Source organism: Chryseobacterium sp. NFX27 (genome assembly GCF_049887855.1).
GTDB lineage: Bacteria > Bacteroidota > Bacteroidia > Flavobacteriales > Weeksellaceae > Chryseobacterium.
In genome coordinates this window covers 1-115,343 of the sequence record NZ_JAGEKK010000001.1, presented here as the reverse complement: position 1 = coordinate 115,343, position 115,343 = coordinate 1, and the positions used below count along the sequence as shown (strand labels likewise).

Sequence of the window (115,343 nt, the reverse complement as noted above, 5' to 3'; positions counted from 1 at the left end):
TTCAGTATGCACATGAGAAAAATAATCAATTGATGATCGGTAAAAATATGGTGGGTATTCCTCTGGAAACTGCTGTTACAAAGATGGTAGGTAACTCCTCTAAGATATTGTCTAAAAAAGAAACGATTTATCCATTGTCTCTTCCAGATCCAGCTTCAGTAAATTTAGTGTTACCAGTATCGGTAAAGACTTATGATATACTCAATATTACTGCTTCAAGTACTGATATTAAGTATGATAAATATGATAATAAAGGGAACCTGCTACAGTATACTACAAAGGAAGGTGTTCCTGTAAGTATCCTGTGGGGGTATAACCAAACAAAGCCTATTGCAAAAGTAGATGGCATAGCCTATAATGAGATCGAAAATACGGTGCCGTGGATGTCAGCTTCTTCAGATGCAGATGCAGCAGATCCCTCCAAGGAAGCAGACCTTCTTGACATTTATGAAAGATTTAGAGAAATGCCTCTACTGGCTGATAAGCTCGTAACTACATACACTTACGATCCGTTAATTGGTGTCACAAGCATTACCCCTCCGTCCGGAATAAGGGAAGTTTATGTTTATGATACCGCTAATCGACTGAAAGAAGTGAAGCAGCTGGATAAAGATGCAGCTGGAAATCCAGTGTATAAAATTGTGAAAGAATACAAATACAACTACAAAAACTAACAACGATGAAAAAAATATTAATACCGATCAGTGCATTATTTATAGCGGGGTTAGTTCATGCGCAGCTTTCACCGACAGAAAATTATGTCTATTCAAAAACATACCTTTCAGACCCTGCCCTTTCAAGCCCAAAAACCTCAGAAACCGTTCAGTATTTTGACGGCTTGGGAAGACCAAAACAGGTAGTGAATATAAAAGCTTCCCCACTGGGAAAAGATGTGGTTACCCATATCGAATATGATGCTTTCGGAAGACAGGTAAAAGACTATTTACCTGTTCCGCAAGGAGGAACCCTGAATGGAGCCATTGTTCCTACTCCTCTGGCCAATGCTGCCCAGCCCGGTATTTATGGTTCAGAAAAGATCTATGCAGAAAAAATACTTGAAAACTCTCCGCTGGACAGGATCCAGCAGCAGATCCAGGTAGGCACTGCCTGGGCAAACAAACCCGTTACTTTTCAATATGGCACCAATGCTCAGAATGAAGTCTATAAATTTACCACCAATACTACCTGGGTCAATAATGCTACATCGTCAGCATTGGTTCTGGAGTATTTTCCTGCTAACCAGCTGTATAAAAATACGGTAACTGATGAAGACGGTAATGTTACCATAGAATTCAAAAACGGACAGGGGCAGGTTATGCTCGTAAGAAAGGTTAATAATGGAGGGAATATAGATACTTATTACGTGTATAATGAGTATAACCAGCTGGCCTTTGTTATTCCTCCCAAAGCATTAGCCGGGCCTGTTACAGAAACAGTGTTGAATGACTTGTGCTATCAGTACCGTTATGATGGCAGGGGCAGACTTGTAGAAAAGAAACTTCCTGGCAAAGGCTGGGAATACATGGTATACGACAAAACTGACAGACTGATTCTTTCTCAGGATGCTGTAATGGATGTACAAAATAAATGGCTCATGACCAAATATGATACATTTGGAAGAGCGATCCTTACAGGAATTATTTCAGCAGGAGAAAGAGCTGCTTTACAGGATTTAATTAAAGACTTGGTAATTACCGAATCCAGAAATGCCACAGGTTTTGCCAAAAGTGGAATGACGGTTTACTACAGTAATAATTATTTTCCTTCAGATATCCAGTCTGTTTTGAGTGTTAATTACTATGACACTTACCCCACAGGCTCCCCAACAGTCACCAATGTATTTGCACAGGATCTTTTGACCGATAACCCGGCCAATTCACGAACCACCAAAGGAATGCTTACCGCTTCCTATATCAAAAATATAGAAGATGACAAATGGACAAAGAACTTTATCTGGTATGATACCAAAGGAAGAAATATAGGCTCAAGAAGTAACAATCATTTGGGAGGATATACTGTTGTTAATCATAAGCTTGATTTTGCGGGAATGGTCCTTCAGAGCAATACCTATCACAGAAGATTGATCACGGATCCTGAAAAAGGCATCGTGGAAAAATTCACGTATGATTCCCAGAACAGGCTTCTGACGCATACCCATCAGATAGGCAGCAATCCTGTTGAATACCTGACTCAGAATAAGTATAATGAGCTCTCACAGCTTGAAAATAAAAAAGTAGGGGGAATATCCTTAGCATCTCCTTTACAGACCATCGATTATAAGTATAACATTCGTGGATGGATGACCAATATCAATGATCCAGTCAATTTGGGAAATGACCTTTTTGGATATAAAATCAAATACAATCAGGTTGAAGGATTGGAAACGCCCAATACCGATTTTCCTGACTTGAAAGTAATACCGAGGTATAATGGGAATATTGCAGAGGTAGACTGGAGAACTTCTACCGCAGCTAATGATCACCTGAGAAGATACGGCTATGTTTACGATAGCTTAAATAGGCTTTCAGCAGGCTTTTATCAGAAAGACAGCAATCCTTCTGCGAAAGAATATTTTGAGAAGCTGGAGTATGATCTGAATGGTAATATTACCAATTTAAAAAGATCTTCTGAATTGATAGTAGGAAATACAGCTGCCAATTTCATTAATAACCTTAACTATACGTATCAAGGGAATAGGCTTACCTCTGTTAAGGATTTAGTGTCATCTATTGGTGGATATAAAGGAAATACAATGCAGTACGATGCTAATGGGAATATGACCAGTAATCCCGATAAAAACAAAATGATTATTACATATAATTTCCTAAATCTACCGAGCAGCATTACAGAAACAGTATTTGTTAACTCTACCAATAACACATATTATACCTATAGAGCCGACGGAACGAAAGTGTCGAAAAGGTATATACCAATGGGTGCCGAACAGAAAACTGATTACTTAGATGGATTTCAATACAACAATCTGGAATCGTTAGGATCTACTGTTCCTACAGTTCCGACATTAAAGTTTGCACCGACATCAGAAGGTTATTTTGATTTTGAAAAAAATAAGTATATTTATAATTATCTTGATCATTTAGGAAATGTAAGATTGAGCTATTTTAATAATGGAGCCATGCTTGAAGTGGTTGAAGAGAACAATTACTACCCATTTGGATTGAAACATAAGAGCTATAACAGTTTACCTGGGAATTATAGTTATCAGTACAAGTACAACGGTAAGGAACTTCAGGAAACGGGTATGTATGACTATGGCGCAAGATTTTATATGCCGGATATTGGAAGATGGGGTGTTGTAGATCCGCTGGCGGAGAAGATGACCCGTCATAGTCCTTATAATTATGCGTTCAATAATCCGATAGGGTTTATTGATCCTGATGGACGAGAGAGCCTAGGTTGGATACATCAGATATTTGAAGATGGTAGCAACAAATTAACCTATAAAGCAAATATTAATACTACTCAAGAAGCGATGGATGCTGGATATACAAATGTTTATGGTGTTGCACAAACAGGTCAAATTGTAGATGAAACAAGTGGATCAGTATCATATTCTTTAAATGCTGATGGTACTTACAGTGATTCATCTGGAGATAACTCATCTGGAATGTTGACAACTGCGGGAGGGATCACTATAAAAGGGAAAGGAGCTTTTGATCTTACAAACTATTTATCACATTTGGGAAATGAAGGTGGAAATTTTTATACAAATTTAGGGGGTGCTGCTCCTTTAAATTATACCAACCCATTCTTTAGGGGTAATATAGATAAAATAGTAAGTTTAGATGGTTTTATGGGAGGAAGTGTGAATAGTTTAAGCAGGGGAAATGATTGGAAAGATATTATGGCTTACAGAGTTGATATAGCAGCATTAGCTGATTTAGCTCAGTCACTATTTGGTGGCAGACAAAAGACTAAGGTTAATAACGATACAATTATTGATGCGAAAGTTAGTTTTGATAACGGAAAAGATACAACAATGCAGTTTAAAGTACCAAAAGTTGGAGATATATACCAGAACTGGCATACAGGAAGTAATTATGATGAAATTTCAAATCCATATGTAAAAGCAAAGGTTGATAGTGCAGCAAAATCTCGAAAATAACATGAAATATTTAAGCTTAGCATTCTTCATTTTCTTATTGCAGTCTTGCAAAAAAGAGAATTATACAGAATTAACTAAAGAAAATGGAACTACCACAAAGACGACCTATAAAAAAGGAAGATTGGTTAGTTCAGAAGTATATAATAATTCTAAGAAATTAGATAGTAAATACTTATATAATAATGGAGTTGTAGTTAAAATATACCAATATTATCCTAATCAAAAAGTAAACTCTTATTCTTACTTACATAAAGCTCCTAATAATTATACAACGAAAGTATATTATAAAAGTGGTAAAATTTCTAATGAAGGAGAAGGTAATTTTTTTAAAAATAAAGCCTTATATCTTAGAAAAGGGCCATGGATTTTTTACAGTAAAACAGGAGAACCATATGCTGTATATACATTTACTCATGATAGTGAAAATCAATACATAAAAGGTGAAATGCTTTTTGATACGATTAAAAAGAAAATTATCCGAGATGTAATATTTGATCCCCCTATTTTGTCTGAAAAGGAGACAAAAGAAGTTGTTCATCTTTTTAACCCTAAATAATCTTATTAAAGCCGCTCAACGAGTGGCTTTAATAAGATTTATCCCCGCTCCCGCACGATTGCATCGTGTGGAGATAAAAATAAGAGGCTGTCTCAAAAAGTACCTTATTTCTTAACTCCTGATAATATACGGAAATCACACAAAGATAAATTAATACAATATCAAGCCGATTAAAACTTAATCAAAATGAAAAAGCAATCAACTGTAAACCAGGAGATTGCTTTTATGTAGACCCACAGGGATTCGAACCCCGACTGACGGTACCAAAAACCGGAGTGCTACCGTTACACTATAGGTCTGCTTATTTTGGTGGCGCGAAATTATAAAAAATTATTTAACTGAAAAAGTATTTTTTTGAGGTTGATAATAAAAAAAACAATGTTCATCTATAATTGTATGATTTTTAATTGAATAGATGAATGATGATTGGGGTATAAATTTATTTCAGAAATTGTACTTTTTCATCAGCTAAATAATAAAATCTTATCTTTGCAAAAAATTGGGCTCCAAAAGTTGGAGATACCCATTAATAATTTCATTTATTAAACATTTTTATGTCAAATATTGTCGCAATCGTTGGGCGTCCCAACGTAGGAAAATCCACACTTTTTAACCGTTTACTAGAAAGAAGGGAAGCCATCGTAGATTCTACGGCTGGTGTTACCAGAGACCGTCATTACGGGAAATCTGACTGGAACGGAGTAGATTTTACAGTTATAGATACCGGCGGATATGATGTAGGAACGGATGATATTTTTGAAGAAGAGATCCGTAAGCAGGTTCAGCTGGCAATAGACGAAGCTACATCCATTATTTTTATGATGAATGTAGAAGAAGGCCTTACTGATACCGATTACGAAATTCACGAACTTCTTAGAAGATCAAACAAACCCGTTTATATCGTTATCAATAAAGTAGATTCTGCCAAAGAGGAAATAAACGCTACTGAATTCTACCAGTTAGGAATTGAAAAATATTACACTTTATCTTCAGCTACAGGCTCCGGAACAGGAGAAGTTCTGGATGATATCGTTAAAGATTTCCCTACAACAGATTATAAAGATCCTTTCGAGGGATTGCCGAAAATTACAATCGCAGGCCGTCCCAACGTTGGTAAATCTACTTTAACAAATGCTTTACTGGATGTAGAAAGAAATATCGTAACAGATGTTGCGGGAACTACAAGAGACAGTATCCAGACCCTTTATAATAAATTCGGATACGAATTTGTTTTAGTGGATACTGCCGGAATGAGAAGGAAATCTAAAGTAAATGAGGATTTGGAATTCTATTCCGTAATGAGATCTATCCGTTCTATTGAATTTTCAGATGTTGTGATTATTATGGTGGATGCAACGCTGGGCTGGGAATCTCAGGATATGAATATTTTCGGTTTAGCACAAAAGAACAGAAAAGGAATTGTTATCGTTGTGAATAAGTGGGATCTTATTGAAGATAAGAAAACCAACACCGTTAGAGATTTTGAAAACTCAATTAAAGAGAAGATCGGTCAGTTCAGTGATATTCCAATTCTTTTTGTTTCAGCATTAACGAAGCAGAGAATCCTGAAAGCTGTGGAAATGGCAATGGTTGTGTATGAAGACCGTAAGAAAAAGATCAAAACTTCAAAGTTAAATGAAGTAATGCTTCCTATTTTTGAGCAGACTCCGCCACCGGCCAACAAAGGGAAATATATTAAAATCAAATACTGTGTACAGCTTCCGACGCCGTCACCGCAGTTTGTATTTTTCTGCAACCTTCCTCAGTATGTAAAAGAGCCTTACAAAAGATTTACTGAAAACCAATTGAGAAAACAGTTCGGATTTACCGGAGTTCCTATCGAAGTGTATTTCAGACAGAAATAAAAAATAATCCCTTTTAGATTTTTCTAAGAGGGATTTTATTCATATTAAATTTAATATTTTAATAAAAGTTTTTTCAGAATAATGAATACAATTGTATTGTCAAAACAATTTTCTTTAGTTAACTCCTGGATCAATGAGCTTAGGAATATAGACATCCAGCATGACAGAATGAGATTCCGTAGAAATATGGAACGTATCGGTGAAATTGCAGCTTTTGAGATCAGTAAACAACTGGAATATAAAGAAGTAGAGATCCAAACCCCTTTAGATAAGATTAAAGTTCAGGAAATAGTCGTTCAGCCGGTGATCACTACAATTTTGAGAGCTGGTGTTCCTTTGTTTGAAGGAATCCTGAGCTACCTGGACAGAGCAGACTGTGGTTTCGTTGCAGCTTACAGAAAGCATGATGCCAATGATTACTTCTCCATCAAGCAGGATTATCTTACCTGTCCGAATATTGAAGGAAGACCACTGATCGTAGCAGATCCAATGCTGGCAACAGGGGCATCATTAATTGAGGCGATCAAAGACCTGTTGACCAACGGAACTCCGACTCAGTTACATATTGTAGCGGCAATTGCGTCCAGACAGGGAGTGGAAACCATCGAAAAAGCTTACCCTGAAGCGAAAATTTGGGTAGGGGCCATCGATGAAGGATTGACATCAAAAGGATACATCACACCAGGACTAGGTGACGCCGGAGATTTAAGCTACGGTGAAAAACTCCAGCGATAAATACTAAGAGCCCGTTTAAATTTTCTTCAATAATTATTATGCAGAAATAATACTGAAGAAAAATATTTCTCCCGCAGATTAAGTCGTTGTAGCAGATTTATTTCAGTTATAAAAATCTGCGGAATTTGCCAAATCAGCGAGATTTTAAAAATTTAAACAGTCTCTAAGAAAGGTTCCAGAAATCTTTCATCAGATCAAATAATAAATTAGGCCGTACTTTTTCCATAGGATGTTTGGTATCCGGAAGTATGGCCAATTTTGCATTCGGAATACTGCGGAAAGCACTCAGGCTTTCCTCTATACTTACCATATTGTCCTTGTCTCCCGTCATAATCTGTACAGGAATGCTAATCGCCCAAAGGCTGCTTTCATTCAAAGGAGGATTTTTACCCAGTGCAACCATCATCTCTGCAATGGCAGGCAGAAGCTGTTTCCATTTTGCACCGTGCTGATTTTCCAGCTGCTCTGCATATTTCGGAACTTTCAGAAGAATAGCTTCCGGATCAAGCATTTTGCTTTCCTTTAAAGCCTGCTCTTCAGTCCAGTCGAATTTTGTACCCAGAGTCATAATCGAATTGATTCTTTCAGGATATCTTAGCGCACAGCAAAGGGCTGCATAGCCTCCCATACTGTGTCCAAAAATACAGACATCCTTTACATCTTCTTTTTCTAAATAATCCTTTATTTCCTCAGTGTATTTTTCAATGCTGATCGCATTTTCCGGTAGTTCTGTATTTCCGTGCCCCGAAAATAAAAGTGTATGAATATTGAAATACTTTGAAAGCTCCTTTTCATAAGGCTTAAAAATATCACTGTGTCCCAACGCACCGTGCAGCAAAAGCAGATTTTTCATAATCAATAGTTTGCCGGAAAATTAAGAAAAAGAATCGGAAGAGAAAAGGTGTTGAGTGGAGAGTTTGAGAGTTTGAGAGGTTTAGAATTTGAAGGGTAATAGTGTTGGTTTTAATAATCATGTAAATCACAGGTATCCCACTTGGAAACCTTAAACTGTATTTTCCTTCTTTTAAGACTCTCAAACTCTAAACCTCTCAAACTCTCAAACTCTCGAACCCTCATACTCCTTTACTACGCATCCACCGCCATTACCAAAACACTCACCTTGTTGTTTCCCGCATTTAAAATCTCCCAGGCAATAGATGATACAGTGTTTCCGGTAGTAAAAACGTCATCAATTAAAAGAACGTGTTTTCCGGAAATCGGTTTTGAAAGAGAAAAAGGATTCACTGTTTCCAGGCGGTGTTTCTTATCTTTTAAAGCCTGCGCTTTTGAATAATGGTTTCTTTGAATCAATTCATGGTCAAATGGAATCTGATAAAATGTAGACAATGCCTCTGTAAATAAATGCAGCTGGTTGTAGCCTCTTTCTCTTAACTTTTTGGGATGAAGCGGAACAGATACGAGAATGTCAGGTTTTTCATCCCTGAAGTCCAGACGTTCCACTGTCCATTCAGCAAGAGTCTTACCCACTTTTTCTCTGCTTTTGTATTTCAGTTCATGAATAAGTTTCCTGGTCAGGCCGCTTTCTTCAAACTTCATCAATCCATAAGTGTTTTCAACGGGAAACAGAAGTCTGCATTTTTCTTTGATGATATTTTCACTGAAATAATCAAAATGGGTAAAATGAATCTGCTCAAAACATAAGCTGCAGACTAAAAGATCTGCATCTGTGATCCGGCTGCATTCAATGCATCGGTTGGGGAAAAATAAATCTAATATCATTGGTGTTTTTTTTAAATAAGAAGTTAGAAATTAGAGGTTAGAAGCTGGATGTCGAAGTTTTAATTTTGCAACTATCAACTATCAACTATCAACTATCAACTATCAACTATCAACTATCAACTGCTTCCTGATCTTCTCAATGGCGTTCTTCATACTCAGGTTAAAGTGCTCCTTTTCCAGCCGGACCGGTGGTGCCTGCCTCACCTCACAATCCGGAATACTGCAGGATTCGCAGGTAACTCCTACATTAATTGTTTTTAAAGTCGGAGATTTTATAAAACCGATCTTTTTTATAGTTTGTGTATTTAATAAAATTCCCAGACAATAACTCCTGTTGCTTCCGTCCGAAAAAGGATTTTTCTGTGATGTTGAAATAACAAGATAGCTGACTCCCTGATCTTTATAATGCGAGATCTGGGCATCTGTAAGCGTTTCGTTTTCCTTTAAATGATGCAGGTTCTTTACGGCGATCCATCTCCGGCAGTAATGCTCGTTGGTCGCATTGGCATGCGGAGCCTGCTGATGGTTAAGGTGAAGTTCCTTTAAGATCTGGATCTTATCCGAATCCTTTTTCTTGACTAAGCACAGATAAAATAAATCTTTAATGCCCAATTCGGAAGAAAGAAGATTGGTGAGCCTGTAATAAAAAGTTTCAGGGGAATCTGTAAAGCCTGCGATCAGTTCCTCAAAGCTTTTTGGCTCCCAGGTATGCTGAAGGAGAAATTCAGTGGTTTTTTCCAGAGTCTGTTCTTTAGAGATCAGTAAAGCTCCGGCGAAATACGAAGCATAAAAATTGTTCAGAATTTTCTCAAAACTTCCGAAATCCAGCCATGAATAGGTGTTCGGACGGATCTTTAATTCCAGGACACTGAATCCTATTTCCTTGGCCAGGATAAATGTTCTCTGATCTTTTTCAAGTTTCCGGTTCAGCAGAAGGAGCTTCTGTTCGGGAATAAAAAGAGAACGCAGGTTGTCCAGAGTGCCGAACTGTTCAAAATCTTCCGACCTTATGCGGTAATTGAACTTTTCAGTAAGAATGCTTTCCAAAACAGAGGATCTCAGGTCTTTACTGGCATCCAGTCCGTTTTCCCTGATGAATTCCATCGCCTTTTCTTCAATTTCAGGGAAATAATTATCGTAAAGCTCCTGGAAAGACCTGAGCACGGCAAAATAAAAACGCTCCTTGCCCAAATTATAATTCTGGGAGATTTCAATAAGTGCATTGATAAATGCGGTTACCTTTTTCGGAGCATCGCTGATAATGCTGATGAGATTGTTTTTGCTGATGCCAAAAAGATCCAGCGGAACCTCCTTGAAAAAATCCGATTGCAGGATCTCGTTAAAAGGAGCTAAGCTCTTATCCAGCTTGGTAGAAACCAGTTCATCAAAAGTACAGCCTAATGATTCCGAAAGCTGGATGATTTTATCATGCTTGGGATATTTCTTTCCGTTTTCAATTTCATTTAAATAAGATTTCGACAGGCCCGTCTTTACAGCAAGATCCTGCAGAGACCAGTTTTTCTTTTGCCTTAGCTGTTTCAGCTTCAAACCGAACACGGTTTTGATAAAATCACTTTCTGAATTCATAATCAAATATAAAGAATGAATGCGATTATTCGCATAATAAATTTTAAAAATAATTAGCGAACGTTCGCTAATTGTGAATATTTTTATTTATGTTTGTAAGATCAAATCACAAAATCAATAGGTTATGGAAACAGAAACTCAATTACAAATAAAAGCTCAGAAGCAGTTTGGAGAAATTTTCACTCCGGAACTGACAGATTTTTTAGTGGCTCTTCATCAGAATTTCAACCCAAAAAGATTGACGCTTTTAGAAGAAAGAAAAAAAACACAGCAGTTTTTTGATTCGGGAAATCTTCCCGGCTTTTTACCTGAAACCGACGAAGTGAGAAACGGTAGCTGGAGCTGTGCGCCACTTCCCGCTGATCTGTTGGACAGAAGAGTAGAGATCACAGGGCCTGTAGACCGGAAAATGATCATCAATGCATTAAATTCCGGGGCATCAACTTTTATGGCTGACTTTGAAGACAGCAGTTCGCCAACCTGGGAAAACTGTATCCAGGGACAGATTAATCTTGCAGATGCAGTGCAGCGGAATATAGATTTCACTGCTGAAAATGGGAAATCTTACCAGCTCAACGAAAAAACAGCTGTTCTTCAGGTACGGCCAAGAGGACTGCATCTTCCGGAAAAGCATATCGAGATCAATGGGGAGGAAGCATCCGGCTCACTGACAGATTTTGGAATTTATTTTTTTTCTAACGCCGAACACCTGTTGAAAAACGGGAGCGGCCCGTATTTCTACCTCCCGAAATTAGAGCACTACCAAGAAGCCCGATGGTGGAATGACGTTTTTGTTTTTGCCCAAAATTACCTGGGGATTCCTGAAGGGACTATTAAAGCTACTGTTTTAATAGAAACGATCACAGCTTCTTTTCAGATTGATGAAATTTTATTTGAATTAAAGGAACACAGTGCAGGTCTGAACTGCGGAAGATGGGATTACATTTTTTCATTTATCAAAAAATTCAGAAACCTTCCCGAATTTACGGTTCCTGACAGAGATCAGGTAACTATGGCTTCTCCTTTTATGAGCGCTTATTCAAAAAGAGTGATCGAGATCTGCCATAAAAGAAACGTTCATGCGATTGGAGGTATGGCCGCACAAATTCCTGTAAAAGATAACTATGAAGCCAACAGTCTCGCTTTTGAAAAAGTGCGTAATGATAAAAAACGTGAGGTGAAGAACGGCCATGACGGAACCTGGGTGGCACATCCCGCTTTAGTGTCTGTTGCAAAAGATGTCTTTGATCAATATATGCCGGAAGAAAATCAGATTGATAAAAAATTTGAATACCATATCAAAGAAACCGATCTGCTGGAAGTTCCGCAAGGTCAAATTACCGAAAAGGGAGTAAGGAAGAACATTAATGTAGGTATTCTTTACCTCGAAAGCTGGCTGATGGGAACCGGTGCGGCGGCCATTTACAATCTGATGGAAGATGCTGCCACTGCTGAGATTTCAAGAACACAAATCTGGCAATGGCTGAAAAACGACGCCAAACTTGATAACGGTCTTGTTCTGACCCGTGAAATGTTCCTTCAATGGGAAGCTGAGGAAATAGAACATATAGAGAAATATGTAGGCGAACAGCGTTTTAAAAACGGAAAATTCAATTTAGCTAAAGAACTTTTCAATGAACTGATATTCTCAGAACAATTTGAGGAATTCCTGACTTTGAAAGCGTACCCGTTTATTGAGTGAGTATTTTAACGTGGGAGAGTTTTAGAGTAGGAGTGTAAGAGTGTTTTTAGTGTAAGAGAATTGACGTGTAAAAAAGCGGAAAGATTCTGTTCTAAAAAAGTCTACTCATAACTCATATCTAAACTTATCACCCAACCTACTCTAAAACTCACAGACTCTAAAACCCTCAAACGCTCTCACCCTCAAACTCAAATCTAACAAACAATAAATCCAAATATTATGAAAACAAGACAAGAACAAATCCAGGCTATAGAACAGGACTGGCTGAATAATCCCCGCTGGAACGGAGTAAAAAGAACGTATACGGCGGAAGAAGTATTGAAGCTTCGCGGTTCTTATACGATTGACTATACCATTGCGACAGAAATGGCCAAAAAATTCTGGCACAAACTGAATAACCAGGATTATGTGGCAGGGCTTGGTGCCTTAACCGGAAACCAGGCAGTTCAGGAAGTGGATGCGGGACTGGAAGCTATATATCTTTCAGGATGGCAGGTGGCTGCTGATGCGAACCTTTCCGGGGAAATGTATCCCGACCAGTCACTCTATCCGGCCAATTCAGTGCCTTCTGTAGTAAAGAAAATTAATAATGCTTTATTAAGAGCAGACCAGGTGCAGTCGGTAAGTGGAAACGGAAATAAGGAATATCTGGTTCCGATTATAGCAGATGCAGAAGCAGGATTCGGAGGGAACCTTAATGCTTTCGAACTGATGAAGCAGATGATCGAGGCCGGAGCAGCAGCAGTTCATTTTGAAGACCAGCTTTCTTCAGCAAAGAAATGCGGACACTTGGGTGGGAAAGTTTTAGTCCCTACTCAGGAAGCTATTAATAAGCTGGTTGCGGCCCGTTTAGCAGCGGATGTTTTGGGTGTGCCAAGTATTATTATTGCAAGAACAGATGCAGATGCGGCAGATCTTCTGACTTCGGATATTGATGACAGAGATAAAAAATTTGTAACCGGAGAAAGAACCTCCGAAGGCTTCTACGTGGTAAATAATGGAGTGGAGCAGGGTATTGACCGTGGTCTTTCTTATGCACCGTATGCAGACCTGATCTGGATGGAAACATCTAATCCTGATCTGGAGCAGGCAAGAAAGTTCGCAGAGGGAATTCATGCACAGTTTCCGGGAAAGATGCTGGCATATAACTGTTCACCGTCATTCAACTGGGCTGCAAGGCTTAGTGTGGAAGAAATGGCTAATTTCCGCGAAGAGCTTGCAAAAATGGGTTATAAATTCCAGTTTATCACGCTGGCAGGCTTTCATGCTTTGAATACGGCGATGTTTGAGCTTGCTTTGGCTTATAAAGAAAGAGGAATGGCAGGCTATTCCGAACTTCAGGAACGTGAGTTTGCCCTTCAGCAGAAAGGATTCAGAGCAGTAAAACACCAGTCATTCGTAGGAACCGGGTATTTTGATGAGGTTCAGAACGTAGTAACTAACGGTTCTTCGGCAACAGTAGCCATGAAAGACTCTACGGAAACGGCACAGTTTCATTGATTATTTTCCATATTAAAATAAAATTTTTCAGAGGTGAACCTTCTCAGTTTTGAGAAGGTTTTTTCGTTTGAATAAATAAAAAAGCTTAAAGTCCCTATATTTGGTGATTAATGAAGCCGAAAAAATGGACTTAATATATCAGAAACAGATTCAGGTTACGGAAGAACATATAGACCGGAATAACCATGTCAACAATGTGCAGTATGTGCATTGGGTAGAAGAAATAGCGGGTGAGCACTGGGAAAAAGTAAAGGAAAAAACAGAGTATCCGGAAGATATATGGATGCTCGTTGATCACCATATTCAATATAAAAAGCAGGTTTATCTTGGAGATGTGATCACCGTTAAAACTTATCCAAAAGCTCCCGAAGGAATCCGGCAGCCCAGAAAAGTTGAATTTTATTGTCATGATCAGCTTGTCGTGGATTCAAGTACACTTTGGGTATTGGTTGATTCGAAAACTCAGAAAATTAAAAGACTGGAAAGCGACTGGCTGGATAAGCTTCTGTAATGACGTGTGATTATATGAACTGTTATTGAATATAATGAGTCATAGGGCTTATTATAGAACACTGTTCCTCCAATTATACATAACTATCATCATATTTTGTGGTATCATATTGATAATACGACACGCTTTGTCGTTTTGCCTATAAGCACGTAATAACACTGAAAGGGATAAATTTTAGATTAAATCACATTAACATGACTTGCGCGTGTTAAAAAAATGTTAAATTTGCAAATTATACTAACTAATATACACAAATAGATGAGAAAACTCTACATGAGTGCATTTACGATGTGCACAGCCTTAGGCCTATCGGCCCAGAAAATAGTATGGCAAAAAGACATCAAATCCTCTACTCAGGATTTCTTAAGCCAGGTGACGACAACCATAGATCAGCAGTATCTGATTATAGGAAGCAGTATCCAATCCAGTACCCTTCGGAAGCCTCAGGGCACAGCTGGAAAACAAAACAATGGCTACGATTTCCATTTAGTCAAGCTTAACCAACAAGGCGAAGAGGTCTGGGAAAAATATTTCTCCGGAAATAACCACGACTATCTTTCTGCTTCCATCGCTACTCAGGAAGGAGGCTTTCTTTTGGCCGGGACTTCTTATTCAGGGAAAGGACTTGATAAAAAAGACGATTCCAAAGGCGGATCCGATATTTGGCTGATTAGGCTTAATGAATTCGGAGATGAACTCTGGCAGAAAACATTAGGATCAGCATCCGATGAAGAAGCACGATCAGTCATTCAAACAACAGACTTAGGATTCTTTGTAGCTGGAAATGTCACCCTTCAGGCTCAAGGGCCTACTAAAGGTTACGGATCCAAAGATGTTTTGGTTGTAAAACTTGATAAGAATGGAAAAGAACTGTCTCAGTTTATTTTAGGCGGGAAAGGTTTGGATGAAGTTGAAAAAATAATTCCTACCAAAGATGGAGGTGCCTTGCTAGGGATCTATTCCAGAAGCACGACAGGCGGCTCAAAGAAAACAGAAAACTTTGGAGAAGGAGATTTTTGGGTGATCAAGCTTGATCAAACCGGAAAAACAGAATGGGAAAAGAATTTTGGAGGAAAAGGAGATGATCACCTGAGAACGCTGGCTTTAACTTCAAATGGATACATCATTGGCGGAGAATCAAGATCCGAAAGATCAGGGAACAAAACCGCAGGTATAGAAGAGGGAACCGATTTATGGTTGATTTCTTTAAACGAAAGAGGTGAAGAAACATGGCAAAAGTCTTACAGTTTTGGAAATAGAGATATTCTGATGGGAACGAGTGTTCTTCATTCGGCAGATGGCAGGTCTTCAAAAGGAATTTTACTTGGTGGTTACACACAGGCAGAAGGAAAAATTGAGACTGATGATGAAACCTTCTGGATGCTTTATCTCAATGCCGATGGAAATGAGCAGTGGAGAAAGCATGTGAAAGGTGAATCCAGAAAGCGGGAAGAGAGACTTTCTGATATAAAATTAAACAGGGATGGTTCCATTATTCTGGCAGGAACCAGCGCAGAGGAACTTGGAAAAGAAAACTGGAAGATTGTAAAGCTGGGAGATAAACAGCTTGATCAGTTGATTGAAAAACAGGACATCAAGATTTATCCAAATCCTGTTTCAGATTATGCTTATGTTGAAATCGGTTTTGAATTTAAAGAAGCGGATATTTTGTTGTATGATATGGGTGGAAGACAGCTTCAGAGTTTAAAGGCAAAGAATAAAGTGACAAAGATTAACACTCAGAATTTGATTCAGGGCGCTTATCTGGTGACGATAAAAACGGATATGGGGAAAACGGCAAATGCTAAATTAATTAAAAAATAAAACATAACTATGAAAAAGTACCTATTAATGTGGGCAGTATTACTGATATCTGCCGATAATTATTATTCCCAGTTGGGAATTGGAAATGGAGGAATGGTAACATCGCCTATTGCCTCACCTTCTATGTCCTCTATGTCTACATATTCAGATATTCCAGTATCATTGGCGAGTGGTCTTCCTGAGATTAATATTCCATTACTTAATGTGCCTTTGACAGATAAGGGAATAGGGTATCCTTTTAACTTAAGCTATAATCTGAACAACCTCTTGGAATCAGAAACTGCCGGTGATGTGGGCGCAGGATGGTCATTCTTTGGTACTAGTGTTATCTATAAAAAAATTGTGGATGAAGTTGATGAATGCTATTTTAATAACTCTAGTAATGAATATAATGATATATATTATTACAATTTTCCGGGTGCCTCTGGCAAGTTCAGAATAAAAAGGGATGTTACCAATAATACATTTTCATTAATCAATCTTACTCCAGATCATTCCAAAATAGAATATATAAGAGATAATACCGACACCAATACATTCAGAGCCGAAAGTTTTTCTATTACCACAGACAATGGCTACAAGTATATTTTCAACGAGTTTGATTACAGCCGAACTACATGCGGTTATACTGATGGCGCAACCTATAGATTTAAATCTGCCTATTTTTTAACTAAGATCTTAAGCCCTTTAAATACGGAAGTGGCTTCTTTGGAATATGAAAAGAAAAATGAGGTATCGGGCGGGTATATTATGTATCAATACTGCAAGCTGAAGTCAGTAGCCACGCCCAGCGGCAAGGTAGTACTGGATTATATATACAATGATGCACTTAAGGAAACGGTAAATGATCCTTACAGCCTTGAGAAAATTACCATGAAAAACCCGGCAGGGCAAACTGTATATTCCTATGATCTCAATTACAGTATAGCAGATTTTCCGGCGAAAGCCTCTGAAAGGAAAAGACTTTTGAATTATATCCGAAAGAATGATAAAAACGGGCAAAGAGTAGAACAAACCTCATTTGTATATTCTGATTCTCAAATGCTGAAAAGAATCATCTCTCCTACAGGAGGTGTTACCGAATATAATTATGAAGCCAATGAAAAATTCTTTAATTATAATGATCCCAATTATTTACAGGGATTAGAAGAATACAGCTATAACCCAGATTTTCAAATCAGCAGTAACGTTGCTTCCCTAGCGGTAAACTCTTCTCAAAGTATGTCTTATAACTTTACAATTCCCGGTGATAGTAATAAAAAACAATATTTTAGGGGGGAACTTAAAATAACCCATCAATATCCTCCAAAAGATGACGATGATTTCCCGGATCTTCCAGGACTTCCTGATCTTAATGTTGCAAATACCACTCCACCAAAGCGCCTTAAAATGAAATTAAAAAGAGGTAGCGAGGTTATATTTGATAATATGATTGTGAATGGCAACTACTTACAGGAGTTTAGTTTTTCCAGTAAGCCAGGGGATTATACGGTAGAATTCATATCTATCGAGGGACTAAACGGTACAGGAACCATTAATATATTGGGAGCCATGCTTCGCCCCGGTCCTTTTAGAAATTCCATGCCCGCAACGGGTTACAGAATAAAAAATACCAAATTCTATAAAAATAGTTCGGACACAAATGCTGAGCGTACTATTAATTATGGATATGATTCAACTGATATGGTCAACAGCACCAGCGGATACGAATTCTATAATGAAGCAGATACTGGCCAGTACAGCAACTCTTCTTATATTATTTATAATAGCGTAAAAGTTTCGGAAACAGGCAAAGGATATATTAAGAACAGATTTAAAACAGCGAATGATTATCCTAAATATCAGACTGGAGGAACTCAGCTTGAACCTGTTTACTTCTGGCCTTACTATAGGATAACCAAGCAGGGGCTTCCTTTTAAAAGGGAAATCTATGACGAGCAGAATAATCTTTTGTCCAGTGAGGAAAGTGAGTATGAACTTGATTATTATTCAACAGACGAATATGCTGTAAATGCCCCCGGTGGAAAGTTCTCTTCTAAGCCCGCTTATGTAAAGAAGACTCTTAACAAAAGTACCGTATATTATAAAGACGGAAAGAAGCTTGAAAACTCTTCTGAAACACATATCGAAGGAAATGCTTTTAAGCCGGTTTACACAAAATCCATAGTAGATGGTGAGGTGAGTGAAAGGTTTATGACCTATCCCGTGAATCTGCCGGGGTACAGCCAGCTGGAAACAGCATATATGACGGGCAGCCCGGTAATTGTTGAAGAAAAGCAGAGTGGCAAAACACTTTCAAAGGCAACAACGAAATACAACGCTTCCTCTCTTCTCCCCTCCTCTATTATATCAACCAATATCCATGACGGAAGCGTAAAGGAGCATATGAAAATGGACCTGTATGATGATAAAGGTAATTTACTGCAGGTTACCAATGCTGTAGGTTTTCCTACGGCTTTTGTATACGGTTATCATAAAACCCAATTGATTGCCAAAGTAGAAGGGGCAACCTATGCCCAGATATCATCACTTGTCTCTGCAATTGTCACTGCTTCGGATAATGATAATCTCAATGGAAGTACTGAGCCTGCATTATTGCTGGCACTGGATAATTTTAAAAAGAATCCGGCATTAGCTGGTTATTTGGTTACCACTTACACCTATGATCCCTTAATTGGGCTTACAAGCATGACTTCACCGTCAGGCATGAGAGAAATATATGAGTATGATGATGCAGGGAGACTGAAAGTGACCAAGAGAATGGATAAAGACAACAGTGGAACTTCAGTACCGAAAAAAATAAAAGAGTATCAGTATAACTACAAACAATAATACAAAACAAATGAAAAAAATTCTAAATATATTAGGGATATTGTTTGTAATATTCTCTTCTGCACAGGCCAATCTTACCAGTACCGAAAACTATATATACAGTAAAACATGCCTGAATGACGACTGCTCCAAAAAATCTGAAAGCGTACAGTATTTCGACAGCTGGGGGAAACCCATCCAGGTCATTGACATTAAAGGATCCCCCACAGGAAAAGATGTGGTGGGGCATATAGAATATGATGCTTTCGGAAGAAGGGTGAAGAATTATCTCCCTGTTCCTCAGGCAGGAACCCAGAATGGACTTCTTTATACCTCTCCGCTTTCCAATGCTCCCGCAGTCTATGGTTCTGAAAAGATCTATTCGGAAAGCATTTTAGAAAGCTCCCCTTTAAACAAGGTATTGCAGCAGATACAGGCAGGAACAGACTGGAGCAACAAACCCGTAAATCTTGTCTATGAAGCCAATGCTGCCGGAGATGTATCTAAATTTACAACCACTACAAGCTGGGAAAACGGGGCTACGAAAAGTATTCTTTCCAATTCCGGGACCTATGCTGCCGAAAAACTGTCTAAAAATTCTGTCATCGATGAAGACGGCAATAAGACTGTAGAATTTAAAAACGCAAAAGGACAGGTTGTTCTCATCAGAAAGTTTGACGGAAGCAGCCCGGTGGATACCTACTATGTATACAACGAATACAACCAGCTTGCGTTTGTACTTCCGCCCAATGCTGTAAACAAACCCATTACAGACCAACTGCTGAATGACCTGTGCTACCAGTACCGGTATGACGGCTGGAACAGGCAGGTAGAAAAGAAAGTTCCCGGAAAAGGCTGGGAATATATGGTATATGACAAAGCTGACCGTTTGATTTTGACTCAGGATGCCAATATGAGATTGACCAACAACTGGATTTTGAATAAATATGATAAGTTTGGACGTGTAATTTGTACAGCTATGATTGCAGGATTAAGCAGAACGGCCTGGCAGGATCTTATTAAAGGTATGATAATTACCGAATACAGACATGCCACTGGTTTTACTAAAAATGGGATGACGTTTTATTATTCAAATGATTATTTTTTCGCAGATATACAATCTGTTTTAAGTATTAATTATTATGATACCTATCCTGCATACAGCTTCAATCCGCCAATGCCTGCAGCCATATTCGGAAGCCAGATCCTCACGGATAATATGACGGCAGATTTAAATACCAAAGGTTTACCTGTGATGAGCCTGGTTAAAAATATTGAAGATGATAACTGGACCAGGAGTTATATCTATTATGATACCAAAGGCCGGGCAGTAGGAACCTATTCTGTCAATCACCTGGGTGGCTACACCAAAACCGAATCCGAATTTGATTTTGCCGGTCTGGCAAAGCAAACCAAGGTATATCACAAAAGGCTGGATACTGATACGGAAAAAGTAATTACACAAACTTTTTCTTATGACAGCCAAAACAGGCTATTGGTACATAAACATAAAGTGGATAGCAATCCTGAAGAGATCCTTGCTCAGAACGAATACAACGAACTGTCTCAGCTGAAAACGAAGAAAGTAGGTGGAACAAACCCTTCCTCCCCACTTCAAACCATCGATTATTCTTATAATATCAAAGGCTGGCTTACTAAGATCAACGATCCTACAAACCTCAACGGAAAACTTTTCGGGTATGAAATAAAATACAATAATCCTGTCTATACTAATATGGCGGGAGGAAAATACAATGGTAACATTGCTGAAGTAGACTGGAAAACTTCCAATGACGGTATGCTGAGAAGATATTCGTATCAGTATGATGCGTTGAACAGACTTGCAAACGCCGCTTATTCTGAACCCAACTCATCCGTTCCGCAAAATAATTTCTTTAATGAAAGCATGAGTTATGATATGAATGGTAATATGGTATCATTGCAAAGAAATACAAAAAGCATTGCTTCTACAGCAGAGCAGATCGATAAGCTTAACTATTCCTATTCAGGAAACAGGCTGTCATCTGTTACTGATATTTCTGCCAACTACAAAGGCTATCCCGATGTTTCAGGCAATACCATTGCCTATGATGACAATGGGAACATGAAAGATCAGAAAGATAAGGGGATTTTACAGATCTATTACAATCATCTTAATCTTCCTTATTATTTAAAATTTGATCAGTTATATCTTACAAGAGGAGTTTGGCAGAATGTGAACGTTAACTATACCTACAGTGCAGATGGGACAAAGCTTAGGAAGATTTATAAATACAGTGAAAATTCTGCTTTTAAGCAAAAAACGACAGAATATCTGAATGGTTTTCAATATGACGTGATTTCCACAAATACTGATCCTTTACTTAAATTTGTTCCTACCGCTGAAGGCTATTACAATTTTGAAAATAATAAGTATATTTACAGCTATACAGACCATCTGGGAAACGTACGTGTGAACTACACGAATAACGGTTCCGGAGCTGCGATCATTGAAGAAAACAATTATTACCCGTTTGGTTTAAAGCATGAGGGATATAATACATTAACAGGAAATCCTGCTTACAATTATGGTTACAATGGCAAAGAGCTGCAGAAGGAAACCGGCTGGAGTGATTATGGAGCCAGAATGTATATGTCAGATATTGGCAGATGGGGTGTAATAGATCCATTAGCAGAGCAAATGCGAAGATATTCTCCGTATAATTATGCCTTCAATAATCCGGTTAATTTTGTTGATCCTGACGGAAGAGCACCCTATAACCCAAGAGATGTATATGGAGAGCATTCTGCTTTCAATGGAGACTATGACTCTAATGCAACCTTATCAGGATATACCGGGATGGGAGGTTCTTATGCTAATTACTTTGCTAGTGATGCAGGAGGTGGAGCAACCACTTTTGGACAGACACAGGCGTATAGAGATCTTATGGATGTCTACTATTCTCCTGGAGGAACAGGAGGTCTAACAAATATTGGAGGGGTTTTAAGATGGTGGACAGATTATACTGATCCTGACCCAAATGTTACAGGGATTGGAACACTAGGAATGCTTAAATTAAAAATATCTGGTATAGTTGATGATTGGTACAATATAGGTGGAAAAGGGAATTGGTTCTTTGGAGTTGGAGCTGCTTTAGCTGGTGCAAAAGGAGGTTTAAATTCAGAACGAATGTATGGAGAAGGTATCAGGAGAGGGTTATCTGGAAATTATCCGTTAACAGGGAGAAATCTTAGTTTGTTCGGGAAAATGCCTGCAACAAAAGCATCTATGCCTATTTCTTCTTTAGCGAAATGGGGAGGTATTGCAGGGAAAGCAAGTTTTGGAGCAGGAGTAGTTATGGATGGCATAGGAGTTTATAATTATTATAATAATCCAGATTCTAAAAATAAAGTACATCCAGCAAAAGCAGGATTAAATACAACAATAGGTGCTTATGGTTTAACTGGTGCAGGCACTATACCTGCATTATTATATTTTGGAGTTGATGCACTTTATCCTGGAGGATGGGAAGGATATGGAAATGATTATCAAAGTATACAATCCCAAAATGCAGCTATTATTCCTGGATTTATTACAGCTCCTTATGGTTCACAAAAATTTTAAATTATGTCAATTAAAAAATTATACTATTATTTATTCTATAAAATATATAAAGCTATCATTTATACTTCTACTCCTTTTGGAGATTTTTTGAGTAGTTTTAAGGCTGGTTTAGTTTTAATAGTTTTACAAATTTGGAGTTTTTTATCAATAATAAATTATTATACAGTGATAACGGGAAATACAGTAGAACTATCTATTTCTATGCCTATAATGTATATTCCTTTAATTATCATTATTGGTTTTAATTATTACACTTTAGATTATTTAGATATATGGAAAAGTTATAATCAGGAGTTTGATCAATTACCTAAGAAAAAGAATACAATTGGCAGTTGGATTGTAGTTTTAATAGTTTTAATAATAATTGTGAACTTTATTTTTTCATTTTATTGCCTAGACCGAAAAGCAAGAAAAGACCAAGTAGGGCCTTATGTACCAGAAATTGTGGCAAAAGAAAGAATGGAAGATTCTCTGCTGAAGGCGCAACAAATTAAAAAACTTAAAAAGATATATGGCGAGGATAATAAGAAATAAAATTCAAATATAGAGTTATTATCTTTAGGCTAAAAGTTTACTTCTTATATTCTTTTAACAAAAATAAATAATTAGGGTATTGAAATCAGTACCCTAATTATTTATAAAAATAAGTTTTTGCCAAAAACAGCGCAGGCGTTCTCGAAGTTACGGATACCAATAACTTTTACCTATTTGGATTAAACCATATTGGAGGCTCTTCTTCTTCTAATTTTGGAAACTATTACAGTTACAAGTACAATGGAAAGGAGATCCAAGAGACGGGGATGTACGATTATGGAGCCAGAATGTATATGTCAGATATTGGCAGATGGGGTGTAATAAATCCATTAGCGGAGCAGATGAGAAGGTTCTCGCCTTATAATTATGCTTTTAATAACCCAATCAGATTTATTGATCCTGATGGGAACAGTCCAAGAGATACATATGGAGAGCATTCTGCTTTCAATGGAGATTTTAATCCGAATTCTTCGTTATCAGGATACAATGGAATGGGTGGTTCTCATGGGAACTATTTTGCTTCGAATACCGGTGGTGGTGGAGGAAGTGCTTGGGGATATGATACGAAAACTTTTGGAGAAACCCAAGCGTATAGAGACCTTATGACATCACTTCAAAATGGAGGAGACTTTTCGCTTAAAACTCATAACGGATATATGAGCTGGTGGACAGGAGGAGCTACCGGAGATGCTACCACTTCTCAGGAAATGATAGCGCATGTGTTGAAGCTCTCCGGATCTTATATTGATAATATAGATTGGCATAAAACTTCTCAAGGGCTTAGAACTTGGTCTGGTTATGCTTTTTCTGCCAATAAATTTGTTTTTCAACCGGCGGCTGACAGAGCAGCACTGTATGGAGCCGGTAAAGCCTTTTCAACAACTAATTTAGTTTTTGAAAAAACTTTACCAAAAATATTAGGTTCTCCAAAAATATACCTGCCGATAATGGAAATAAGCGCGGTAGGTGCACAAAGATTAGCGGTAGGAACCAGAGTTGCAGGAACGGCATTAGGAATAGCGGGAATAGCTTTAGCAGGTTATGATATTAAAAATAATGGAGTAACTACATCTAATTCATTAGATCTTGTGATGTCTGTATTGGCTGTTTCACCTACAGGTTGGGGGCAAGCTATAGCAGGAACTTATTTTCTTGCCAATGGAATTACAACACTGGTAACAGGGAAGGACATAGGACAACACATTGAAGGTGCTGCTAATACCTATTATAATAATGGTGTAAGAGCAGAAGAACAAAGAAAATATAACGCAGCCATGGGCTATTAAAAAAAATATATGATACTTATCGATTACTTATACTACCAAATAGTTAATTTTTATCAACATTTTAATAAAGACGGAGCAGAAAAAGGCTACGGAGTTGTAATAGCTTGCGGGTTACCTTTCTTGAACATAATATTTATATTAATGTTTCTAGATCATTTTTATGATACAAACATTTTGCCATCAAATAAATATGTTATATTAATATATTCTTTACCCATTATTTTATTGATTGGATTAAGGTATTGGAAATTTACTTCTTATGAACAAATTAAAGAAAGAATACAAAATTTCAGAAAAACAACAAGAGTAATTGCTGATATCCTATTAGTTATTTATGTGACTATTTCACTATTAGGATTTATATTTTTTAGCCTTTATCTAGGCTCATTAAAGAATACTTTTTAACATTAGGCAATGTTTCAAAAATGTTGGTTTTCTTTACTAATCAATATTAACGAGAAATAATAAGTAATAATTTTATAGAATAGAGTGATCGTTTGGTCACTCTATTTGTTTTTTAACAGAAAATTGGAGTCCTTATGCAGGTAAAAGTGGTCATGTTTCAGACAAGTTAGTAATACAGTTAGCGATAAATAATTTTTGAAAATAATAAGTATATTTACAGCTATACAGACCATCTGGATAGACGAATAAAAGAGAATCTTTTATGAAGGCTACGAACGTAGTTCTGTACGTGTGAACTACACGAATAACGGTTCCGGAGCTGCGATCATTGAAGAAAATAATTATTACCCGTTTGGTTTAAAGCATGAGGGATATAATACATTAACAGGAAATCCCGCATACAATTACGGTTATAATGGCAAAGAACTGCAAAAAGAAACCGGATGGAGTGATTATGGAGCCAGAATGTACATGTCAGATATTGGCAGATGGGGTGTAATAGATCCATTAGCGGAGCAGATGAGAAGGTTCTCGCCTTATAATTATGCCTTTAATAATCCGGTTAATTTTGTTGATCCTGACGGAAGAGCACCGTATAATCCAAGAGATGTATATGGAGAGCATTCTGCTTTCAATGGAGATTTTGATCCCAATTCTTCACTATCTAATGGTGGGGGTAATTTTGGAGGAATCTTCCAGAATTCTTTTTATAATAGTGGTATGGGAAGTATTATGGGAGGTAATACTTTTGGAGAAACACAGGCGTATAGAGATTTAATGTCAGGACGAACTAGCAGTATAACAAACAGTAATGGTTATTTAACATATTGGACCGGAGCAATGAGCTCAAGTGGATCTCCAATAGGTGATGAGATGAATGTAGATTATGATCTAGGTGTAATTCACAAGCTACGTTTAATGGATGATAATACGGTAGATAATTTAAATTTTATCAATGACAGAATTGGAGATTTCGGTTCTTTACTTGAACTAACTAGAACCCAGGGTGGTTCAATAGCTTTTTGGACAACACCTATCAGAAGTAGGGCTTTTGATGGAATTACATATTCAAGGCTTCGATTGGAATATTATAGGAATAATTGGGGCGGTAATGGTTATACAGGTGCTACGACAAGCGTTGCTAAATATATTGGGAAAGGCGCTTTAGTTGGGCAAATAGCTTTAGGTGCGATAGAAATTGGAAATGGTGCAGGTAAGGATTATAATGATTATTATAAGCAAGGTGGAACAGGTGGAAAGAATGCAGTTATAGCTAGTGTTAAAGTTACTACAGGAGCTACAATGGGTTATCTAGCTGGAATTGGAGCTGGTATGGCATATGGAGCAGTGATGGGGTCTTCCTTTCCTATTGTAGGAACTATTATTGGTGCCATTGTTGGAGGTGTTGTTGGATATTATTCAAGTGAGTTTGTGGGAGGGTTAATGGAAAAAAATATAGAATAAATTAAAATAAGAATGATCATAATTAATAAAAACAAAAATTATTTTAAAACTATCTTAGTAATAGTTTTAATACTGTGTGCATTATATTTTTTAGGATTTAAATTTTTGCAATATCCATCTGAGCATACTTATTTTTTACTTCCCACCAAAAATTCGGTTATAATATTCTCTATATTCGGAATTCTAGGATGCCTTCTAGCTATGTATTTAATTTTGAAAACTATTTTTAGAAGAAATGCTTTATTAAAAATAGATAATAGTGGAATACTTAATGGCTTTGCTTTTTATAATAAGAAATTTATAAAGTGGGAAGAAGTAGCTAAAATAGAATCTATTACATATAACGATAATAAATATATAGGTATCTTTCTAAAAGATCCTCAAAATACTGAAAAAGGTATAAATTACTTTCTATACAAAATGAATGAAAGTTCTATGGGAACAGCTCATATAATTTCTTCAGCAGATTTAGATTGTAGTTTTGAAGATTTAAAAAAAAATATCTTTGAATACTGGGAGAAATATAAATATTAGCATATTAATAAAAGCCAATTTACATTGGCTTTTATTGTGATTGTCAAAGGACTATAATAGAATATAATAATGAAAATAGAAAAAAATGTTTTTAAAATAGTGACCATTTTAATGCTAATAGTTGCACTATTTGTGTGGTGTGTGATTACAGTTCAAAACCCTGAAAAGTATACGTTTGTATTGCTGCCTTCAAAATATTTAGTGTTGATTCTATCTAGTATAGGTATGATAGCTATGATATATTTATTTAATTTTTTTATAAGATTAATTTTTAACAAAAAAGCTTTTTTTGAAATTAATAAAAAAGGAATATATAATGGATTAGGCTTTACTAAAGAAAAAAAAATAGAATGGAATAATATTGAAAAAGTAGATGTTATAAATTATAAAGGGATACCAAGAATTAGAGTTAACTTATATAATTATCGTCCTTTTATTGAAAATACAGATTTTGTAACAAAATTTATATTGAAACAAACTGTTAAAGATTTAGGAACTCCTGTTATAATTGATAATGTTTATTTGAAATGTTCTTTTGATGAGTTAAGCAAAAGGATTCTTGACTCTTGGGAGAAATATAAACACAAATCTGCTTAATTTATGTCAGATATTATTTTAAAAAAAAATAAACCAAAATATTTATTTTTTATAGTGTTGCTTTCGGGAATATGGCAATGTTTCAAAAATGTTGGTTTTCTTTATTAATCGAACTTAACGAGAAATAATAAGTAATAATTTATAGAATAGAGTGATCGTTTGGTCACTCTATTTGTTTTTTAACAGAAAATTGGAGTCCTTATGCAGGTAAAAGTGGTCATGTTTCAGACAAGTTAGTAATACAGTTAGCGATAAATAATTTTTGAAAATAATAAGTATATTTACAGCTATACAGACCATCTGGATAGACGAATAAAAGAGAATCTTTTATGAAGGCTACGAACGTAGTTCTGTACGTGTGAACTACACGAATAACGGTTCCGGAGCTGCGATCATTGAAGAAAATAATTATTACCCGTTTGGTTTAAAGCATGAGGGATATAATACATTAACAGGAAATCCCGCTTATAATTATAGTTACAATGGCAAAGAGCTGCAGAAGGAAACAGGCTGGAGTGATTATGGAGCCAGAATGTATATGTCAGATATTGGCAGATGGGATGTAATAGATCCATTAACGGAGCAGATGAGAAGGTTCTCGCCTTATAATTATGCTTTTAATAACCCAATCAGATTTATTGATCCTGATGGGAATAGTCCAAGAGATACATACGGGGAACATTCTGCTTTCAATGGAGATTTTGATCCTAATTCTTCGTTATCAGGATACAATGGAATGGGCGGTTCTCATGGAATGTATTTTGCAAATAATGATGGTGGCGGTTTTGCTGCAGGAAGTACTTATGGACAAGGACCTGATAATAATCCTAAACCAGGTACATGGCAATCTGTTAAGAATTTCTTTAGAAGTATCTTTGGAGGAGGTAGAGGAGGTGCTGGAATTACAACTCTTGCTACTGGAGCGCAGGTGAGTAGAGTTGTTCAGATTGGAGAGATTATTGAGGTAAATGCACAGGTGTTTTATAGTGCTGCCGGTACTTTAGCAACCCGTAGTCTGTGGGGATTGCCATTAATGTTGAATGGGGATACTCAATTTGCTGCTAATTCAAAAGGAATTGATATACCAATAACAACAACGGATAATAATCCTGAAAGAACAATCACATTATTTAGAGGAGTTTCATCAAAAGCTAAAGGCTCTATGTATTTTGAAGCAATGCAAGGGATTGCAATACCTAATGGGTTTAGACAAATTGCAACAACATGGGGACCACATAGTGATATGGAAGTACATGCTGGAGGAGATAATCTCAGTATTTGGACAAGTTGGAGTACTAGTGAAGAAGTTGCTAGAAACTTTGCTACAGGTAATGCATTTTACGAAAATGGAATTCCTGGAATTATTATGTCTAAAACATTTAGAGTAGGTGAAGCGGTGCCAAATCCCTTTACACATGCAGAAGCTGAATGGCTCGTACCCGGAGTTACATATGTGGCTAAAGTTAAATATGTTTTACCTAGATCAAAATAAAAAATATTTATTATGTTGACATCAGAAGATATCTTTCAATTAATTAAGAAAAAAAGAAATTTCCTAGGAAATATTCAGGAATATAAAATTAAAATCAGTGATAGCAATAATTTTGAAAGGGAGAATTTAATAGGAGTATATAAGATTAGACAGTATACTGCTACAAGGGAGAGGAATGATAAGTTATCACAAGAAATAGGCGCTTTAATATTAAATTTGGAAAATTATTCTAAAAATAAATTGAGATTTGTAAGCTTATTAGGCGAAAAATATTATGGAATGTTTTTTTTGAATGAGAATTGGGATGAAGTTATTGGGTATTTAGAACGGGAAATTAATGATGATGAATTTGATAAATTAATTTAGCATTGGAGTCGCTATCTGGTAATGTTCCAGATGTATGGCAATGTTTCAAAAATGTTGGTTTTCTTTATTAATTGAACTTAACGAGAAATAACAAGTATTAATTTTATAGAATAGAGTGATCGTTTGGTCACTCTATTTGTTTTTTAATAGAAAATTGGAGTCCTTATGCAGGTAAAGTGGTCATGTTTCAGACAAGTTGGTAATACAGTTAGTGGAGTTGCTATCTCATTTAGGACAAAAAGTTATAATTCTTATCATTAGAAAAGATTTATATTGGAATATACCTGATGAAGATTTGTATAATATCAAAAACCAGAAGATTTTACTATTGGAAGTATAAAGAAAATTGGGAATTTTCTTCAAAAGTTTAAGAAAAGAAAGGGAAGCTATAGGATATAATTTTAATAAATATCTAATATCTTGAATTAATAGGGTGGTCACCCATTATTGAAATCAAGTAAACGTTAAATTAATCTACACTTTTCATTAAATTCTGTTTTCCCGGTACGCAACTTATCATTATGTTTTGTCATATCTTTGCATCATGATACGTATTACAAAAATTTTCACATTCGAAACAGCCCATGTGCTGTACAACTATGATGGGAAATGTAAAAATATGCACGGACATTCCTATAAACTGTTTGTAACGGTAAAAGGAAAAGTGATTAATGATTTGGAAAATCCCAAAAACGGGATGGTGGTGGATTTCGGAGATATTAAAAGTATCGTAAAATCTGAAATTGTGGACGTCTGGGACCATGCAGTGCTTGTTAATGCATTGTCTCCTCATAAAGATCTGGGCGAAGACCTTGAAAATAAAGGCCATAAAGTAATTTACTGCAGTTTCCAGCCTACCTGTGAGAATATGCTGTATGCTATTGCTGCCAAAATAAAATCCAGGCTTCCGGCTGAGGTTTCTCTGGCCTATCTTAAACTTCACGAAACAGAAAACTCCTATGGAGAATGGTTTGCAGAAGACAATAAGTAACAGTAATGACCAATAAAAATTCAGACCGGTGTTAAAAACGATTATTAATTTAGAACCTGGAAAAAAAGTGTATTTCGCTTCAGATCAGCATTTTGGTGCTCCTACACCGAAGGAAAGCAAAGTGCGCGAAGAGAAATTTATCCGATGGATGGATGAGATTAAGGAAGATGCTCAGGTTTTGTTTTTAATGGGTGATCTTTTTGATTTCTGGCACGAGTGGAAACATGTTATCCCAAAAGGATATGTGCGGGTTCTCGGAAAAATTGCCGAATTGAAAGACCGGGGAATTCATATCTATTTCTTTGTAGGAAACCACGATCTGTGGATGAAAGACTATCTTGAAGAAGAAATAGGATGTACCGTTTTTTACAAAAAGCAGTATTTTGAAATGGGAGGAAAACAGTTCCTGCTGGCTCATGGAGACGGTCTCGGTCCTGGTGATAAAGGCTACAAAAGAATGAAAAAGCTGTTCACCAATCCTGTGGCACAGTGGTTTTTCAAATGGCTTCATCCCGATATTGCCATGAAAGTGGCGCTGTATCTTTCACAGAAGAATAAAATGATCTCCGGGGAAGAGGATAAAGCATTTTTAGGAGAAGATAAAGAGTTTCTTGTCATCTATTCAAAAGAAAAACTGAAGACTGAAGAAATTGACTATTTTATTTATGGCCACCGTCACCTTCCTATGGTGCTGGATCTTGAGCCTAAAGCAAAATACATTAATCTGGGTGACTGGATTTCCTATTTTACCTATGGAGTCTTTGAAAAAGAATTTGAACTCAAAACCTTTGCAGACGGAACAAAAAAAAGCTACCCCTGAGAGAGAGGTAACTTCCGAATGAACCAAGGTCCACTCTTGTTTTTAATCCATATTCCGTGGTAACAATTGCAAGAAGTTTACCAAAGTATAAATCTTCGATTAAAAAAATATTAAAAAAACAAACTCTGTATATAACCGACTCATTATGAGTTAGTAATAGATATAAAAAAAACTCCAAAAATTGAAAAATATATTCACCATACAGACAGAACAGGGCTTCCTGGATGCATCATTGGCAGCTTTTCATTATCAGTATGAAAATGTTGGGATATATAGACAGTTCGTGGATTTTCTGAAAATAAAACCGGATGAGGTTAGCAGTCTTGAAAAAATTCCTTTCCTGCCGATAGAAATGTTTAAAAACCATCAGATTTTAGACAAAAATGCAGCTGCTGATCTGTTTTTTCAAAGCTCAGGAACTACACAGATGAATCTGTCAAAACATTGTATTGCAGATCCTGCTGTTTATGAAGAAAGTATCTATAAAAGTTTTGAACAGTTTATAGGAAGGCCGGAAGACTTTATTTTTCTCGGTCTGCTTCCAAGCTATCTGGAAAAGCAGAACTCTTCTTTGATCTATATGGTGGATTATCTCATGAAAAAATCTGCCAAACCTGAGAACGGGTATTTTCTTTACAACCATTCCGAGCTGTTTCAGCTTTTAAACACTTTGAAAGATAAAAAAGTCATTCTTTTCGGAGTGTCTTTTGCCCTGCTGGACTTTCTGGATTCCGTTGAATCTCTGAATCTTTCAGTTTCCGAATCTCAAAATCTGACGATTATTGAAACGGGAGGTATGAAGGGGAGAAAAGAAGAAATGACCAAAGATGAGCTGCTGAAAATTCTGCAGAATGGCTTTAACACAGAAAGAATTTACTCAGAATATTCAATGACAGAACTGCTTTCGCAGGCTTATTCTCTTGGGAATAATGAATATAAGTGTCCCAACTGGATGAGAATATTGGTCCGGAATGCAGAAGATCCTTTTTCCTATGAAAAAGAGGGAAGAACCGGCGCAATAAACATTATAGATCTAGCCAATATCCATTCATGCTGTTTTATAGCAACACAGGATTTGGGGAAAACCCTTCCGGAAGATAAATTCCAGGTGCTCGGAAGAATAGATCATTCCGATATCCGCGGATGCAGCTTGCTGGTTTCCTAAGATCAGAATTAAACAAATAACGTCTTTACTATGGACTGGAAGAAAAGCTTATTTTTAATGCTGATCGGTGTATCCGGTCTGTTGTCAGCACAAAAAAAGACTGGAAAGGACATTTGGTCCGGAACTTATCTGGTAAATGAACTCAATAACGGAGTTGCCAGGATTACGGATACTTTAGTGGTTGTGAGAATTAAAGATGCGGATCCGAATGATATTCCGGCTAAAGAAAAGTCTGATTTAGTCCGCTGGTCTTTGATCTCGAAAAAAGATGGAGGAAAAGATAAAGCTACGGTTAAACGATTCCTGTTTGATGTAGAAAATGGTCGTGATGCCTATAAAGAATTCGGCTGGACAGATCTGCACAGAGCAGGGAAAATGAACTGCATTGATGGTGGACATTTTTTTATGTGCCAGACAATGCCCGGTACTTCCGTTACATTTGGAAAAGATGAAAAGTACTTGACCAAAACGGGTGTATTTGGAATATGGCTGCACTATGGGATTGTTGAGCTTCAAAAAAAATAAACCAGTCTGGCTTCGGAGAAGAAGATACCTGAAACCAATTTATTGTTGCGTTTTTTAACCCTTATCTGAATTCATATTAAATTAAAAACTTAATTATAATGCTGAAAATAGAAGAACTTGTTCACGCATATATCCATTCCCATTGCGATTTCGAAAAAGAAATTGTACTGACGAATTATTTCCAGGCCGACTGGGAAGCGGATATTCTGTTCATAGATTCTGAAGGGTTTAGCCATGAAATTGAAATTAAGCTCTCAAAAAGTGATTTTAAAAACGATTTCAAAAAATCATACCTCAATAAAGATACAGGCGAGAAGTTTCTGAAGCATGATAAGATCTCATGCGGCGACTATATTTGCAATGCCTTCAGCTTTCTGCTTCCGATGGGCATGATAGAACATAATTTAATTCCGGAGCACTGCGGAATTATCGAATTTTACCACAATGCAGATACCTGGGAAACGGAATTCTACCTCATACGCAAACCTAAAAAAGTCCATGAAGATCCTTACTGGAAATTGATAGACAAAGATCTTTTTATCCGGAAAATGGCCCTGAATCTACTGCAGCGTAAAATGGAAATCAAAGGCAGGCAGGAAGAGCTTATTTTTAAAAATCCTTTTGATATCAGGAAAAAGTAAAATAAAAACTCCTGCATTTCTACAGGAGTTGGTTATACATATTAAATGCTGGTTATTTGTTTTTCATCATCTTTAAAGTTCCGTTTGCGCCGGTACTGGATTTCCATTTAACAAGATAAGTACCTCCCGGATGATTCTGGAGATCAATCGGCAGTTTATTTTGTCCGGCTCTTACATTCGTGGTATAGGCTCTCACTGTTTTACCGTTAAGGTCAACGACACTTACTGAAACAGTTTCTCTGCCTGCGGCTGTATAATAAAGCTCACTTATTTCCATATCTTGATTTGATACTATAGCTGTTTTAGGCTGTGATGTTGCCTGTTTTGATACTGTGCCACCTCCGGGAACACATAAATAACATTCAAACCTGGCAACACCTATGACGTATTGATTTGGGCCTGTGCAGGTGATGCCTACTCCATATCCAAACTGACCCGGATAATAGATCATGGTAGGATCTGCAGGAATTGTAGTGTGGTCTCCAATTGCAGTTGGAAGCGGATAATATCCGCTGTATAATGTAGAGGGGTTGCTAAAGCTTACTTTACCATATCTGATTGGGGGAGTTCCTCCGGGAAGTGTGAAAGTTACAGGAAAGTTATAAGTTCTGAATGTACTGATATCTGGAGGAAAAGGTGTAGCGACCCTTTCATTGGACCCTATTTTAATGTCAAATTTAACATCCGTATGGGCATGGCCGGGGACATTTTCGGCAAAAATATCATTTCTGGTAACGGTGATGTTATAAGTTGGTGCGGGAGCTGTATTTCTTTGTGCGTCCAATTGATTTTGGCAAATCAATACAAAGAATAGTAAAAAGAGAATTTTTTTCATTTTAATTAAGTTTTAAATTATTCTGTTATTTTTTTCGATTAATCTTAACTAAAATTGAAGCTTATTATTCATCCGTCAAAAGGGTAATTAGTAAATGTGGATGTTTATCCAATAACTGTTTCTGTTCTTTTCATAAATGTAAAACGAGGGATTCATCTTATAAAAACAAAAAAATCCTGTCAGACGACAGGATTTTATATTAATATGAAGATTAGTATTAATCAGTAACTTCAACAGTATCTCTCTGAAGCAGAAATTTATAGATCAATCCTCCTACAATTCCTCCTAAAATAGGTGCTGCCCAGAACAGCCAAAGCTGAGACATTGCAAGTCCACCCGTAAAAACAGCCTGTGAAAGCGATCTTGCAGGGTTTACCGAAGTGTTGGTAATAGGAATGGAAATAAGGTGAATCAGAGTAAGAGCCAAACCGATAGCAATACCCGCAAATTTTCCGTTAGCCCACTTGTCGGTAGCTCCCATTATAACAATAAGGAAGAAAGCCGTTAATAAAAATTCTGCAAGAAATGCAGCGCCCATACTGAATGCTTTTCCATTATAAACCGCTTCTCCGTAGAAGTTAGTGGCAAAAGCTCCTGGCTGGGAAAAATCTACAGCTCCTGAGCCGTTAAGGATAACGTAAAGACATCCTGCTGCTACCAATGCTCCAAGACACTGCGCTACAACGTAAGGGATAAGGTCTTTTGCGGAAAATCTGCCTCCCGCAAAAAGTCCGAAAGATACTGCCGGATTGAAATGTCCGCCAGAAATGTGTCCGACAGCATAAGCCATCGTAAGAACGGTAAGACCAAAGGCTAAAGAAACCCCTAAAAGGCCGATACCGATGTCGGGAACTCCGGCAGCAAATACTGCGCTTCCGCAGCCACCGAAAACAAGCCAGAATGTGCCGAAAAATTCAGCAAAAAGTTTTTTTATCATATGTTTATTATTAAATGTATCTCAAATGTAAAATTTAAATTTTAAAATAAAAAGATAAAACTTAAAAATCTTTTATGATTTCTTAATATAAAATTACATATTTACTAATTTGGTTTAATGTTTGTTGGGAATTCTTTTATTATGACATTATCAGTAAACTGAATAATATATCATAAATGTTTATCTTTCGTTTCGTAATTAAAAGTGTGGTTAATGAGAAAGTATTTTTGTGTAGCCTTTGTGCCCTTTATATATAGCTTTTATTATCCGCAGGCAGCAAAAAAAGCGCTTCCCTGCTATGATCTGACATCCGTCCTGAAAGTAGAGCCTACCGCTCTGTACAAACCCCACCTGGATGCCTCCAGAAGTTTCAATGTAAAACTTCTGAAAGATTCTAAAACAGTTCAGAAATATATAACCAACGGTAAATTTCACAAAATAAAAAAAAGCGGAAAAGGATACCGGGTTCAGAAACTTGATTACAGCAGGCCTTATATGGTTTCCAAGGCGAAGATCACTCTTGAGAAGATGGGTGCCAGGTTCAGTAAAGCAACAAAAGGTCATACGTTTACCGTTTCATCTATCACAAGAACACTTGAGGATCAGTGCAGGCTGAGAAGAGTGAACTCCAATGCTTCTTTAGGGATTAGCTCACATAATTATGGGAATTCATTTGATATTTCCTATGTCAGGTTCAATGATGTACTGAAATACAATCCTAAAATGGAGGCGGCGCTGGAAAAAGTGTTAAAGTATTATGCCAACGCAGGAAGGATTTATTACATCAGGGAGAAACAGCAGAGCTGTTATCACATCACTGTGAGGAATTATTAGCCGATCGGCCAATCCTAAACTACGTTGTAATCTGAAAATTTCACTCATTAATATTAAATTTATTTTACGAATAATAAATTTATGATACGATTATTTGTGCAGGATGTTTAGTTTGTATAATTTTATACAACTAAATAACTATGAAATTATGAATGAGAACGATTACAAGCTGGCATCCGCCGAATGGGGCAAATATGTGTCAGATTATCCCAGAATCGCAAACTTAATTCCCACCAATTACATTTTTGAGCTTTCTTCAGAACAGATCGGAAAAATAATGGAACACAACAAATATGCAGATGTATGCGCTGAAGTAGGCGTATACAACGGCAGTATGGTTCTTATTTTCCTCCCTCTGGATGCACAGGGACATGTGGATAAAAGTGTTGTTGAATACCAGTATACTACTCTGGGACCGCTTAAATATGATCTCAGGCTGCAGGAAACAAAAGAATTTACAGTTACCAAGAATGCTGTTCTTTCCAGTAACCTTACCAAAGTAGATGGCAATACCAATACCTCTGTTCCGGTATCCGAACAGCCGGTTCTGGACCAGGATATTGCTGTAGAAGCTATTGAACGCTGGAGAGATGAAGGAATGGAGTGGTTTTTCCGTGAGTGTAATGAATTCGGGGGACAAAGAGTTTTCAGAAGATTCTATATTCCGATGGAAGACCTTACTCATCCCAATCCTGAGATTTTAGGCATCAAATGCTCTTTCGGGCTCAGACATAATGATATTTACCAGAGAATGCTCGTTACACTGATCTTTATTTCTTTCCACGAACTGTTACAGGAAGGAACCAATCAGGCAATGATTTCTAATACCTATGATTGGGCGAAACCATGTCCGCCTGTCTGCCGTATTCCTGAAATTGGATCTTAAATACATAGCGTAACTAGGAATGACAGATTTTTTTAAAGCAATTTTATTCCTAAACTATGGTCTGCTTCTGTCCATCATACTTTTGGGAGCAGCAAAATACCGTATACTGAATACCAAAGAAAAGCAATATTTTCACTGTATTGCTTTTCTTTTTTTTATCGAATTATTAAATTTGGTCCTGCCTTATATTTTTAATCTTAATGATACTTCTTTCCTGTATCCTTTATATATCGCCGGCGAATTTTTCCTGGTCACGGCTTTATTTATCAGAAAACTGGGGCTTCCAAAATATTTTTTTGGCATTACAGCACTTCTCGCAGCTGGGTTTATGATCTCGAAATATGTATTTAACTATCCCTTTAACAGCGATATTGTGAAAGTGATCTCAAATATCATTATTATCTGCCTTTCAGGATTTGTCCTGATCAGGGAGATCAGGGGTGCCTCTGCACAGAACCGCTTTCTTCTCGCGGATGCCTGTATTTTTTTTTACTATTCAGTTTCAGTATTTATTTTTATTATCCAGCATCAGATCGCGAATCTTTCAGAAAATGAGTACTTAATTATTCTCAGTGTGAATAATATTCTGTCAAGCATTTTATACTGTTCATTTTTATATACCTTCATCAAATTAAAGAAGTAACCTTAAATATTAGCCTGCTGATCCTTATAATTGTTACCATAACAATTATAGTATCCTTTATTCTCTTAGCCTACAGATCTTTTATCAGCCGGATTATCAAAGAGAAGAATGTTCAGCACGAAGCTGAAGTTCTCCATCAGAAAAAGCTTGTGCTTGAAAATATCAAAGCCCAGGAAGAAGAAAGAAAAAGAATAGCCGTTATGATTCATGACGATATTGGAAACAGGCTCAATATCCTTTCCCTGTGGCTCAACAACCTGGATACAAAAGGAGACGAAGTCATCAAAAAAAAGATCTACAGCCAGATGTCCTCCCTTATTGATGCAGCGCGGAGTATTTCCCATTCCCTGTATCCTGTCAACCTCGAATCGGTAGGGTTTGTTCTCTATGTGGAAGAAATGATAGCCAACCTTTCCCATAAGATCAATATTTCTATGCGCGTGATGCCGGGATATGAGAAAAAAGATATCTTTATAGAGGTGCAGCTGTACCGTATCATTCAGGAATTTACAACCAATGTGATCAAACATTCTACGGCTACAGACCTGTGGATCTACATCAGAGATTATCCCCGGCATATGGCCGTTGTTATTTCTGATAACGGACAGGGATTTGATTATGATCTCGTGAAAAAAGGAATGGGGATAAAAAATATCGAGTCCAGGATAAAATCTATGAATGCCATCCATAAATGGAAAAGTAACCTGAATAAAGGAAGCCGTTTAATCATTTTAATTCCAAGAAATAATGAACTCCCAAATCAAAATAGCCTTAATTGATGACGAACAGCTGATCCTTGAAGGAGTAAAAATGCTGCTTTCGAATGAAAAGAATATATCCGTATGCCTTACCTCCAATAACGGCCCGGACTTTATTGAAAAGCTGGAAAGCCTTTCCGGAGATGATTTCCCCCACATAGCTCTTGTAGATGTACAGATGCAGCCTATGAACGGCTTTGAACTCGTAGAAGTTCTTAAAGAAAAATATCCAGATCTCAGGATCATTATCCTTTCTTCCCATTACAAAACTTCCATTTTGGGCTATATGGTTAAATTGGGAGTTTCAGCTTTTCTACCTAAAAATTCAGACCGCAAAACATTTATTGAGGCCATTACCATGGTTTACAAAAATGGAGTTTTCTTTACAGCAGAGGATCATCAGATGCTTTTTACCTATATGAACAGCTCCACAAAAAAGAAATCTCTCTTTGAAATGGAAGACGAGCTTTCCGAACGGGAAAAAGATGTCGTAAAGCTGATCTGTCAGGAATATACTAATAATGAGATCGGAGAAAAGCTCTTCATCAGCCCAAGAACGGTAGAAAGCCACCGCCAGCGGATCCTGGAAAAGATTGGCGCCAAAAATACAGTAGGTATTGTTATTTATGCTGTTGTGAACAATATCTATTCTCTTGATACAATGTAATTCCGTAGAAATACGGAATTTTTTATTTGGTATTTTTCACGCTAGTATTGCTTTTCCTTCTTCCGTTAATTTGAAAAATAAGTTGTACAGATTTCAAAGCAGAACCAGACTCAAAACACTGTACTGGAAAACTTTCAACAATTAATGCAAAACACAGCGATGGAAAATAATACAGTATTACCTGTCGGAATTTTTTTTGACGGAACCGGAAATAACGGAATCAATGCAGGCTCAGCCGATATGCCTTCAGTAAATAATGAAAGCTATAAAGGAGCACCCACCAATGTTTATAAGCTCTTCAATTTATTCAGCGGAAACAGTAAAATATATGTTGAAGGAATAGGAACGCTTACTGGAGGAGAAGATAGCAATTTTGCGATGGGAACCTGCGCTAACCCTCCGGATGCACAGGGATATTCTTCAGACGACAAACTGCAGAAAGCCAGTACGTTTGTACAGAATATAATCAATGATAAAAATATTGACTATCATTTTTACGTTTACGGATTCAGCAGGGGAAGCATGCTGGCAAGAGAATTCTGTAACCGGCTGGCTGCAGAGTATCCCACTGGAAACGTTACCATAAAGTTTTTGGGCGTTTTTGATACCGTGGAGTCCAAGCCATTTAATACGTACGATATGAACCTGCCTCAGGAAGTGGAAAATGCCCTTCACCTGTGTGCGGTTAATGAATGCCGGTTCTTTTTCCCGCTCACCGGCTTTTTTGAAAATTCAAGAAATATGGAGGACACCAAAACTGAAACGGCGGGCTCCGTTTGGAAAGAGGTTTTCGTTCCCGGAGCTCATGCAGATGTAGGCGGTGGCTATCTGCCGGCACCGCAATCAGTTTATATTTCTACAGATTTTATGAATGTCAGTGATCTGCAGGACTATGTTTCAAAAGTGAGAACTGCAAAAACCGATGCTGAAGGAAATAAGATCTGGAATTCACTGCTCTCAGGCTTTCAGATCGAAAAAGGTGTTGTTCTCTCCCAGGCTTATGTTTCCAGACGTTTGGTCTTTAATACCCTTCCGTTTGTGTACGGCAGGATCATGCTGGAAGAAACCAATAATGCAGTGCCCGGGATTTTCAGTGCAGATCTTACCCGTTCAGGCCTTGAGATTGTGGATGATGCTTTTCTGACAGGCTTTTATACAGAGCTGGCAGCATATGTTAAAAGTTTCTCAACAGACATGAAACCCCATTATGATTATGCAGATTTTGCAGCATATACCCATATTTCAGCCAATTTCGGAAGGTATCATGACGATACATTACAAAAAACAGCTGATGAATTAGAAGCAGAACTGATCAACATTGGCCTGAATGTACCCAGTAATACATCCGGAGACCAAGAGATCCACACCAAGTTTCTTACCGAGCTGCATCTTCCTGAAGACAGCTTTGTAGCAGACTTTATGTATGGGACCAATGTTCCCAATAATGACATCTGGAGCCGTACAATAGAGATGAGATCCTTTGCTGCAGAACAGAATTAAGAAAATAACGTTAATACTTTTCAGTTTTAAATTTAGGTTGCGAAGGGATGTCCGTCAGGGCATCCCTTTTTGCCGTATTCCAAAGCAGGTACTTTTTATTTCTGGGCTATTCATTTCTTTTTCCGTACTTTTGCACCCGAAAATTCATTATTCATCACTTAATTTTTATTTAATAAAATGCTTTCGGTTCAAGGTTTAGGATTACATCATTCAGGAAACTATCTGTTTCAAAATACAAATTTCACCATTAAAAAGGATGATAAAGTAGGTCTCGTTGGAAAAAACGGAGCTGGAAAATCTACTTTACTGAAAATGCTTTCCGGAGAAATTAATTTCTATGAAGGAAGTGTTGTTCCCGAAGGAAATGTTACCATCGGTTTCTTGAAACAGGATCTTGATTTTGTAAAAGGAAGAACCGTATGGAATGAAACAATGCAGGCTTTTGAACAGATTAATGCCTGGAAAAACGAGCTGGAAGAAGTTAATCACCAATTGGCAACAAGAACTGATTACGAAAGTGATGCCTACACAGACCTGATCAACAAAATGACAGAGCTGAATGATCTTCTGATGAACCATGATGCCTACAACCTGGAAGGGGACATGGAGAAAATATTATTCGGTTTAGGTTTTAAAGCGGACGATTTCCATAAAATTACAGATGAATTTTCCGGAGGATGGAGAATGAGAATTGAGCTGGCGAAACTGCTTCTTCAGAAGAACGATATCATGCTGCTCGATGAGCCTACCAACCACCTCGATATGGAATCTATCATCTGGCTGGAAAACTTCCTTAAAGATTATCCCGGAGCCATTGTTCTGGTAAGTCACGATAAACAGTTTATGACCGCTGTCTGCAACAGGACTTTTGATATCAACAACAGAAAAGTGGACGACTATAAAGCCAATTATTCCAAATATCTGGTGATGCGCGAAGAGCGCCGTGAAAAACTGATTCAGGCGAAGAAGAATCAGGATGCGGAGATCAAGCAGATGGAAGACAACATCAATAAGTTCCGTGCCAGTGCTACCAAAGCATCTTTTGCACAGTCACTTATTAAGAAATTGGATAAAATTGAACGTATTGAGGTGGATAATGAAGACGTTTCCAAATTCAATATCCGTTTCGTACAGTCTATGGTTCCCGGAAAAGTTATTTTTGAGGCCAGTCATTTAGGAAAAGCTTACGGGAAAAAACAAATTTTCGATGATGTTGACTTTATTGTTCAGAGAGGAGACAGAATTGCTCTTTTAGGACAGAACGGACAGGGAAAAACAACTTTAGCTAAAATTCTTGCCGGAGATATCAAAGATTATACAGGAACATGGAACCTGGGACACAATGTAAATATCGGATATTTTGCCCAAAACCAGGAAGAAGTACTGACTCCGAATAAAACAGTTCTGGAAGAAGCTGAAGATGCAGCTACGGAAGAAACCAGACCCAGAGTAAGAGACCTTTTAGGATCTTTCCTTTTCCAGGGAGAAGCGGTAACCAAGAAAACAAAAGTACTTTCCGGAGGAGAAAGAAACCGTCTGGCTCTTTGTAAATTGTTGCTTCGTCCTTTCAACACGCTGATTATGGATGAGCCTACCAACCACCTGGATATTCAGTCTAAGGAAATTATTAAACTGGCCTTACAGAATTTTCAAGGAACGCTGATCGTGATTTCTCACGACAGGGAATTCCTGGACGGACTTTGTGATAAGATTTATGAATTCCGTGACGGAAAAATGAAAGAATTCCTCGGAAGTGTTGGTGAATATCTGGAATACAGACAAAAAGAAACACTGAGAGAAATATCTGCTGAAAAAGCAAAACTTCACAGCGATGATGTGAAAGTTGAGGCAAAGCCAGCTCCGAAAGAAGTAAAAGTTGAAGAAAAATCCTCGACTATTATAAGTAAAGAGCAAAAAAATATTCAGAATAAATTAAAGAAGGTAGAAGAGAAAATTTCTGAACTTGAAACGGAAATTGAAAAAATGGAAGTTTCATTCACAAAAGAAAACCCTTCTGACGAAACTTTAGAAAAATACAATAAAACTAAAGAAGAATTAGAAGTTGCTCTGCAGGAATGGGAGCACTTGGGTTCTCAGTTGGTTTAATTTGAATTAAGAATATACAGATCCTTCGACTTCGATCCGCATGACGCTGTTAAAATAATACCGTTTGTATTAGATTTAATATTATCATCCTGAGCGAAGTAGAAGGATTTTAAATATAAAAAGGGAAGAACATGCATTCACCGAAACATTTCCCTGTAACAAAAAAGCACTTTCACCGACGTATTGAATAGTTTTACTAAAACTTAATTCAAAACTTAAATTATTTTTATAATTTTACACGATGATTTTTAAGGAAAGCAGAAATCTGAAGAACTTTATCTCCAAACTTTTGTTTGGGATATACTTCATTGCGTTGTTTTCCCAAAGTTTCCACCATCACGATACTGTTGATTATTTTAAGAATTTCAGTCTTAAAAAGACAGAAAATACGATGGCCAAAACTTCAGCTAAAGAAAAGCCGGGCGACTGTCTGGCGTGTCATTTCTTAGCGACAGGACATACACTGGTTCCTGAAGAATTCAACTTTTCCTTCGAGCATTTTACACATGAAGTAAAACAGGTTATTGCTGTTCAGGAAAAAATATGGTCTCAGACCAAATTTACTTTTCAGCTCCGGGGGCCTCCCGCAGTTGCATAAATCACAGATTTTTTATTGACTTTAATTAGATTAAAGCTCAATATTTTGGGTTAAAACTAATGGCTGATAGATGCCGGTTTCGGGTTATACGGAATTTGCAATTTAGGATTTTGTTTTTAGGTTTGATGTTTAAGATCGGAGATGGAAGAGGGAAGAGAAGTCTCTGAACATTGTAAGTGAAAAAACCTTCGTGAACAGATTCGGAATGTAAGGTTCGGGCTTGAGAGTATATGAAAGTAGGGTTAGCTGTTTGTTATGAGTAGCTGAAATTACTTCAAAAGATCTCGTATCTCTGTTTTTATGTCTGAAATCTGAAATCTCATCACTTACCATATCAGCCATTAATCCATTTTACATTGTACATTTTATTTTACAATTTAAAATCTGCCCTTTCAATAAAATTTTACGTAAAAATGTACCAGAAACGGTACACAATCAATCTATTGACAATGAAATTGATATATAGTCTGATGTTGGTTCTATGTGGGCTGACGTTGATAAATGCACAGAAAACGTATACTGTAGAAGGAACTGTTCAGGATTTTCATGATAAAACTGCGTTGGAAAATGCAGTAGTGAAAATCGGGGGATTTACCACTAAAACAGATCATGCAGGTAAGTTTACGTTGAATAAAATTCCTGCGGGAAAATATACACTCATTGCCAAACATCCTGATTGTAATGATTATACTGAAAATATAGGAGTTAATCAGGATGTACACATGGTCATTACATTAGAGCACCATGTCGGTGATATTGAAACCGTGACCCTGCACGGAAGCCACAAAAATAAAGGTTCTGTAGTACTGAAAACACTGGATAAAACCGAAATAGAAAGAAATTCCATGGAAAATCTTGGAAATCTTCTTTCTAAAATTTCAGGAGTTGCCGTACTGAAAACAGGGAATAATATTACAAAACCTGTGATTCACGGGATGTACGGAAGCCGTATTTCTATTATGAATAACGGTGTGAAGATGGCAGAACAGGAATGGGGGGCTGAACACGCCCCGAATGTAGATGTGAATGATTTCGAACATATCGATGTTATTAAAGGAGCATCGGCATTGAAATATGGAAACGATGGAGTAGCGGGTGTGGTCCTGCTTGAACCGGCGATTCCTCCTAAGAAAGATACCATCATGGGAAGCCTGAAGCTTTCTGGGATTTCTAACGGAAGAGGAGGTGAAATTGCAGCGAATGCCCTTAAATCATGGGAAAACGAATGGTTTGTTAAGGCCGGAGGAAGCTATAAAAAAACAGGTGACCTTTATATTCCCCATCATACCCTTCAGAATACCGGAGCAGAAGTGAATTCTTTTAACTTTTCTTTTGGTAACCATGGTTTTATGCAGGGATTTGATGTTTCCTACAGTGGAATCAATCAGGAATTCGGGATCTATAAAGGAGCGCATCTGGGCAATAATTATGATGCCTATATGGCAATTAATTTCGGACAGCCCTATTTTCTGGACGATTTCAGTTATGATATCACCAATCCCAAACAGGATGTAGAACATCATATTGTAAAGCTTTCCGCGTACAAACGCTTCGCTGATTTCGGAAAACTTACATTCCAGTACAGCTTTCAGTTAAACAGACGTAAAGAATATGATATCAGAAGAGGCGAACTGAATGATGTTCCTTCAATGGATCTAAGGCTCATTACCCATACCGCAAGCCTTACCCATCTTATAGAACGTGCAGGCTGGAGTCTGGAAAGCGGTATTTCTGCAGGATATCAGGATAATTATCCCGATCCGGCTACCAAAGCGAGAAGGCTGATTCCTGATTATTACAGATATGATGCAGGAGCTTTTTCCGTATTTAAATACCGTTTCAGTTCAAAACTGAATGCTGAAGCAGGTGTAAGATATGATTTCAGCAGATATGATTCTTATAAATATTATGACGGATCGGAATGGGAAGAAAAATATGCCGCTGTTTTTCCGCAGTTTTATGTGCAGAAAAATGACAGCAGGATCCTGGCCCGCCCTATCTTTGACTATCATAATTTCTCAGCTAATATCGGGTTGAATTACCAGCCTTCCAGGGATTTTGACATCAAGTTTAATTTTTCAAGAATGAGCAGAACACCGAATCCGGCAGAATTATTTGCTGACGGGCTTCACCATTCTGCGGCGATTATTGAAAAAGGGGATTTAAGGATCAAAAAAGAAGAGATCTATAATGCCAATCTTTCGCTTACCGGGCGCTTCAATGTTTTGAAAGGGCTTCAGGTAGAAGCCAATCCGTACATTATGTTCTCGGATAGCTTTATCAACCAGATGCCGGTAGGCTTCCAGTCGACCAACAGAGGAAGTTTTGCCATCTGGGAATACCAGCAGGTAAAAGCAAGGATTTACGGGATTGATGCAGACGCTCAGCTTAAAATTCTTGATAATCTGAAATGGACAACCAGCTTCAGTGCGCTGAAAGGTGAGGACTTGACGAAGAATGAACCGCTTATCCTGATGATGCCAACGAATCTTAGAAATTCCATTGAGCTGAACCTGAATAAGCCTTCCAATTTCTACATCAGACTGGAAAACGAAAATGTTTTCAAACAAAACCGTTTCCCGATCAGAGATCAGAGCGTACAGTTTATCCAGGATGGCGAATTGCTTACAAGAGTCATTGACTACAGTTCTACTCCGGCTGCGTTCTCCATATTTCATGCGTCTGTGGGAGCAGACCTTTTCAAAAACCTGAATCTGAATTTCAGGATCAACAATATATTTAATAAAGAGTACAGGGAATATCTGAACAGATTGAGATATTATATGCCTGAAGCCGGAAGAAATTTCGTGGTTACTCTTAAATACAATTTCTAATTATTATTAATACTTAAAATTTAATTTAAAATGAAAAAAATATTCAACATAACACTTTTACTATTGGCTGCAGTTTTATTATTCTCTTGTAGAAATGATGACAACACCGATATTCCGGAAGATATCCACGAGCACGAAGAGATTTCCAAACTTCAGGTGACAGTTACTGACGATGCAGTGGGAACTTCCCAAATTATCAATTACATTGGAGGAGTGGCAGATAAAAAAATCACTCTGCAGAACGGAAAAACCTACAGCGTAAGTCTGGATTTCCAGACTGCCCATGACGATCATTTTCACAGTGCCAATGATGAGATCATCGAAGAGAAAGATGAACATTTCATTACCTACAAATTTGCGGGCGTAAATGTAAATGTAAAAAGAGCGGCTGATGATATTGTAAGAACTGATGGTAATAAATTAGGTCTTAAAACTGTTTGGACAGTTACCAATGCACCTTCCAATGCTACCGCCAACATTAAACTGATCCATGCACCAAGTGCTGTAAACCAGAATTCACCTTCTGCAGATAACCAGCAGGGAACCACCACAGGAGGCGAAAGTGATGTAGATGCACTAATTGGTGTTCAATAATAAATTCCTCATATCAAATGATAAAACCGCTGAGATTTTCGGCGGTTTTTTATTTATAAACATTTGACCACTAAGAATTGATTATAAGTAGGTAATTCTCATAAAAATTTCATATTTTTGCAACCTAAAATTTTAATCAATAATGAAGGTTACCGCACAAAACCATGATGACGTAAGTGCATTACTTACAGTGACATTGGAAAAATCTGACTACAAAGAAAAAGTAGACAAGCAGTTGATTAATTATGCTAAAAATGCGCAAGTTCCTGGTTTCAGAAAAGGGAAAGTGCCTTTGAGTATGGTTAAAAAACAATATGAAGCAGGTATTGCATTCGAAGAAATCAACAAACAGGTTTCTGACGCATTGAATAACTATGTTAACGAAAACAAGTTAAGATTAGTTGGTCAGCCTGTTCCTCAGCCAGTAAACCAATTGGATTACAACGCTGAAAAAATTGAAGTTGCTTTCGAAGTAGGATATGAGCCTGAATTCACTATAGATTTAGCTAAATATGAAGCTCCTCATTATAAAGTAGAAGCTTCTGACAAAGAAATTACCAAGAGCATTGAGAACATGCAGAAGCGTTTTGCGGAGCAGGTTCCTCAGGATAAAATCACTAAGGATTCTTATATAGCTTTAGAAATTTCTCAGGTTGTAGAAGAAGATGCTGAAGGAGAGCACCACCACCATCCAAAGAACGTTACCATTACTGCTGAAAACAAAGAAGCTTTCAAATTGGTAAAAGCTTTAAAAATGGACGGTTCTGTAAAAGTATCTAAAGAAACTCTTGCTGGTGACGAAGAATTGGCTAAAGAATTAGGTTTCAGTAAAGAAGAAGTTGAGCATTTACACCATGCTGAAGTAGAGGTTAAAGTAAAAGATTTCTATTCATTGAACCTTGCTGAACTTAACCAGGAGTTATTCGACAAAGTTTACGGAGAAGGAACAATCAAGTCTGAAGAAGAACTTAAAGAAAAAGTAAAATCTGAGCTGGATGAGTACTTCCAGCAGAATGCTGACGTTCACTATGTGAATAAAGTATTGGAGCAGGTTACTGAAAAAGAAGAAGTGAAACTTCCTGAAGATTTCCTTATAAAATGGTTATTGTTCTCTAACCAGAATATCCAGTCTGAAGAGCAGGCTAAAGGAATTCTTGAAGCAGAGAAAAGCCAGTTAAGATACCAGATCATTGAAGGTAAATTAATGACGGATAACGACATCAAGTTAGACTATGCTGATGTTTTGGCACAGGCTGAGCAATTGGTAAGAAATCAGTTGGCAATCTACGGAATTCACCATTTAGGGGATGAGGAGATCCAGAAATATGCTGTTGAAATGTTGAAAGACCAGGAGCAGGTAAGACAGATTTCTTCTGAAGTAGCTATGGCTAAGCTGAAAGATGTAATTCTTGAAAAAGCATCTAAAAAAGAAACTAAAATCTCTCACGACGAGTTTTTAGAAGAGCTTAAAAAGTAATGTATTCCGATATAAATATTTCAAAACCTCCGAGAAATCGGAGGTTTTTTTATTTCCACACTAAAATTTATACTTCTTTTAATATATTCCTCATTTTTTATTGCACCAATCATTACTATGGCTCATATAACAGCGGTATTCTATCATTTAGCGTTCGAATATTCTTAAAAAATCTTAATAGATCCGGGCAGGAATTATCCCGTATTATGTATAAATATCCCGTGTTTATCTTCTTGTGGTCATTATTCATATATTTACACCCTAAACTTATTATAGATATGAAAAAGATCATCATTCCGTTTTTCTGTGCCGTACTTTTTTCAGTGCCGGCAGCAGCTCAGCAGACCAGTGCAGCTCCCGCAAAGACGGAAGTTGTAAAATCTAAGCTGACCCCAAAAGAAGTTATTGATAATTACTTTAAAGCTTTGGGAGGTAAAAGCAAATTAGAAGCAGTAAAATCTACGGTTATTGATAATACACTGAATGTTCAGGGAATGGATATCACCATGAGCACTACGAAAATGGGCAATAAATTTAAATCTGTACAGACTGCAATGGGACAGACAGTAAGTCAGGTTTTTGACGGTGAAAAAGGCTATATAGAAAGAGGCGGACAGAAAACTGATTTCCCTGCCAATAATATTGCCGAACTTAAAAAAGGAACAACGATTGAGGCATTGGCTTTTAACCCTGCCAACTTTCAGACAGCAACAGTAGAAAAACTGGACAATAAAGATTATAACGTGTTATCTTCAGAAAAGGGGAAGTTTTACTTTGATGCCGCTACCGGACTCTTATACAGATCTTCCATGGGAGAAGGAAGTGTTACCGTGAAAAACTACATCACTGCGGAAGGTATAAAGTTTCCTTCTGAAGTAGATATTGACGGGAAAGGACAGAAAGTAACGATAAAGACGACTAAAGTGGTTTTGAATACCGTTACATCTGATGCGGATTTCAAATAAAAAACTGATATTTTACAGTACAAAAAGCCGGATATTTTCCGGCTTTTGTATTGTCTGAAAAATTTTTAACTCAATTTTAACTCAAATATGAATTTTAAGATTTCTTAAGATGGTGAATAATTGATACTTTTAGTCCGAAAATAAAATTAATAATATGAAAAAAGTTTTATCCTCATTTGCAGTCATTTTTCTGATGTCTTCAAATGTTTTCGGACAGAATATTCCCGTGGATTCTTCCGTGAGAACCGGAACTCTTTCCAATGGAATGAAGTACTACATTAAAAAAAATACATTACCGGAAAAGAAAGTAGATTTCCGTCTGGCCATCAATGCCGGATCTATTCTTGAAGATGAAAACCAGAGAGGCTTGGCGCACTTTATGGAGCACATGAACTTCAACGGAACCAAGAACTTCCCGGACAATAAACTTGTCGATTTTCTGCAGTCTATCGGAGTGAAATTCGGGCAGCACCTTAATGCTTATACAAGCTTTGACGAAACCGTATACATGCTTCCTGTTCCATTAGATAAACCTGGCAATCTGGATGCTGGACTTAAAGTAATGGAGGACTGGGCTTTTAATGCAACCCTTTCCGATGCCCAGATCAATAAAGAAAGAGGCGTTGTTCTGGAAGAATTGAGGCTAGGTCTGGGTGCTGACAAAAGAATGGCAGACAAATATCTTCCTAAATTATTATATAAATCTCAATACGCAGACCGGCTTCCGATCGGTAAAAAAGATGTATTGGAAAACTTCAAGCCGGATGTGATCCGGAAATTTCACCAGGATTGGTACAGACCGGATCTGATGGCGATTGTAGTTGTAGGAGATATCAATATAGATGAAGTTGAAAAAAAGATCAAAGACAATTTCGGCAAATATAAAAACCCTTCCAAACCAAGGGAGAGAAAAGTATTTGATCTGCCTAACCATAAAGAAACATTAGTTGCCATAGAGACCGATCCGGATGCTACCAACTCAATGGTTCAGTTTATTATGAAAGATGCTGAGGCTTATCAGCCGGATGTGACGGTTGAGCAGTATAATCAAAGCATTGTAGAAGGACTTTCCACCGCAATGCTGAACAATAGATTAAAAGAACTGATTAACTCCAATAATCCGCCTTTTACTTTCGGATCAGTGTATCACGGAGGAACTTATGCAAGAAGTAAAGAAGCCTTCCAGGGATTCGCAGTCGTAAAAGAAGGAAACCAGTTAAATGCTCTGAAAGTTCTTTTGGAAGAAGTGGAACGGGCGAAGAGATTCGGATTTACACAGACAGAACTTGACAGGGCAAAAGCACAAATGCTGTCCAACCTTGAAAGATCTTACAACAACCGCGACAAGACGGAAAGTGATATGCTGGTAGATGAGTATGTAAGAAATTTCCTGGAGCAGGAACCGATGCCGGGAATTGCCTGGGAATATGAAGATACAAAGACCTTCCTTCCTAAAGTTACTTTAGCCCAAGCCAACGAAGTGATCAAGAAAATGGTAAAGGATGACAGCAGAGTGATCGTGATTACAGGACCAAAGAAAGACAATGTTACAATGCCTACCGAAGCAATGGTTCTTAATACATTTGAATCTGTAAAAATGGCAGACCTTAAGCCTTACGAGGAAAAAGCAGCCATCAAAAACTTAGTTAAACCTTTTAAATCAGAAGGAAAAATAGCTAAAACAGAAACGGATGCCAAATTGGGAACAACAACCTGGACATTAAGCAACGGTGCCAAAGTGACCTTCAAAAAAACTGATTTCAAAGATGATGAAATTGTGTTTTCAGCAAGAAGCTTAGGTGGAAACTCTCTGATCTCTGATGCTGATTTTATAAAAACTCAGTTTGCTTTTGCAGCACTATCCGAAGCTGGAGTAGGGGGATTGTCAAAAGCAGATCTTACCAATTACCTTGCAGGAAAGCAGGTGAGTGTCAATCCAATGGTTGGACCTTATTATGAGGGAATTTCAGGAAGAACTTCCCAGAAAGATCTAGGAACCGCTATGGAGCTTACGTACGCTTATTTTACAGGATTAAATTACAACCCTGCCGCATTCAATGCATATAAAGAAAAACAGTCTGCAATGCTGGACAATTTGCTGTCTAATCCTCAGGCTTACTTCTCCAATGAACATGCGAAATTCATGAACCAGAAGAACCCAAGATTCATCGGACTGTTCCCGATGGAAAAAGACTGGGCCAATACAGATTATAAAAAAGCATACGATATCTATAAAGAGAAATTTGCCAATGCAGGAAACTTCCAGTTCTATTTCGTAGGAAATATTGACGAAGCTGTATTTAAAGAGCAGGTACTTCAGTATATCGGCGGTCTTCCTTCAGCAGGGAAAACATCAACATTCAAAGATACAGGCTACAGACAGTTAACCGGAGATCACGCTAAAGTGTACAAAAAAGGGAAAGATCCTAAAAGTCTGGTGACGATCTCTTACAGTGGAGAAACTCCTTACAACGAGAAAGAAGCTTTGGCTCTTGCAGCCCTTGGAGAAGTAGCAACTATCAAGGTTATTGAAAAACTTAGAGAAGATGAAAGCGGTATCTATGGCGGTGGAGCAAGAGGAAGTATGAATAAAATTCCTTACAGTGCCTACAATTTCAGCATCAGTTTCCCTTGTGGACCTGAAAATGCAGAAAAGCTTACGAAAAGTGCCGTTACCGAACTTCAGAAACTGATTGATAAAGGTCCTGAGCAGAAAGACCTTGACAAGTACAAAGAAGGAGAGTACAACGACAATAAAACGGAGCTTAAGGACAATATGTTCTGGCTGAACGCTCTTGCTAAAAATCAGCTGGACGGAAGTGATAAATATGATATTCTTAACTATCAGGAAAAAGTAAAAGCACTTACCGTGAAAGATCTTCAGGATGTTGCCAAAAAATACCTGACAAAAGGAAAGATTACAGCAACGCTGATGCCGGAAGACGGATGGGAAAATGCTAAAAAAGAAGAGACAAAAACAGCAGTAATGGGAGCAACAGTCGTTAAACAGTAATTTTATTTTAAAATAATTGATAAAGAAAAACCGCAGATCAGTCTGCGGTTTTTTTGTTATTTAAGAGCCATATGCTTTTTTCCATTCATCGGCAGCTTCGCTTAAAACATTATAAAACTCTTCGCCATATTTTCTGGTCAGTGGAGTTTTCAGGAACTTGTAGACAGGAACCTGCAGTTCTTTTCCAAGCGTGCAGGCGTCACTGCATACCTTCCATTCGTGGTAATTCAGGGCAGTAAAAGTAGAATATTCCGTGACACGGATCGGATAGAGGTGGCAGGAGATCGGCTTCTGCCAGTCTACGGCACCATCTTCATACGCTTTTTCAATACCGCATTTGGTAATTCCTCTTTCATCGAAAGTAACATAAGCACATTCGCGGTCTTCTACCATAGGAGTAACATACATTCCATCCTCCGGATCTGTAGTCCATGTTCCCTGCTCCTCAAGGGCTTTGATGCCTTCCTGTGTAAGGTAAGGCTTTATTTTATCAAGAATACTGTCTAAAATCTCAAGCTCATCCTTATCTAGCGGAGCACCTACATCTCCTTCCACACAACATGCACCTTTACATTTCGTAAGGTTGCAAACAAATTCTTCGGAAAAAATATCCTCTGAAATCAATTTATCGTCTATCTGAATCATAATCTTTAAAATAAATCAAAATATGTACCTGCTTTAAAAGCAATCAAGCTTATAATGATAAGCCATAAGCTTACCTCCTGCATCCAGTATTTTGGCAGAAATCTCATCATCCTGCTCAGGATAATGCTCGATGGAAATGCCAGAAGCAGTAAATATTCATAATTTTTATTCATATATAGAATAATCGTCACCAGCTGGGCCAGTGAGAACACAAGCAAAAATGTGTACTTGTATCTGCTTATCGGGCTTTTCTTATTATAGTTTTTAAAATGGTCATATACGGCATAAATAAGCATCAGGAGAATAGGGATTAAAGGAAGCAGTTCAGTATAATCTGTCATTGGCCGCATTTTTCCAAAAGGGAAATAGTCAATATTCCATGTCGTAAACCGGAAAAAGAACATGATAGAAAAGTAACTGAAAACGATCAATACAATTCCCAACAGAAACCTGAAAAGATTCAAACTTATTTTTTGAGAAGTTGCGATCACGTGAGCGATCACAAAAAGTGCCATAGGCCATGTGGTAGGAAGAAAAATAAAATTCAGCGCAACAATGGCGCCTACCAGAACATAAGATTTCTTTCTGATATCTTCATCCGCACTGGTTAAAAGCAGGAGCAGAAAAGAATTGGTAAGCAGTGAAACGGCAATTCCGATATCCAGATTCCCGGGATAAAGACCGAAAATAAAAAATGTATATAAAAATAACGGCAGATGCGTCTGATAATTAAGAGCAATACTGTGAAAACAAAAATATCCCAATGCAATCCCCAGAAAAGTTATTCCCGCGATAATTGCTTCATAAGTATTGAAATTCAGGATGTTAAATATTATGACTACTAAAAGAAGAAAACCAATATAAACAGGAATTGAAAAAATATTGCTTTCTTTTGAAAGTAATTTAAACATTTTTTATAAATTTGTACAAAGTTAATTTAAAAAAGGAAAATAATGACGTCTTTCTGGTTATTCTTAAGTAAAGTTTTCAAATGGGCCTTCGGTTTTTTTGATGCATTTGGAAATGTTCTAAACTGGATTTTATTTATCGTTTGCTGCGTACTGTTTACGTACTGGTGCTATGTACTGGTAGTAAAACTAGGTGGTGACAAAGATAAAGACTACTATTCTCCTACTGAGGGTAAGAACCCTTATTACGATCCTAAGATCTATAAAAAAGAAGGTTAATTAATTGGTTATATAGTAAAAAACCGATCGGACTTTGGTCTGATCGGTTTTTTTATTAACGGTTAAAATATATTTTTTTAGTCGTGGATAGGAAGCACCAGTACCGGAACATGAGAATCTTTCGTAAGACCTTTCGTTAAACTTCCCACGAAAACATCATAGATTCCGCTTCTTCCGTGTGATCCCATTACGATATAATCAGCATTTTTTGCCTTGGCGTATTCCAGGATGGTATCTTTTGCAATGCCCTGCTTTAATAAATGCTCGCAGTCTATATCATGAGCAATGATCCTTTGTTCGATCTTGTTCAGCTGTATAAGCTCTTCTCGGATCTCATTGGCTTCTACTTCAGGAAAATATTGATATCCCATATCACCGATAGCAAAACCAATATCTGAAGGTGCTACGTGAATCAGAAAAATTCTGCCATTCAACTGTTTTGCAAATTTTACAGCTCCATCTACAAGCTGTTCTGTTTTGTCCCCAAAATCTACGGGTAGTACAATATTTATCATGACCTTTAATTTTGTTATTTAAAGATAAGAAAAATTGCCCAGTTTTTTATGTTAAATACTTATAATATTCGAATATCAAGAATTTTATCATCTTTCAGATAAGCTTCGAGAATATCATTTTCATTCACCTTTCCCACTCCTTTTGGAGTTCCGGTAAAAATAAGATCACCTACTCTCAATGTAAAATACTGGGAAGCAAAAGCGATAATATCGTCAAAGCTGAAGATCATATCTTTTGTATTGCCATCCTGAACTTTTTCTTTGTTCTGAAACAATGAGAACTGCAGTTCTTCAAGATCATAATTTTCTTTTTTGAAAAAGTTCCCTACCACTGCTGAGCCGTCAAAACCTTTGGCAAGCTCCCATGGAAGACCTTTGGATTTCAGCTCGCTCTGAAGATCTCTTGCCGTAAAATCTATTCCTAAGCTGATTTCTTCATAATGTTTGTGAGCCACCTCTTTCTGGATGTATTTTCCTCCTTTTGAAATCTTTACCACAACTTCCAGCTCATAGTGTACATCATTGGAAAATTCAGGAATATAAAAATCATTTCCTTTCAAAACCGCCGTGTCGGGCTTCATGAAAATAACCGGTTTTTCAGGAATTTCGTTTCCTAATTCTTTTGCATGTTCGCTGTAGTTTCTTCCTATACAAATGATTTTCATAAGTCTTTTAATTATTGATATTTATGTACTCGTTCAGTCACAACGAAGCAATCTTTTATTATTTTTAAATCCTATTAATGTGTAAACTCATTCCCACAATAATAACATACAAACTTCTGGCTCGATAAAATTGATATTCCAAAAAAACTCGTTGCTCTGTCGTCCCTGTAAATATGGTTTGAGCCACATTTCGGGCATACAAAATCAAATACCGGATCTTTAATGGTATGTTCCACTTCTAAAGAATACGCTTCGTTATCATTATAATCCTGCAGGATTTGTTTCGCTTTTTCCAGGTCGTCTTCAAAAACCTGAAGCTGAATGCCACCCACGGCTTGTGAAAGCAACCAGTCAGACTGGATGAGCTGCTCGTTGGCAATGAAGCCATTCACTCCGTTTTCGGCAAGGATCTGCTTATCCCTGTTGGCTTCAAGGGCTGTTTCGTAAAATTTAAAACGAACTAGGTTTGACATTTTTTAGAATTTACCTGACAATTGAATTTTTGTGAAGACTTTCTTCGTATAAAGCGGAAAATCGGCATTCTGAAGCCATCCGTAATATCCCAGGTCTTTCTGGAAAACAGCTTTTACCACCTGTCCTTTATATTTTCCGAAATTAAAAACGGGTTCTGATTTTTCATTATACCCAATGAATCCGGCAAGATCTGCATTCTTATTGTGGAATGTAAATTCGCTTAAAGGAGCAATCTCATTAGGAATATCGTCATATTTTCCGACCTGCGCATCCAGCACTTCAAAAGTAGCCATCACATCAGCTTCCGCAGAATGGGCATTTTCTAAAACCTTTCCGCAGTAAAACTGATAGGCAGCCCCTAAATTTCTCGGTTCTTTCTTGTGGAAAATAGTCTGCGCATCTACCAATCTGAATTTGCTGAGGTCAAAATCTATTTCAACTCTTAACAGTTCTTCTGCCAGAAGCGGAACATCAAAACGATTCGAATTGAAGCCTCCCAGATCACTTCCTGAAAGCATTTCCATAATTTTTGGAGCAATTTCTCTGAATGTCGGGGCATCCTTTATGTCTTCATCATAGATTCCGTGGATCTCGCTGCATTCTTTCGGAATAGGTATTTCCGGATTTACACGCCATGTTTTGCTTTCTCTGGATGCATCCGGATTTACTTTTAAAATGCAGATTTCTACAATTTTATCTTTTCCGATATTGGTTCCTGTAGTTTCAAGGTCAAAAATGCAGAGAGGTTTATGGAGTTTTAAATTCATGTCTATAATTGATAATGTGTTAATTTGAAAATAAGCTGATCTTTAAATTTGCAGTTCCAAAGTCTAATGTCTGATATCTGAATTCTACTTCAGCTGTTTCTGAAAAACCAGTGATACTACTATATAATAAATAACAAGCATCGGAATGCCAACGGTCTGAAATATGGCCAGAATAGCAATCCCGCCACCCAGTAAAATAACTTTCGGGTAATTGTCCTGGAGTTTTTTAGACTTGAATTTCATCGCCATCATCTTAATCGGACTGATCAGAAGCCATGATGTGATAACGGTCAGTAAAATTAAAAACAAAGAATTTTCAAATAAAAAACCGAAAGTTCCTGTTTCCCTAAAAGCATAATACAGCCCAAACAGCAATACTGTGTTGGTAGGGGTGTTCAGTCCTTTAAAATAATAACGCTGCTCTTCATCAAGATTGAAAATAGCCAGTCTGAGGCATGAAAAAACAGTCACCAGAAGTCCAATATAGCTGATATCAAAAGGAAGATGCAGACCTGCTATTTCATTTCCGAAAGGTTCCAGTGCTTTATACATCGTAAGACCGGGGATCAGGCCGAAGCTTACCATATCCGCCAGCGAATCCAGCTGAAGTCCCAGATTGGAGTTCGATTTTAGTGCCCGGGCTACAAACCCATCAAAAAAATCAAAAATGGAAGAAAGAACGATACAGATGGCCGTAGTCTGGTAATCGCCCAAAATAAGATGTATCGCCCCTATGCAGCCTGCAAATAGATTGGCAAGGGTCAATAAATTGGCAAGATTATTTTTTATGAAATTCATGTCAACAAAAGTACAGTTTTTCCAAATTTTAACCTGAAATATTATGAAGGAAAAAATACATTAATAGGTTTTTGATGTAAATTTGCCGAATGAAATTTTTTAAAGAATTTAGAAAACAAGAAGTTCTGGTCCTTTTTTACCGGATTTTCTTAGCATACGTTTTTTATCAGGTTGCCCGGCTTTTGTTTTGGTATTTCAATAAAGAGCTTATTAAAGTGGATTCCGTTTCAGATTATTTCAACCTGGCATTTCATGGAATTGCCTTTGATACCACGGCTATTTTATATGTCAACGCTTTATTTATTCTCTTAAGTCTGGTCCCGGTGGTCATCAATACAAAAAAAGTATACCAGACCATTTTATTCTGGCTGTACTTTATCACCAACGGAATTGCCTACGCCATGAATTTCGGGGATTTTGTCTATTATAAATTTTCACAGGCAAGATTAACATCTACAGCATTAGAGGTTGCAAAACATGAAACCAACATTTTTAAAGTATTCACGGTTTCCCTGGGACAGCATCCTTTTGTTCTCATATGGTTCATTATTTTAATGACACTTTGGATTTTCCTTTATAAAAAAGTGAAAATTACAGAACAGAAACCTGTAAAACTTATTCCGTACTTTATCTGGTCTGTGCTGGTTCTTTGCGGTACAGCTGTTTTGGCTGTTGGAGGAATCCGTGGTGATTTTAAACACAGCACAAGACCTATTAATTTAGTGGATGCCAACCGTTTTGTGATGAACCCGCTTCAGGGCAATATAGTGTTGAACAGTACATTTTCATTTTTCAGAACCTTAGGAACCAATAATTTTAAAGAAGTTCACTTTGTAGACGAAAAATATATTGCTGACCATGTTCAGCCTTATAAAATATATGACAGGAAAGTGCAGAACCGCCCCAATATTGTTATTTTTATTGTTGAATCTTTCGGGCGCGAATATTCAGGTGCTTTTAATAAAGACAAAAACATAAACGGTTACGTTTCTTATACCCCTTTTATAGACAGTCTTGCAGGCCACAGTTTGATTTTCCCCAACATGTTTGCTAACGGCAGACAGTCTATTCATGGGATGAGCAGTGTGTTGGCAGGAATTCCAAGCCTTACCGATGCTTTTACCAGCTCACCGTATTCCAATCAGAAAATTCAGTCTATTGTTTCAGTTTGTAATGATCTGGGCTATGACACTTCTTTTTACCACGGAGCTCCGAACGGATCGATGGGCTTCCTCGGATTTGGAAATATATTGGGCTTCAAGCATTATTTTGGGAAAAACGAATTCAACCATGATGAAGATTTTGACGGAATGTGGGCCATATGGGATGAGCCATTTCTTCAGTACTTTGCAAAAAATACAGGAAAGACACAGCCCTTTATGTCTACGGTATTTACTGCTTCGTCACACCATCCGTTTAAAATCCCTGAAAAATACAAAGGAAAGTTTAAAAAAGGAACTATAGAAATGCATGAGCCGATGCAATACACGGATTATGCGATTAAAAAATATTTTGAAACGGCAAAAAAAGAGCCCTGGTTCAATAATACCATCTTCGTTTTCACGGGAGACCATACCAACCAGATCGCTTATGGCGAGTATGAAAAAGCAATGAACCGTTTTGCAGTTCCTTTACTATTATATTCACCCAATCCGGAATACAATCTTAAAGGCGTGAATCCTGAAACAGCACAGCAAATAGATATTTATCCTACACTGGCAGACCTTATCGGCTATAATAAGCAGATCAGAAGCTGGGGAAGAAGCCTTGTTAGCGATAAAAAATATCCGTCTATTGTGGTTAATTCAGATGGAAGCTCAGAACAGTTCATTATTGGAAACCATATGTACCGTTTCGACGGTAAAGAGATTACAGGAGTATATGAAAAGAATGACCTTGGCTTTGCCAACAACTTATTAGGTAAATTAAAGACCCCTGAAATAGAAAAGGAAATGAAAACTGCAAAAGCTTGGTATCAGGATTATATGGACAGAGTCATTAACAGGAAGCTTAAATAAGTTTGAGGGGGTCAGAGAGTTTTAGCGTTGTAGAATTAAGTTGCTAGTTATTGGTTCAAACCACGCATCTCATCCCGAAACTTTATTATTTGCAGAAATTTAAGAGTTTGATGTCTTAAATCTAGATTCTTGTCTCATCAACCTTTTTACCCTTTGGCCTATGATATGCTTTGTATAATAAAAGTTTTTGTCTGTTTAAATTTTAATTTATACATTTAGCAACAGATAGATAACAAAAAACGTATATCGGAATTAAAACTATAAGAAATATGAAAAAATTATTATTAACATTCGTGCTTTCCCTGTTTGGCGTATTATCGTTTGCACAGATTGAAGGTAAATGGAAAACTATAGATGATGAAACAAAACAGGCTAAATCTATTGTTGAGATCTATAAAAAATCAGATGGGAAGTATTATGGAAAAGTTTCCCAGCTGCTTATAAAGCCCGCCAATCCAAACTGTACATCATGTAAGGATGACAGAAAAGGGAAGCCGATCTTAGGACTGGAAATCATCAGAGGTCTTAAAAAAGAAGGAGATGAGTTTACAGGAGGAACTATTACGGATCCTAAATCAGGTAAAACTTACAAATGTACCATTACAAAAAGCGGTGATAAGCTGAATGTAAGAGGGTATATGGGAGTTTCTGTATTTGGAAGAACCCAGGTTTGGGACAAAGTGAATTAATCAAGTTTAAATAGAACTTTAACACGGCATTTCAGAAATGAGATGCCGTTTTTATTTTTTTAAAGAAATTCTGTAACGAAAATAAAAACTTCCCACTCATAAGGTATGAACTCAGAACTGGAGAAAACTTTTGTTGATTTCTTTAAGCCCAACCAGAGGCTTATTCATAAAATATGCAAAATATATACAGATAATGCCGAAGACCATGAAGATCTTTTTCAGGAAATTACCGTCCAGCTTTGGAGATCTTTCCCCGGATTCAAAGGTGAAGCTAAATTTTCCACCTGGATGTATAAAGTAGCACTTAATACGGCAATGACCCTTTTCAGAAAGCCACAGAAAAAAGTACTGCAGCATGCCGATATAGACGTTTCCTCTCTGAAAATGGAATATGAAGTATACGAGGATGATGAATATAAACTGAAAAAAATGTATAAAGCCATTCACGAGCTGTCCGATGTAGAAAAGGCTTTGATCATGATGTATCTTGACGACAGGCCATACAAAGAGATCGGTGAAATTCTAGGAATCACAGAAGGCAACGCGCGGGTGAAAATGAACAGGGCAAAGAACAATCTGAAAACCAAAATAAACACAAAATAATATGAAAGAACTGGAACTTTTAAAAAAAGACTGGGATAAAAATGAAGACGGCTTTAAAAATTATTCCGAAAATGAGATTTATTCAATGATTAAGCAGAAATCCATTTCTGTAGCAAAAACTTTATTTCTGGTAGGCGTAATAGAAATTGCAGTGTGGTCTGTATATGGATACATCAACGGAGAATTTCCATATCTCAGACTGCTTCTGTTCTCAGGATTTATTATTCTGGCAGTTTTACTGTTCCGGAAATTGAAAACCGGGCAGGATTCCCTGTCATTAATGAAAAATATTCTAAATATGAGGAAGCTGATTTTTGGATATGCAGCAATTTCTTTTTTTCTCATCATCCTGGATAACCTGATTCATTTTGATCTTTATACCAGAGATTTTATGGCAGGAATAAAAGACGGCTGGCATAAAGGACATCATATAATAGTGCATACCGATCCTGAGACTATGGTTCCGGAATGGGGAAATTATGCAGTATTCCTGTTTTTTATGCTGCTGGCATTCTTCATTATATATACCGTTTATAAAAGAACGTATGGTAAAATCCTGTCCGATCTCAGAAAAAACTATAGAGACCTCAGCCGGATAGAGGAAAAACCTTTTGATTAAAAATATTAGGGCATCTCATTCAATGAGATGCCTTTTTTGTTATGTTAGTAATAAAAAAACACTATTTTTGTAGTCTAAATTTTTCAAATAAATATGGCAGAATATACTTTTCGTGAGGTAATTGCGCAAGCAATGAGCGAGGAAATGCGTAAAGACGAATCCATCTTTTTAATGGGGGAGGAAGTTGCAGAATACAATGGTGCGTATAAAGCTTCAAAAGGAATGTTGGATGAATTTGGTCCTAAAAGAGTAATCGATACACCCATTGCTGAGCTTGGTTTTACAGGGATTGCTGTAGGGGCTGCAATGAATGGTAACAGACCAATTGTAGAGTATATGACGTTCAATTTCTCATTGGTAGGTATTGATCAGATTATTAATAATGCAGCTAAGATCCGTCAGATGAGTGGTGGCCAGTGGAACTGTCCTATCGTTTTCAGAGGGCCTACCGCTTCGGCAGGACAATTGGGAGCTACACACTCTCAGGCTTTTGAAAACTGGTTTGCCAATGTTCCGGGACTTAAAGTAGTGGTTCCTTCAAATCCTTACGATGCGAAAGGATTGTTGAAAACCGCTATCCAGGATAATGATCCGGTTATTTTCATGGAATCTGAACAGATGTACGGTGACAAAATGGAAATTCCTGAAGAAGAATATTACCTGCCAATAGGTAAAGCAGATATCAAGAGAGAAGGTACAGATGTTACTTTGGTTTCTTTCGGTAAAATCATGAAGCTGGCTATTCAGGCGGCTGAAGATATGGCTAAAGAAGGAATCTCTGTAGAGGTGATCGACCTTAGAACCGTTCGTCCTCTTGATTTTGATACAGTTTTAGCTTCTGTTAAAAAAACAAACAGACTGGTAATCCTGGAAGAAGCCTGGCCGTTCGCCTCAATTTCTTCTGAAATTACCTATATGGTACAGCAAAAAGCATTTGATTATCTGGATGCGCCTATCAAGAGAATTACCACTCCTGATGCGCCTGCACCATACTCTGCTGCATTATTTGCAGAATGGTTCCCTAAGCTTGAAAAAGTGAAAGAGGAGATCAAAAAAGCGATGTACGTAAAATAACTATTATAGAGAAAAACTTCCGAAAGGAAGTTTTTTCATTTATTCTATTCATGAAGAATAGTTCATGACGTCATAAAATTAGTATAAATTTGCGCGTTTAAAAATAAATTGGCTGATATGGCAGAAGTTACAGAGGGTGGTCATCACTTTGACCTTAAAAAGCTCTCATTCGTAGGCGTTATAGTTTCTCTCGGGATTGTTTTCGGAGATATCGGTACGTCGCCCCTTTACGTAATGAAGGCGATTGTTAACGCAAGAAAAGACGGATCCAGTATGCCGTTCGATGAATATATTGAAGGGGCATTGTCCTGTATTATCTGGACCCTGACGCTTCAGACTACCCTGAAATATGTAATCATTGCTTTAAGAGCGGATAATAAAGGGGAAGGAGGTATTCTTGCTCTTTATTCATTAGTAAAAAAACTCAAGAAAAAATGGCTCTACGTGGTCGCCATTATCGGCGCCTCCACACTCGTTGCAGACAGTGTAATCACCCCTTCCTTAACAGTGATGTCTGCGATTGAAGGGCTTAAAATATACAATCCTGAAACACCTGTAGTCATCATCACCATCGTTATTTTATTCGTGGTTTTTGTCGTACAGCAGTTTGGGACCGCTTCAATCGGGAAATTCTTCGGACCGATCATGGTGACATGGTTTTTGGTTTTGGGAATCTTCGGTTCAATCCACATTTTTGACCATGTTGAGATCATCAGAGCATTTAACCCCATGTATGCCTATAACCTGATCACTCACTCTTCCAGTGCTATTGTGATCATGGGAGCTGTTTTTCTCTGTACCACTGGGGCTGAGGCTTTATACTCAGATCTGGGACATTGCGGAGCAAAAAATATCAGGGTAAGCTGGATTTTTGTTAAGGTGATGCTGATTCTGAACTATCTAGGACAGGGAGCATGGCTTCTTGACAATTATCACCAGGTATTCAACGGGGTAAACCCTTTCTTTGGAATTATGCCTCAATGGGCAGTTCTGCCTGGAGTAATCTTAGCCACAGCTGCTGCCATCATTGCCAGTCAGGCTGTTATTACAGGATCATTCACCATGTTCTCAGAAGCAATGTCTATCTCTTTCTGGCCCAACCAGCATATTGAATACCCTTCGGGAATTAAAGGGCAGATGTACATTCCCAGAATCAACTGGGGACTGATGGCTTTCTGTTTTGTAGTGGTGATATTTTTCCAGAAATCAGAACGGATGGAAGCCGCTTACGGTCTTACGATTACGATTACCATGCTGATGACAACCATCTTGTTGATATTCTGGCTGAGCCGTACAAGAGTCAATAAGATCTTCATTATAGGTTTTGCGATTGTCTATCTGTTCCTGGAATCCGGATTCTTCTATGCCAACGTAATTAAATTTGTAGATGGAGGATGGCTGACTATGGTACTTGGAGGATTTATTGCAGTCTGTATGTATGCATGGTATAACGGAAGATTAATCAAAGCCAACTTTATCCAGTATGTAAAAATTGAAAAATATGTCTCCATCATAAAAGACATGAAGCTGGATGAAAGCATTCCAAAGTATGCCACCAACCTTGCTTACTTAAGCAGAGCCAAAAGAAATGATGAAGTAGAATCAAAAATCATCTATTCCATCATTAAGAAACAACCTAAAAGAGCGGATCATTACTTCATATTAAGCATTGTTAACCAGGAAGATCCATACACTTTCAAATATACTGTAGATGAAATTCTGCCGGGAACCGTATACAAAGTCAATTTCCTTTTAGGGTTTAAAGTTGACCGCAGAATCAATGATTACTTTAATATGGTACTGAAAGATCTTATGGCAGAAGGAACCATTCCATCAAGAAGCAGTCATCCGTCTCTGAGAGCGCACAACATTCCGCCGGATCTGAAATATGTAATTATTGATAATACATATATTAACGATATACTTTTAACTGTTAAACAGAAGATTACCCTCAATATCTATAGCTTTGTGAAGTACATTGGAAGCGATGATTTCAAGGCCTGGGGAGTGTCATCACACAACGTGGAAGTGGAATCTGCCCCTATTACAGAACTTACGGTTTATGACAACAAGATCGAGCAATCCGGCTTCTTCCGTCATAATTCCTAAAGGTGGAGGTAAGAAACCATACCGTCTATTTAAATAAAAATCAATAAATTTGTAGATAATTTTTTTGATGGATACAGTACAAAAAGAAAAAAATATTGCTTTGATCAAGGATGTGTTAAGAAACTACCTGCTAGAAAAGGGTTTCAGAAACACACCTGAACGATATACGATATTAGAAGAGATTTATAGTATGGATCATCACTTCAATGTGGATGATCTGTACCTTCTTATGATGCAGAAGAAATATCATGTTTCAAAAGCAACAATTTACAACACTATTGAAATTTTCCTTGATGCAGGTTTAATCCGTAAGCATCAGTTTGGAGAAAAAACATTGACCTCTTCATCTTACGAGAAGTCTTATTTTGACAAGCAGCATGACCATTTGGTGATCTACAAAAAAGGCTCCGATAAAGAAATTGAAGAGATTATCGAGTTCTGTGATCCGAGAATCCAGGGAATAAAAGAAGCAATTGAAGAAGCATTTGGCGTAAATATTGATTCGCATTCGCTGTATTTCTATGGTACCAAGAATGATTAATCAATGAGAATACTCCTTTTTCTGTTAATTTTTATTTCTGCGTTCAGCTCCGCACAGGACAATAAAACCACGCAGATGGATCCTTATATTCAAACTAAAGGCAAGACTTCGCCGGTAGTACGTCCTGAAGATAAGGTGAAAATCATCCATTCCGATGAATTTAAAAAGGACACGAAGTACGAAGGAAACCAGTATATGGTAGGTCACGTTCAGATAGAGCACCAGGGATCTATTCTGTATGCTGATGAAGTTATCCTGTACAACGACCAGAGTCTTGTAAAAGCTATCGGCAACGCAAAACTTCAAAATGCAGACGGCTCCGTGATTACTGCCCATGAAATGGAGTATAATGGAGTGACCCAGAAAGGAGTTGCCAAAAAAGATGTTGTTCTTACCGATCCGAAGCAAACGATAAAGACAGACATCCTGTATTATGACAGGCTTGCCAATCAGGCATACTTCAATACCGGAGGAACGATTTCCGATGCGCAGAATGTAATGTATACCAAATCTGCAACGTATTTTCTGGACACCAAAATGATCGATTTTGTTGGAAACGTTAAAATCGACAGTCCGGATTATATCATAGAAGGTCCCAATATCAAACAGAACCAAAATACAAAGGTTGCTGAGTTTTTCGGGCCTACGACAATTACCAACCGCGCCAACCCTAAAAACAGGATCTACACCGAAAGAGGAACTTATAAAATGGAAACCAAGGAAGCTTTCCTTAATAAAAATTCCAAGATCTTTTATAACGATAAGATCCTTACCGGGGATGATATGTATTTTAACAATATCACCGGATTCGGCAAAGCGACCGGAAACGTTACACTCGATGATCCTATAGAAAGAAGGTATCTCAAAGGCGGTTATGGAGAGGTTTTCCAGAAAAAAGATTCTGCTATGATGACCAACGGCCCTTATGCCGTTAAAATTATGGAAAAAGACTCTATTTACTTTGCCGCAGAAAAAATACTTTCTTACCAGAGACCCAATTCAGCAGATATTACGCTAAAGAAAAGCTTTTTAAGAGCTTACAAAAAAGCACGTATTTTCAAATCAAATGCCCAGGGAAGAGCAGATTCTATTGCTTTCAACGAAACAGACGGTATCATGCATATGTATACCAATCCCATTCTTTGGAGTGGTGAAAAACAGGTAACCGGAGACAAAGTTGAAGCTTATTTCAATACCAAAACTGAAAATATAGACTCCCTTAAGGTAATTGGAAATGCTTTCGCGATCAGCAAAGTAGATTCATTAAATCTTAAAGATGAATTTAATCAGGTAAAAGGTAAATTCATGACCGTTTACTATGAAAATAATGACATTAAAGAAGCCAGAGTAGTTGGAAATGCGCAGTCAATTGTTTATGTAGACGATGTAGATCAGGAAACAAAACAGCCTCAGAGAATAGGAATTACCCTTTCTACCTGCGGGATCATCGGAGCCTTATTTGAAGAAAGAACCTTACAGATCATATCATGCAGTATAGGTGCCAACTCAGATACCTATCCTATGAGTAAAATAGAGCCGGAAAAAAGAAAGTTCTCGGATTTCAACTGGAATACCAAAGACCGGATCAGGAAATGGCAGGATATCCTTGTAGACAGTCCTAATTATGAAGAAATAAAATATTCTGCAGATAACGAACTCTTTAACCAGGCTCAGGAAGCTGTAGATAAAGAAAGAGCTAAAGAAGAAGCCAAAAAGCCTAAACGGGTACGGAAATAAGCAGAATATTTTCAACGAAGAATAAAAAATCACCATTTCCAATTAGAAATGGTGATTTTTTTCATGACTAAAAAGCGAAAATATACCCTTAATCACATAAAATAATTGATCTTTTTCAATTTTGTAATAAATTATTTATATCCGTATATTGCATTAAACCTATGTTTTTATTCTTTATTACTGATTTGATATTATTTTTTTTATGATTGAGATCATTTGAGTTGTAATATTTTATAAATTTAATACACCAAGAATGATAAAAAATTTAGAAAATGAAAATCAACTATTTCCTCTTGACCCTTATTTTTTGCTTTTTAAGGGTTAGTGCACAGGTTGGGATTTCGAAAGCGCCAAGTTTTCAACCCGACACAAGATCACTTCTGCATGTAAAACAGGATAACAATGCAGCCCGGATGCCCCGTTCCAATACTGCTGTATTACTTCCTGTCTCTGCAACCGGAACAACCGGGAATGGAACTCAGGGTTCTGTTATTTTCAATAGGGAAACCGGAAGTATCGTACAGAATGACGGTACAGTCTGGAAAATATCGGATCCTATTGTGACCACGATGAAGAATAACAAGATGGCACGCTTTATACGGACAGGTACTGTTACTACAAGTTGTGGAACCTGCGGACTGGCATGTGGCTTTACAGTTAGGACCTGCACAGCTGCTAATATCAACTTTACGACGGCTTCACCAAGTTTTAATGAAATTTCAACAGATGTTTCATTGGCTGCTGCTACCAGCAACGTAGTTAATATCAACACAAAAGGGCTTTACAAGGTTTCTTTCAAGAGTGGGGCATTAGATATCAGTACACCGCTCTGTCTTGGCGTTATTATTAATCTCAGATCAAGACTGGATCTTGAGCTCAGTACAGCATCAGATGCCACCTGGAGACCCATTAATAATACAACCAGTGCATCTACGGCAGGAGCTCTTTCTGTCAGCACTCTTCTTCCCGGTTCTATTGATGTAGGACAGGCTCTGGCATTTACTTATGTAGGTGTTTTCAATGCCGGTGACAAACTCAGGCTCAATATGGGAGGAACTCAGGATATTGGTACAGGAGTCTGCTCAGGAGCATTAGGGGGAAATAATATGTTTTTTGCGATGTCAAAAACCGGAAATGCTGTTTCAGAGATCATTGTTGAAAAAATAAATATGCAATAAGATGAAAAAGATTACATTACTTATGGTGCTCATTTTTCATTATGCATTAATGGCACAGGTTACTATCGGCAGCAGTACTGTTAGCAGCCAAAATATACTGAAAGTTGAGGATGGTATCAGAGGAGTGATACTTCCTTATTCAAACATTTATACCTCCTTCCCAATATATAATGCTTCCGCACCGGATGTTTTTGATGACTATCCAAATCTTGTAGGGAGCCTTATTTATAACAAGAATGATGAACAGTATTACAAATATGACGGCTACGCCTGGAACCCTTCAAGACAGATTCAGGGTATCTATCAACCCAGAGCATCAAGACTTGGAGTATCTCAGGGAATAACCATTCCATGTATTTCATTTGGAATAGGATTCTGTTTCGCGGGAGGAGCTCCGGCTTATCTTGCTCCCGATAACAGGAGCCAGGTTCTTGTTGATAATTTACTTCTTAAAAACGCAAGCAGCGTAACAGTTAAAGCAGCAGGAATGTATGATGTAGGAGTTGCTCTTGCTTTTACAGGAGGAAGTTTTGGAGCAGTAGCAGGAATTACAGAATTTAAACTTACACTGCAGGTTAAATATACACCAGCTTCAGATTGGGAAACTGTAGTTTCGAAAACCAATTATTCTATTATTTTTATCGTGGATACGCAGGGTAATAAAACATCAAGTTTTGCACAGACCATTTCTCTTCCGGCAGGAGCCGAGCTTAGAGTAGTTCCTGCAATCAGTTCCACTGCTATTTCCGGAGGCGCCTTGGCAGCTTACGGAACAGACACAAATTCGTCCAGTTCATATCTTGCAGCACGTTTAATTAAAGCTTACTAATCATGAAAAAACATATCTTCTGCTGTCTGATATTGATGGTCAATATATACAGCGCACAGGTTAATTTTACTAATATTCCCAATCCGGATTCCAATGCCAGCGGAAATGATCAGGTTATGTTATACATTACCAATACAAGTGAAGCTGCAGGCGTAAAAGGTTTTGGCCTTCCGGCTGTTGATACAGAGGCCTTACTGCCTTTTACAGGAGCAAGTGCACCCGTAACAGCTATAGAAGAATTAAAAGGAATGCTTCTATTCGTTAAAAGTACAGGACAGGCTATGGTCTTTAACGGATTGGTATGGAGTAAAGCCTTTGAAGTGGAATCGGATAATACTTCCAGATTTCAGCTCAATTCGGTTTCTACCACATCAGGATCTGTATTTCTTCCGATCAACCCTACAATAGATAAGGTTAATTACCTGGCTGATCCTTTAAAGCTTAAAACCAATGTTCCAACGACGGGTGCCAATCTTAACAGGTTATACATCCGCCAGACAGGTTTATACAGGATTAATTTAAATATTACTTTTACAGGACCGGCAGGCTCCTTCAGTAGCAGATTGGGTGCCGGTATGTATGTGAATGATGCACAGAGATTTCAGCTGCTGGAAAATACTGTAAATTTTGACGGGACCAATAGAAAGATTAACCTGGATTTTTCCGTGTATGCAATACAGGGACAGTATATTACCTTAGAAGCTGTTTCCGAGGTTGGAGGAACCACTTCCTATACCGTTACGAATAACAGTTATGTCACAATAGAAAAGGTATTGTAATAACAGGACATGCTTTTAAATAAAGAACACTACTCTTAAGGTCTTAAGGGTAGTGTTTTTTTATTAGAGCGGATAATTTCTGCATGTGATGAATCTTTTTTAGCTTTGCTGAAAATTTTCGCGACATGGAAATGCATAAAGACTTTTTTATATATCAGGCACAGACCACAAAATTTGCAGCAGGTTTTGAAGTTGAAAAAGCAGAAGGAAGCTATATCTACGGAACAGATGGAAAAAAATATCTGGATTTCGTGGCAGGGGTTTCTGCCAATACTTTAGGGCATTCACATCCTAAAGTGGTGGAGGCTATCAAAGAGCAGGCAGACAAATACCTGCATGTAATGGTGTATGGAGAATATGCACAGGAGAAGCCTGTAGCACTATGTAAACTTCTGGCAGAAGCTACCCCCGATCCTCTGGAAATCACCTATCTGGTCAACAGTGGGGCAGAAGCTATCGACGGAAGCCTTAAACTGGCCAAACGTTATACAGGAAGAGAAGAGATTGTTTCCTTTAAAAATTCATATCACGGGAACACCCACGGTGCACTGAGTATATCCGGAAACGAAACCCATAAAAGAGAGTTCCGCCCATTGCTGCCCATGGTCAGCTTTATAGAATTCAATAATGAAAATGATTTTGATAAAATTACAGAGAAAACGGCCTGTGTGATCCTGGAAACCATTCAGGGAGCCGCAGGATTCCTGGTACCTGAAGACAATTACCTGATCAAACTTAAAAAAAGATGTGAAGAGGTAGGAGCGCTCCTTATTCTTGACGAAATCCAGCCCGGTTTCGGAAGAACCGGCAAGCTATTCTCTTTTGAGCATTTCGGAATCGTTCCCGATATCCTGGTAATGGGTAAGGGAATGGGGGGAGGAGTTCCGGTAGGTGCTTTTATGAGCTCCAGGAAGATTATGGAAACACTGTCACATTCACCAAAGCTGGGGCATATTACAACCTTTGGAGGGAATCCTCTGATTGCAGCAGCCAGCTATGCTACCCTGAAGGAAGTTTTGGAAAGTGGCCTGATGGACGAAACCGCTGAAAAAGAAAAATTGTTCAGGGAACTTCTTGTACATCCAAAGATTAAAAATATCAATGGAAAAGGCCTGATGCTGGCTGTAAATCTCGGAACACCGGAATATACCCTTGAAGCGGCTAAGAAATGCATGGAAAAGGGTCTTATTGTGTTCTGGCAGCTCTACAGAAATGAGTATATGAGAATCTCGCCGCCACTTACCATTTCAATGGACGAAATCAGACAGGGATGTCAGATTATTCTGGATGTCTTAAATGAAAAATAGACGATAAATCTCTCCAATTCGGAGAGATTTTTATGTATTGCATTGCAGTTTTTTGAGTTGAAAATTATATTCAGAAAAGATTTAAAAGCTGTGATAAATATCATGAAGATTCTTTAAAAAAATAATTGCTTTTTAGTGTAATAAAAAAATTAATTTATATATTGCGGGACGATAAAAACAAAGATTATATGGCGAAACATAAAGTCCATTACGAATTTCCAATGCATTGTTTATCAGAGATTTTATACGAATATCTGGCAACGGCAGAGGGGTTATCTGAATGGTTTGCGGATGAGGTAACAGAGAAAGGCGATGATTTCTTTTTTAGCTGGGGAGGAGGACCTGCTGAAAAGGCCACTTTGATTAGATATAAGCCTGAAGGTTTTGTTCGTTTCAGATGGGAAGAAGATGAAGGGACTAAAAATTTCTTTGAAATGACTATCACGATAGATGATATTACAGAAGATCTGGCTTTAAATATTACAGATTTCTGTGAGGAAGGTGATGAAGAAGAAAATGCATTGTATTGGGAAAACCTTATAGAAAACCTTAGAATAAAATTAGGTGCAGCATAAGCCGTACACTATTAAATGGTAAAACTGATGAACGATTTATCGTTCATTATTTTTTTATAAATAAATCACATCAAAAATTGGAAAATCAATATTTTACATCAGACGGATTAAATGTAAAGAACAGAGCGTTCCTTTTAGGCGACGCGGTGAAGGTTTCTTTCTTCGTGAGAAACGGAGGATTGCTTATGGATGAAGAATGCTATTTCTTCCTAATGGCCTCCATGAGGAAAATGAGAATGAATATTCCGCTTACCTATACCCTGGAATTTTTTCAGACTCTTTTTCATAAAGATGTTATCGATGGCAAAGGAATAAAAAACGGAATTATCAATTTCCAGGTTTTCAGAAACAATGATGCGGTAACCGTTTCAAAATCTTCCGTATCCTATTTTTATGAAGTCACGGAATCGGATGATATACTTACGGTTCATCAGAGACCCCTGGAAATGGATCTTACTAAGGAAATCAATGTAAACAATAATTTGTTAAGCAATATCAGGGTTCACTGTCCGGAAAATATTTACGGAGGAATTTATGCAGAAGAAAATGACCTGGATGATGTGATCCTGCTTAATCCGAACAAGAGGATTGCGCGTACCACGTCCGGAAACCTGTTGTTTTTAGAAGGAAATGTGATCAAAGTTCCCAAGCAGTCCGAAGGGGCATACATCTCTCCTTTGATGGAAAATTTTGTGACTTTCTTGCATAAAAATAACCTTGCAGACATTCAGGAGCATGAGATAATAGCTTTTGAATCGCAAAAGGCCGAAGAGATTTTAATGATCTCTGATGAGAAAGGCATATTTTGTGTAGGTAAAATAAGAAATAAGACTTTTGAAAGCTCCCGTTTTATAGAAATGGTGGAAAGCTGGAAGAATAGTTTTTAAAATTGACAAACCCGGTAAACAACAAAGTACCCAAGTCCTTTACCGGGTTTTATTCTGAAATAAATCAGAAATTGTTTCTTATTTAGTATTCACGAATGATCTCTGTGAATTTTTGAGCGATTTCTTTCTGTCCATTTTCGCTGGTAACATATTCCCTGTCTTTGGTATTATTGATAAAGCCAAGTTCTACCAGTACAGCAGGAGCTTTTGTTTCTCTCAGCATGTGGAGATTACGTTCCTCGATTTTAGCGACATTAAATTTCTTGGAAATTTTTTCAGCAAGTTTTTTTGAACCGTCAGTATTCTGAATATATACTTCAGTTCCCTGTTTTGGAGTCTCTTGGTGAGGACTGCTGTTCATATGAAGAGAAATAACCATTTCGGGATTCAGCTTGTTGATGATAGCTGTTCTTTCCTGAAGAGTTGGGGACGCATCAGAATCCCTCGTTAATACTACTTCATACTGATCCTGATTTTCATTCAGTTTCTGAATTTCTTTGGCAATATTTATTGTAATCTCTTTTTCAGAGAATTGATCGAAAACCGATCCCATATCATTTCCGCCATGTCCGGCATCTATAACAATATATTTTTTATTGATAGGAGTAAATGATAAAAATGAAGCAGAAAAGACTGATAAAGCAAGTAATTTGATTCCTTTCATGTCCGTGATTTTGGTTTTTCAAATAACGGGAATTCTTTCTTTAAAATTGGTTAACATAATCTTAAAATTTGTTAATGTTTTTAAAGTGTATTTTACGTAAAATCAGCTAGTTAAGAGAAATGTCTTCAGGCGCGTTGGCCCATAGCAGATATTCCCCGCCGAGGTTCTGCATAATCGACTTCCAAAGAGTCTGATCATTAGGAAGTGTATAGTCTAAATTATAAATGTCCACCACAGTCCACATCTTCCTTTTTATCTCATCATCCAGCTGTTCAGCAGACCATCCGGAATATCCGGAGAAGATTTTCACATCATTAATGCTTAATTCTTTATTAAGAACAGCACTGATGATACTTTCAATGTCTTCCGTAATATAAAAGTCCTTGCTGATCTCAGAATAGACCTCAGTCACCTTCTTTTCTTTAACGATAAAAAAGACCTTGTCATTTTCCACAGGCCCGCCGTCATAGACCTCTATTTTGAAATCAAAAAAGTTTTTGAACTTACTACTCATCTGGCTGTTTTTTTTGTTCAATATCAAACCAAATGCCCCGCTTTCGTTATGCTCAACGATCAACACTACCGATCTCGAAAAAATATCGCCGGAAATGTCAGGTGTGGAAATTAATATTTTACCTTTGTATGAGTAATTCATACTCAAATTTAATAAAAAATATTTATGGAAAACCTGCACGATAAGAGAAAAGTGTATGAGAAATCCCAACTTATTGAAAGTGAGATAAAACAAAATCCCATTGAACAGTTCAGAGACTGGTTTCTCGAAGCGAGTAATAGCCCGGCAGTCTCAGAAGCCAATGCCATGGCTGTTTCTACGGTAGAAGAAGACGGTTGTCCGAGGACCAGAATGGTGCTGCTAAAGCAGTATACTTATGAAGGATTTATTTTCTATACCAATTATGGAAGCAGAAAAGGAAAAGCCATAGAAAACAGCCATAAGGCCTGTCTTAGTTTCTTCTGGCCGAATCTTGAAAGGCAGATCATCATTAAAGCAGACCTTGAAAGAATTGCAGAAAATCTAAGTGACGGCTATTTTCATTCAAGACCGAAAGGAAGTCAGCTTGGAGCTGTCGTTTCACCCCAAAGTCAGACCATCCCGAACAGAGAATTTCTGGAAGAGAAATTAAAAGAACTGGAAAAAGAATATGAAACCGGTGAGGTCCCGAGACCTTCCAACTGGGGCGGATATATTGCAAAACCCTATGAAATTGAATTCTGGCAGGGAAGACCCAACCGCCTTCATGACAGAATTATTTATCAGCTGGAAGATCTGGACTGGAAAATTTCCCGACTGGCACCGTGATTTAGAAGCTAGAAGTTAGAAGTTAGAAGCCAGTTTTGCTATAGGAATATCGGAGCGTTGAGGGATTTCATATTCGCAGCGATGCAAAATTTGATTGAATCTAAACTTTCAAGATGTAAAAATGTCATTTAAAATTCAATAGGAGCGGGCTTTAGCCCGCTTTATTTATAAGCATTGACACGGCTTTAGCCAAAACTTAAAAGAACCAGAATTACCTGGTTTTTGCTGTAATATCTCAGTCCGGCTGGAAAACTCCGAAGCCATCTGTATTCCAAAAAAAAAAGCCATTTCCTTAGGAAACGGCCTTTGAATTTTTTAATCTGAATGATTATTTTTTCTTTACACCAGAAACTGCATTGGATAAATCAGCTCCAGCTTTGAATTTAGCAACTTTTTTAGCAGCAATTTTAATCGGTTTTTTAGTTGCAGGGTTGATCCCTTGTCTGGCAGCTCTCTCAGCTACTGAGAAAGTACCGAATCCTACTAAAGAAACTTTTCCGTCTTTTTTCTTTAGGGTAGTAGTTACATTACCAATGAATGATTCTAGAGCAGCTTTTGCTGCAACTTTAGTGATTCCTGCATCTTTTGCGATTGCGTCGATTAATTCAGACTTGTTCATAATTTTTAATATTAAGTTAGTTCGTAATTATAGCAAATATAATACTATTTTCTAATTGTGCAATTATTTTATTAAAAGTTATAAAATTTTTTTGCTTTTTGATGAAAACAGTTAAAATATGATAATTTCACTTTTCACGTAAAATCTACGTTACCGCTCACTAAAATCATGCCAAATGCTTATGAGTATTGACTTTAGCAAAAAATTAATATTATTTTCTGTATTTATTAAATCCTAAATTTCGTGTAAAGTATTAATATTTTTGCCGATATGTTTGCTGATTTTATAAATAATGGTCTGAATGCTTGTGTAATACAAAATTAAATGGTCGGGTTTATAGGAGTTTTAAAATAATTTCAAAAGCCCGATTTATTAATTTTTATTAATAAATTTGCAGAATGTTAATAGAAGTTTTCAAGTCTAAGATCCACAGGGTACGGGTTACGGCCTCAGACCTTAATTATATTGGGAGTATAACGATCGACGAAGATCTTATAGAAGCTGCCGGTCTGGTAGTGGGAGAAAGAGTCTATATCGTCAACGTGAATAATGGAGAACGTTTTGATACCTATGTTATCAAAGGGAAAAGAAAATCCGGAGAAGTATGTTTAAACGGACCTGCTGCAAGAAAAGTACAGCGAGATGATATCATTATCATCATTGCCTATGCGCAGATGACCCCCGAAGAAGCAAAAGCATTCCAGCCGAAAATCGTTTTCCCGGATGAAAAAACAAATCTTCTAACCTGATCCATGGAGAAAAAATCAAAGAATCCCTTAAAATCAATACTAACAATAGTAATATCGCTTGCTTTTGCAGGCTTTTTTTTATGGCTTGCCTTAAAAGGTCTTGATTTTAAAGTGATCAAAGCATCATTGGCGAAGGCTAACTATCTGTGGGTTCTGTTGGCCTCTGTATTTGGTATTCTGGCTTACTGGTTCAGAGCTATACGCTGGAATCTGATGCTGGAGCCCATGGGACATAAAATATCAAACTCAAATTCACTCTGGTCCATATCTTTCGGATATCTGATGAATCTTACCATTCCAAGAAGTGGCGAGGTGGCAAGAGCTACAGCTTTATATGGTGTGGAAAAAGTTCCTGTTGACAAATCTTTCGGAACAATTATCCTGGAAAGAGTGGTAGATCTTATCTGTATGCTGGGATTTCTGGGGCTGACACTGTTGTTTAAATATGAAGCCATCCTGTCTTTCTATGAAAATTCAGGTGTTAATATTAATCCTAATAAGATATTACTTGTTATTTCAGTCCTGGCTGTAGGAACAATTGCATTTTTTGTATTTAAGAAAAAATTGGCCAATGTCCCCTTCCTTGGAAAGATTGTGAATTTTATTAACGGAATTTTCGAAGGGCTGGCGACAATATTTAAATTAAAAGAAAAAGGAAAATTCATCCTTTATACTATAGGAATATGGGTTTGCTATTACTTTGCCGCTTACCTCGTGTGTTTTGCGCTTCCTGAAACCTCCGGTTTTACTATTGCTGACGGCTTTTTCATTATCGTTGTCGGTACTTTGGGCATGATCGTTCCTGCCAGTGGCGGGATTGGTGCATTTAATCTGGCGATGAAGTACGGATTTATGGCATTATTTATCTCCATGGGGAAAAGTGCTGAACTAGGAGGTGAAATGGGACTGACGTATTCATTTATTTCTCTTCCGTTACAGATTACGATTATGCTGGTTATGGGGCTTATTTCTATTCCTATGCTGGCTAAAGCAAGAGAAAAAGCAGTTTCTGATAAAGAATTTAAGAATTAAGTTCAATAATATTTTTAATAATACAGGTCCAATTTTATAATTGGACTTTTTTTATGTTAAAACCCTATTAAAATGAAGCATTACCATCTGTCATTTATTTTTTTATCAATAAATTTGGTCAATCCACAAATCACATTTATCTTAAACAAAAAATAATTAATAATCTAAAACACTATGGCAATTAATTTACAGAAAGGACAAAAGATCGAGATTGGGCTTACAAAAATGACGATAGGACTGGGCTGGGACCCAAATGAAGGAACCGGTTTCGACTTCGATCTGGATGCCTCTGCCATCATGATTGATTCTGACAGAAAATTAATAAATGAGGAATGTTTTGTTTTCTATAATAACCTTCAGTCCCCAGACGGAGCACTGACTCATACAGGAGACGATCCAAGTGGTAAAAACAGTGACGGCGACGATGATGAGGCAATTATCGTAGATCTTGAAAAAGTAGATCCCCGAGCTGAAGAAATTCTTTTCGTAGTAACCATTGAAGACTTTGAAAGAAGAAAGCAGAACTTCGGTCAGGTAAGAAATTCATACATCAGAATTGTGGATAACAGTAACGGCCAGGAGATCGCAAAATATGAGCTGGATGAAGATTTCTCTATCGAAACAGGAGTAGAATTCGGAAGATTATACAAAAGAAACGGAAGCTGGAAATTTGAAGCATCAGGAATCGGCTACAGAGCAGATCTGGCGTTTTTCCTTGAGAAATACTACAAAGGACAGATCATCAAATAATTATATTTTCAAATACACAAAAAACGATAACTATGGCAATTAATTTACAGAAAGGTCAGACGATTGATTTAAGAAAAAATGACCGTGGAGAAAGTGTTTACGACCTTTCAAAAGTAACGATCGGTTTAGGATGGGACGTAAGGAAGCAGGGCGGTTTCTTTGGGAAACTGTTCAGTAAAGAAGCAGAATATGATCTTGATGCCGTTGCTTTTCTTTTAGACGGAAACGGCAAAGTAGCCAATCTGGGGAAAACGGTGCAGACTAATGAAGGAAGGCAGATCGCATTGTATCAGGGTGATGTTATTTTTTTTAATTCCATGCAGCATCCGAGCGGAAATATCTGGCTGACAGGAGATAACAGAACCGGTGCCGGAGATGGAGATGATGAGCAGATTATCGTTAAACTTGACCAGCTGGATGAAAGCTATCAGAAAATATTATTCCTGGTGACCATTTATCAGGGAAAACAGAATAACCAGCATTTCGGAATGATCGAGAATGCCTTTATCAGAGCGGTAGACGCCAAAGGTAAAGAAATTACAAAATACAGCCTTTCAGGAGATGCAAGTATGAACGGTAAATGTGCGATGGTTTTTGCCGAAGCTTACCGTCACAATGGCGACTGGAAGTTCCGCGCCATTGGGGAGCCACATCAGACCGATAATTTTATTGAGATCCTGAAACAGTATGCCTACAGCAACTAAACCTGAATTTTTATCAAACTTACAGCCGGCAGGGAAGCTTTCAACTTCCGCTGCCGGCTTCAGAATTAATATTGTCTTACCATGAGCAGGAGATTATTAGCATATTTTTTACTGGACACTTCCGGTTCTATGAATGGAGAACCTATCCAGGCACTCAATAATGGGTTTAACGGGCTCATAAGCATGCTCCGTGCAGATCCGCAGGCGATGGACAGTCTTCATCTTAGTGTGATCACTTTTGACCGTGAGGTTAAGAATATCATTCCTCTGACCGATCTGGCCAGTTTTTACCCTATGGAGATCACCTGTCCGGACAGCGGACCTACCCATACCGGTTCGGCATTGGAGATGGTCTCGGAACTGGTGAAAAAAGAACTGATCAAAGGATCTTCAGATGAAAAAGAAGACTGGCGGCCGCTGCTGTTTATATTTACTGACGGAAAGCCTTCCGATATTCAGAAATACAGACAGATGATCCCCGTGATAAGAGATTTGGAATTTGGAGCTATTGTAGGATGCGCTGCAGGTCCGAAAGCAGATGAACAGTTTCTGAAGGAGCTTACAGATCACGTGGTAAAACTGGATACTACCGATGCAATCACGCTTTCCTCATTTTTCAGATGGGTAAGCTCTTCCATCACAATGGGAGGAAAGTCACAGGGAACGGGAGAAAATACACCGCTGCCCCCGCCGCCTTCCGAGCTAAATATTATAATATAAATTACTTGTCTTTAGAAATCATGAGAAGACTGCCTATTTATTTTTTAGTCGATGTCTCCGAATCTATGGTTGGAGAGCCTATTGAGCAGGTACAGGAAGGTATTGCCAATATCGTCAGAGAATTAAAAAAAGATCCGTATTCGCTGGAAACGGTCTATATTTCCATCATAGGTTTTGCAGGAGAGGCAGAAGTCATTACTCCTCTTCAGGATATCATCAGTTTTTATCCGCCAAAGATCCCGATTGGAAGCGGAACATCGCTGTCTCAGGGTTTGATCAAAGTGATGGACTGCATAGACAGGGATATTGTGAAAACCACTTACGAAAGAAAAGGCGACTGGAAACCTATTGTTTTTCTTTTTACGGACGGAGTTCCTACCGATGACGCTACAAAAGCTATTGAAAGATGGAATAACAAGTACCATGGAAAATCCAATACCATAGCTGTATCTATCGGTGAAAATACGAACTACAAATTGCTCGGAACTTTATCAGACCATGTTTTACTGTTCAATAATTCAGATGAAAATTCCTATAAAGAATTTTTTAAATGGGTCACAGATTCCATTAAAACGACCAGTCAAAGTGTTACCGAAGCCAATAAAGAAGGAATTAATCTTTCCAAGATCGATTCTGTTATTCTGGAAAAAGTAGATCCTGAACTGGAACAGAAATTCCCGGACAATAATTTTGTTGTCCTAAACGGTAAATGCTCCGAAACGGAAAAGCTGTATTTGATGAAGTTTAAAAAAACATTCGCCGAATCCAGCATACCGGGAATGTCTACAAGATATTACAGACTGGATGGAGCCTATAAAATTGATGAAAAAGCATATTTGAGACTTTCATCATCCCAGAGAAATAATCTTAAAATTTCTATTGAAGAACTTCAGGGAGGAACATCATGCCCTCATTGTGCCAATCCTGTTGCATTAGCAACCTGTTCTTGCGGTGGTATTCACTGTCTGAAGGGGGAAGGATATAACAAATGTCCCTGGTGCGGAACTTCGGATTATTACGGATTTTCCAGTGAAGGATTTGATATCAACAGAACATTAGGATAAAACCTATTCGGAGCCAAAGGAAAATACCATGAAAAACACGGCAATTTACAGGGAAAAAGAAGAATTTAAAGAAGTTCATCTGGTGCTTACAAATGCCAGTTCAAAACAGTTTTATGAATACCGTTTTGAACTGGACGGCTTTCCGAATATCAGAATTAAGAACATTGCCAATCTTCGGGAGACAGGGCTTACCTTTGAGAATAATACAATATCGGGAATTCCCGCTGTAAACAGCCTCCATAATCTTGATATTGAATTTTACCATATCCATGATGAAAACTGTGTGGAGACCAAAAAGGTACATTTACTTGTGAACGCTGATCCAAAAGATCTGTGGAAAAATATTCCCGCTGATCAAAATGCCGTTTTCTATAAGCCCGATCAGGCTTCTTATAAAGGCCGTTTTTTGAACAGAAAAATTGCTGTCGTATCCAAACGGGGGCGCTCTCATGCCCATGAAGGAAAATTCAGGGATGATGATTTTGCTGTGAACGAACTTTCTGGAGGCTGGAGCATTGTTTCAGTTGCTGACGGTGCCGGTTCTGCGGTAATGGCAAGAGAAGGTTCCAGGCTGGCTGTAGCTTCAGTACACAGTTTTTTCAATTCAGAAGAGATTTTAACCCGAATCGAAAAAAATATTGAAATCGTTTACAGTACCTCTGAATCATCAAAAGAAATACAGTCGGAAGCCAGAGGAAATATTATAAGAACTCTCTATGAAGGAATCCTGAACGTGTATAATGTTTTGGATAAAACGGCCACAGAAAACTCTTTTTCTATAAAAGATCTCCATACGACACTGATTTTTGCATTGGCTAAAAACTTTGATTTTGGATATGTAATTCTCACTTTTGGAGTGGGAGACTGCCCGATCAACCTGATCAACCCTGATTTTTCTGAAGTAAAGCTTCTGAACCGTATGGATGTTGGGGAATTTGGTGGTGGAACCCGTTTTATTACAATGAAAGAGATCTTTGGTGATGATATGGTGTCAAGATTTGGAATAACCTGTGTGAATGATTTTTCCTACCTCGTGCTGATGACCGACGGTATCTACGATCCGAAATTCATGACAGAAAACCGGCTTGAAGATATAGAAAGCTGGAAAACATTTTTTAATGACCTTGCAGGAAATAATGATGACCGCACAAAAGTAGACTTTGTCAGTGATGCAGATATTGATCAGCAGCTTCTGGCATGGACCGATTTCTGGAGCCGGGGAAATCATGATGACAGAACACTGGCCATAATTTATTAAGCATGAAAAAGACCATTCAGGTTGCTTCTATTCTGGACGCAGCAAAACGCTATGAATATGTTGATGAAAGCCCTATCCGGGGCGGAGTGAAAGATGTTTATTTTTCGCCGGACAGAGAATATGTAGTGGCTTTTTACCGGAATCCTCTGGATGCCGGGCAGAAAGAGCGTATTATGAGGATTGTTTCCACTTATCTCGGAAACATCCAGAACGGAAATTCAGCGGATTACTTTCTGAACGAAATATTCAGATGGCCGTATGATATTGTAGAAAAAAATAAGCTGACGGGAATTGTAGTTCCTGTTTACCATAAAAAATTCTTCTTTGCAAAAGGATATATCGGATCAGATAATATCCAGGGCCAAGATAAAGTCGGAAAATGGTTTACTGCTCCCATGTTCAGGAATCAGCAGTATCCGCTGAGGCTCGATCATTCGGAGCTCGGAGACTGGCTGAGCTATTTTCAGATCACCATCAATATCAGCAGAGGAGTGAAAAAGCTTCATCAGATGGGGCTGGCGCATTCCGATCTTTCCTATAACAATATCCTGATAGACCCGGTGACGAAATCCGCCTGCATTATTGATATAGACGGATTGGTAGTTCCAAAATTGTTCCCGCCGGAAGTGATAGGAACAGCAGATTTTATTGCACCCGAAGTTTTAAAGACCAAGCATCTGAGCATGCAGGATCCCGGCAGACATCTGCCCAATCAGAAGACCGATCTTCATGCATTGGCGGTGCTCATCTATATGTATCTTTTCCGGAGGCATCCTTTAAGAGGAGGAAAAATATGGGATCTTGATTCTGAAAAAGATGAGATTATTTCTATGGGCGAAAAAGCTTTATTCATAGAGCATTTCCGGGATCCCTCCAATCAGGTAAAAGCTGATCATCTCAGGAAATGGGATGCTTTCTGGGGCGATCCTCAAAAAATTCCTTTTACGGCCGCAGGTCCTTATCTTTCCGAACTGTTTAAAAAAGCATTTATAGACGGACTTCATGATCCGATCAGACGTCCTATGGCCAACGAATGGGAAACTGCATTACTGAAGACCGCTGATCTTATCCAACCCTGCCACAATCCGGAATGTACAGAAAAATGGTATGTATTTGATAACAGCAGCAACCCGAAGTGCCCTTTCTGTGGTACTCCGCATAAGGGAACGCTTCCGGTTCTGGACCTCTATTATAAATTTGATGACGAGGTATGGAAACCCGAAAACCATCGGCTGATGGTGTATAACAACCAGTATTTATTCAAATGGCATGTTTCCAGAAAGGTGATCCGAAATGAAAACCTTAGTCAACAGGATAAAATGCCGGTCGGGTACTTCACTTTTCATGAAGGAAGATGGGTATTTGTGAATCAGAGTCTGACTTCGATGAAGGATGTTACCGAACAGAAAGAGATTCCGCCCGGATCTATGGTTGAACTGACGGATGGAAAGAAAATACTTTTGTCTGCGGAAGAAGGTGGAAGGCTCATCTTTGTTACTTTGGCCAATCAATCATAAAAATCCAGTTTTTAGAAAACTTAAATATTAAGCTTTTGTGACTTTGTGTTTAAAAGAATTTGAATTGGTAGGGCGGCTTCGAGAGCCTCAGTCCCCAGAAATATTTGTCATTAATGATCTTGTCGCCGGAGAGCTTTTCGCCATTAATGATAGGCAGCTCTAATGAAGTAAGTATCCTCTAAAGGTGGCTGAAGCTCTCGAAGCCACCTTGAAATTCCATGAAAAAAGATTGCTTATCCTCATCCACAATTTTAAAGCCTAAGCTCTTGTATAGATTTTGAGCTTTATTGGTCTTTAAAACACTTAATGAAACTGTTTTTCCTTCTGCCGAAGCTTCTGCCAGAATATCACTCAGAATAGTTTTTCCCAATCCTTTTCCCTGTTGTCCGGGATCAATCTGAAGCTGGAGAACTTCTGTTTTATCCGCAGCTCTGTTGATTTTCAATAATCCTACAGGCTCATTATTCAAAAGAATGATATTCGCTTTTTCGAACTGATAAAGAATTCTCTGAAGTGTTGTTTCCCTGTCTGTTGAAAGATGGGAATCGGCGTAGTGCGGATTCATGGTTTTCGTTCTTAGATCAAGAAGATAATCAATATCGTTTTCTGAGGCTTTTCTATAGGTGATCGTCGTGTTCATAGGTTGTTGATGAGATCTGATTTTTGAGCCGGATCGTTGTTATCCGCCAAGAATTAATAGGAATCTAAGATAACGATTCTTGGATTTTTTTCTGCATCAATTCTTAATTTCATTTCGATGGACTGTTTAAAAAAGCATAGGCATAGTAGATGGTCTGCGCATAAGGACCTTTCTCATCAGCCGAAGACTCCTTTATAAAGTCGCATTCCCTTTCAATTTCTTTAAACAGGATGAGGTTATTTTGATGTTCTGCCGTTATATGCCGGATGATGTCTTCCTCACTTTTTGTAAATTCATATTCATAACCGTCCATTTTTTATCCAGGATCCTTTTCATCAAAAGGATCATATAACCATCCGGGCTATTTTACACAAGTTCAAAAAAAATTCTTTTCCCTATTTTTATCTTGGTTGCCTTTAACAATTTAATTTCCAGATCGGGATCCATTATTTTGATATTGTTGATCTGAATACCTCCATTTTGAATCAGCCTGCGGACTGCTGATTTACTGAGTCCGCTTTGAAGCAGGCTGCATAATTCCACTGCTTTCATTGTATTTTCTTGAGGTGGGAACGATGCCAAAGGAACAGGTTCGTAAATTTTCTCTTCAAAGTTTTTATTCTGAAACTGATTGCCGAAAAATACTTCTGCTGACTCTGCAGCTGAATGATCATGGTATTGGCTAACGATGTTTTTAGCAATCATCTTTTTGATATCCATCGGGTTTTCACCGTTTCCCAATTTTAATTTCAAATCAATTTTTTCCCCAGCAGAAAAGTCAGAAGCAAGGTCAATAAATTCATCAATAAGACTGTCCGGAATCGACATGGTTTTTCCAAACATCTCATTCGGTTCATCTGTCAGTCCGATAATGTTGTTCAGCGACTTACTCATTTTTTCCTTACCGTCAAGACCCTTCAGAAGAGGCATACACATCACCACCTGCGCTGACATCTGATGAACTTCCTGAAGCTGTCTTCCCATCGTACAGTTGAAAAGCTGATCTGTTCCGCCCATCTCAATGTCACATTCAATTTTTACAGAATCGAAGCCCTGGAGGATAGGATAAACGAGCTCATGCATAGCAATCGGAGTGTTTTCCGTAAATCTTTTATTAAAGTCATTACGGTGCATCAGCTGGGCAACAGTGACCTTAGACATCAGCTGAATCACTTCAGGGAAACTAAGAGCATCCAGCCAGTCGGAATTAAAGACAATTTTAGTTTTTTCCACATCAATAATCTTCGAAAGCTGATGGATATAAGTCTGTGCATTATGCTCAACATCTTCAGCACTTAAAGGCTTTCGGGCCTTGTTTTTCCCTGTCGGATCACCAATCCTTGCTGTAAAGCTTCCCACCACAATCACAATCTGATGTCCCAGGTCCTGGAACTGTTTCAGCTTTTTAAGCACAACAGCATGACCCAGATGCAGATCCGGAGCAGTAGGATCAAACCCCAGCTTGATTATTAATTTTCTGTTTTCCTTTTCAGCCTGTTTCAGTTTCTGCTCCAATCCGTTTTCCGGAAGAATGATGGCTGTATTTTCTTGTAATGTACTGATCATATGTATTTAGTTTTAAAGCAAAAAAGCCCGGACAATGCTGTCCGGGCTCTATATATTCGTTATATTATTCTTGTTAAATCACAGATATAGAAAGTCTTCCCGAACGGTTCGCCGGGGAGTAATACTCAGTGAAAAAAGGAAGACGCAATATGCTGTTTAAATGTTTCATCGATAATGCAAATGTAAAAGCTTTTTGTTATTATTCCAATATTTAAACCATTAAGATCTGCTGTAAAGTTCCATATCAGTTAAGATTTATCAAAAAACTCACTGTTCTTAACAGTTTATCAATCTTAATGGTCTAAAATAAAGGTTTCAAAACAATTTTACTTATCGCTTCTGAAGCTAATTCTATGCCATAATTTCCTTATAAGCAAAATAAAGAATTGTTATAAATAATGCATATTTAATGACTTGTTTTTTTATAAGTTCTTTTGTCTTGAAATCAAGGATTCGACGTAGTCAAACAAAATGAACCAAAATTCAAGGCTGGAATCTTTCGCTAAAAATTAAAGTTTGCTCCTGAAATTCCCAAAACTCGTGTGGATTTGCTGTAATAGCTTCAATTTATTATTGTACCCGCACTCAGACAGTGGGATTTTTTAAAGGATCAAATTTTATTTTTTTTAACGCCCAAACTTCCGAGGCTGATGAGTAAGAATATATTGGTGAAGTTAATTTCCAGAAAACTATCCGAAGAGATTTTAAAGGTTAAAAACCGTCTGTGAATAGGTATTTCGGATCTGCTCTTTCCATATTTCCACTTCTTCAGGAGACGCTTTATCTGCTTTGTCAAAAAAGAAATGGTGAATGATTTCAAAACCGCTGTACAGAAAGATTCCGTTGTCTGAGGTAAGAGAAAGAGCTTTATCCATTCCCATCCTTTCATATTCTTCATGAGGTTTTCCATGAGTATTGATGATGACTGCTTTTTTGCCTTTCAAAAGTCCTTTCTGTACACCCTGGTCATAGCGGTAAGCAAAACCGTAACTGAAAACACGGTCGATATAACCTTTCATAATAGCCGGCATTCCGGTCCACCAGATCGGATAGACAAAGGTAATCTGCTCGGCCCATGAAATATAATCCTGCTCCGTCTTTACATCATCAGAAACTTTCCCTGCCCGCTGGCCCTGCATATCTTCCAACGATAAGACCGGGTTAAATCCTATTGTATTCAGGTCTCTTATTTCTATTTCGTGATTGCCTTTTTCCAGGCTTTCAGTAACGGTTTGAAGCAAAAGGTTATTCAGGCTTTTTTCATTGGGATGTGCGTAAATGATTAAATGTCTCATTGCTTTATTGTTTAAATATTGAGACAAATGTAGAGCAGCGGGAACTGTAAAAATTGTAAGAAAACGAAATAGAATTATTCTGAACCGGAACGGCAGATGTCTTTCTGGAATTTTACATACTGGGATGGTGAAATAGTAATAAAGTGCTTAAAATCGTGAATAAGCTGGCTCTGATCAAAATAGCCGCATTCATCAATGATACTGAACCATTCAATTTTTTTGCTGCTTTTCAGTTCTTTTTCAATGATCATAATGGCTTTCAGAAAACGGGTGTATCGTGCAAGTTCTTTGGAAGAATATCCGAACTGTTCTTTCTGTTTGCGCTGAATATTTCTCTCGCTCTGATGGGTCTGTTCTGCAATGGTTTTAATAGGATTCAGTCCGTTGTCTGCGAAATTACTTAATAGCCGGATTGTTTGATCCTGATCCTGAAGATAAGGCTTGCAAAAGTTGAGTATATAGTTGATTCTTTCTTCGAGAGAAGGTAAAACGGAGATCTGATGCCAGAGTTCCGTGAAACAATTGTCCTGCAGAAGTTCATCAGGATGTATTCCCTGGCTGGAAATCATTGCTTTTCCAAAGAACCGGTAAAAAGCATCATCCTTAAAATTAGCAACAAGAATTGAAGTTCCTGCAGGCAGCGTATAGTCAAAAGTTTGACGTACAGGTCCTAAAACAATACACCGATCCACTTCAACAGTGGTTTTCTCCTGAGTTGTCATAAAAGCTTTCTCTCCAAAACAGAACAGCATAATTGTCTGGTAGGAGGGAAGCAGGGTTTTCGTAACAGGATGGGAAGAATTGTTTTCCGCGTAATAAAAATGCGTGAATACGCTTTCGAATTCTTTTGAAACCGGTATTTTAAGCTGATGATATTCGGAGTGTAATTCGTGCATCCCGCAGTTCTTAATTCAGTTCTTTTTCCATTTTATAGTTGGTAAGACCAATCCCTTTTACCTGGACGGTTTGCTCCTGGACTACTTTAAAATCCATCTTTTCAAAGAAGGATCTCGCCGTTTTGCTTACATCCGCAGTCAGTGTCTTCTCCTTTCGAATGATAGCTTCCTGTTCTATAAAAGTATACATTTTCCGGGCCACTCCCTGTTGCTGAAAATCCTTGTGAACGAAAAACAGATCAATATATTTTCCTTTGTCTAAAGTACAGAATCCTGCCATCTGACCATTAATTTTTGCTATGATCACTAGCTGACTGTTCATCACCTGGAGCCATCTTTCCTCATTTTCCGCTCCGGATTTCCAGGCATTGATCTGATCGCTGTTGTAGTCATTTTTACAGATGAAAGTAATGGTATCTGTAAAAAGTTGACGCATCTCCGTCAGGTCGTTGATATTACCTTTTCTGATCATCATGATTTGAGTATGTATTTTTCTTCGTAAAGCTTCTGCTGCTCTTCAGTAAGCAATGGATAAAACAGGTTCATCTGGATCAATGCGTAATGTTTGATTGCTTCATCTTCATTGAGTTTAAAAGCAAGTCTGTTATGGATGATCCAGTTATCAGCTATAATAAATATTTGAGTGGTCAGGCTTTTCAGGATAAAATCAGGAACATTATTTCTAAAAATATTATTCTTCTGAAAGCCTTTAAAGATTACCTGGAATTCTTCTTTTCTGCTCATATTGATAGATTCATACTGCGATTCTATCGCTGGAATATGTTTTAAAATATCAAAGAAATTCATGAAAATAAACCGGAACGAATAGAAGACTTCATAAATGGAAAAAGTAAAATGATACAGATCTTCCAGTGTTTTATTTTCTATTTTCTGAAGGTCATTCAGTAAAACATCCATTTTAAGGATAAGTTCAGAAAAAAGGATTTTAATAATATCTTCCGAATGTTTGAAATGATAATGGAGATTTCCCGCACTGATATTCAGACCGGCTGCAATATGCCTGGTTGTGATATTGTTGTAGCCTTTTTCGTTGAAGAGCTCCAATGCTTTTGATAAGATTTTATCCTTGGTTTTCATTGCTCAAAGATAAGGGAGTTTCAATTATATTTCAAAATTAGAACATTTGTTCTAATTTTATTATATTTGCATTATAAAAATTTACCGGATGGAAGGGAAAAGAATGTTCAATTATGAAACAGCTGACAACAAGATCAATAAAAAAGAAAAAGGACTGCAGGAAACCTTTGTAAAAATTCTGCAGATCATTATTGGATTCATTATGGCGATACTTCACATGTGATGAAGAATATGAGTTCATGTGGGTTTCTGCTGGGGCTTGCGGCCTGGATAATTATTGTTTTTCTGAGGAAAAAAGGAATTTTTATTCCGGTGATCAGCAACCATTTTACCGATTTTATAACCGTTCCGATGTATGCCCGCCTCATCGAATATGTGATGATTAATGTCCTGGAATACCAGTGGAAACCTGATTTTAAATTTATTTTATCCTCTATTGTTTATTTATCACTGCTTTTTGAAGTGGTTGGTCCGATGCTTTCAGAAAGGTTTACAGGAGATATTTTAGATGTTATAGCTTATCTGGCTGGTGGTATGATGTATTATTACATAAAATTAAAATGTCTGCGTTCAGCATAAATTATGAAGTGTGAAGCTGAATAATTGCCCCTTTATAAAATTTAGTCAGATCATACAGTTCCCCGAAATAGCGCTGCAGAGCAGGATCATAATTCTGATCAGATCCTTTTTTCTGAAACTGGTCTTCTGCCAGGGCATACAGTGAAGGATAATCTGCTTTTAAATAATGTGAAAGAATTGTGCAGTTGCCCTGTTCTTTTATGGAAATATCTGTAAGAAACAGTCCATAAACAAGGAACTGATTGAAATTCTGAGAATCTACCATAAAATTCAGGTTCTGTTTAGAATACTTTTCATAGTCTGAAAGCATTTCCTGAAAAGTTTTTACATTTTCTTTTTTCGGGATTTCATAAAAGAGGTCAAGGCCATGAATAAAAAGCTGGGTTTTCACTTCTTCCGGGTCAGTTGGGTAGGCACTGCTGAACCATGTGAAAATACCTGAAAGCTCTTCTTTAGAAAGGTTTTCTACAGAATCTTTTACTTTATTTTTGATGATCTCAAGACTTACTTTGGCATCATTCTGAAGAAAGCTGATGATATTTTCTTCTTCACGGCAAAGTTTATTGTACAAATTGATTTTGGCAATATTGGGATTGGTTTTGATAAAATAAAGTTCTTCTGCCATTGCTCTGTACCACATGTTTTTTTGTAAAGTGGCAACTAAAGATACAAAATATGTAAGGACTAAAGCTAAAAATGTTATGCATCGAACTATTAATAATATTATGCTTTTTATGAAAAGCTATTCTGTTTCATTCTAAATTCTTAAATCCTGTTATAACATATCCATATTTTCAGTGTTTTTTGATAAAATTATTTTAGTCACTTTTTATCATGTTTTGGTTTTGTAATCATATATTTTTTGCAGTTTTAATAAAGTAAAAAATAAAATAGATAGACTTATCTATTTTATTTGTAGATTTGTAAAAATTTTCAGATGAAAAAGGAGAAAGTGCAGGAAAGAATTATCAGGGTAGCCTCAGATCTTTTTTACAGACAGGGTTTTAATTCAACAGGGATTAACCAGATTATTGCTGAAGCTGATATTGCTATAGGTTCTCTGTACAATCATTTTTCATCCAAAAATGATCTTCTTCAGGCTTATCTTGCCAAAGAAGAATTTGAATGGTTCAAAGGGTTTGAAGAGCATTCTGCAAAAGTTGCCGGACCCAGAGAAAAGATATTTTCATTAATTGATTACCGTAAAAAATTGCAGTTATCATCAAAATTCGCAGGCTGCCATTTCATCAAAATTGTTTCGGAAGTAGGAGACAGCAGTCCGGCAGTTTCTGATTTTGTAAAGCAGCACAAACAGAAACAGAAAGAAATGATCAGAAAGCTGGCCGGTGACTATGCAGAAAATAAAAACATGGATGCAGATCTGCTTACAGAAAATATTTTCCTCCTGATAGAAGGAGCTGTAGTAACTTCTACAATTAATAAAAATACAGATTCTTTTGAGCAGATCCAAAAAATGATTGAGGTTCAGCTGCCTTAATTTTTTTACGTATTTAAAAATAGATATATCTATATAATAATGAATTATAAATATTTGAAACTGATGGTTATATTATCCGGTCAGTTGCTTACGATCATGGATATTTTTATCATTAATGTGTCCATTCCGTCAATCCAGCAAGATCTTCAGGCTTCCAATGGAGAGATGCAGCTGATGATCGCGTCTTATCTCATCGGTTTTGCTTCATTTCTGATCACAGGAGGAAGGCTGGGGGACTTGTATGGAAGGAAAAAGATATTCATGCTGGGCTTGTTGTTTTTTATGCTGAGCTCTGTTGCATGTGGGATTTCGTCCGGTGCAGTACTTCTTGTCATCTCCCGTTTTATTCAGGGAATCAGTGCAGCGCTGATGTCACCGCAGGTACTGTCGATGATACAGGTTCTGTTTCCAGGGCATGAAGAAAGAACAAAAGCAATGGGCTGGTACGGGATTACAATTGGTGCGGGAACTGTTCTGGGGCAGTTCCTGGGTGGCTATTTTTCATCCATAACCGTGATGCAGGAATCCTGGAGACTTATTTTTCTCATTAATATTCCGGTATGTATGATCGCTCTATTTTTCAGTCACAAAATATTGAATGAATCTAAAATTTCAGCTGAAAAAAATACTTTCGATTTTTTTGGTGTGATGATATTGGCTGCCGGGCTTTTCTGTTTTACCTATTCACTTACGATGTCTGAGCATCAGGGAATTCAGGTTAAAAGCTTAATAATCGGGATTGTTTCAATACTCCTATTAATATATTTTATTAAAAATCAAAAGATGCGGGTAAAACAAGAAAAGTCTTACCTGATGGATTTCAGTTTATTCAGCTATAAAAGTTTCAATCTGGGGATACTGGCGGTTTCTTTTTTCTTTATAATGCTGGATTCTTATTTCTATATCCTCTCGCTGTTTTTTCAGGACGGATTGCAGATAGGGTCAATGGCTGCAGGAGAAATTATTGTTTTTCAGGGATTGGGCTTTATTCTGGCCTCTCTGTTTTCTGCAAAGCTTATTTTAAGGTACGGCAAAACATTTTTAGTTGCCGGATTAGGTTTGATTATAGCGGTTCTTCTCCTCCAGATCTTTTTATTTGATACAGAAACTTCTTTTTTTATGCTCTGTCTGCTGCTGTTTTTTCATGGCTTGGGGGTCGGATCCATTATTCCTTCACTGGCCAATATCGCTTTGTCAGGTCTGCCGCAAACACTTGCCGGAAATGCTTCAGGAGTTTATAATACTTTTCAGCAGGCTGCTGCGATAGTAGGAATTATTATAGTAGGAAGTATATTTTATTATTTCTTAGGGGCAAAACCTTCATCACAACATTATAGCCATGCTTTTTCCATCGCTTTGATTATCAATATTATTTGTCTTTTTATCGTTTTATTTTCGATTGTAAAAGTTCCGGACTATGTACTTCCCAAAAGAAGATGATTTGAAAAAATATATGATTCCATATGTTTAGTATTTGCATTCAAATAATTCTTTAGAAATGAATCATGATTTCATAAACATATTATTTTTTAACCGCCTTGAAAACTGTTTTAGCAATGTTTCTGGTGATCTCCGTGGGAGAATGGCAGTCGCAGTTGCTGAATCCTATAACGTAAATATCTTCGGAGGGAATATAAACTCCCATACTTTTAAACCCGAAAATACTTCCGCCGTGTTCCCTGTCCGGAGTTCCATTGATTTCTTTCAGATGCCATGCGTAGCCGTAAGTGAATTCTTCTCCGTTATTCAAGGTGTATTTTTGGAAGGCTTTTTTAGTTTCTGTTGGGTTAAGAAGTATATTTTTGTTCAGAGCCTGCTGCCATTTCAGCATATCATCCACCGTTGACATTAAAGATCCGGATGAAAAAGGAACACTGAAGCTGATGGTGGTTTTGTTGACAAATCCATGTTCTTTCTTATGGTATCCGTACGCTCTTTTGGGAATAAGCTGGCGGTCGGTGGCATAATAAGAATGAGCCATACCTGCCTTTTCAAAGATGTTTTTTTTAATATAATCTTCATAAGCCTGCCCTGAAACCAGCTCAATAATATATCCTAACACCACGTATCCCGAATTATTGTATTCAAATTTTTCTCCGGGAGCAAAATCAACAGGTTCATTTTTGAAAAAATCTACCATCATTTCAGGCTTCATTTCTTTCTGTGCGATGGTGGATAAAGCTTTCATTTTCGTAAAATCCTTGATTCCCGAAGTGTGGGTCAGCAGATGATGGATCGTAATTTTGTCACCGGAGGGATAGTCCTTAATATATTTTGAAACAGGATCGCTGACATTTAATTTTCCCTGCTGCTCCAACATCAGAATAGCGACTGATGTAAACTGCTTAGTCATGGAACCAATCTGAAAAACATTTTCAGGAGTCATATTGACATTCAGTTCCAGATTGGCTTTTCCAAAAGCTTTACGGTAAATGATTTTCCCTTTATGAGAAACCATAAATACACCACCGGGCCCATTGGGGTCACTGAATTCAGCAGTGATTAAGCTGTCTGCTTTTTTTTCAATGTTTTGTGCATAGGTACTGCAAAAAAGCAACAATAATAAAAGGGCTGTGAAAAGTTTTTTATTGATCATGATTATTATTTTGTTATGCAAAGATATAAAATAATTTTATTACTATGTTATACTTTATAGCTGTTTAATAAAAAACGGTCAATACCGCCCATTTTTGTTTTCTGTAGAATGTTTACAACGTTATCTCTGACTTTGTCTGATCGTGCGGATCAGTTTTTCGTTGCGACGGTCTGCTCTGGCACTGTTTAAGGATAAAGCAGCCCAGATGGCAGCAGGAAGCCAGCCAATGACTGTGATTTGCAAAATTAAACAGATGATTCCGGTAAGGATTTTTCCACGGACCATAAAGGATAAAAAGGGAAGTAGGATTGCTAGTAACATGATTATAAATTTTGATGATATTTTTTATTGGATTTTCTGACTTTTATTCTCGGGCTACAGTCTCTTCGTAATTCTCCGGTTCATCTTCTAACGGAACCGGGACGAAATTATTTCCTTTTTTCTTGTAGACTTTAGCCCGGTAAGGGTGTTTTTTGATGCTGTCTGCAATTGCTTCAAACAAAACAGCCTTGGTAAGCCATACACTTCCGCATTCACCACATCCCCAGAAAGGTTTTCGATCTTCTACATAAGATATCAGACCGTGACAGGAATCACACGGGCATCTTAAATGATCCTCATCCATTGTTTTTTGCAAAGTGGGTGTATCCATCGTTAAAGGATTTAACGAGAAACCTCTAAAACAGGACAAACATTCAAGCATGATAAACTGCATTCCTTTTTTCTGTGATTCCGAGACGAATGAAATCTGCTCTTGAGATGCTGCAAAAGTTTCTTTACACTGATCACACGTAATATTCATGATGACTTTTTTGTTTAAGATGTTTCTGAAAAAGTTTTATAGACATAGCTTTAATGATTAGTATTCACAAAGATTATCTTTTCATCTGTTCTGTTTTCTACCTCGCTGTCCGTTTAGTGACAGTAAAAAAATACTTCCGATGATTCCCAGAACAATCAGCAGAAATCCTGCCATACCTGTTACCATATTATAAAATAATGAACCCTGGAAATAAAATAAATCTGTGGATAAAAATAATTTACTTTTTTCAGGTTTGCCGGGACTTATAAGAAAAATATAGTTTTTTCTACTTATTTTTTCTTTAACCGGAATTGAAAACTCGGAAATCAATTCATTGACATCCCGTCTTTCCCAAAAAGGATAATATTTTTTTAATGCTTTAGATTCTGTATTTTCATATGATTCTCCTTTATAATTATATTCATAATATGCATCAGCATAAGAATTTCCTTTACGTTTATATCCGTTGTCCCAGGAAAAAGAAGGCTTAATTGTTACCGGATTTACAGCGATCCAGTTTAAATGAGATGCTTTAAATTCCTGAACTGTAAGAAACGGAGATACAGAAAGAAGGGTAATAATAGCAAAATAAGTCAAGGTGAGTTTTAAACAAAAATCCTTAACTGTTTTTTTATAATCGACTCTGAAATTCTGAAAAGATTTAAGACTTATAACAATTGAAATTAGTAAAGCATAGCAAAAATACCTGGCTGGGTTTGCTATAAAAACAAGACACACTATGAATGCCGCCACAAGAATTAATTTTAAATAATGAAAAAAGGAGTGTGTGGCTTTTTTATTTTTTGTGGTCATAGGAGATGATCTTATTGAGTTCCTTTTTTTCATCAAGGATACTGTACTTAAAATAGCTGATATGGTTTAATTGGTAAGCATGGTTATTCGTTAAGAAAAAATTAAGGTACAGATTTTCAAAGACAAGACCGTAATTAATACTTTCTGATTTTCACACTGGAAACCCCATCAATTTTTGTTTTTCCGCCTACCTTTTTTAATAAACCTGTTTCATGATTCCGTCTGAATACAAAAACATTTCCGGTGGCAGCATTGGTTACAATTAAAAATTTACCTGTCTCGTCCATGTCGAAAACTCTTAACTGCTTCCCGAAAGTCGTCTGATAACCAATATTTTTTAACGTTCCGTCTTCATAGATTGAGAAAATAGCGATATCATTTTCATACCCGCGGTTGGAAGCGTATAGAAATTTACCATCCGGAGAAATGTGAATGTCAGAGCTTTCAAAATCTTCTTTGTATCGGTCTGTATGAGTATTAATTATCTGAATACTTTCCATATCGGAATTGTCATACCGGTAAGCATTGATGGTTCCGGATAGCTCATTGATACCATAGGCGAATTTCCCGTTGGGGTGGAAGGTAAAATGCCTTGGCCCACTTCCTAATGGAGATTGTATGTAGGGTTGTTCTGCCGGCTGTAATGGCTCTGCTTTATCAGTATCAAACATATAAGACCTGATTTTATCGGCACCGAGATCCGGTAAAAATAACTGTTTAAAATCTGGTGAAAAAACAGCTGCATGAACATGGGACCTATCCTGCCTTCCTTTATTGATACTTCCCTCTGAAAACTGAAAGTTCTGAACATATGGGTGTATAGTTCCGTCTTCAGCCAATGGATATACAGAAACGCTGCCTTCAGTATAATTGGCATTCACTAACCATTTGCCGTTTTTATGAACGGTTACGTAAACCGGATTTTCTCCACCACTTTTCTGGCTGTTGATAAAAGTAAGTGTTTCATTTTCAGGGTTGAATTTAAAACTGCTGACACTTCCTGCATTGGGTATTTTACTTTCCGTACAGGCAAAAATGTATCGGCCGTTGGGAGATAAAGTCAGAAATGATGGGTTTAAAATTCCTTTCAGTGATGTGACTTTGGATAATTTTCCTTTGTTAGGATCCAGCTTATACACATACAATCCTTCGGTTGTTTTATCACGATTGAATGAGCCAAAAAAAACGTATGTATTCTGGGAATGTAAGTGGATGAAAGTTAAAAATAGGACTGTTAAGCTCAGTGAATTTTTCAATTTTACGGTTCTGTTTTTATAACCTTCCGCATCTAACGATGTCAGAAATTGATTCTTCAATACAAAATCTGCTGTAGTGTATTACTTACAAATTTAACAAAAAGTTTCTTATAATTAACCTGAATTCGGGTAAGAAAATGCCTGAAAACAATTGTATTCTTATCGCAAAGGCAAGCAAATTAGAAAACAAAGCCATTTCATTCAGCAAAGTAAAACAGTATAGTTTCTTACATATTGCTATAAATAAGTTTCAAAGCTTTGTTTATCATTGCGTTTAATTTTAAACTTTATTCCAGATTCAGAGTAAGTTTTTTGGCTCCTGCAGAATCTTACGGTCAGTTATTTTTTTAAATGCTGCTGGAAATATACAAAATGATGTTCAATAGACCTGCTCCAGTACTCTGTATTATGGTCGCCCGGCTGGCTGATAAAAGTTACCGGAATGTTCAGACTTTCGGTCTGTTGTTTCAGACTGACGGAATTTGAATATAAAATATCTTCTGTTCCGCAGTCAAAAATAAAAGCTCTCTTAAAATCCGGATGCTGTTTTAAAAGAGTTGATATGCTGAATTGATTCCAGTCTGTGGTTTTGGGATTACCTAATTTTGTTGTTAAGTCCTCCGGCATTTTATTGTTCTGCCAAAATTGCTGGCTTACCTTTTGAAAATTAGGATAATCAATTTCCAGAGCACCACTGGTAGAGCCTGCTGTATTAAAGTAGTCAGAATGTAAAATGAAATACCGCAAAGCTCCATAGCCCCCCATGCTCAAACCGCTGATGAAAATATTTTTGTTGTCAATATTAAATGAGTGATGCACTTTCGGGACTAGTTCTTTGAAGAAAAAATCTTCATACTGCGAACCTTTGTTGATCGGGCTGTTAATATAATAAGAGGTAAAACCGTCTGGAGTAACAATGATAAAGCCGTACTGATCAGCCATTTTTTGCAAGTCTGTGGTTTGTGACCACTGTTTGTAATTTTCACTGTAACCGTGTAAAAGATAAACCAGAGGAAATTTTTCTGTTTTGTTATATGCTTTCGGCTTAAAAACCAGAACCGTATCAGATTGTGCTAAATGTTCAGATTTTATAATCCACTTTTCCTGTGCTTTTGATGAAACTGCTGCCAGTAATCCAATCATCATACTTATTGCTTTGTTCATATTTCGTATTTTTATTGCAAAATTCAGCAAGCAATTTGTGGTGTGCAATAACGAACAAAATTGTGAGCATTAAAATGACAGTTATGCGTAAGGAAAATTCAACCAATGCAATCAATGAACAGTTTCTGTTTCAGGTTTGTGAACTCAATTCAGCAATAGCAATGATTAGCGGCCGTTGGAAGTCACAAATTGTTTATTCCATTTCACAGGGAAACAACCGTTTTCATTTGCTGAAAAAGGAATTGCCGAATATTTCAGAACAGGTTTTAGGCCGCCAGCTTAAAGAATTGGAAACGCATGCGGTTATTGTCAAAAAAGAAATCCCTGAGACCGTTCCTGTTGGCGTTCAATATGTTTTAACGAATAAGGGCCGGGATCTGATTCCTATTCTTGAAAGTCTTTGCGATTGGGGAAAAACGTATGCTGAAGGTAAGGAAATTTCAGTTTGTCCTTTGTCTTAGTTTTTGACCGTTTTACTGTGCCTTAAATCCATCCCGTATGGCTGCCTTAAGTATGTCAATATGGATGTCTTCCAGGGTTTTGAATTTAATGCAATACCCGGTCACGTTTGCTTTACCAATTTCTTTTTCATACGTTTTCTTTATAGCAAAGACAGGCAAAGTAAAATTTTCCGCATGTATAATTAAGGGAAAGGTATTTCATTTAGTAATACATTGTATTCACAGGGTTGTTGGACGATTACAATTTTGCCTGTTTACATTATTCTGATTAAATTATCGCAAAAGAAGCCGCCTTTCGGCAGCTTCATGATTTATTTATTGTTTGGTATCTTTTACCCAAATGCTCTCTTCAGCAAACTCTCCACCTTTGGCTCACTTCCCCTGAAACTCTTATACAGTTCCATCGGATCCTTTGTTCCGCCTGAAGAAAGAAGAATTTTGTATTTTGCAGCTGTTTCAGGATTGAAAATTCCTGTTTCCTTAAAATACTGGAATGCATCTGCATCCAGAACTTCTGCCCATTTATAAGAATAATAGCCTGCAGAATAACCGCCCTGGAAGATATGGGAAAAACTTGGACTCATAGCTGTTTCAGGATTCACAGGATAGAGCGAAGTAGCTTTGGTATACTTGTCTTCAAATTCTTTCACGCTTACACTTTCCAATTCTTCAACTTTCGTATGGTAATTCATATCCAGAAGCCCAAAACCAAGCTGTCTCATGGTTTGGTAACCCTCCATGAAACTTTTAGACTGTTCAATCTTTTCGATCTTTTCATCAGGAAGTACTTCACCTGTTTTATAATGTTTGGCAAATGTTTTTAAAAACTCAGGTTCATAGCAGAAATTTTCCAGAAACTGAGATGGCAGTTCTACGAAATCCCATTTCACAGAAGTTCCGGAAAGGCTTGGATATTGTGTATCCGCCATCATCCCGTGAAGTGCATGTCCGAATTCGTGGAATAAGGTCGTCACTTCCTGGAACGTCAGTAAGCTTGGAGTATCTTTCGTGGGCTTGCTGAAATTGCAGACAATAGAAATATGCGGACGGGAGTTTTCACCGTCTTTTTTATATTGGTTTTTATAGCTGGTCATCCATGCTCCGGCTCTTTTACCCTTTCTTGGAAAATAATCTACATAAAGCAATGCTTTGAAATCTTTTGACGGATTCATACTTCCAATTTCAGAAACTTCATACACTTTCACATCTTCATGGTATTTTGGAATATCATTTTTTTCTTCGAAGCTGAGTCCGAAAAGCTTTCCTGCCAGGCCAAAAACAGCTTCCTGTACCTGGTTCAGTGGAAAATACGGCTTCAGTTCTTCATCGTTAAAATCATATTTCTGTTTTCTCAGCTTTTCTGCGTAGAAAGTATGATCATATCCCTGTAATTCATCTATTCCGTCAGCTTTGGCAAGAGATTTCAGCTCTTCGATCTCTTTATCTGCATAAGGCTTTGCTTTTGTTAAAAGTTCATTTAAAAAATCAAAAACTTTTGCCGGCGACTTTGCCATTCTTTCTTCGAGAACATAATCTGCATAATTCTGATAGCCTAATAATTCAGCTTTCTGCTGTTTTAACTGCAGTAGTTCTTTGATGAGTCCCTGATTGTCAAATTCCCCGTCGTCAAAAGATTTTTTACCGCTGGCCAGGGCAATTTCCTTTCTCAGCTCGCGGTTTTCAGCATAGGTCATGAACGGAATATAGCTTGGATACTGTAACGTTACTACCCAGCCTTCCAGTTCTCTTTCTTTCGCTTCCTCAGCATATTGCTCAAGGACAGCTTCCGGAATTCCTGCCAGATCTTCTTTATTGGTAATATGTTTAAAATAGGAATTGGTAGATGCCAAAACATTCTGCCCGAACTGTAGTGACTTCAAAGACAGATCCATATTGATTTTCTGGAGTTTTTCTTTGTCTTCCTCATTCAGCAGGGCGCCACTTCTTACAAAACCTTTATAAGTTTCATTCAACAGCATTTCCTGTTCCTCATTCAGATTATATTTTTCTTTTTCGTCGTATACTTTTTTGATCTTATTGAAAAGAGCCTCATTTTGAGAGATTTTTGAAGAATATTCAGTCAGAAGCGGAGAAACTTCCTGGGCGATCTTTTGAATTTCGTCGCTTGTCTCTGCAGAATTTAAATTGAAAAAAATATTTGAGACCACATCCAGCTGATCCCCTGAATAAGCCAGTGCTTCAATGACATTTTCAAAAGTAGGTGCTTCAGAATTACCGACAATACTGTCGATTTCGTCTTCAGATTTTTTGATCAGTTCCCTGAAAGCAGGAAGAAAATCGTCATTTTTAATGCCGTTAAAAGGCGCCGCATGATATGGTGTATTGAATTTCTCTGTTAAAATATTCATTTTTCGATTTTTATGTAAATTTAATGATTCATCAGGAATCAGAGCTGGAATCCACAAAAATAATGCCCGGATATCAAGATGTGACAAAAAAACTTTATCTTTAATAATCTTGTCATATGAAAAGAGGCAGCGAGGGTGGAATGGCTAATTTTGAAACACGGAATTATACACTTTAGGCACTATTAAATTCAACTGCTAATGTGTTTAAAAAGCTAAACAAATAACTCAAAATAATCAAAACTATGAAAACACTCTTAAGAATTCTTGGCGTAATCCTCCTTTTAGCCGTAGTATACGCAGTTATTGCCATGCTGGCTTTTGATAAAAATTATCACTTTGAACAATCAGTCGTTATTAATGCGCAGAAAGAAAAAGTCTGGCAGCATGTTGGCTCATTAAAAGAATACAATGTCTGGGATCCTTTTTCCAAGGCGGACAAGGATATTGTGATCACCTATTCCGGAGCCGGCGACAAAGTGGGAGATTCCTACCACTGGAAGGGGAATGATAAAGTAGGAGAGGGCGAGCAGTCCATCACCGAAATTGTACCCAATGAAAAATTAATTACAAAGCTTCATTTTATCAAACCTTTTGAAAGTGACGCTAAAACTGCTTTTGTGTTAACTCCTGAAGGAAACGGAACCAAAGTAACCTGGGGTATTGATTATGAACTGACTACCATGATGAAGATCATGAAACCTATGATGGATATGAATATGAAAAAGATGTTTGATCAGGGGCTGGGAGATCTTAAAAAGATTGCCGAAAAATAAAGAGATAAGCCTTGCGGAAATGCAGGGCTTTTTTGCTGCCTTTTTTGGAGTCAAACATTTTTTATCCGGGCTCGGGGTTATTTTAAAAAATTATTATCTTTATGTAAAGATTAGATTCATGGAGAAGATCGTATTTGAAAAAAGTGATATAAGAGATTATGTAAAAACAGTAATCTCTGAAAAAATAGAAAAGCTTAAAAATTTTATTGAGTTTACCCTGGAAGCAAGCCGTGATATTAAAAAGACCCCAAAATATGACAGTATGAGGGAGGAAATGCAGGAAGAAATTTATCAGATGCAGCGTCAGCTGGGTGCTTTGAATGATCTTAAAAGAAATATGTCAAAAGTGCTGAACACTTCTACTGAAAGAATACAGCTGGGTTCTCTGGTGATCACCAACAAAGCCCGTTTCTATATTTCGGTTTCATTGGGAGAATTCTTTTATGAAGGTGACCGTTTTTACGCTATTTCCCCGGAAAGTCCCATGGCTAAAAAAATGATGGGCATGAAATCCGGTGATGCTTTTACATTGAATAATATCCATCAGAAAATTGTAGAGGTGATTTGATTGTGCATACCAGAGCCGGAATCAAGAGCCAAGAATCAAGAGCCAAGAATCAAGAATCAAGAATCAAGATGCCAGATTTCAATAATTTGTAAACTCACGTACCCTCAAACTCTCAAACTCTAACATTTCTATTCACGAATTACAAAATGTACAGAAAACGAAGTTTACTGCTGAAAAATCAGGCATAAATCAATGTAATGCATTCAATTACATATTGTAAATTTGCAGTATGAATAATGCAGAAATTTTAAAAGAAATCATAGAACAAAGGAGAAGTATATTCCCAAAAGATTATTCTGAAAACGAAATATCTCCGGAAATCATAGATGAAATATTACACTCAGCAACCTTAGCTCCTAATCATAAGCGTACAAAGCCTTGGCGTTTTAAGGTTTTCAAAGGGGAAGAAAAAGCAAAATTAGCTTCAGAAATGCAGGCTATTTACAAAGCTACACAGCCCGGACAGACTTTTCTGGAGAAAAAACACCAGGATATCGGCTTCAAAATCAATAAAGCGGACACGGTAGTTTCCATTGTGGTGAATTTCAGTGGTATGGTTCCTGAATGGGAAGAAATTGCTGCTGTTTCCATGGCGGTTCAGAATATGTACCTTACCTGTACAGCCAATAATGTAGGCTGCTACTGGAGTTCTCCGGCGATTGTAAATCATCTTAGAGAATCTTTAACCATCGAAGAAAACCAGAAATGTCTGGGTCTTTTCTATATGGGAAAGGTAAATTAATGTAGCTGTGTAAAGCTGACGGATTTACCAATGAATTTTTAGCTAAGAAAAATCAAAAACACTGTTATATTGCTAGATTGATAAATTGTTACATTTAATAATTGTTGAATAAAATTTTTTATATATCTTTGCACTCTTAAATATTTAACTGGGACGAGTTCCCATAAAATTCACAACATTATGTCAGTAAAAATCAGATTACAAAGACACGGTAAAAAAGGTAAGCCTTTCTTCCACATCGTGGTTGCAGATTCTAGAGCTAGAAGAGATGGTAGATTCATCGAGAAACTAGGAACTTACAACCCAATTACTAACCCTGCAACTATCGATTTGAACGTTGATTCTGCTGTAAAGTGGTTAAACAACGGTGCTCAGCCAACTGATACTGCAAGAGCAATCCTTTCTTATAAAGGTGCCCTTTACAAAAAACACTTACAAGGTGGTGTTGCTAAAGGTGCTTTTGACGAAGCTGAAGCTGAAAAAAGATTCAATGCTTGGTTAGAATCTAAAGAACAAAAAGTACAAGGTAAAGTTGACGGTTTATCTAAAGCTCAGGCTGACTCTAAGAAAGCTGCTTTAGATGCTGAAGCTAAGGTAAACGAAGCTAGAATCGCTGCTGCTGCTCAAGTTGAAGCTGATGCTAAAGCTGCTGAAGAAGCTGCTAACGCACCTGCTGAAGAAGTTGCTGAAGCTACAGAAGGAGAAGCTCCTGCTGCTGAAACTGAAGAAAACACTGAAGCTTAAGAATACCCTGTATGCGTAAAGAAGATTGCTATTTATTAGGAAAAATCACACGCAGACATGGCCTTGCGGGAAACGTTATCCTTAAACTGGATACCGATCAGCCCGAGCTTTACAATAAATTGGAATCAATATTCGTTGAAATCAACGGATTATTGGTTCCTTTTTTTATTGCAAAATCAGCATGGAGTAAAAACGATGCGCTGAATCTTGCCTTTAAAAACTCTTCCGAGGCATTGGTAGATCAATCCTTGGGAAAAAATGTCTACTTACCGCTTTCTACACTTCCAAAACTTTCAGGAAAGCAGTTCTATTATCATGAGATTATCGGTTTCGATATCCTTGATGAAAATGACAAAGAATGCGGTGTGATAAGATCTGTAAATGATCAGACTGCCCAAAACTATTTCGTGACCAACCTGGACGGAAAAGAAGTGGTAATTCCCATCATCAAAGACTGGATCCTTGAGGTGAACCGGGAAGAAAGATTCATCAAAATGCAGCTTCCGGAAGGACTTATCGATGTCTTTTTAGTGTCTTCTAAAAAAGACGAATAATTTAAACAGGCAGACTTACCCTACTTTTAAAAGTTCTCATTATTTCAATGACTCATCACTCATTATTCATAATTGCGGGTAATACATAATCCTGTACAATTTTATCAACCTGCGAATGGGCGTAAGGTTTGTTATAAGCTTTAGCTGTAATAACCATCACAACAGGTATTTCTGTAAAAATAATAATTTTATTTCCGCCGTTTCCACTGGACTGATAAGCTTCGAAATTTTGGGTTCCCACTTTATAAACCTTCCTCCAGAACAGATATCCGTATCCCTCAAAATCCTTATCATTCATGAAATAATTACTGAAGGATTTCTTTATCCAGCTTCTGTCAATAAGCTTCTGTCCATTCCACAAACCATTATTTTTATAAAGCTGCCCGAATTTTGCAAAATCCAGCGCTCTCATCCGCAGACCGCCAGCGAGAGAAGGCTTCTGCTGTGGAGTCAGCTGCCATTTATAATGTATGATTCCAAGCGGTTGAAACAACTTCTTTTCAGCGTAGTTCTGCAGACCTTTGGGAACTTTTTTATCTAAGATATCTCCTGTTACGACAACACCTGCCGTAAAATAACTCCATTTTTCCCCCGGTTTGTTTCCTGTAATAGGTAAATCCAGTGCGAATTTTACCCAATTCTCTGTAGGATACATATTTTCCTCATTTCCGGGAGAGTTTTCGTCCGCATCGTCTCCATCAAATCCGGAGCTCATTGTCAGAAGACTTTTAAGGGTAATACTGTCTTTTCGGGGCGAATAATTTTTGAACTGTTTCAGATCATAAAATTCTTTCAGCATCTGGTTTTCACTTTTAAAATACCCGTCTTTCATGGCAATTCCCATCAAAGCTGAAGCGAAAGACTTACCGACAGAACGTGTATCCTGAAGGGAATCTCTTCCGGAATTGCTGAAATATTCTTCCAGAAGAAGTTTCTCATTTTTGAGAACCACGATACTGGTAATGTCCCGGAATCTGTTTTCTGCAATTTTTCTATTTAAAAGCTGGATTCTTTCTTTATTCAGCTTTTCATCAGACACTGTCCATCCACTGTTGGGGTGTATTTTTTGGACGGCAATCTGCTTCTCCGGAATGTTTTTGTGAGGGACAGTTAAATGAATTTCCCCGGCTGCAATGGTATTTCCTGCCTTTAAGGCCGAAGTTTTCAAATAAGGTTTGATTTCAATTCTTAAAAGATGATTTCCCTCTTCCAGCGCATCGATACCGTCATTGGCAAGATAAAATCTCATCCACATATACCTACCCCATGCATCTTCATTTTTTGAGCTCAGTAAAGGAATTCTTAATGTAGTTTTCTTCTTTTTGTCATCCGGTATTCCTGCTCCGGTATTCAAATTTTCAGTATAAATTAATTTTCCGTCAACGTAGAAACTGAATTGATAATTTCCTTTTTTCAGTAATTCATCAGGGGATAATGATGGTTCCATCTGATGGAGATAATTGACCAGCGAATTGCCCATAAAAATACGGATGTCAAGATCTTTATCTTCCTGGAATAGGGTGGTCCTAAGAAGATCAGATTCTTTTAACTGATCTAAAGCAACCGTTTTATCCAGGAAAACAACTTTGCTGATGTATTTTTTATGGAGAGGATTTATAATGGCATCAGGATCTGTAATATTTTTGTGCTGGCCTAAATAAAGCCCTGAACCAAGAAGAACAAACAGCAGGATAGATTTCATTTTAATATTTTATCTGAACAAAAATATAAATAGGCTTTCAAAGAAAATAGAATGAAATTAACATCTTTATTTCTTTAATAGATTTTTGTATTGCAAAGGAGTAATTCCCGTATTTTCTTTGAACAGCCTGATGAAATGACTTTGATCTGCAAAACCACATTCATGGGCTACTTCAGTTAAAGACTGATGAGTACTAAGAAGATCAATAGATTTATTGATCTTCAGTTTTTTGATGTAAGCTCCCAAAGTGCAGTGAAAATGCTTCCGGAAATCCCTGCTCAAATGGGCAGGATGAACCTCCAGACTTTTTGAAAGCTCTGTAAGACTCAGTTTTTCCGTGAAGCTTTCATGAAGCATCTCATCGATCTTATTGACCCATCCAGGCTTTCTGTCAGAACCCCGGCCCGTCACGGTTAATCGGCTGAATATATGAAGTAAAAGCTCATGAACAGATAGCTCGAATGATGGATCATTAACTTTTGTTTCCTTGAAGATCCGGTACATTAACAGTTTTAAATCAGGGTCTTTCAAATTAAAACTTCCTTCAAGAGAATCTTTTGGGATCTGAAACTTTTCAAACCAGTCTTCGGTAAGTTCAAGATGAAATCCTCTCGTAAAAATATCGGGTTTGATGTTGTAATGAGCATCTTCCCAATGGTGATAAAGCAATGTCCCGGCTGGACAGTCATAAGTTTCCTTTTTGTTTCCTTCCGTCATATTTCCCTGCAGGAGAAAGGTGAAATAAGCATTTTCATGATAATGCCAGTCAACGTACGAATGGGTATACTCCGTATCCGTGATGGTCAGTCCATCAAAACGCAGGGTTTCATTCGTTTTCCCGAAAAATTCACCATTATGAAGGTTTTTCATGCTATAGTTTTTGTTTTAAATTTTCAATCTGGTCATACATTTTATTGAAAAATATTTTTCTATCGCGATTTCCGGAAGTGTTCAGAGACTTCGAATTTTTAATCTGATGCTCAAAATAATTTATTGCTTCACTGCAGGTTTTAGCATCGTTGATCAGAATATACCCGAACATATTGACAGGTATGGCAAAAAGTGACTGTTTTGGATGATGAAAAAAAATGTCATTAGAAAGATGCATCAGTTCATTTTCATACAGGTGAAATTTTGGATTGTTCTCTGTTTTTCGTTCAATATATTCTATAAGTTCCTTAAGTTCTTTCAGGATAATTTCACCTTCATTTTTTTGTAAAAGTCCGGTCTCATAATAAAACAGGATCTGTTGCAAAATACTGGAAATGGTTCTGTCATTCCACAGTTCCACTATATTTTGTGTCTCATATTTTTTCTTCAGTTCCTGGGTGTTCGATTCATAATAGGGTGGAGAAAACTGCAGAAATGGAATGAAAACCTGTTTGGCATTAAGCAGATTCATCCAGACATAAATTTTGAAACGGGAAAGCAAAGTGTCTGAAAGTGTATAAAAAAACGGAATATCCTTCGCAGAATAATAAATAGTCATCTCATCAGTAAGCGGAAGATTTTCAAAAATGCTGAGATTATTCTGGAAAAAAGACTGCAGATCTTCTGTTTCGTTCACCACTGAAGTTTTCTGAACCACAATCTGCTGGTCTGAAGTGATAAATTGATTAAGGGAAATCTGATAATATCTGGCCAGTTCCAAAGCTTCTTCAAAACTGAATTTTGCTTTCAGAGAGGTTCTTCTGTGCGATGCATCATAACTTATATTAAGAATATTGGCAATCTCATCATTCAAAGATTTATCGCCTATTTTTCTGCGTATTTCCTTAAGTAAAAGTTCCTGATACATGCTTTTGTGATTTTCACAAATGTACTTCTTTATTTTAATTTTTTTTCGCATTCGGATTGATGTTTTTCACAGATAATTTTGAAGGATAATTTTAAAACAATGCGTTATGAAAATAAAATTTTTGATCATCGTCAGCCTTTTTACAGGAAGTGTTATCAGCGCCCAGGATAGTTTAAATACTGTATTGGACAGACCCAGGCTTATTGCTTTTTCGCCTTCCAAAGAAACTAAAAATGTTAATGGAATGCTCATTAAATATTATGATGAAATTGACCAGGATATACAACCTAAGAAAGTGAACGGAGTCGGATTAGGGTTTAATGGGTTGGGAATTTTCTTTCCCGTATTGTTTCTTGTCAATATTGCATCCATTGATAATTGGGAAATTAATGATATTGATTCGGAACCTTTACCCGATAAAATGAATAAGATCAACGGAATGCAGCTTTCTATTGTCAATATGGAGTCTACTGTTACCAACGGTCTGGAATTAAGTTTATCCAGTAATATCAGTGCACCTTCGGTTACCAATGGAGTGGCCGTTTCACCGCTGTACAATTTTCATCACACAACAAAAGGCTTAGCTGTTTCTACGCTTGCGAATGTAAGTCAAAAATGCAGAGGTGTTCAGATTGCTTTAATCAATGTCTGTAAAGATTCAAGAGGAATACAGATTGGTTTTTGGAATACCAATGAAAAGAGAAAATTTCCCTTAATCAATTGGAATTTTAAAAATAAAAAATTATGAAAAAACTGCCATACTTACTCATTGCAACCCGATTTATCTTAGCTCCGGTTATCCTGTTATTAGCTTTTTTAAAAGGCATGGAATCAGGGTTTTTAATTGTATCCCTCATGTATTTCGGTTTACTGACAGATATTTTCGATGGGATTATTGCCCGAAAGGTTGGTGTTTCCTCAGAAAAGTTAAGAAGAATGGACAGCCAGACCGATTTGGTCTTCTGGCTTTCATTGGGATTTGCAGCCTACCTTTTGAGTCCTGAACTCATTAAAAATGAATGGCGGGGCGTTCTTTTGATCATAATTATGGAAGCACTTTGTTATATAGTCAGTATCTGGAAATTCGGTAAAGAAACCTGTACTCACGCTTTTTTATCAAAAATGTGGGGCTTAAGCCTGCTGATTGCCTTTACCTATTTAATAGGATTTCAACAAACAGGCTGGGCATTCTACCTTACAGTCGGGTTAGGATTTGTATCCCATATCGATGTTATACTGATCATTTTACTGCTTCCCAAATGGCAATATGATGTACCAAGTTCCTACCATGCCTGGAGAATACGAAACGGAAAAGAACGGAAGAAAACAGTATTCTTCAATTAGAACACAGGTGAGGAAACAGCGGAGTTGGAGGGAGTTTAAAGGCAGAACGGTAGCGCGGTTTTATTGGCTTTTGGCATTCCGGTAAACTATAGGGCAGCTTCCTGATGCTTTTACATTCCAAAATAATGGCCATAAATTATATGAGCATTCAGTGTCTGAAAACTGTTATTCAATTTGATTACAAATGATTGTGACTGATAAAATATAAAAATAGGAAATAGCCAATCCGTTTTTTATGAATATTCTTCTTTGAGTTTTTTATCCAGTATAAATGGTACAAATGGAAGTACTGAACCTATCAGATACAATATGATTCGTTTTAAACTCCATCGGTATTTTATTGCGGATAGCAGAAGGGCTATCAGAAATACAAGAAATAAAATTCCATGGATCCATCCAAAATATTTTACCCCTTCCGGTATATTAAAAAAGTACTTTAAGGGCATGGCAATGAAGAGCAGAATCAGATATGAAAGTCCTTCGATTAAAGCTGTTTTACGGTATATGGTGATCATCTGAATAATTATACTATCAAAGATTATTTTTGATACTAATATACTTTAATCTGCCATTTAAAGCTCTAATAAAATCAAAAATTAATTATAAAAGGACAATAAATATATCATGTGTAGTTACAAACATATGGATAAAAGACTTAATAAATAGTTAATCGGTTCATTAAAGTAGATCAGTGCCTAAATAATATCCATAGCATAGTTTTAGATTCAATATTTTGATAAATGATTTTTTAAAAATACAGCGTAATCATGAAGTTGCGCTGTTTTTTTGTAACTTTGCAGACGTTAATTTTATAAGAAAATTTATAATCAACAAATGAAAAAGCAGACGATTAAAGAAATCCTACAGGATTACAAGAAAGTATTACATCATGACATTACGGTTTACGGTTGGGTAAGAACATTCCGCGCCAATCGCTTTATAGCGCTAAATGATGGTTCTACGATTAATAATTTGCAGATTGTTGTTGATTTCGAAAATTTCGATGAAGAAGTAATCAGTAAAATCAGTACAGCTGCTTCATTAAAAGTAGTAGGTGAAGTTGTAGAAAGTCAGGGAGCCGGACAGAGTGTAGAGATTGTGGCTAAAAAAATTATTATTTTAGGAGATAACTTTACAGAAGACAGAGATAAAACGATTCTTCAGCCTAAAAAGCACTCTCTGGAAGTTCTGAGAGACCAGGCCCATTTGAGATTCAGAACGAATTTATTCGGAGCTGTTTTCAGAGTGCGCCATGCGGTTAGTTTTGCCGTGCATTCATTCTTTAACAAAAACCAGTTTTTCTATATCAACACGCCGATCATTACAGGAGCAGATGCAGAAGGAGCGGGAGAAATGTTTGGGGTAACCAACTTTGACCTGAACAATATCCCAAGAACTGAAGACGGTGAAATTGATTTTGCCCAGGATTTCTTCGGAAAAAAAACCAACCTGACGGTTTCCGGACAGCTTGAAGGGGAAACTGCAGCAATGGGATTGGGCAGGATTTATACATTCGGACCAACGTTCCGTGCCGAAAATTCAAATACGACAAGACACCTTGCGGAATTCTGGATGATAGAGCCGGAAGTAGCCTTTAACAACCTTGAAGACAACATCGACCTTGCGGAAGATTTTCTAAAATATGTGATCCAGTATGTTCTTGATAACTGTAAAGATGATCTTGAATTCCTGGACAAACGTTTTGAAGAAGAGCAGAAAGGAAAGCCGGAAAAAGACAGAGCAAAAGAAGGACTTATTGAAAAACTTCAGAATGTTATAGCTAAACGTTTCAAGCGTGTAAGCTATACGGAAGCCATTGAGATCCTGATGAACTCAAAAGAAAATAAAAAAGGAAAGTTCCAGTATCCGGTTGAAAGCTGGGGAACGGATCTTCAGTCTGAACACGAAAGATTCCTGGTTGAGAAACACTTTGAAAGCCCGGTAGTATTGTTCGACTATCCGAAAGAAATCAAAGCCTTCTATATGAAGCTGAACGATGACAATAAGACCGTTGCAGCAATGGACGTTCTTTTCCCGGGTATCGGGGAGATCATCGGAGGGTCGGAAAGAGAAGCAAGACTGGATGTACTGAAACAGAAAATGGCAGATATGCATGTAGATGAGCACGAGCTTTGGTGGTACATGGATACCCGGAAATTTGGTTCTGTACCGCATGCAGGTTTTGGTTTAGGATTGGAAAGACTGGTTCTTTTTGTAACGGGAATGACCAATATCAGAGATGTGATTCCTTTCCCTAGAACACCGAAAAGCGCTGAATTCTAGATCAATAAAAAAGCCTTAATGTAAAAATTAAGGCTTTTTTTATTTTCTAATAGTTTATTATGTTAATAACTTAATGCAAAAATCATGCTAAATTTGTTTTTTGTCGAATTAATTTATTAAATTCGTAGATATGTTATGTTAAAACACAAAGACTAATATGCTTAAACAACACTTACAACTCAAATTAGGACAGAAGCTGGCACCTCAGCAGATTCAGTTGATGAAGCTTATTCAGCTTCATACACTGGAATTTGAAGAGGAGCTGGAAAGAGAGCTAGAGGAGAATCCTGCTTTGGAAATTGTAAAGGAAGATCCTAAAGAAGATGACTATTCTTCTCTTGAAGATGCTTATCAGGATGAAGGAACAGAAAGTATTCAAACAGATTTTGACGTCAACGAGTATATCTACGATGACGAACCTAGCTATAAAACGGCATCAAGCAACTATTCTCCGGACGATGAAGAATTCGATAATGAAAGTCTTCTTACCGAAGGACAGTCCTTGTACGACTATCTGCTGGAGCAGATCCACTTGGTCAATATCAATGAAGAAGACGAGAAAATCGCTGAATATGTGATTGGAAATCTAGATACCGATGGATATTTAAGAAGAGAGATCAAAGCTATTGTAGATGACCTTGCTTTCTCGCAGGGAATTTATACCACCAAGGAAAAAGTTGAGGATATCCTCGAAAATTATATCCAGAAGCTTGATCCGCCAGGAGTGGGAGCAAGAGGTCTTCAGGAATGTCTGCTGCTTCAGATCGAGAAAAAAGTAAGCTCTGATAAAGCGGTTTCCTTGGCTGCCAATATTTTAAGATACCAGTTTGATGCTCTTACCAATAAGCATTACAACAAGATCATCCAGAAGTATGATATAGAAGAAGATGATCTTAAAGATGCTTTAGACGAGATCTCTAAACTTTCACCAAAAGTAGGAGGGAATTTTGATACGCAGACGATCACCATCAACCAGGAAATTATCCCGGATTTTGTGATCCAGGTGAAAGACGGAATCGTAATTCCGATGCTTAACAGTAAAAATGCCCCGACTCTGAGAGTTTCCGAAGAATATAAGGATATCCTGACCACGTATTCTCACGATAAAAACTCTTCTGAACATAAGCAGGCGGCTTTGTTTATCAAGCAGAAACTAGATGCTGCAAAATGGTATATAGATGCCATTAACCAGCGTCAGAACACCCTGTTGCAGACCATCACAGCTATCGTTAAATTTCAGAAGGATTATTTTATTACAGGTGACGAAAAATCACTGAAGCCAATGATCCTGAAAGACATTGCTGATATTACCGGATTTGATATTTCCACCATTTCAAGGGTGGTAAAAAGTAAATATGCCGACACTTCGAACGGAATCGTTTATCTGAAAGATCTTTTCTCTGACAGTCTGACCAATGATGACGGCGAAGAAGTCTCTACGAAAGAGATTAAGACTCACCTCCAGGAAGTAATCGGAAAAGAGAACAAAAGAAAACCCCTTACAGATGATGCGCTGGTAGTGATGCTGAAAGAGCAGGGCTATAATATTGCCAGAAGAACGATCGCCAAATACCGTGAACAGCTCAATATTCCGGTAGCAAGATTAAGAAAAGAACTTTAATAAGTTGTCTATAGATATGTAAAGCCCGGTTTTTCCGGGCTTTTTTGTTTTTAAGGTGAAAATATGCTCGGTCTGCGAAATATATTTAACGCAAAGTTTTATTGTAATATTGTATATTTTAGGTAAGCTAAGAGGGATCAATTGTATTGATCTGACTAAGCAGTCATCTTATCTACATCGCTTAATCTACGGCGCAGCCGGTAATACTTTGCCCTTCTTAAATTAAAAGTATTACAATAAAACTTTGTGTTAAAAAATAAAAACATTTTCTTAAGAATGCTGCTTCAGTGCACCCAGTTCAAGCTCTTTTATAGAAATCTCCCGCATTTCCACCTTCCTTATTTTTCCGGATATTGTCATTGGAAATTCATCTACAAATTTCCAGTATTTAGGAACTTTATAATGAGCAATTCTTCCCTGGCAGTATTCTAAAAGCTCGGTTTCCGATACCTCAAATCCTTTTCTCACTTTTACCCAGGCCATCACTTCCTCGCCGAATTTCTCACTCGGAACCCCAATAATCTGTACATCCAGTATGTTTGGATAGGTGTATAGGAAATCTTCAACCTCTTTAGGCGAAATGTTTTCACCGCCACGAATAATCAGGTCCTTTATTCTTCCGGAGATCGTAATATAGCCGTCATCATCCATGACAGCCATATCACCGGTGTGCATCCATCGGGCATCATCCAGTACTTTTTTGGTGTTTTCCGGATCATTCCAGTATTTCAGCATCACAGAATAGCCTCTGGTGCAGAGTTCACCATGTTCACCACGCACTACGGTTTTTCCGTTTTCATCAATAATCTTTATTTCAAGATGGTCCTGCACGGTTCCTACAGTACTGACCTGTTTTTCCAATGGCGTTCCTATCAATGTCTGTGTAGAAACAGGGGACGTTTCCGTCATTCCGTAACAGATACTCATCTCTTTAATATTCATCAGGCTTTCCACCTTTTTCATGATTTCAGGAGGGCAAACAGATCCTGCCATGACACCGGTTCTTAAGTTTGAAAAATCATAGGTATCAAAGTCCTTAACGGCCAGTTCTGCAATAAACATTGTTGGAACTCCATATAAAGAGGTACATTTTTCTTCAGAAACTGTTTTTAAAGTGATTTCAGGATCAAAGCTGTCATTAGGGATCACCATACATGCACCATGAGTTGTACAGCATATATTCCCGATCACCATTCCAAAGCAATGATAGAAAGGAACAGGAATACAGACACGGTCTTTTTCTGAGTATTTTAAACGGATGCCGATAAAATATCCGTTATTTAAAATATTGTGATGGGAAAGGGTAACACCTTTTGGGAAGCCTGTCGTTCCGGAAGTATACTGAATATTCACGGGATCATCAAACTGTACATGCTCTTCAAAGCTGTGAAGTGTATCATCTGAAATATCCTGTCCGTTGTTCAGAAAATCTTCCCAGTTATCATCAAAAAATATTTCATGTTCCAGACTGGGGCAAACCTCCTTGGCATATTCTACCATTTCCTTATAATTACTTGTTTTAAAGTTTAAGGAAGAAAACATAAACCGGATTCCGGATTGGTTGATCACATAGGTGAGCTCGTGTGTTCTGTAGGCAGGATTGATATTGACCAGTATAGTTCCTATCCGGGCTGTAGCATATTGTAGCAGAACCCATTCGTAGCGGTTCGAGGACCAGATGCCAATCCGGTCTCCAGTTTTAGCTCCTAAGAAAATTAAAGCTTTGGCAACAGCAGTGGTCTGATTATAAAATTCCTGATAGGTTGCTCTGTAATTCTGGTGAACGCAGACTAAAGCTTCCTGGTTGGAGTATTTTTCAACAGTCTTTTTTAGATTTCCTCCGATGGTTTGTCCCAATAATGGAATGGCGGAGGCTCCATAGACGTAAGATAATGGCATAGTTTAAGATTTGGTGGAAGTAAAATTAATGAAAAATCTTGAAATGATGCCTGTTGTATGCTAATTTTCCTGAGATTCTATGTCTTTAAGCTGTTTTAGATTTTTGTCCAGTTTTCTGATGATAATTCCGTACACAAGTCTGTAGTAGAGCCAGATTAGCAGGACGCATAATACTGTACTTACAATAATTCCGATAATAACGATAATCAGGTTGGAATTATCCGGCCGTACATTCTGGGAATTCAATACATAGAAAATAAACGCAGTGAATACAAATGTAAAAGCTACCAGAAGCGCAATACTGATAAGGATAAAAGCATTAACGGTTTTCTTGAACTTCATGATCCGTATAATAAGGTCTTTGAGATTTTCTTCGATCTTTATTTTACGGTAATTCTGATAAAACTTCAGGACAAAGTAGGCAGTGATTAAAAGACTTAAAATTTTTATCGCTAAATAAGCATGATCAAAATTAGTCTCTATTTCAGGGGCTTTCTGAGCACCCAGCTTTTCTAAGATCTTACGGAAGCTATCCGATTCCTCGCCCTGAAAGAAATAGAATAATCCCAGAACGGAAAAGAATAAGAATTCTGCCACACTGATCCAGAAAATATACTTCACATAATTGCGTGATTTTCTGTTCAGCATCTGAAGAATTTCACTGCTGTCATATTTAGGCTGAACAGGCTGCTCTTGCCAGGTTTTTTTAAAACTGTCTAAATCAAAATCAGGCATATTTTTGCATCTGTTCTTTAAGGGTTTTCTTTAATCTGTTCATTTTCACGCGTGCATTAACTTCGGTAATTCCGAGATTTTCCGCAATATCCTTATAAGGCAGGTCATCAAGATACATCATTACAATGGCTCTTTCTACATTGGGAAGTGTTTTGATCACTGTGTACAGAAGTGAGATCTGCTGCTGCTTTTCGTCATCGTCCTCTACAAAATCCCTGTGGTTGATATCCAGCTCATTCGTAAGAAGGCTTTTGCTTTTTTTTCTAAAAAGAGTAATGGCTGTATTAAGGGCTACGCGGTACATCCACGTAGAAATTTTAGAATTTCCTTTAAAAGAATCGTAACTTCTCCAAAGCTGGAGGACGATCTCCTGAAACAGATCTTCTTCATCTTCAAGAGAATTGGTATACAAACGCGAAACTTTAATAATCAGGCCCTGATTATCCTTAATAAGCTGCGCAAATTCTTTTTCTCTGGAAGTCATAGATATATAATGGCACGAAGATAATAATAATGCAGTAATTTGTTGATATGTGACGGTATAATTTCTTAATTTGAAAAAACACTGCATTTTAAGATTTCAAACTGACCTGTTTCCAAATTCTCAATTGTCGAAATTATCGCGTATCTTTGCAACCGCGAGAAAATCGGCTTGTTGATTCCTGTTTCGGCAGGGGTAGGAAAGTCCGGACACCATAGAGCAGCAAAGCGGATAACATCCGTCACCCGTGAGGGTAGGACAAGTGCAACAGAAAGCAGGTACAGTTCGGCTGTAGTGAAACCAGGTAAACTCTTTGCGGTGCAATGATAAGTATATCGGTTCTTTTCAGTAATGGAAATAGGGGCGGCTCGTCCTGAAAGCCGAGGGGTAATCAGCTCAAGTTTTGCAGCAATGTAAGACGCAGATAAATAACAGGCACTTCTTCGGAAGAACAAAATCCGGCTTATAGATTTTCTCGTGATTTTTATGAATAGTATATCGATCTATAAAAAAGAAAGAGGCTGTCTCAAAAGGGGCAGTCTTTTTTTGTGTCTCAAAGTTTGCGATCTACAATTTTTCAGGTTTAGATTTCCGTTATTTGTTTTTTCAGGAATTTTTTTGATATTTTAGTAAAAAGCAGGATT

General features: G+C 37.4%; 110 protein-coding genes, 1 tRNA gene, 1 other RNA gene and 2 pseudogenes (1 of these 114 running past the window's edge). 76 read left to right on the top strand and 38 right to left on the bottom strand.

Going from position 1 to position 115,343, the window contains the following annotated elements; translation table 11 throughout:
- The 3 genes in view from J4Q03_RS00570 to J4Q03_RS00560 are tightly spaced (at most 5 nt apart) and all read left to right on the top strand, a layout consistent with a single transcriptional unit that may run on beyond the window.
- A protein-coding gene (locus tag J4Q03_RS00570; protein WP_426046310.1) for a hypothetical protein crosses the window boundary here: on the top strand, positions 1 to 674 show its 3' end. 2,746 nt of this gene lie to the left of the window's left edge; only the last 674 of its 3,420 coding nucleotides appear in the window; its start codon lies off the left edge, out of view; the stop codon is at positions 672 to 674.
- Between the two features lie 5 nt (positions 675 to 679).
- Positions 680 to 4,126: a DUF6443 domain-containing protein gene (locus J4Q03_RS00565; RefSeq protein ID WP_426046309.1), complete on the top strand. Its 3,447-nt coding sequence runs from the start codon at positions 680 to 682 to the stop codon at positions 4,124 to 4,126.
- A gap of 1 nt (position 4,127) precedes the next feature.
- On the top strand, positions 4,128 to 4,682 hold the full coding sequence (locus tag J4Q03_RS00560) for a hypothetical protein (RefSeq protein WP_426046308.1): 555 nt from the start codon (positions 4,128 to 4,130) through the stop codon (positions 4,680 to 4,682).
- A 228-nt stretch (positions 4,683 to 4,910) separates the two neighbouring features.
- Here the strand turns inward: J4Q03_RS00560 and J4Q03_RS00555 are convergent.
- Positions 4,911 to 4,981 (bottom strand) — tRNA-Gln (locus J4Q03_RS00555).
- Between the two features lie 255 nt (positions 4,982 to 5,236).
- Here J4Q03_RS00555 and der point away from each other — a divergent pair.
- On the top strand, positions 5,237 to 6,547 hold the full coding sequence (gene der, locus J4Q03_RS00550) for a ribosome biogenesis GTPase Der (RefSeq protein ID WP_111961019.1): 1,311 nt from the start codon (positions 5,237 to 5,239) through the stop codon (positions 6,545 to 6,547).
- Between the two features lie 81 nt (positions 6,548 to 6,628).
- On the top strand, positions 6,629 to 7,282 hold the full coding sequence (upp, locus tag J4Q03_RS00545) for a uracil phosphoribosyltransferase (RefSeq protein WP_426046307.1): 654 nt from the start codon (positions 6,629 to 6,631) through the stop codon (positions 7,280 to 7,282).
- A gap of 163 nt (positions 7,283 to 7,445) precedes the next feature.
- Here upp and J4Q03_RS00540 read toward each other — a convergent pair whose 3' ends face one another.
- The 3 genes from J4Q03_RS00540 to J4Q03_RS00530 all read right to left on the bottom strand — a co-directional run bounded on the left by J4Q03_RS00540 (position 7,446) and on the right by J4Q03_RS00530 (position 10,609).
- Entirely contained in the window at positions 7,446 to 8,135 is a 690-nt protein-coding gene (locus tag J4Q03_RS00540; RefSeq protein WP_426046306.1) for an alpha/beta fold hydrolase, read from the bottom strand.
- Positions 8,136 to 8,368: 233 nt separating this feature from the next.
- Complete coding sequence (locus J4Q03_RS00535) at positions 8,369 to 9,022, bottom strand: ComF family protein (protein WP_426046305.1); 654 nt, start codon at positions 9,020 to 9,022, stop codon at positions 8,369 to 8,371.
- 102 nt (positions 9,023 to 9,124) lie between these two features.
- Complete coding sequence (locus tag J4Q03_RS00530) at positions 9,125 to 10,609, bottom strand: helix-turn-helix domain-containing protein (protein ID WP_426046304.1); 1,485 nt, start codon at positions 10,607 to 10,609, stop codon at positions 9,125 to 9,127.
- A gap of 124 nt (positions 10,610 to 10,733) precedes the next feature.
- On the opposite strand from J4Q03_RS00530, the gene aceB reads away from it, so the two are divergent.
- The 19 genes and pseudogenes from aceB (at position 10,734) to J4Q03_RS00435 (ending at position 33,381) form a co-directional block, all read left to right on the top strand.
- Complete coding sequence (gene aceB, locus J4Q03_RS00525; RefSeq protein WP_426046303.1) at positions 10,734 to 12,311, top strand: malate synthase A; 1,578 nt, start codon at positions 10,734 to 10,736, stop codon at positions 12,309 to 12,311.
- A gap of 219 nt (positions 12,312 to 12,530) precedes the next feature.
- On the top strand, positions 12,531 to 13,811 hold the full coding sequence (aceA, locus tag J4Q03_RS00520) for an isocitrate lyase (protein WP_426046302.1): 1,281 nt from the start codon (positions 12,531 to 12,533) through the stop codon (positions 13,809 to 13,811).
- Between the two features lie 124 nt (positions 13,812 to 13,935).
- Entirely contained in the window at positions 13,936 to 14,322 is a 387-nt protein-coding gene (locus J4Q03_RS00515; RefSeq protein ID WP_426046301.1) for an acyl-CoA thioesterase, read from the top strand.
- A 258-nt stretch (positions 14,323 to 14,580) separates the two neighbouring features.
- Positions 14,581 to 16,146, top strand: a complete 1,566-nt coding sequence (locus tag J4Q03_RS00510; RefSeq protein WP_426046300.1) for a T9SS type A sorting domain-containing protein — start codon at positions 14,581 to 14,583, stop codon at positions 16,144 to 16,146.
- A 9-nt stretch (positions 16,147 to 16,155) separates the two neighbouring features.
- Positions 16,156 to 18,978, top strand: a complete 2,823-nt coding sequence (locus tag J4Q03_RS00505) for a hypothetical protein (RefSeq protein ID WP_426046299.1) — start codon at positions 16,156 to 16,158, stop codon at positions 18,976 to 18,978.
- 10 nt (positions 18,979 to 18,988) lie between these two features.
- On the top strand, positions 18,989 to 22,561 hold the full coding sequence (locus tag J4Q03_RS00500) for a DUF6443 domain-containing protein (RefSeq protein WP_426046298.1): 3,573 nt from the start codon (positions 18,989 to 18,991) through the stop codon (positions 22,559 to 22,561).
- 3 nt (positions 22,562 to 22,564) lie between these two features.
- The gene (locus J4Q03_RS00495; protein WP_426046297.1) at positions 22,565 to 23,095 is read left to right on the top strand and encodes a hypothetical protein; all 531 of its coding nucleotides are present in this window, start codon (positions 22,565 to 22,567) and stop codon (positions 23,093 to 23,095) included.
- 188 nt (positions 23,096 to 23,283) lie between these two features.
- Positions 23,284 to 24,381, top strand: coding sequence for an RHS repeat-associated core domain-containing protein (locus J4Q03_RS00490; protein WP_426046645.1), 1,098 nt, complete (start codon positions 23,284 to 23,286; stop codon positions 24,379 to 24,381).
- Between the two features lie 9 nt (positions 24,382 to 24,390).
- On the top strand, positions 24,391 to 24,786 hold the full coding sequence (locus J4Q03_RS00485; protein ID WP_426046296.1) for a hypothetical protein: 396 nt from the start codon (positions 24,391 to 24,393) through the stop codon (positions 24,784 to 24,786).
- A 203-nt stretch (positions 24,787 to 24,989) separates the two neighbouring features.
- Positions 24,990 to 25,395: pseudogene (locus J4Q03_RS00480) on the top strand (RHS repeat-associated core domain-containing protein); the annotation flags it as partial.
- A gap of 867 nt (positions 25,396 to 26,262) precedes the next feature.
- Positions 26,263 to 26,784: an STM3941 family protein gene (locus tag J4Q03_RS00475; RefSeq protein WP_426046295.1), complete on the top strand. Its 522-nt coding sequence runs from the start codon at positions 26,263 to 26,265 to the stop codon at positions 26,782 to 26,784.
- 69 nt (positions 26,785 to 26,853) lie between these two features.
- On the top strand, positions 26,854 to 27,381 hold the full coding sequence (locus J4Q03_RS00470) for an STM3941 family protein (protein WP_426046294.1): 528 nt from the start codon (positions 26,854 to 26,856) through the stop codon (positions 27,379 to 27,381).
- A gap of 270 nt (positions 27,382 to 27,651) precedes the next feature.
- A pseudogene (locus J4Q03_RS00465) lies at positions 27,652 to 28,051 on the top strand (RHS repeat-associated core domain-containing protein); the annotation flags it as partial.
- Between the two features lie 834 nt (positions 28,052 to 28,885).
- Entirely contained in the window at positions 28,886 to 29,239 is a 354-nt protein-coding gene (locus J4Q03_RS00460; RefSeq protein ID WP_426046293.1) for an enoyl-CoA hydratase, read from the top strand.
- Positions 29,240 to 29,783: 544 nt separating this feature from the next.
- Positions 29,784 to 30,230: a 6-carboxytetrahydropterin synthase QueD gene (gene queD, locus J4Q03_RS00455; RefSeq protein ID WP_426046292.1), complete on the top strand. Its 447-nt coding sequence runs from the start codon at positions 29,784 to 29,786 to the stop codon at positions 30,228 to 30,230.
- A gap of 28 nt (positions 30,231 to 30,258) precedes the next feature.
- Positions 30,259 to 31,050, top strand: coding sequence for a UDP-2,3-diacylglucosamine diphosphatase (locus J4Q03_RS00450; protein WP_426046291.1), 792 nt, complete (start codon positions 30,259 to 30,261; stop codon positions 31,048 to 31,050).
- Between the two features lie 181 nt (positions 31,051 to 31,231).
- A complete protein-coding gene (locus tag J4Q03_RS00445; RefSeq protein WP_426046290.1) occupies positions 31,232 to 32,215 on the top strand; it encodes an acyl transferase in 984 nt (327 codons plus the stop codon).
- Between the two features lie 30 nt (positions 32,216 to 32,245).
- Positions 32,246 to 32,740, top strand: coding sequence for a phosphate ABC transporter permease (locus J4Q03_RS00440; RefSeq protein WP_426046289.1), 495 nt, complete (start codon positions 32,246 to 32,248; stop codon positions 32,738 to 32,740).
- 98 nt (positions 32,741 to 32,838) lie between these two features.
- On the top strand, positions 32,839 to 33,381 hold the full coding sequence (locus J4Q03_RS00435; protein WP_426046288.1) for a hypothetical protein: 543 nt from the start codon (positions 32,839 to 32,841) through the stop codon (positions 33,379 to 33,381).
- A gap of 52 nt (positions 33,382 to 33,433) precedes the next feature.
- On the opposite strand, the gene J4Q03_RS00430 is transcribed toward J4Q03_RS00435, so the two are convergent.
- A complete protein-coding gene (locus tag J4Q03_RS00430; RefSeq protein WP_426046287.1) occupies positions 33,434 to 34,216 on the bottom strand; it encodes a T9SS type A sorting domain-containing protein in 783 nt (260 codons plus the stop codon).
- Between the two features lie 217 nt (positions 34,217 to 34,433).
- Positions 34,434 to 35,150 carry an aquaporin Z gene (gene aqpZ, locus J4Q03_RS00425; protein WP_426046644.1) on the bottom strand — a complete coding sequence of 239 codons (717 nt, stop codon included), beginning with the start codon at positions 35,148 to 35,150 and terminating at the stop codon, positions 34,434 to 34,436.
- Positions 35,151 to 35,366: 216 nt separating this feature from the next.
- Between aqpZ and J4Q03_RS00420 the strand changes: the two genes are divergently transcribed.
- From J4Q03_RS00420 to J4Q03_RS00360, 13 genes are all read left to right on the top strand, one after another.
- A complete protein-coding gene (locus J4Q03_RS00420; protein ID WP_426046286.1) occupies positions 35,367 to 35,987 on the top strand; it encodes a DUF5715 family protein in 621 nt (206 codons plus the stop codon).
- A gap of 148 nt (positions 35,988 to 36,135) precedes the next feature.
- Positions 36,136 to 36,873 (top strand): hypothetical protein, encoded by a 738-nt coding sequence (locus J4Q03_RS00415; protein WP_426046285.1) that lies wholly within the window; start codon positions 36,136 to 36,138, stop codon positions 36,871 to 36,873.
- Between the two features lie 19 nt (positions 36,874 to 36,892).
- The gene (locus J4Q03_RS00410) at positions 36,893 to 37,516 is read left to right on the top strand and encodes a hypothetical protein (RefSeq protein ID WP_426046284.1); all 624 of its coding nucleotides are present in this window, start codon (positions 36,893 to 36,895) and stop codon (positions 37,514 to 37,516) included.
- 149 nt (positions 37,517 to 37,665) lie between these two features.
- Positions 37,666 to 38,295: a sensor histidine kinase gene (locus J4Q03_RS00405; RefSeq protein ID WP_426046283.1), complete on the top strand. Its 630-nt coding sequence runs from the start codon at positions 37,666 to 37,668 to the stop codon at positions 38,293 to 38,295.
- Positions 38,264 to 38,941, top strand: a complete 678-nt coding sequence (locus J4Q03_RS00400; protein ID WP_426046282.1) for a response regulator — start codon at positions 38,264 to 38,266, stop codon at positions 38,939 to 38,941. The genes J4Q03_RS00405 and J4Q03_RS00400 overlap by 32 nt, the downstream gene beginning before the upstream one ends.
- 159 nt (positions 38,942 to 39,100) lie before the next feature.
- Positions 39,101 to 40,441 carry a T6SS phospholipase effector Tle1-like catalytic domain-containing protein gene (locus J4Q03_RS00395; protein WP_426046281.1) on the top strand — a complete coding sequence of 447 codons (1,341 nt, stop codon included), beginning with the start codon at positions 39,101 to 39,103 and terminating at the stop codon, positions 40,439 to 40,441.
- Positions 40,442 to 40,618: 177 nt separating this feature from the next.
- On the top strand, positions 40,619 to 42,547 hold the full coding sequence (locus J4Q03_RS00390; protein WP_426046280.1) for an ATP-binding cassette domain-containing protein: 1,929 nt from the start codon (positions 40,619 to 40,621) through the stop codon (positions 42,545 to 42,547).
- 241 nt (positions 42,548 to 42,788) lie between these two features.
- Entirely contained in the window at positions 42,789 to 43,145 is a 357-nt protein-coding gene (locus J4Q03_RS00385) for a hypothetical protein (RefSeq protein ID WP_426046279.1), read from the top strand.
- Between the two features lie 449 nt (positions 43,146 to 43,594).
- Positions 43,595 to 45,979: a TonB-dependent receptor gene (locus J4Q03_RS00380; RefSeq protein ID WP_426046278.1), complete on the top strand. Its 2,385-nt coding sequence runs from the start codon at positions 43,595 to 43,597 to the stop codon at positions 45,977 to 45,979.
- A 30-nt stretch (positions 45,980 to 46,009) separates the two neighbouring features.
- Positions 46,010 to 46,573 (top strand): hypothetical protein, encoded by a 564-nt coding sequence (locus J4Q03_RS00375; RefSeq protein ID WP_426046277.1) that lies wholly within the window; start codon positions 46,010 to 46,012, stop codon positions 46,571 to 46,573.
- A gap of 142 nt (positions 46,574 to 46,715) precedes the next feature.
- Entirely contained in the window at positions 46,716 to 48,050 is a 1,335-nt protein-coding gene (locus J4Q03_RS00370) for a trigger factor (RefSeq protein ID WP_426046276.1), read from the top strand.
- A 278-nt stretch (positions 48,051 to 48,328) separates the two neighbouring features.
- On the top strand, positions 48,329 to 49,015 hold the full coding sequence (locus J4Q03_RS00365; protein WP_426046275.1) for a hypothetical protein: 687 nt from the start codon (positions 48,329 to 48,331) through the stop codon (positions 49,013 to 49,015).
- Positions 49,016 to 49,169: 154 nt separating this feature from the next.
- The gene (locus tag J4Q03_RS00360) at positions 49,170 to 52,028 is read left to right on the top strand and encodes a M16 family metallopeptidase (RefSeq protein WP_426046274.1); all 2,859 of its coding nucleotides are present in this window, start codon (positions 49,170 to 49,172) and stop codon (positions 52,026 to 52,028) included.
- A gap of 60 nt (positions 52,029 to 52,088) precedes the next feature.
- Here J4Q03_RS00360 and J4Q03_RS00355 read toward each other — a convergent pair whose 3' ends face one another.
- Both J4Q03_RS00355 and J4Q03_RS00350 read right to left on the bottom strand, forming a co-directional pair.
- On the bottom strand, positions 52,089 to 52,673 hold the full coding sequence (locus J4Q03_RS00355; protein ID WP_426046273.1) for a DUF3109 family protein: 585 nt from the start codon (positions 52,671 to 52,673) through the stop codon (positions 52,089 to 52,091).
- A gap of 5 nt (positions 52,674 to 52,678) precedes the next feature.
- Positions 52,679 to 53,584, bottom strand: coding sequence for a DUF6427 family protein (locus J4Q03_RS00350; RefSeq protein ID WP_426046272.1), 906 nt, complete (start codon positions 53,582 to 53,584; stop codon positions 52,679 to 52,681).
- Between the two features lie 42 nt (positions 53,585 to 53,626).
- Here J4Q03_RS00350 and J4Q03_RS00345 point away from each other — a divergent pair, with 42 nt between their 5' ends.
- Positions 53,627 to 53,860, top strand: a complete 234-nt coding sequence (locus tag J4Q03_RS00345; protein ID WP_111956350.1) for a DUF6341 family protein — start codon at positions 53,627 to 53,629, stop codon at positions 53,858 to 53,860.
- A 77-nt stretch (positions 53,861 to 53,937) separates the two neighbouring features.
- Here the strand turns inward: J4Q03_RS00345 and J4Q03_RS00340 are convergent, their stop codons facing one another.
- The 5 genes from J4Q03_RS00340 to J4Q03_RS00320 form a co-directional block, all read right to left on the bottom strand.
- Positions 53,938 to 54,375, bottom strand: coding sequence for a universal stress protein (locus J4Q03_RS00340; protein WP_111956352.1), 438 nt, complete (start codon positions 54,373 to 54,375; stop codon positions 53,938 to 53,940).
- Positions 54,376 to 54,434: 59 nt separating this feature from the next.
- A complete protein-coding gene (locus J4Q03_RS00335) occupies positions 54,435 to 55,040 on the bottom strand; it encodes a fumarylacetoacetate hydrolase family protein (RefSeq protein WP_426046271.1) in 606 nt (201 codons plus the stop codon).
- A 74-nt stretch (positions 55,041 to 55,114) separates the two neighbouring features.
- Positions 55,115 to 55,513: a putative signal transducing protein gene (locus J4Q03_RS00330; RefSeq protein ID WP_426046270.1), complete on the bottom strand. Its 399-nt coding sequence runs from the start codon at positions 55,511 to 55,513 to the stop codon at positions 55,115 to 55,117.
- Positions 55,514 to 55,516: 3 nt separating this feature from the next.
- Complete coding sequence (locus J4Q03_RS00325; protein ID WP_116011036.1) at positions 55,517 to 56,281, bottom strand: 3'-5' exonuclease; 765 nt, start codon at positions 56,279 to 56,281, stop codon at positions 55,517 to 55,519.
- 84 nt (positions 56,282 to 56,365) lie between these two features.
- Positions 56,366 to 57,079 (bottom strand): CDP-alcohol phosphatidyltransferase family protein, encoded by a 714-nt coding sequence (locus tag J4Q03_RS00320; RefSeq protein WP_426046269.1) that lies wholly within the window; start codon positions 57,077 to 57,079, stop codon positions 56,366 to 56,368.
- 89 nt (positions 57,080 to 57,168) lie between these two features.
- Here J4Q03_RS00320 and J4Q03_RS00315 point away from each other — a divergent pair, with 89 nt between their 5' ends.
- The 14 genes from J4Q03_RS00315 (at position 57,169) to J4Q03_RS00250 (ending at position 72,024) form a co-directional block, all read left to right on the top strand.
- Positions 57,169 to 59,097 (top strand): LTA synthase family protein, encoded by a 1,929-nt coding sequence (locus J4Q03_RS00315; RefSeq protein WP_426046268.1) that lies wholly within the window; start codon positions 57,169 to 57,171, stop codon positions 59,095 to 59,097.
- 269 nt (positions 59,098 to 59,366) lie between these two features.
- Complete coding sequence (locus tag J4Q03_RS00310) at positions 59,367 to 59,786, top strand: DUF2147 domain-containing protein (protein WP_426046267.1); 420 nt, start codon at positions 59,367 to 59,369, stop codon at positions 59,784 to 59,786.
- A 105-nt stretch (positions 59,787 to 59,891) separates the two neighbouring features.
- Positions 59,892 to 60,389, top strand: coding sequence for an RNA polymerase sigma factor (locus J4Q03_RS00305; RefSeq protein WP_426046266.1), 498 nt, complete (start codon positions 59,892 to 59,894; stop codon positions 60,387 to 60,389).
- A 1-nt stretch (position 60,390) separates the two neighbouring features.
- Entirely contained in the window at positions 60,391 to 61,008 is a 618-nt protein-coding gene (locus J4Q03_RS00300; RefSeq protein ID WP_426046265.1) for a hypothetical protein, read from the top strand.
- Between the two features lie 93 nt (positions 61,009 to 61,101).
- On the top strand, positions 61,102 to 62,082 hold the full coding sequence (locus J4Q03_RS00295) for a pyruvate dehydrogenase complex E1 component subunit beta (protein ID WP_034709939.1): 981 nt from the start codon (positions 61,102 to 61,104) through the stop codon (positions 62,080 to 62,082).
- A gap of 117 nt (positions 62,083 to 62,199) precedes the next feature.
- A complete protein-coding gene (locus J4Q03_RS00290) occupies positions 62,200 to 64,191 on the top strand; it encodes a KUP/HAK/KT family potassium transporter (protein WP_426046264.1) in 1,992 nt (663 codons plus the stop codon).
- A 67-nt stretch (positions 64,192 to 64,258) separates the two neighbouring features.
- Positions 64,259 to 64,732, top strand: coding sequence for a Fur family transcriptional regulator (locus J4Q03_RS00285; protein ID WP_034706517.1), 474 nt, complete (start codon positions 64,259 to 64,261; stop codon positions 64,730 to 64,732).
- 3 nt (positions 64,733 to 64,735) lie between these two features.
- Positions 64,736 to 66,469, top strand: a complete 1,734-nt coding sequence (locus J4Q03_RS00280) for an OstA-like protein (RefSeq protein ID WP_426046263.1) — start codon at positions 64,736 to 64,738, stop codon at positions 66,467 to 66,469.
- A 272-nt stretch (positions 66,470 to 66,741) separates the two neighbouring features.
- Positions 66,742 to 67,647: a hypothetical protein gene (locus tag J4Q03_RS00275; protein WP_426046262.1), complete on the top strand. Its 906-nt coding sequence runs from the start codon at positions 66,742 to 66,744 to the stop codon at positions 67,645 to 67,647.
- A gap of 1 nt (position 67,648) precedes the next feature.
- Entirely contained in the window at positions 67,649 to 68,476 is an 828-nt protein-coding gene (locus J4Q03_RS00270; protein ID WP_426046261.1) for a hypothetical protein, read from the top strand.
- Between the two features lie 2 nt (positions 68,477 to 68,478).
- Positions 68,479 to 69,255 carry a hypothetical protein gene (locus J4Q03_RS00265; RefSeq protein ID WP_426046260.1) on the top strand — a complete coding sequence of 259 codons (777 nt, stop codon included), beginning with the start codon at positions 68,479 to 68,481 and terminating at the stop codon, positions 69,253 to 69,255.
- 131 nt (positions 69,256 to 69,386) lie between these two features.
- Positions 69,387 to 70,562: an aspartate aminotransferase family protein gene (locus tag J4Q03_RS00260; RefSeq protein WP_426046643.1), complete on the top strand. Its 1,176-nt coding sequence runs from the start codon at positions 69,387 to 69,389 to the stop codon at positions 70,560 to 70,562.
- Between the two features lie 188 nt (positions 70,563 to 70,750).
- A complete protein-coding gene (locus J4Q03_RS00255) occupies positions 70,751 to 71,137 on the top strand; it encodes an START-like domain-containing protein (RefSeq protein WP_202089068.1) in 387 nt (128 codons plus the stop codon).
- 77 nt (positions 71,138 to 71,214) lie between these two features.
- Complete coding sequence (locus J4Q03_RS00250; protein ID WP_426046259.1) at positions 71,215 to 72,024, top strand: aminotransferase class IV; 810 nt, start codon at positions 71,215 to 71,217, stop codon at positions 72,022 to 72,024.
- A gap of 82 nt (positions 72,025 to 72,106) precedes the next feature.
- Here J4Q03_RS00250 and J4Q03_RS00245 read toward each other — a convergent pair whose 3' ends face one another.
- On the bottom strand, positions 72,107 to 72,688 hold the full coding sequence (locus J4Q03_RS00245) for an N-acetylmuramoyl-L-alanine amidase family protein (protein WP_426046258.1): 582 nt from the start codon (positions 72,686 to 72,688) through the stop codon (positions 72,107 to 72,109).
- A gap of 106 nt (positions 72,689 to 72,794) precedes the next feature.
- On the bottom strand, positions 72,795 to 73,343 hold the full coding sequence (locus tag J4Q03_RS00240) for a YqgE/AlgH family protein (protein WP_426046257.1): 549 nt from the start codon (positions 73,341 to 73,343) through the stop codon (positions 72,795 to 72,797).
- Between the two features lie 24 nt (positions 73,344 to 73,367).
- Here J4Q03_RS00240 and pdxH point away from each other — a divergent pair, with 24 nt between their 5' ends.
- The gene (gene pdxH, locus J4Q03_RS00235) at positions 73,368 to 74,009 is read left to right on the top strand and encodes a pyridoxamine 5'-phosphate oxidase (RefSeq protein ID WP_426046256.1); all 642 of its coding nucleotides are present in this window, start codon (positions 73,368 to 73,370) and stop codon (positions 74,007 to 74,009) included.
- Positions 74,010 to 74,337: 328 nt separating this feature from the next.
- Here pdxH and J4Q03_RS00230 read toward each other — a convergent pair whose 3' ends face one another.
- Positions 74,338 to 74,628 (bottom strand): HU family DNA-binding protein, encoded by a 291-nt coding sequence (locus J4Q03_RS00230; protein ID WP_034748416.1) that lies wholly within the window; start codon positions 74,626 to 74,628, stop codon positions 74,338 to 74,340.
- A gap of 398 nt (positions 74,629 to 75,026) precedes the next feature.
- Here J4Q03_RS00230 and panD point away from each other — a divergent pair, with 398 nt between their 5' ends.
- From panD to J4Q03_RS00190, 8 genes are all read left to right on the top strand, one after another.
- Positions 75,027 to 75,377: an aspartate 1-decarboxylase gene (gene panD / locus J4Q03_RS00225; protein WP_306843255.1), complete on the top strand. Its 351-nt coding sequence runs from the start codon at positions 75,027 to 75,029 to the stop codon at positions 75,375 to 75,377.
- Positions 75,378 to 75,380: 3 nt separating this feature from the next.
- A complete protein-coding gene (locus J4Q03_RS00220; protein WP_426046255.1) occupies positions 75,381 to 76,409 on the top strand; it encodes a lysylphosphatidylglycerol synthase transmembrane domain-containing protein in 1,029 nt (342 codons plus the stop codon).
- Between the two features lie 174 nt (positions 76,410 to 76,583).
- Positions 76,584 to 77,159: a TerD family protein gene (locus J4Q03_RS00215; RefSeq protein WP_426046254.1), complete on the top strand. Its 576-nt coding sequence runs from the start codon at positions 76,584 to 76,586 to the stop codon at positions 77,157 to 77,159.
- Between the two features lie 32 nt (positions 77,160 to 77,191).
- Positions 77,192 to 77,863: a TerD family protein gene (locus tag J4Q03_RS00210; protein ID WP_426046253.1), complete on the top strand. Its 672-nt coding sequence runs from the start codon at positions 77,192 to 77,194 to the stop codon at positions 77,861 to 77,863.
- Between the two features lie 81 nt (positions 77,864 to 77,944).
- The gene (locus J4Q03_RS00205) at positions 77,945 to 78,583 is read left to right on the top strand and encodes a vWA domain-containing protein (protein ID WP_426046252.1); all 639 of its coding nucleotides are present in this window, start codon (positions 77,945 to 77,947) and stop codon (positions 78,581 to 78,583) included.
- Positions 78,584 to 78,588: 5 nt separating this feature from the next.
- Complete coding sequence (locus J4Q03_RS00200) at positions 78,589 to 79,647, top strand: TerY-C metal binding domain-containing protein (RefSeq protein ID WP_426046251.1); 1,059 nt, start codon at positions 78,589 to 78,591, stop codon at positions 79,645 to 79,647.
- A 28-nt stretch (positions 79,648 to 79,675) separates the two neighbouring features.
- Positions 79,676 to 80,905: a PP2C family serine/threonine-protein phosphatase gene (locus J4Q03_RS00195; protein ID WP_426046250.1), complete on the top strand. Its 1,230-nt coding sequence runs from the start codon at positions 79,676 to 79,678 to the stop codon at positions 80,903 to 80,905.
- A gap of 2 nt (positions 80,906 to 80,907) precedes the next feature.
- Positions 80,908 to 82,422 (top strand): helix-hairpin-helix domain-containing protein, encoded by a 1,515-nt coding sequence (locus tag J4Q03_RS00190; RefSeq protein ID WP_426046249.1) that lies wholly within the window; start codon positions 80,908 to 80,910, stop codon positions 82,420 to 82,422.
- Positions 82,423 to 82,600: 178 nt separating this feature from the next.
- Here the strand turns inward: J4Q03_RS00190 and J4Q03_RS00185 are convergent, their stop codons facing one another.
- From J4Q03_RS00185 to J4Q03_RS00155, 7 genes are all read right to left on the bottom strand, one after another.
- Positions 82,601 to 83,062, bottom strand: coding sequence for a GNAT family N-acetyltransferase (locus J4Q03_RS00185; RefSeq protein ID WP_426046248.1), 462 nt, complete (start codon positions 83,060 to 83,062; stop codon positions 82,601 to 82,603).
- A 109-nt stretch (positions 83,063 to 83,171) separates the two neighbouring features.
- Entirely contained in the window at positions 83,172 to 83,375 is a 204-nt protein-coding gene (locus J4Q03_RS00180; protein WP_426046247.1) for a hypothetical protein, read from the bottom strand.
- Between the two features lie 53 nt (positions 83,376 to 83,428).
- Positions 83,429 to 84,628, bottom strand: a complete 1,200-nt coding sequence (gene tyrS, locus J4Q03_RS00175; RefSeq protein ID WP_426046246.1) for a tyrosine--tRNA ligase — start codon at positions 84,626 to 84,628, stop codon at positions 83,429 to 83,431.
- Positions 84,629 to 85,332: 704 nt separating this feature from the next.
- Positions 85,333 to 85,923, bottom strand: coding sequence for an NAD(P)H-dependent oxidoreductase (locus tag J4Q03_RS00170; RefSeq protein ID WP_426046245.1), 591 nt, complete (start codon positions 85,921 to 85,923; stop codon positions 85,333 to 85,335).
- A gap of 74 nt (positions 85,924 to 85,997) precedes the next feature.
- Positions 85,998 to 86,819: an AraC family transcriptional regulator gene (locus tag J4Q03_RS00165; protein ID WP_426046244.1), complete on the bottom strand. Its 822-nt coding sequence runs from the start codon at positions 86,817 to 86,819 to the stop codon at positions 85,998 to 86,000.
- Positions 86,820 to 86,829: 10 nt separating this feature from the next.
- Positions 86,830 to 87,294, bottom strand: coding sequence for a GNAT family N-acetyltransferase (locus J4Q03_RS00160; RefSeq protein WP_426046243.1), 465 nt, complete (start codon positions 87,292 to 87,294; stop codon positions 86,830 to 86,832).
- A complete protein-coding gene (locus J4Q03_RS00155) occupies positions 87,291 to 87,917 on the bottom strand; it encodes a TetR/AcrR family transcriptional regulator (protein WP_426046242.1) in 627 nt (208 codons plus the stop codon). The genes J4Q03_RS00160 and J4Q03_RS00155 overlap by 4 nt, the downstream gene beginning before the upstream one ends.
- Before the next feature lie 88 nt (positions 87,918 to 88,005).
- Here J4Q03_RS00155 and J4Q03_RS00150 point away from each other — a divergent pair, with 88 nt between their 5' ends.
- Together J4Q03_RS00150 and J4Q03_RS00145 are read left to right on the top strand one after the other, a co-directional pair.
- Positions 88,006 to 88,140 carry a hypothetical protein gene (locus J4Q03_RS00150; protein ID WP_426046241.1) on the top strand — a complete coding sequence of 45 codons (135 nt, stop codon included), beginning with the start codon at positions 88,006 to 88,008 and terminating at the stop codon, positions 88,138 to 88,140.
- Entirely contained in the window at positions 88,140 to 88,496 is a 357-nt protein-coding gene (locus tag J4Q03_RS00145) for a hypothetical protein (protein ID WP_426046240.1), read from the top strand. The genes J4Q03_RS00150 and J4Q03_RS00145 overlap by 1 nt, the downstream gene beginning before the upstream one ends.
- Before the next feature lies 1 nt (position 88,497).
- Here J4Q03_RS00145 and J4Q03_RS00140 read toward each other — a convergent pair whose 3' ends face one another.
- Positions 88,498 to 89,136, bottom strand: a complete 639-nt coding sequence (locus J4Q03_RS00140; RefSeq protein WP_426046239.1) for a hypothetical protein — start codon at positions 89,134 to 89,136, stop codon at positions 88,498 to 88,500.
- A 297-nt stretch (positions 89,137 to 89,433) separates the two neighbouring features.
- On the opposite strand from J4Q03_RS00140, the gene J4Q03_RS00135 reads away from it, so the two are divergent.
- Both J4Q03_RS00135 and J4Q03_RS00130 read left to right on the top strand, forming a co-directional pair.
- Positions 89,434 to 89,994 carry a TetR/AcrR family transcriptional regulator gene (locus J4Q03_RS00135; protein ID WP_426046238.1) on the top strand — a complete coding sequence of 187 codons (561 nt, stop codon included), beginning with the start codon at positions 89,434 to 89,436 and terminating at the stop codon, positions 89,992 to 89,994.
- 39 nt (positions 89,995 to 90,033) lie between these two features.
- Positions 90,034 to 91,434, top strand: coding sequence for an MFS transporter (locus J4Q03_RS00130; protein WP_426046237.1), 1,401 nt, complete (start codon positions 90,034 to 90,036; stop codon positions 91,432 to 91,434).
- Between the two features lie 82 nt (positions 91,435 to 91,516).
- Here J4Q03_RS00130 and J4Q03_RS00125 read toward each other — a convergent pair whose 3' ends face one another.
- The 6 genes from J4Q03_RS00125 to J4Q03_RS00100 form a co-directional block, all read right to left on the bottom strand.
- Entirely contained in the window at positions 91,517 to 92,590 is a 1,074-nt protein-coding gene (locus tag J4Q03_RS00125; RefSeq protein ID WP_426046236.1) for a serine hydrolase domain-containing protein, read from the bottom strand.
- A 120-nt stretch (positions 92,591 to 92,710) separates the two neighbouring features.
- On the bottom strand, positions 92,711 to 92,911 hold the full coding sequence (locus tag J4Q03_RS00120) for a YqaE/Pmp3 family membrane protein (RefSeq protein WP_426046235.1): 201 nt from the start codon (positions 92,909 to 92,911) through the stop codon (positions 92,711 to 92,713).
- A 43-nt stretch (positions 92,912 to 92,954) separates the two neighbouring features.
- Complete coding sequence (locus J4Q03_RS00115) at positions 92,955 to 93,392, bottom strand: hypothetical protein (RefSeq protein WP_426046234.1); 438 nt, start codon at positions 93,390 to 93,392, stop codon at positions 92,955 to 92,957.
- Between the two features lie 81 nt (positions 93,393 to 93,473).
- Entirely contained in the window at positions 93,474 to 93,989 is a 516-nt protein-coding gene (locus J4Q03_RS00110) for a hypothetical protein (protein WP_426046233.1), read from the bottom strand.
- Positions 93,990 to 94,339: 350 nt separating this feature from the next.
- Positions 94,340 to 95,461, bottom strand: a complete 1,122-nt coding sequence (locus J4Q03_RS00105; RefSeq protein WP_426046232.1) for a lactonase family protein — start codon at positions 95,459 to 95,461, stop codon at positions 94,340 to 94,342.
- Positions 95,462 to 95,800: 339 nt separating this feature from the next.
- Complete coding sequence (locus J4Q03_RS00100) at positions 95,801 to 96,625, bottom strand: alpha/beta hydrolase (protein ID WP_426046231.1); 825 nt, start codon at positions 96,623 to 96,625, stop codon at positions 95,801 to 95,803.
- Positions 96,626 to 96,708: 83 nt separating this feature from the next.
- On the opposite strand from J4Q03_RS00100, the gene J4Q03_RS00095 reads away from it, so the two are divergent.
- Complete coding sequence (locus J4Q03_RS00095) at positions 96,709 to 97,086, top strand: winged helix-turn-helix transcriptional regulator (protein ID WP_426046230.1); 378 nt, start codon at positions 96,709 to 96,711, stop codon at positions 97,084 to 97,086.
- 332 nt (positions 97,087 to 97,418) lie between these two features.
- Here J4Q03_RS00095 and J4Q03_RS00090 read toward each other — a convergent pair whose 3' ends face one another.
- On the bottom strand, positions 97,419 to 99,455 hold the full coding sequence (locus J4Q03_RS00090; protein WP_426046229.1) for a M3 family metallopeptidase: 2,037 nt from the start codon (positions 99,453 to 99,455) through the stop codon (positions 97,419 to 97,421).
- 242 nt (positions 99,456 to 99,697) lie between these two features.
- On the opposite strand from J4Q03_RS00090, the gene J4Q03_RS00085 reads away from it, so the two are divergent.
- The 5 genes from J4Q03_RS00085 to rimM all read left to right on the top strand — a co-directional run bounded on the left by J4Q03_RS00085 (position 99,698) and on the right by rimM (position 102,836).
- Complete coding sequence (locus tag J4Q03_RS00085; RefSeq protein ID WP_426046228.1) at positions 99,698 to 100,228, top strand: SRPBCC family protein; 531 nt, start codon at positions 99,698 to 99,700, stop codon at positions 100,226 to 100,228.
- A gap of 118 nt (positions 100,229 to 100,346) precedes the next feature.
- On the top strand, positions 100,347 to 100,796 hold the full coding sequence (locus tag J4Q03_RS00080) for a hypothetical protein (RefSeq protein ID WP_116011090.1): 450 nt from the start codon (positions 100,347 to 100,349) through the stop codon (positions 100,794 to 100,796).
- A gap of 229 nt (positions 100,797 to 101,025) precedes the next feature.
- Positions 101,026 to 101,538, top strand: coding sequence for a nitroreductase family protein (locus tag J4Q03_RS00075; RefSeq protein ID WP_426046227.1), 513 nt, complete (start codon positions 101,026 to 101,028; stop codon positions 101,536 to 101,538).
- A 180-nt stretch (positions 101,539 to 101,718) separates the two neighbouring features.
- A complete protein-coding gene (locus J4Q03_RS00070) occupies positions 101,719 to 102,282 on the top strand; it encodes a 30S ribosomal protein S16 (protein ID WP_426046226.1) in 564 nt (187 codons plus the stop codon).
- An 11-nt stretch (positions 102,283 to 102,293) separates the two neighbouring features.
- Complete coding sequence (rimM, locus tag J4Q03_RS00065) at positions 102,294 to 102,836, top strand: ribosome maturation factor RimM (RefSeq protein ID WP_306843281.1); 543 nt, start codon at positions 102,294 to 102,296, stop codon at positions 102,834 to 102,836.
- A 55-nt stretch (positions 102,837 to 102,891) separates the two neighbouring features.
- Here the strand turns inward: rimM and J4Q03_RS00060 are convergent, their stop codons facing one another.
- The 3 genes from J4Q03_RS00060 to J4Q03_RS00050 form a co-directional block, all read right to left on the bottom strand.
- The gene (locus J4Q03_RS00060; protein ID WP_426046225.1) at positions 102,892 to 104,538 is read right to left on the bottom strand and encodes a serine hydrolase domain-containing protein; all 1,647 of its coding nucleotides are present in this window, start codon (positions 104,536 to 104,538) and stop codon (positions 102,892 to 102,894) included.
- A 66-nt stretch (positions 104,539 to 104,604) separates the two neighbouring features.
- Positions 104,605 to 105,408, bottom strand: coding sequence for a helix-turn-helix transcriptional regulator (locus tag J4Q03_RS00055; protein ID WP_426046224.1), 804 nt, complete (start codon positions 105,406 to 105,408; stop codon positions 104,605 to 104,607).
- A 1-nt stretch (position 105,409) separates the two neighbouring features.
- The gene (locus J4Q03_RS00050; protein ID WP_426046223.1) at positions 105,410 to 106,387 is read right to left on the bottom strand and encodes an XRE family transcriptional regulator; all 978 of its coding nucleotides are present in this window, start codon (positions 106,385 to 106,387) and stop codon (positions 105,410 to 105,412) included.
- Between the two features lie 55 nt (positions 106,388 to 106,442).
- Here J4Q03_RS00050 and J4Q03_RS00045 point away from each other — a divergent pair, with 55 nt between their 5' ends.
- The gene (locus tag J4Q03_RS00045) at positions 106,443 to 107,084 is read left to right on the top strand and encodes an LA_2272 family surface repeat-containing protein (RefSeq protein WP_426046222.1); all 642 of its coding nucleotides are present in this window, start codon (positions 106,443 to 106,445) and stop codon (positions 107,082 to 107,084) included.
- The gene (locus tag J4Q03_RS00040; protein WP_426046221.1) at positions 107,081 to 107,680 is read left to right on the top strand and encodes a CDP-alcohol phosphatidyltransferase family protein; all 600 of its coding nucleotides are present in this window, start codon (positions 107,081 to 107,083) and stop codon (positions 107,678 to 107,680) included. Before J4Q03_RS00045 ends, J4Q03_RS00040 begins: the two co-directional genes overlap by 4 nt.
- Positions 107,681 to 107,913: 233 nt before the next feature.
- Here J4Q03_RS00040 and J4Q03_RS00035 read toward each other — a convergent pair whose 3' ends face one another.
- Complete coding sequence (locus J4Q03_RS00035) at positions 107,914 to 108,195, bottom strand: DUF3817 domain-containing protein (RefSeq protein WP_426046220.1); 282 nt, start codon at positions 108,193 to 108,195, stop codon at positions 107,914 to 107,916.
- A gap of 319 nt (positions 108,196 to 108,514) precedes the next feature.
- On the opposite strand from J4Q03_RS00035, the gene asnS reads away from it, so the two are divergent.
- Together asnS and rpoN are read left to right on the top strand one after the other, a co-directional pair.
- On the top strand, positions 108,515 to 109,963 hold the full coding sequence (gene asnS, locus J4Q03_RS00030) for an asparagine--tRNA ligase (protein ID WP_426046219.1): 1,449 nt from the start codon (positions 108,515 to 108,517) through the stop codon (positions 109,961 to 109,963).
- 157 nt (positions 109,964 to 110,120) lie between these two features.
- Positions 110,121 to 111,584: an RNA polymerase factor sigma-54 gene (gene rpoN, locus J4Q03_RS00025; RefSeq protein ID WP_426046218.1), complete on the top strand. Its 1,464-nt coding sequence runs from the start codon at positions 110,121 to 110,123 to the stop codon at positions 111,582 to 111,584.
- Between the two features lie 270 nt (positions 111,585 to 111,854).
- Here the strand turns inward: rpoN and J4Q03_RS00020 are convergent, their stop codons facing one another.
- From J4Q03_RS00020 to J4Q03_RS00010, 3 genes are read right to left on the bottom strand one after another with little or no spacing between them, the layout of a single operon-like run.
- The gene (locus J4Q03_RS00020) at positions 111,855 to 113,483 is read right to left on the bottom strand and encodes an AMP-binding protein (protein ID WP_426046217.1); all 1,629 of its coding nucleotides are present in this window, start codon (positions 113,481 to 113,483) and stop codon (positions 111,855 to 111,857) included.
- Between the two features lie 60 nt (positions 113,484 to 113,543).
- Positions 113,544 to 114,218 carry a beta-carotene 15,15'-monooxygenase gene (locus J4Q03_RS00015; protein WP_426046216.1) on the bottom strand — a complete coding sequence of 225 codons (675 nt, stop codon included), beginning with the start codon at positions 114,216 to 114,218 and terminating at the stop codon, positions 113,544 to 113,546.
- Positions 114,211 to 114,702 (bottom strand): RNA polymerase sigma factor, encoded by a 492-nt coding sequence (locus J4Q03_RS00010; RefSeq protein WP_034706592.1) that lies wholly within the window; start codon positions 114,700 to 114,702, stop codon positions 114,211 to 114,213. Before J4Q03_RS00010 ends, J4Q03_RS00015 begins: the two co-directional genes overlap by 8 nt.
- 155 nt (positions 114,703 to 114,857) lie before the next feature.
- Between J4Q03_RS00010 and rnpB the strand changes: the two genes are divergently transcribed.
- Positions 114,858 to 115,181, top strand: an RNA gene (gene rnpB, locus J4Q03_RS00005) — RNase P RNA component class A.
- The last annotated feature ends 162 nt before the right edge of the window (positions 115,182 to 115,343 follow it).

What these genes read in the sequence shown, in the direction of transcription:
- J4Q03_RS00565 (WP_426046309.1), top strand. Translation starts at nt 680, where the DNA reads ATGAAAAAAATATTAATACCGATCAGTGCATTATTTATAGCGGGGTTA.
- J4Q03_RS00560 (WP_426046308.1), top strand. Translation starts at nt 4,128, where the DNA reads ATGAAATATTTAAGCTTAGCATTCTTCATTTTCTTATTGCAGTCTTGC.
- der (WP_111961019.1), top strand. Translation starts at nt 5,237, where the DNA reads ATGTCAAATATTGTCGCAATCGTTGGGCGTCCCAACGTAGGAAAATCC.
- upp (WP_426046307.1), top strand. Translation starts at nt 6,629, where the DNA reads ATGAATACAATTGTATTGTCAAAACAATTTTCTTTAGTTAACTCCTGG.
- J4Q03_RS00540 (WP_426046306.1), bottom strand. Translation starts at nt 8,135, where the DNA reads ATGAAAAATCTGCTTTTGCTGCACGGTGCGTTGGGACACAGTGATATT.
- J4Q03_RS00535 (WP_426046305.1), bottom strand. Translation starts at nt 9,022, where the DNA reads ATGATATTAGATTTATTTTTCCCCAACCGATGCATTGAATGCAGCCGG.
- J4Q03_RS00530 (WP_426046304.1), bottom strand. Translation starts at nt 10,609, where the DNA reads ATGAATTCAGAAAGTGATTTTATCAAAACCGTGTTCGGTTTGAAGCTG.
- aceB (WP_426046303.1), top strand. Translation starts at nt 10,734, where the DNA reads ATGGAAACAGAAACTCAATTACAAATAAAAGCTCAGAAGCAGTTTGGA.
- aceA (WP_426046302.1), top strand. Translation starts at nt 12,531, where the DNA reads ATGAAAACAAGACAAGAACAAATCCAGGCTATAGAACAGGACTGGCTG.
- J4Q03_RS00515 (WP_426046301.1), top strand. Translation starts at nt 13,936, where the DNA reads ATGGACTTAATATATCAGAAACAGATTCAGGTTACGGAAGAACATATA.
- J4Q03_RS00510 (WP_426046300.1), top strand. Translation starts at nt 14,581, where the DNA reads ATGAGAAAACTCTACATGAGTGCATTTACGATGTGCACAGCCTTAGGC.
- J4Q03_RS00505 (WP_426046299.1), top strand. Translation starts at nt 16,156, where the DNA reads ATGAAAAAGTACCTATTAATGTGGGCAGTATTACTGATATCTGCCGAT.
- J4Q03_RS00500 (WP_426046298.1), top strand. Translation starts at nt 18,989, where the DNA reads ATGAAAAAAATTCTAAATATATTAGGGATATTGTTTGTAATATTCTCT.
- J4Q03_RS00495 (WP_426046297.1), top strand. Translation starts at nt 22,565, where the DNA reads ATGTCAATTAAAAAATTATACTATTATTTATTCTATAAAATATATAAA.
- J4Q03_RS00485 (WP_426046296.1), top strand. Translation starts at nt 24,391, where the DNA reads ATGATACTTATCGATTACTTATACTACCAAATAGTTAATTTTTATCAA.
- J4Q03_RS00475 (WP_426046295.1), top strand. Translation starts at nt 26,263, where the DNA reads ATGATCATAATTAATAAAAACAAAAATTATTTTAAAACTATCTTAGTA.
- J4Q03_RS00470 (WP_426046294.1), top strand. Translation starts at nt 26,854, where the DNA reads ATGAAAATAGAAAAAAATGTTTTTAAAATAGTGACCATTTTAATGCTA.
- J4Q03_RS00460 (WP_426046293.1), top strand. Translation starts at nt 28,886, where the DNA reads ATGTTGACATCAGAAGATATCTTTCAATTAATTAAGAAAAAAAGAAAT.
- queD (WP_426046292.1), top strand. Translation starts at nt 29,784, where the DNA reads ATGATACGTATTACAAAAATTTTCACATTCGAAACAGCCCATGTGCTG.
- J4Q03_RS00440 (WP_426046289.1), top strand. Translation starts at nt 32,246, where the DNA reads ATGGACTGGAAGAAAAGCTTATTTTTAATGCTGATCGGTGTATCCGGT.
- J4Q03_RS00435 (WP_426046288.1), top strand. Translation starts at nt 32,839, where the DNA reads ATGCTGAAAATAGAAGAACTTGTTCACGCATATATCCATTCCCATTGC.
- J4Q03_RS00430 (WP_426046287.1), bottom strand. Translation starts at nt 34,216, where the DNA reads ATGAAAAAAATTCTCTTTTTACTATTCTTTGTATTGATTTGCCAAAAT.
- J4Q03_RS00420 (WP_426046286.1), top strand. Translation starts at nt 35,367, where the DNA reads ATGAGAAAGTATTTTTGTGTAGCCTTTGTGCCCTTTATATATAGCTTT.
- J4Q03_RS00415 (WP_426046285.1), top strand. Translation starts at nt 36,136, where the DNA reads ATGAATGAGAACGATTACAAGCTGGCATCCGCCGAATGGGGCAAATAT.
- J4Q03_RS00410 (WP_426046284.1), top strand. Translation starts at nt 36,893, where the DNA reads ATGACAGATTTTTTTAAAGCAATTTTATTCCTAAACTATGGTCTGCTT.
- J4Q03_RS00400 (WP_426046282.1), top strand. Translation starts at nt 38,264, where the DNA reads ATGAACTCCCAAATCAAAATAGCCTTAATTGATGACGAACAGCTGATC.
- J4Q03_RS00395 (WP_426046281.1), top strand. Translation starts at nt 39,101, where the DNA reads ATGGAAAATAATACAGTATTACCTGTCGGAATTTTTTTTGACGGAACC.
- J4Q03_RS00390 (WP_426046280.1), top strand. Translation starts at nt 40,619, where the DNA reads ATGCTTTCGGTTCAAGGTTTAGGATTACATCATTCAGGAAACTATCTG.
- J4Q03_RS00385 (WP_426046279.1), top strand. Translation starts at nt 42,789, where the DNA reads ATGATTTTTAAGGAAAGCAGAAATCTGAAGAACTTTATCTCCAAACTT.
- J4Q03_RS00380 (WP_426046278.1), top strand. Translation starts at nt 43,595, where the DNA reads ATGAAATTGATATATAGTCTGATGTTGGTTCTATGTGGGCTGACGTTG.
- J4Q03_RS00375 (WP_426046277.1), top strand. Translation starts at nt 46,010, where the DNA reads ATGAAAAAAATATTCAACATAACACTTTTACTATTGGCTGCAGTTTTA.
- J4Q03_RS00370 (WP_426046276.1), top strand. Translation starts at nt 46,716, where the DNA reads ATGAAGGTTACCGCACAAAACCATGATGACGTAAGTGCATTACTTACA.
- J4Q03_RS00365 (WP_426046275.1), top strand. Translation starts at nt 48,329, where the DNA reads ATGAAAAAGATCATCATTCCGTTTTTCTGTGCCGTACTTTTTTCAGTG.
- J4Q03_RS00360 (WP_426046274.1), top strand. Translation starts at nt 49,170, where the DNA reads ATGAAAAAAGTTTTATCCTCATTTGCAGTCATTTTTCTGATGTCTTCA.
- J4Q03_RS00355 (WP_426046273.1), bottom strand. Translation starts at nt 52,673, where the DNA reads ATGATTCAGATAGACGATAAATTGATTTCAGAGGATATTTTTTCCGAA.
- J4Q03_RS00350 (WP_426046272.1), bottom strand. Translation starts at nt 53,584, where the DNA reads ATGTTTAAATTACTTTCAAAAGAAAGCAATATTTTTTCAATTCCTGTT.
- J4Q03_RS00345 (WP_111956350.1), top strand. Translation starts at nt 53,627, where the DNA reads ATGACGTCTTTCTGGTTATTCTTAAGTAAAGTTTTCAAATGGGCCTTC.
- J4Q03_RS00340 (WP_111956352.1), bottom strand. Translation starts at nt 54,375, where the DNA reads ATGATAAATATTGTACTACCCGTAGATTTTGGGGACAAAACAGAACAG.
- J4Q03_RS00335 (WP_426046271.1), bottom strand. Translation starts at nt 55,040, where the DNA reads ATGAAAATCATTTGTATAGGAAGAAACTACAGCGAACATGCAAAAGAA.
- J4Q03_RS00330 (WP_426046270.1), bottom strand. Translation starts at nt 55,513, where the DNA reads ATGTCAAACCTAGTTCGTTTTAAATTTTACGAAACAGCCCTTGAAGCC.
- J4Q03_RS00325 (WP_116011036.1), bottom strand. Translation starts at nt 56,281, where the DNA reads ATGAATTTAAAACTCCATAAACCTCTCTGCATTTTTGACCTTGAAACT.
- J4Q03_RS00320 (WP_426046269.1), bottom strand. Translation starts at nt 57,079, where the DNA reads ATGAATTTCATAAAAAATAATCTTGCCAATTTATTGACCCTTGCCAAT.
- J4Q03_RS00315 (WP_426046268.1), top strand. Translation starts at nt 57,169, where the DNA reads ATGAAATTTTTTAAAGAATTTAGAAAACAAGAAGTTCTGGTCCTTTTT.
- J4Q03_RS00310 (WP_426046267.1), top strand. Translation starts at nt 59,367, where the DNA reads ATGAAAAAATTATTATTAACATTCGTGCTTTCCCTGTTTGGCGTATTA.
- J4Q03_RS00305 (WP_426046266.1), top strand. Translation starts at nt 59,892, where the DNA reads ATGAACTCAGAACTGGAGAAAACTTTTGTTGATTTCTTTAAGCCCAAC.
- J4Q03_RS00300 (WP_426046265.1), top strand. Translation starts at nt 60,391, where the DNA reads ATGAAAGAACTGGAACTTTTAAAAAAAGACTGGGATAAAAATGAAGAC.
- J4Q03_RS00295 (WP_034709939.1), top strand. Translation starts at nt 61,102, where the DNA reads ATGGCAGAATATACTTTTCGTGAGGTAATTGCGCAAGCAATGAGCGAG.
- J4Q03_RS00290 (WP_426046264.1), top strand. Translation starts at nt 62,200, where the DNA reads ATGGCAGAAGTTACAGAGGGTGGTCATCACTTTGACCTTAAAAAGCTC.
- J4Q03_RS00285 (WP_034706517.1), top strand. Translation starts at nt 64,259, where the DNA reads ATGGATACAGTACAAAAAGAAAAAAATATTGCTTTGATCAAGGATGTG.
- J4Q03_RS00280 (WP_426046263.1), top strand. Translation starts at nt 64,736, where the DNA reads ATGAGAATACTCCTTTTTCTGTTAATTTTTATTTCTGCGTTCAGCTCC.
- J4Q03_RS00275 (WP_426046262.1), top strand. Translation starts at nt 66,742, where the DNA reads ATGAAAATCAACTATTTCCTCTTGACCCTTATTTTTTGCTTTTTAAGG.
- J4Q03_RS00270 (WP_426046261.1), top strand. Translation starts at nt 67,649, where the DNA reads ATGAAAAAGATTACATTACTTATGGTGCTCATTTTTCATTATGCATTA.
- J4Q03_RS00265 (WP_426046260.1), top strand. Translation starts at nt 68,479, where the DNA reads ATGAAAAAACATATCTTCTGCTGTCTGATATTGATGGTCAATATATAC.
- J4Q03_RS00260 (WP_426046643.1), top strand. Translation starts at nt 69,387, where the DNA reads ATGCATAAAGACTTTTTTATATATCAGGCACAGACCACAAAATTTGCA.
- J4Q03_RS00255 (WP_202089068.1), top strand. Translation starts at nt 70,751, where the DNA reads ATGGCGAAACATAAAGTCCATTACGAATTTCCAATGCATTGTTTATCA.
- J4Q03_RS00245 (WP_426046258.1), bottom strand. Translation starts at nt 72,688, where the DNA reads ATGAAAGGAATCAAATTACTTGCTTTATCAGTCTTTTCTGCTTCATTT.
- J4Q03_RS00240 (WP_426046257.1), bottom strand. Translation starts at nt 73,343, where the DNA reads ATGAATTACTCATACAAAGGTAAAATATTAATTTCCACACCTGACATT.
- pdxH (WP_426046256.1), top strand. Translation starts at nt 73,368, where the DNA reads ATGGAAAACCTGCACGATAAGAGAAAAGTGTATGAGAAATCCCAACTT.
- J4Q03_RS00230 (WP_034748416.1), bottom strand. Translation starts at nt 74,628, where the DNA reads ATGAACAAGTCTGAATTAATCGACGCAATCGCAAAAGATGCAGGAATC.
- panD (WP_306843255.1), top strand. Translation starts at nt 75,027, where the DNA reads ATGTTAATAGAAGTTTTCAAGTCTAAGATCCACAGGGTACGGGTTACG.
- J4Q03_RS00220 (WP_426046255.1), top strand. Translation starts at nt 75,381, where the DNA reads ATGGAGAAAAAATCAAAGAATCCCTTAAAATCAATACTAACAATAGTA.
- J4Q03_RS00215 (WP_426046254.1), top strand. Translation starts at nt 76,584, where the DNA reads ATGGCAATTAATTTACAGAAAGGACAAAAGATCGAGATTGGGCTTACA.
- J4Q03_RS00210 (WP_426046253.1), top strand. Translation starts at nt 77,192, where the DNA reads ATGGCAATTAATTTACAGAAAGGTCAGACGATTGATTTAAGAAAAAAT.
- J4Q03_RS00205 (WP_426046252.1), top strand. Translation starts at nt 77,945, where the DNA reads ATGAGCAGGAGATTATTAGCATATTTTTTACTGGACACTTCCGGTTCT.
- J4Q03_RS00195 (WP_426046250.1), top strand. Translation starts at nt 79,676, where the DNA reads ATGAAAAACACGGCAATTTACAGGGAAAAAGAAGAATTTAAAGAAGTT.
- J4Q03_RS00190 (WP_426046249.1), top strand. Translation starts at nt 80,908, where the DNA reads ATGAAAAAGACCATTCAGGTTGCTTCTATTCTGGACGCAGCAAAACGC.
- J4Q03_RS00185 (WP_426046248.1), bottom strand. Translation starts at nt 83,062, where the DNA reads ATGAACACGACGATCACCTATAGAAAAGCCTCAGAAAACGATATTGAT.
- J4Q03_RS00180 (WP_426046247.1), bottom strand. Translation starts at nt 83,375, where the DNA reads ATGGACGGTTATGAATATGAATTTACAAAAAGTGAGGAAGACATCATC.
- tyrS (WP_426046246.1), bottom strand. Translation starts at nt 84,628, where the DNA reads ATGATCAGTACATTACAAGAAAATACAGCCATCATTCTTCCGGAAAAC.
- J4Q03_RS00170 (WP_426046245.1), bottom strand. Translation starts at nt 85,923, where the DNA reads ATGAGACATTTAATCATTTACGCACATCCCAATGAAAAAAGCCTGAAT.
- J4Q03_RS00165 (WP_426046244.1), bottom strand. Translation starts at nt 86,819, where the DNA reads ATGCACGAATTACACTCCGAATATCATCAGCTTAAAATACCGGTTTCA.
- J4Q03_RS00160 (WP_426046243.1), bottom strand. Translation starts at nt 87,294, where the DNA reads ATGATGATCAGAAAAGGTAATATCAACGACCTGACGGAGATGCGTCAA.
- J4Q03_RS00155 (WP_426046242.1), bottom strand. Translation starts at nt 87,917, where the DNA reads ATGAAAACCAAGGATAAAATCTTATCAAAAGCATTGGAGCTCTTCAAC.
- J4Q03_RS00150 (WP_426046241.1), top strand. Translation starts at nt 88,006, where the DNA reads ATGGAAGGGAAAAGAATGTTCAATTATGAAACAGCTGACAACAAGATC.
- J4Q03_RS00145 (WP_426046240.1), top strand. Translation starts at nt 88,140, where the DNA reads ATGAAGAATATGAGTTCATGTGGGTTTCTGCTGGGGCTTGCGGCCTGG.
- J4Q03_RS00140 (WP_426046239.1), bottom strand. Translation starts at nt 89,136, where the DNA reads ATGTGGTACAGAGCAATGGCAGAAGAACTTTATTTTATCAAAACCAAT.
- J4Q03_RS00135 (WP_426046238.1), top strand. Translation starts at nt 89,434, where the DNA reads ATGAAAAAGGAGAAAGTGCAGGAAAGAATTATCAGGGTAGCCTCAGAT.
- J4Q03_RS00130 (WP_426046237.1), top strand. Translation starts at nt 90,034, where the DNA reads ATGAATTATAAATATTTGAAACTGATGGTTATATTATCCGGTCAGTTG.
- J4Q03_RS00125 (WP_426046236.1), bottom strand. Translation starts at nt 92,590, where the DNA reads ATGATCAATAAAAAACTTTTCACAGCCCTTTTATTATTGTTGCTTTTT.
- J4Q03_RS00120 (WP_426046235.1), bottom strand. Translation starts at nt 92,911, where the DNA reads ATGTTACTAGCAATCCTACTTCCCTTTTTATCCTTTATGGTCCGTGGA.
- J4Q03_RS00115 (WP_426046234.1), bottom strand. Translation starts at nt 93,392, where the DNA reads ATGAATATTACGTGTGATCAGTGTAAAGAAACTTTTGCAGCATCTCAA.
- J4Q03_RS00100 (WP_426046231.1), bottom strand. Translation starts at nt 96,625, where the DNA reads ATGAACAAAGCAATAAGTATGATGATTGGATTACTGGCAGCAGTTTCA.
- J4Q03_RS00095 (WP_426046230.1), top strand. Translation starts at nt 96,709, where the DNA reads ATGCGTAAGGAAAATTCAACCAATGCAATCAATGAACAGTTTCTGTTT.
- J4Q03_RS00090 (WP_426046229.1), bottom strand. Translation starts at nt 99,455, where the DNA reads ATGAATATTTTAACAGAGAAATTCAATACACCATATCATGCGGCGCCT.
- J4Q03_RS00085 (WP_426046228.1), top strand. Translation starts at nt 99,698, where the DNA reads ATGAAAACACTCTTAAGAATTCTTGGCGTAATCCTCCTTTTAGCCGTA.
- J4Q03_RS00080 (WP_116011090.1), top strand. Translation starts at nt 100,347, where the DNA reads ATGGAGAAGATCGTATTTGAAAAAAGTGATATAAGAGATTATGTAAAA.
- J4Q03_RS00075 (WP_426046227.1), top strand. Translation starts at nt 101,026, where the DNA reads ATGAATAATGCAGAAATTTTAAAAGAAATCATAGAACAAAGGAGAAGT.
- J4Q03_RS00070 (WP_426046226.1), top strand. Translation starts at nt 101,719, where the DNA reads ATGTCAGTAAAAATCAGATTACAAAGACACGGTAAAAAAGGTAAGCCT.
- rimM (WP_306843281.1), top strand. Translation starts at nt 102,294, where the DNA reads ATGCGTAAAGAAGATTGCTATTTATTAGGAAAAATCACACGCAGACAT.
- J4Q03_RS00060 (WP_426046225.1), bottom strand. Translation starts at nt 104,538, where the DNA reads ATGAAATCTATCCTGCTGTTTGTTCTTCTTGGTTCAGGGCTTTATTTA.
- J4Q03_RS00055 (WP_426046224.1), bottom strand. Translation starts at nt 105,408, where the DNA reads ATGAAAAACCTTCATAATGGTGAATTTTTCGGGAAAACGAATGAAACC.
- J4Q03_RS00050 (WP_426046223.1), bottom strand. Translation starts at nt 106,387, where the DNA reads ATGCGAAAAAAAATTAAAATAAAGAAGTACATTTGTGAAAATCACAAA.
- J4Q03_RS00045 (WP_426046222.1), top strand. Translation starts at nt 106,443, where the DNA reads ATGAAAATAAAATTTTTGATCATCGTCAGCCTTTTTACAGGAAGTGTT.
- J4Q03_RS00040 (WP_426046221.1), top strand. Translation starts at nt 107,081, where the DNA reads ATGAAAAAACTGCCATACTTACTCATTGCAACCCGATTTATCTTAGCT.
- J4Q03_RS00035 (WP_426046220.1), bottom strand. Translation starts at nt 108,195, where the DNA reads ATGATCACCATATACCGTAAAACAGCTTTAATCGAAGGACTTTCATAT.
- asnS (WP_426046219.1), top strand. Translation starts at nt 108,515, where the DNA reads ATGAAAAAGCAGACGATTAAAGAAATCCTACAGGATTACAAGAAAGTA.
- rpoN (WP_426046218.1), top strand. Translation starts at nt 110,121, where the DNA reads ATGCTTAAACAACACTTACAACTCAAATTAGGACAGAAGCTGGCACCT.
- J4Q03_RS00020 (WP_426046217.1), bottom strand. Translation starts at nt 113,483, where the DNA reads ATGCCATTATCTTACGTCTATGGAGCCTCCGCCATTCCATTATTGGGA.
- J4Q03_RS00015 (WP_426046216.1), bottom strand. Translation starts at nt 114,218, where the DNA reads ATGCCTGATTTTGATTTAGACAGTTTTAAAAAAACCTGGCAAGAGCAG.
- J4Q03_RS00010 (WP_034706592.1), bottom strand. Translation starts at nt 114,702, where the DNA reads ATGACTTCCAGAGAAAAAGAATTTGCGCAGCTTATTAAGGATAATCAG.